Source organism: Enterobacter sp. DNB-S2 (assembly GCF_019443845.1).
Lineage (GTDB): Bacteria > Pseudomonadota > Gammaproteobacteria > Enterobacterales > Enterobacteriaceae > Enterobacter > Enterobacter asburiae_B.
The window spans coordinates 1,432,292-1,547,634 of sequence record NZ_CP050520.1 but is presented as its reverse complement, the minus strand read 5'-3'; the positions used below and the strand labels follow the sequence as shown (position 1 = coordinate 1,547,634).

The following is a 115,343-nucleotide window of genomic DNA, read 5'->3' as shown; positions in this document are numbered from 1 at the left end:
CAGACGGTTCAGACGCTCTTTACCCTGATCAACGAGGTCGCTTCCCAACCATGCGCCTTCCATCTGACGCATTTCGCGGCGCAGAACGGAATCTTTGGAGGTGTCGTTACCAACGAAGCGGATCTTACGCACGTAGAAACGGTTGCCCGCATCAACATTCACGTGCAGCTTAACGGTTTTATCCGCGTCATTGATTTCCGGCTGAGTCTGTACGCGCGGATAGGCATAACCGTAGCGGCCGAGCAGCTTCTTAATGCTGTCTTCCATTTTGGTTACCTTGGAACCGCTATACAGATCGCCCGGCTGAATTTTGGTCAGCGATTCGATTTCAGCAGAATGCCCCGCCAGGTTACCACTCACTTCAACACCAGAAAGCTTGTACTGCTCGCCTTCAGTGATGTTAACCGTAATGTAAATGCCTTTCTTGTCCGGAGTCAGACTGACCTGAGTCGAGTCGATGTTGAAACGCGCATAGCCACGATCGAGATAGTAGCTGCGCAGGGTTTCGAGGTCGCCCGCCAGTTTCTGTTTCTGGTATTTGCGATCGCCCACCACGTTCCACCATGGCACTTCATCGCGCAGCTGGAAGGTGGAGATCAGTTCGTCGGTGCTGAACGCGTGGTTGCCGACAATGTTGATCTGCTGGATCTTCGCAGAAACACCTTCCTGGAAGACCAGCTTCAGGTCAACACGGTTACGTGGCAGCGGAGTGACAACCGCTTTCACGCTGGCGCTGTATTTACCGACGCTGTAGTAGAAGTCTTCCAGACCTTTTTCAATGTCTGAAAGGGTTGTGCGGTCCAGGGACTCACCCACACGAACACCAGATGCTTCAAGGTTCTGCTTGAGCATGTCATCTTTCACCGACTTGTTACCGGAGAAAGTGATACTGGCGATCGTCGGACGTTCTTTTACCTGTACCAGCAGCGTATCACCATCGCGCAGGACGCGGACGTCCTCAAAGTTGCCGGTGGCAAACAGAGCACGGATGGTGTTACTGATATCATCATCATTAACCGTATCGCCGGGGCGTACAGGCATACTGAGGAGGGCCGCACCAACGGCGACACGCTGGAGGCCTTCGAAATGAATGTCTTTCACTACGAACCCGTCAGCACCGTATACGGTGGCGCTGCTAAACAGCAGCGACGCTATGAGCAACTTTTTCATCGCCATCGTTATTATGCGTTCTTCCTAACACTCTCTTACAACCGAGAGAAATCATTGAAAAGTGCAAGCCCCATTAACAGCACCAGCAAAATCGAGCCAATGCGATAACTAAAGTCTTGAACTCGCTCGGATACCGGTCCGCCTTTTAGCTTTTCAATCGCCAAAAACAGCAGATGACCCCCGTCTAAAACGGGAAGCGGGAACAGGTTGATTATCCCAAGGTTCACGCTAATGAGCGCGAGGAACATGAGATAGTAAATCACCCCGAATTCCGCTGACATCCCACCCCCCTGAGCAATCGAAATTGGCCCACTGAGGTTGTTCAGTTTCACATCACCGGTTATCAATTTCCCCAACATGTTGACCGTCAGCTTCATCAGTTGCCATGTTTTATCCGTGGCTTCAAGGATGGCGCTGAACGGCCCATACTGGCGTATTGTCTTGTACTCATCTGGCAGCGGGATCACTTTTGGCACAACGCCTGCAAACCCTTCTGCCTTTTTGCCGACCGACTTCGTATCCGGGATCAGCGTCAGCGAAAGCGGACTGCCCTGCCTTTCAACTTCCAGCGCGAGAGACGTTCCCGGATTATCGCGCACAAGAGTAACAAAGGTCATCCACTCTGTTAATGGTTGACCATCGACTTTAACGATCCTGTCGCCCGCTTGCAAACCCGCTTTGCTCGCCGCCGAATTTGCCTGTACTTCGGCTAATACCGGCTCAATCTGCGCGCCGCGTGGACGAATGCCCAGCGCAGCGACGGGATCCTCTTTGTCTGGCTCGAAACGCCAGTGACGTAAATCGAGTACTTTGTCCTGACGCGTATCTGAACCAAACGGCGATACGCTGATGGTGGTCTGCGCATCGCCAATTTTGGCTACCAGCTGCAGTCGCACGGCATCCCAATCAGGGGTTTCGATGCCATCAATCGCTTTAAGTTCCATCCCGGATGTAATTTGCGCACTCGCCGCGATGGAATTGGGGGCAATTTCACCCACCACCGGACGTACGCCAGGGACGCCGATGATAAACACCAGCCAGTAAGCGAAAATCGCAAAGATGAAGTTGGCTACCGGTCCGGCAGCAATGATGGCGGCGCGTTGTCCAACGGTTTTATTGTTGAATGCGCTGTGTCGCAGCTCAGGAGCGACAGGCTCGACGCGTTCGTCGAGCATTTTGACGTAGCCGCCCAGCGGGATAAGGGCGATGACAAATTCCGTGCCGTGGCGGTCGGTACGCGTCCAGAGTGATTTACCAAAACCGATGGAAAATCGCTCTACGCGCACGCCACAGCGGCGAGCAACCCAGAAATGGCCAAATTCATGCACGGTAATCAGTACACCCAGTGCAACAATGAACGCCGCCAGATTCCAGAGAATGCTCAGCATAAAACCTTCCGTTAAATCGTCCCGAATACCAGTAAAAGCAAACACGCAAACACTGGAACAGCCGCTGTCAGGCTATCAATGCGATCCAGTATACCGCCATGCCCTGGAATCAGGTGTCCGCTGTCCTTAATCCCTGCTTCACGCTTAAACATACTTTCGGTTAAATCACCGAGCACGGAGGCGAGCGCAGCAAAAATCGAGCACACCAGCAGTATTGACGGTGCCACTTCAAGATTCGCCCAGACGCCGTAGCCCCAGGAGATGATCGCTGCCGTAAACAGGCCGCCGATGAATCCTTGCCAGGTTTTGCCCGGAGAAACCTTCGGTGCCAGCTTATGTTTGCCAAACAGTTTACCAAACATATAGGCCCCGGAGTCAGCCCCCCAGACCAGAATCATCACATAAAGCAGCCAGATCGCACCGCTGTAGTGGTTTTCGTCGTAGTGCCAGGCTCGCAGCGCAACCATACCCCAGAAAAAAGGAATAATTGTGAGCAAGCCAAAAATCAGTCGCAGCACTTTTGAATTACGCCACAATGCCGCGGAACCCGGATAAAAAAGAACCAGCAACAGCGCGGCAACCCACCAGGCCAGCGATATCCACAAAGAACCGGCAACCAGGGGCTGATGAATATCATGGTGATATTCAGGCAACGTAAACAGCATTATGGCCAGGATAAAGCCACAAAGTACCGCAAGCCATACTCGCTGAGTGCGCGAGGTAAAGCCGCTAAACTGTCCCCATTCCCACGCGGCGAGCATGCACACCACCAGCGTGACAATAGCGAATCCCACCGGGGGCAGTAAAAACAGCGCCGCAATGACAATGGGTATTAATACAAAAGCGGAAATCAGGCGATACTTCAGCAAAAGCTACCCCCATCAGGCTTTGTCGCCACCAGGCTCGGTGCCGCCGAAACGACGCTCTCGATTGGCAAAGGCATGCAGCGCACCTTCAAAGTCTTGTTCATCAAAATCGGGCCAAAGAACATCCGTAAAGTAAAGTTCGGCATAGGCAATTTGCCATATCAAAAAGTTACTTATGCGATGTTCCCCCCCTGTCCTAATTACCAAATCCACAGGTGCCTGTTCATTCATGCAGATTTGCTTGCTCAGCGCCTCTTCATCAATTTGGTCGGGTCTCAACAGCCCTTCCTGAACCTGTTCGGCCAGATGCCGAACGCCCTGGATAATATCCCAGCGTCCGCCGTAATTCGCCGCAATATTCAGCGTCAAACCGGTATTATTTTCCGTCAGCGCTTCAGCTTTGCGAATCCGTTCCTGCAAACGTGAGTTAAAACGACTGGTATCGCCAATGATACGCAGGCGGACGTTGTGGCGGTGCAGGCTTTTTACTTCGCTGTCTAGCGCCCACACAAACAATTCCATCAACGCAGTCACTTCCTGCAGAGGTCGATTCCAGTTTTCACTGCTAAAAGCATAGAGCGTTAACGCATCAATGCCGTTGTTGGCGGCAAAAGAAACGGCGCGACGAACGGATTTCGCCCCCGCTTTATGCCCAAAGGCTCGTATCTTCCCTTGTCTTTTCGCCCAGCGGCCATTGCCATCCATAATGATTGCTACATGACGGCAGCCATGAGCTGGCAAATTTTCGCTTATTGGTTGATTCGCAGACAACATAACGCGTTTTTTGTCCCTGAAAAGGATTTAACGGTACTCAGGAATACTGAAGCCTATACATAAAAAAGCCGTGTCAAACCACGGCTCACCTGACCACATTAAGTCAAATACCTGCGATCAGGTGGCGCAGACTATATCACTGAAGCCCAACGCTAACAAATAGCACGACGACTAGTGCTTGCTTTATCACCAGCTTGCGAGACGTGTCACCTGTTGGCGCGCAATATTACGCGCAGCTGCATCCACCGCCAGCACCTCTTCCACGCTTTGTGGTTCGCGCAAATCCATCATCTCAAGTACCGATAAATTTAACGACGCGATATCGGTAAAACGAATTTGCTGATTCAGAAATGCCTCAACGGTAATTTCATTAGCTGCATTAAGTGCCGTCGTCGCCGCCTGCCCCTGGTCAAAGGCATTCATCGCAAGCTTCAGACAAGGATAGCGGTCGTAGTCTGGTTCACTGAACGTCAGGGAACTTAGCTTGCAGAAATCAAGCGGCTTCACGCCGGATTTCACTCGATTTGGCCACGCCATTGAATGGGCAATCGGCGTACGCATGTCCGGCTCGCCCAGCTGTGCCAGCACGCTGCCATCATGATAACGCACCATCGAGTGAATCACCGATTGCGGGTGAATCAGTACTTCCATCTGTTTCGCTGACGCATTAAACAGCCAGCGCGCTTCAATGTATTCCAGACCTTTGTTCATCATGGTGGCAGAATCAACGGAGATTTTACGCCCCATCGACCAGTTCGGATGACGGCACGCCTGATCCGGTGTCATCGCACGCAGTTCAGAAAGTGGCGTTTCACGGAATGGGCCACCAGACCCGGTAAGTAGAATAGACACTACGCCATTCTGCTCCAGGTCAGCGTACCCCAGGTTCTGTTGAAAAGGTTGCGGTAAACTCTGAAAAATCGCGTTGTGTTCGCTGTCGACCGGCAGAAGACGCGCGCCGCGCTGCTTCACCGCATCCATAAACAGGCGTCCGCAGGTGACCAGCGACTCTTTATTGGCCAGCAAAACATCCTTACCGGCATCAATCGCGGCAAGCGTCGGCAGCAGCCCTGCCGCGCCGACAATGGCCGCCATGACCTGATCCACCTCATCCAGCGCCGCCATCTCGCAGGCCGCCTGCTGGCCGCTCAGCACTTCGGTTCGGCTGCCCTTTTCACGCAGCTGTGCTTTTAGCAGACGCGCGCTCTCTTCGTCATCCATCACCGCATAGCGGGGCGCAAACTCCAGGCACTGTTCGACCATTCGCTGCACATTCTTACCGGCCACCAGCGCTGTCACGGTGTAAAGTTCAGGATTATGGCGAACGACGTCGAGAGTGCTGCAACCGATAGAGCCGGTTGAGCCGAGGAGTGTTAAATGCTTCATGAGATGCCCGAAAAAAGTTAGACCAGATAAAAGCAAAACGCCGCCAGCAAGACCCAAAGTCCTTCTGAACGGCGTTTATCAGTGTACGACAGAAATCAGAACTGCATCAGTTCCGCTTCTTTTTCTGCCAGCGCCGCATCAATTTTCTTGATGGCCGCGTCGGTCATTTTCTGAATGTCGTCCTGAGAACGACGATCGTCATCTTCGCTGATCTCTTTTTCTTTCAGCAGTGCTTTCACTTTATCGTTCGCGTCGCGACGGACGTTACGCACGGATACACGACCCTGCTCAGCTTCGCCACGAACCACTTTGATAAGATCTTTACGACGCTCTTCCGTCAGCGGAGGCAGTGGAACACGGATGTCTGCGCCCGCAGAGCTTGGGTTCAGTCCAAGGTCAGAGGCCATAATCGCTTTCTCAACGGCCGGGCTCATAGAGCGGTCGAAGACGTTGATTTTCAGCGTACGGGTATCTTCAACCGTCACGCTCGCCAGCTGGCGCAGAGGGGTTGGCGTACCGTAATATTCTACGATGATGCCATCCAGCAGGCTTGGGGAAGCACGGCCAGTACGGATTTTGCTGATTTGGTTTTTGAACGCTTCTACGCATTTGTCCATGCGTACTTCAGCATCTTTTCTGATGTCGTTAATCACGTTACGAATCCTTGAAAACTTGTCTCAGGCAGACTATCCGCCAGCACAGCGCTACAGGTGTGCTAAGTATAGCCGCGTTTAATTCATGACAACGCCAAAGGCGCGCCCGGGTAAGATACCACTACAAAATAAAGCGGAATCTTACCTGTATTTATCGTCAACGGAAATTATTCCGTGATCAAAGTGCCTTCTTTTTCGCCCATGACCACGCGACGCAGTGCGCCAGGCTTGTTCATGTTGAAGACACGGATCGGCAGTTTGTGGTCGCGAGCCAGCGTGAAGGCGGCAAGATCCATCACTTTCAGCTCTTTATCCAGCACTTCGCTGTAGCTCAGCTGATCGTACATGGTGGCAGAAGGATCTTTTGCCGGGTCGGCAGTAAACACGCCGTCTACTTTGGTCGCTTTCAGTACCACATCGGCTTCGATCTCGATACCGCGCAGGCAGGCAGCGGAATCGGTTGTAAAGAACGGGTTACCCGTACCGGCGGAGAGGATCACCACGCGGTTATTGCGCAGCAGGCTGATGGCTTCTGCCCAGCTGTAATTATCGCAAACGCCATTCAGGGGAATCGCGGACATCAGGCGGGCATTCACATAGGCGCGATGCAGTGCATCACGCATTGCCAGGCCATTCATGACGGTTGCCAGCATACCCATGTGGTCGCCCACAACGCGGTTCATCCCCGCTTTCGCCAGACCAGCACCACGGAAAAGGTTGCCACCGCCAATGACCACGCCAACCTGGATACCCAGTTCGACCAGTTCTTTGATTTCCTGTGCCATGCGATCAAGGATGCTTGCGTCAATACCGAAGCCTTCCGATCCCTGCAGCGCTTCGCCACTCAGCTTAAGCAGAATGCGTTTGTACACGGGTTTTGCATTGGTAGCCATGTTTCTTTCCTGAGACTGTCAACGATTAAGATGGGGGTTAATTCTGGCGACATGATATGCCGCAAATCAGCACAGCGATACTGGAGCCTGTCTGATTTCCTGTGACGGGTGACAAAAAGAAGCCGCCCTCAGGCGGCTCCTTTTCAATCATTAAGACTGCTTGGACATTGCAGCAACTTCTGCTGCGAAGTCAGTCTCAACTTTCTCGATGCCTTCGCCCACTTCGAAGCGGATGAAGCCAGTTACGTCAGCGTTGTGCTCTTTCAGCAGCTGAGCAACAGACTTGCTTGGGTCCATTACGAATGGCTGGCCAGTCAGAGAAACTTCGCCGGTGAATTTCTTCATGCGGCCTTCAACCATTTTCTCTGCGATTTCTTTTGGCTTACCAGACTGCATCGCGATGTCCAGCTGAACCTGGTACTCTTTCTCTACCACTTCAGCAGACACGTCTTCTGGCTTAACGAATTCTGGTTTGCTTGCAGCGATGTGCATAGCCAGCTGTTTAACCAGCTCTTCGTCAGCGCCTTTAGCCGCAACCAGAACACCGATACGTGCACCGTGCTGGTAAGAGCCCAGAACGTCGCCTTCCAGAGAAGATACGCGACGGATGTTGATGTTCTCACCGATTTTAGCAACCAGCGCAACACGTTCTTCTTCGAACTGTGCTTTCAGAACTTCAACGTCAGTGATTTTACCAGCAACAGCTGCGTCCAGAACTTTGTTAGCAAATGCCTGGAAACCGCCATCTTTAGCAACGAAGTCAGTCTGGCAGTTAACTTCCAGAATGATGCCGTAGTTGCCGTCGATCTTAGTGATGATCACGCCGTCAGCAGCAACGTTGCCTGCTTTTTTAGCTGCTTTGATCGCACCGGATTTACGCATGTTTTCGATTGCCAGCTCGATGTCGCCGTTCGCTTCAGTCAGCGCTTTTTTGCAATCCATCATGCCTGCGCCAGTACGCTCGCGCAGCTCTTTTACCAGGGATGCGGTAATTTCAGCCATTCTTAAATCCTCGGGAGATGTGAACTGCCCGGCCGGGGGCCAAACAGTGTAAATTGAAAAAAGGGGCCGGTAATGGGCCCCTATTCATACACGGTACTAATAAGGGGTAAAACCTTATTATTCAGCTTCTACGAAGCTTTCTTCCGCCTGAGAAGCCAGATCCTGGGAACGGCCTTCACGAACGGTAGCAGCTACAGCGCTCAGGTACAGGCTAACAGCACGGATTGCGTCGTCGTTACCCGGGATAACGAAGTCAACACCGTCCGGATCGGAGTTGGTATCAACGATAGCGAATACCGGGATACCCAGGTTGTTAGCTTCTTTGATTGCGATGTGCTCGTGGTCTGCATCGATTACGAACAGCGCGTCTGGCAGGCCGCCCATATCTTTGATACCGCCCAGGCTGTTTTCCAGCTTGTCCAGTTCACGAGTGCGCATCAGCGCTTCTTTCTTAGTCAGCTTGTCGAAAGTACCGTCCTGAGACTGGGTTTCCAGATCTTTCAGGCGTTTGATGGACTGACGAACAGTTTTCCAGTTGGTCAGCATGCCGCCCAACCAGCGATGGTTCACGAAGAACTGGTCGCAGCTGTTAGCAGCATCTTTCACAGCTTCGCTTGCAGCGCGCTTAGTACCAACGAACAGAATCTTACCTTTACGGGAAGAGATCTTGTTCAGCTCAGCCAGGGCTTCGTTGAACATTGGTACAGTTTTCTCAAGGTTGATGATGTGAACTTTGTTACGCGCGCCGAAGATGAAAGGCTTCATTTTCGGGTTCCAGTAACGGGTCTGGTGACCGAAGTGAACACCAGCCTTGAGCATGTCGCGCATGGAAACAGTTGCCATGTTTAAAACCTCTATATTGAAAGTTGGGGTTATGCCTCCACGTATCCCATATTACCGACCCCGAAGGGCACCCCGGAATATGTGCCGATACGTGTGTGTTGTTACACAAAGTGAGATTTGTCGCTTCCGTCCAGCCTGTGTATCTGAGATGGATCGGAAGTCCGGCGCGCTTTATACCACAAAACACGACCAGAAACCAACAGTTGTTGGCGGAGTGTGCTGTTAATGATTCTCAATTTGGCACGGAGCGTGCCTGACTGATACCATTGACGACACTTAGACTAGTATTGTCGAAAAAATCGACACCGATGGACAGATTACATGGCTATCTCTATTAAGACACCTGAAGAAATTGAAAAGATGCGCATCGCCGGTCGTCTGGCCGCGGAAGTGCTGGAAATGATCGAGCCGTTCGTGAAGCCGGGCGTCAGCACCGGTGAACTGGACCGTATCTGTAACGACTATATCGTGAACGAGCAGCACGCGGTTTCCGCCTGCCTCGGCTACCACGGTTTCCCGAAATCCGTCTGCATCTCTATTAATGAAGTGGTGTGTCACGGCATTCCGGATGACGAAAAACTGCTGAAAGATGGCGACATCGTCAACATCGACGTAACCGTCATTAAAGACGAGTACCACGGTGACACCTCAAAAATGTTCATCGTTGGCAAGCCGACGATTCTCGGCGAGCGTCTGTGCAAAGTGACGCAAGAGAGCCTCTACCTGGCGCTGAAAATGGTTAAACCGGGTATTCGCCTGCGTACCCTCGGTGCGGCAATCCAGAAGTTTGTGGAAGCCGAAGGTTTCTCCGTGGTGCGCGAGTACTGCGGTCACGGCATTGGTCGCGTCTTCCATGAAGAACCGCAGGTCCTGCACTATGATGCAGATGACGGCGGCGTGGTGCTGCAAAAAGGCATGACCTTTACCATTGAGCCGATGGTCAACGCGGGTGATTACCGCATCCGCACCATGAAAGACGGCTGGACGGTGAAAACCAAAGACAGAAGCTTGTCTGCGCAGTACGAGCATACTATTGTGGTAACAGACAACGGCTGCGAAATTATGACGTTGCGCAAGGATGACACCATCCCGGCGATACTGACGCACGATGAATGATAAAAAAGCCGGCAAATGCCGGCTTTTTTAATGGCTATAGCTTTTTCTTATGGGTGGCGCACGATGAGTAATCTTTTACCCGAACAGTATGCTAACACAGCACTTCCCACCCTCCCCGACCAGCCCGATAACCCGGGCGTCTGGCCGTCGCACGAGCTGACCTGCGCGCATATTAAAGCCCATATGGATGTTTTCCATCGCTGGCTGGGCAGCGCGTTTGACGCAGGCGTGTCGGCCGAGCAGCTCATTGAAGCGCGCACCGAATTTATCGACCAGCTGCTGCAGCGCCTGTGGATCGATTACGGGTTTGGGCAAATCAGTGATGTTGCGCTGGTTGCCGTCGGGGGCTATGGCCGCGGTGAGCTGCATCCGCTTTCCGATATCGATCTGCTGATCTTAAGCCGCAAAAAGCTGCCGGACGAACAGGCGCAAAAAATTGGCGAACTGCTGACGCTGCTCTGGGACGTAAAGCTGGAAGTCGGCCACAGCGTGCGTACCCTGGAAGAGTGTCTGCTGGAAGGGTTATCGGACCTGACCGTCGCCACCAACCTGATTGAAACCCGCCTGCTGATTGGTGACGTCGCCCTGTTCCTGGAGCTGCAAAAACACATCTTCAGCGACGGCTTCTGGCCGTCAGAAAAGTTCTTCGCCGCGAAGGTCGAGGAGCAAAACCAGCGCCACCAGCGCTACCACGGCACCAGCTATAATCTTGAACCCGATATTAAAAGCAGCCCCGGCGGCCTGCGCGACATCCACACCCTGCAGTGGGTCGCCCGCCGCCATTTTGGTGCCACCTCGATGGACGAGATGGTCGGCTTCGGCTTTTTAACCGAGGCCGAGCGTAACGAGCTGAACGAGTGCCTGCACCTGCTGTGGCGCATCCGGTTTGCCCTGCATCTGGAAGTCACCCGCTACGATAACCGCCTGCTGTTTGACCGCCAGCTCAGCGTGGCTCAGCGTCTGAATTATCAGGGCGAAGGCAACGAGCCGGTTGAGCACATGATGAAGGATTTCTTCCGCGTCACCCGCCGGGTGACCGAGCTGAACCAGATGCTGTTGCAGCTGTTCGACGAGGCCATTCTGGCTCTGACGGCGGACGAAAAACCGCGTCCGATTGATGACGAATTCCAGCTGCGCGGCACGCTTATCGACCTGCGCGACGAAACGCTGTTCATCCGCGAGCCGGAAGCGATTCTGCGAATGTTCTATACCATGGTGCGCAACAGCACCATCAGCGGGATCTACTCCACCACCCTTCGCCATCTGCGCCACGCGCGCCGTCATCTGACGCAGCCGCTGTGCTATATCCCGGAAGCGCGTTCGCTATTCCTGAGCATGCTCCGCCACCCAGGCGCCGTCAGCCGCGGCCTGCTGCCGATGCACCGCCACAGCGTGCTGTGGGCCTATATGCCGCAGTGGTCGCACATTGTCGGGCAAATGCAGTTCGATCTGTTCCACGCCTACACGGTGGATGAACACACGATCCGCGTGATGCTAAAGCTGGAAAGCTTTGCGAGAGAAGAGACGCGCTCCCGCCACCCGCTCTGCGTCGAACTGTGGCCGCGCCTGACCCATCCGGAACTGATCCTGATTGCCGCCCTGTTCCACGATATCGCCAAAGGTCGCGGCGGTGACCATTCGGTGCTGGGCGCGCAGGACGTGCTGAAATTTGCCGAACTGCACGGCCTGAACTCGCGTGAAACGCAGCTGGTGGCCTGGCTGGTGCGCCATCACCTGCTGATGTCGGTCACCGCGCAGCGTCGTGACATTCAGGATCCGGAAGTGATCAAGCAGTTCGCGGAAGAGGTTCAGACGGAAAACCGTCTGCGCTATCTGGTCTGCCTGACGGTGGCCGATATCTGCGCCACCAACGAGACCCTGTGGAACAGCTGGAAGCAGAGCCTGCTGCGCGAGCTGTACTTCGCCACCGAAAAACAGCTGCGTCGCGGGATGCAAAACACCCCGGACATGCGCGAACGCGTGCGCCATCACCAGCTGCAGGCGCTGGCACTGCTGCGGATGGATAATATTGATGAAGAGGCACTGCATCAGATTTGGGCCCGCTGCCGCGCCAACTATTTTGTCCGCCATAGCCCAAACCAGCTTGCGTGGCACGCGCGGCATCTGCTGAAGCACGATCTGTCCCAGCCGATGATCCTGCTGAGCCCGCAGGCTACCCGCGGCGGGACGGAGATTTTCATCTGGAGCCCGGACCGACCTTATCTGTTTGCTGCGGTCTGCGCCGAACTGGACAGGCGTAACCTGAGCGTTCACGACGCGCAGATTTTCACCACCCGCGACGGCATGGCGATGGACACCTTTATCGTGCTTGAGCCGGACGGCAGCCCGCTCTCGTCGGACAGGCATGAAGGGATACGTTTTGGTCTGGAACAGGCGATTACCCAGCGCAGCTGGCAGCCCCCCCAGCCGCGTCGCCAGCCGGCGAAATTGCGCCACTTTACCGTCGATACCGAGGTCAATTTCCTGCCGACCCACACCGACCGTAAATCGTTCCTGGAGCTGATCGCGCTCGACCAGCCAGGGCTGCTTGCCCGCGTCGGCCAGGTTTTTGCCGATCTGGGAATTTCGCTCCACGGCGCCCGAATTACAACGATTGGCGAGCGAGTAGAAGATTTATTTATAATCGCAACAGCGGACCGGCGTGCCCTTAATAATGACCTGCAGCTTGAAGTGCAACAACGGTTGACAGCAGCCCTCAATCCAAACGATAAAGGGTGATATGTTTTTTAGTGAAATGGAAAGAGTAAACAATGCAGCAGTTACAGAACGTTATTGAGTCCGCTTTTGAGCGTCGCGCCGAGATTACCCCGGCAAATGTGGATACCGTGACCCGTGAAGCGGTAAACCAGGTGATTTCCCTTCTGGATTCCGGCGCGCTGCGCGTGGCAGAAAAAATCGACGGTCAGTGGGTCACTCATCAATGGCTGAAGAAAGCCGTGCTGCTCTCTTTCCGTATCAACGATAACCAGGTTATCGACGGAGCAGAAAGCCGCTACTTCGATAAAGTGCCAATGAAATTCGCTGACTACGACGAAGCGCGTTTCCAGAAAGAAGGCTTCCGCGTGGTACCGCCTGCGGCGGTTCGTCAGGGCGCGTTTATCGCACGCAACACCGTGCTGATGCCATCCTACGTGAACATCGGTGCCTACGTTGACGAAGGCACCATGGTTGATACCTGGGCGACCGTCGGTTCCTGCGCGCAGATCGGTAAAAACGTTCACCTTTCCGGCGGCGTGGGCATCGGTGGTGTTCTGGAGCCACTGCAGGCTAACCCGACCATCATCGAAGACAACTGCTTCATCGGCGCGCGCTCTGAAGTGGTTGAAGGCGTGATCGTTGAAGAAGGCTCCGTGATCTCCATGGGCGTTTACATCGGTCAGAGCACTCGTATTTACGACCGTGAAACCGGTGAAGTTCACTACGGTCGCGTTCCGGCGGGCTCCGTGGTGGTTTCCGGCAACCTGCCGTCAAAAGATGGCAAATACAGCCTGTACTGTGCGGTTATCGTGAAGAAAGTGGATGCGAAAACGCGCGGTAAAGTGGGCATCAACGAATTGCTGCGCACCATCGATTAATCGGGTATAACAAAAAGCGGGGGCAACCCCGCTTTTTTTATATCTGAGGGTGGCGAAAATAGATTTTTTCGTTAATTATTCAAAGGTTATGTTGAGATCAAGGGTACCGCTATGTACGATAATCTGAAAAGTCTGGGCATTACCAATCCTGATGAAATTGATCGTTACAGCCTCCGTCAGGAAGCCAATAACGATATTCTGAAAATCTATTTTCACAAGGACAAAGGAGAGTTTTTCGCCAAAAGCGTGAAGTTTAAATATCCACGCCAGCGTAAGACCGTTGTGGCTGACGGTGTAGGACAGGGCTACAAAGAAGTACAGGAAATCAGCCCTAACCTGCGCTATGTGATCGATGAACTCGATCAGATCTGCCAGCGCGACCGCACCGAAGTCGATCTTAAGCGTAAGATCCTTGACGATCTGCGTCACCTTGAAAGCGTTGTAACAAATAAGATCAGCGAGATTGAAGCGGATCTTGAGAAATTAACTCGCAACAAATAAGTTGGGTGCGGCCTGATGCCCTCACCCCGGCCCTCTCCCACAGGGAGAGGGAGAAAATCATCATGTAGGCCGGGTAAGGCGAAGCCGCCACCCGGCAAACAACATCATCGCTGCTCGTCCAGCTGCAGCGCCACATACAGCAGCAGCCTGTCGTCAAAGTTTCCCAGATCCAGCCCCGTCAGCTCTGAAATCCGGTTTAACCGATACTCAAGCGTATTGCGGTGAATAAACAGCGCTTTTGAGGTCGCCAGCGGCTGCACGTTATGGCGGAACCACGCCTGCAGCGTCCGGCGCAGCAGGCCGTTGTTGTCCATGGCTTTCAGACGCGCCAATGGCCGCGCCAGCTCATTGGCCTGCCAGCCCCCGCGCAGGCTGTCGAGCAGCACCGGCAGCATCAGATCCTGATAGAAATAGCTGCGGCTCTCCGGCATCCGCTGCTTGCCGACCATCATGGTGGTGCGCGCGGTACGCCAGGAGCGGGCAATACTGCCCGGCCCGGTAAAGTAGTTGCCCAGCGCAACGCGAAAACGCAGCTGGCCGTTCTCCTCCATCCGGGAGATCAGCTGCTCCACGCGACGACGATGATCGTCGGCATCCCAGCGGCCGAACGCATTGAGCGCCGGTTTGAGGACCACCATTTCCGTCAGAGAAACGATCGCCACCAGGTTATCGCGCTCCGGCGTCGCCAGCGCATTTTGCAGCTGCTGCAGCTCGGCCATCGCGCTGTCCACGCCAAGCTGGCCGCTATCGACCTCAATGACCGCCACCACGCGCGGCTGGTTTAAATCGATCCCCAGACGCTGCGCCCATTCGCTGAGCGCAGGCGTATGCTCTTCCGCCTGAATAAGGTTCATTACCAGCTCTTCACGCAGGCGGCTGTCCTGAGCGAGCAGGTGCATCAGGCGCGACTGCTCCAGCATCATCTCTGCCGTCATACAGACCAGCTCACCGTATTTTCGCAGTGACTCGGGCTCGCCGGTGAGGCCAATTACCCCCACAATTTCGCCTTCAAGACGCAGCGGTAAATTGATGCCCTGACGTACGCCGTGCAGGTGTTTCGCTACCGCATCGTCGATATCCACGACCCGCCCCTGAGAAAGCACCAGCAGCGCACCTTCGTGCAATTCCCCAATACGCTCGCGATCGCCGCTGCCAATAATGCGCCCGCGGGCATCCATTACGTTGATATTGGTATCAATGATGCGCATGGTGCGCGCCACGATATCCTGCGCCATTTTGGTATCAAGATGCCAGCCAGCCATGTAACCCTCCCGTGAGCAGAGCTCAAGCATAGGGAAGTTCAGCGACGGCTGCATTGTGCGAATGCACAAAGAGAGAGGAAGAAGTATGGAGTTGTGGCAAGAATCACAAAAACGAGAAAGCCCCTGCGAACAGGGGCTTCAGAGGATTACTGCATCAGCAGATAAAGAGAGGTATCACCACGCTGGATATTCAGCGCCAGCACGGAAGGCTTGCTGTCGAGAATTTTGCGCAGTTCAGCGATGTTTTTCACAGGCTGCTGGTTAGCACCCATGATCACATCGCCTTTTTTCAGGCCGATACGGGCTGCCGGTGAATTCGCTTTCACGTTGTTCACCACCACGCCTTTGTCTGCGCCTTTATTGCTCATCTCGGCACCTTCAATACCGCTGAAGATGGTGCTGGAATCCACCTGATTCTGGCTGCTCTGCTGCAGCTCCAGGCTCACGTTAACCGGCTTACCGTCGCGCAGCAGGCCGAGGGTCACTTTACTGCCAATCGGCATCGAGCCCACTTCGGCACGCAGGGCGGCAAAGCTGCTGATCGGTTTACCGTTCAGGGAGGTGATCACATCCCCCGCTTTAATGCCCGCTTTCGCCGCAGAGGAATTTGGCATCACCTGGCTGACGAATGCCCCGCGCTGAGCGTCAACTTTCATCGCCTTAGCCAGTTCGGAGTTCAGCTCCGTACCGAGGATACCCAGCTCGCCGCGTTTCACCTGGCCATACTGCACCATCTGCGCGGTCAGGTTTTTCACCATGTTACTCGGGATAGCAAAACCGATGCCGATGTTGCCGCCGTCCGGTGCCAGGATAGCGGTGTTGATACCGATCAGCTCACCGTTCAGGTTCACCAGCGCACCGCCGGAGTTACCGCGGTTGATCGCCGCATCCGTCTGGATGAAGTTTTCGTAGTTTTCCGCGTTCAGACCGCTACGGCCCAGCGCAGAAACGATACCCGAGGTCACGGTTTCACCCAGACCGAACGGGTTACCGATCGCCACGGTATAGTCGCCCACGCGCAGCGCATCGGAGTCGGCAATTTTAATCGCCGTCAGGTTTTTCGGATCCTGAATCTGGATCAGCGCGATGTCGGAACGCGGGTCTTTACCCACCACTTTGGCATCGAACTTGCGGCCATCGCTCAGCTGAACCTTAATGCTGTTCGCGTTATCGACAACGTGGTTGTTAGTGACGACGTAGCCTTTCGCCGCATCAATAATTACCCCCGAGCCAAGCGCCATGAATTTCTGCTGCTGGCCGCCGCCCTGGCTGTCATCCCCGGCACCGCCGCCCTGACAGAACGGAGAGCTCTGGAATGGCGAACCGTCCTGGCAGAACGGCGAGTTGTCGCCGAAGAACTGCTGGAAGTTACGCGGCATACGCGGCGTATTGACGGTCGTGCTGCCCTCAACGTTAATACTCACCACCGATGGCATCACTTTTTCGAGCATCGGTGCCAGGCTTGGCATCTGCTGCGCGGTTGCTGCCGACGACGCGGTCTCGGCTGCAGTAGCAGTCAGAGGAGACAGCGCTAAACCTAAACTCAGAGCCAGTGCACTCATTGCTAATGTGGTTTTTTTCATGTTTCTCAATCTCGATTTACAGGTAACGCAAAATTGCTGTGTAACTCAGATTCATTTTATACCGCTTAGTTCCGGCGATAAGTTTATGGAAAAGGTAAAAATTTATTGGCCGTCTTTACAAAACTCCGGAATTATTCCACCGCCATGAGCTTGCGGTATTCATCCCAGGCATACAAATCCGTCATGCCGCTGATATAGTCCTGGATAAGACGGCAGCGATAATAATATTCCATCACCGGCCATTGGGGAGAGTTGCGTTCCAGCTTACCAATCGCTTCGACATACGCCAGACGATGCCGGGTAGAAAGTTTCTGATAAAGCCGCGATTCGATGGGTATTCTGCGCACGCGCTCGTGTTCCACCAGTTCGCTGAATTCATCGACCGACAGCTGAAGCAACGGGGAATAAATTTCCAGTAACCCACTGATTACCCGATAGCCCTGCAGCTCTAGCTGCTCGACATCCGGATGGCTGAATACATGCCGCATCGCCACATGTTTATAAAGCTCAAGGAGTTGACTGAAACTACTGTCATCTTCCAGCAGCGCGTGGTTGAATTCCCCGCTGAAAATGAGCGGCAAATTATCAATAAAACGCGACGCCGCATACGGCACCAGTTTATTTAATGTATTGACCCGCAAATACATAAAGAACTGGTCTTCCGTACTGCGGCTTAATGTATTTGAGCGCGATTTTTCCCAGGCATTTTCGACAACCTGCGCAAACAGCGAGCCTTTTTCATGGGTACCCCAGGCCGTATAAAGATGTTGATAAAGCTCCTCGACGCTGAAGATTCTTTTCTCCACGGCATCTTCCAGATCGGCCACGCAATAGGAAATATCATCGGCGGCTTCCATAATCCAGGTCAATGGAAAGCGGCCGTTTGGCGTCAATGAAAGTTCTTTACGTAACCGTTCAATATAGACCTCTTCGGAAAGGTAATAGCCCGGTTTTTTCATTAAATAGCTGTGGGACGCGGGCGTATCCCCCATCCACCACGCGGGGCGCGTATATTTCAGAATGCAGCCGACCTGTGCCCAGGTCAGGTTCATGCGCATCAGGGAATGGACCAGCCGGATCCCCTGCGCGTTGCCCTCGAAGTGACACAAATCCTGGCGCACTTTGCGACGCAGATCGTTCAGCCCCTCTTCACCTTCACGCAGGCGTAAATCGCGTACGATGCAGCGGTCATCGCTGAGGGGCTGGCTTACCGCATCCGAAGGATAAAGCCGCTGCTTAAACCAGTCATTGATAGCCGCCTCACCAAAGTGGCCGAAAGGCGGGTTGCCGATGTCATGCATCAGGCAGGCCATCTCAACGATGCTCTCGAAGGGCCCCGTCAGCTCGTCCAGACCATAGGTTTCCAGTAAACGCTGCTCTTTGAGACGGCTCAAAATCTCTTTGGCAATGTAGCGCCCGACCTGCTGCACTTCCATCGAGTGGGTTAAGCGCGTGCGCACCGCGGCGTTACGCTCCAGCGGGAACACCTGAGTTTTTTGCTGCAGACGGCGGATGGCAGGCGAGTTAACGATCCGCCCGCGATCGCTCTCGAATATACGCAGGATCTCATGTTCGCTCTTGTCGCCCTGCGGCGAACGGAAACGTCGGTGCCAGTTTATTTTGGTGCGAAAATCGATTGGTGACATGTGCTCCCCCGCGTGAGAATGCGTTTCCCCTTAACCGCATGATAGACTATGCATCTTAACAAGGCACATCGCGAGTAAATCTATGAAAATCGGCATTATTGGTGCAATGGAAGAAGAAGTTACGCTGCTGCGTGACAAAATTGAGAACCGTCAGACCCTCTCTCTGGGAGGTTGTGAGATCTATACCGGCCAGCTGAACGGTGTTGACGTGGCTCTGCTGAAATCAGGCATCGGTAAAGTGGCTGCTGCGCTGGGTGCAACCCTGCTGCTTGAGCGCTGCAAGCCGGACGTGATCGTGAATACCGGCTCTGCGGGTGGCCTGGCGCCGACGCTGAAAGTGGGCGATATCGTTGTTTCCGACGAAGCGCGTTACCACGATGCCGACGTCACCGCGTTCGGTTACGAGTACGGCCAGCTCCCGGGCTGCCCTGCTGGTTTTAAAGCTGACGACAAACTGATTGCGGCGGCAGAGACCTGCATCGCAGAACTCAACCTCAACGCGGTACGCGGTCTGATTGTCAGCGGTGATGCCTTTATCAACGGCTCCGTTGGGCTGGCGAAAATCCGTCATAACTTCCCTCAGGCGGTTGCCGTTGAGATGGAAGCGACCGCGATCGCTCACGTTTGCCATAACTTCAGCGTACCGTTCGTGGTGGTTCGCGCCATCTCTGACGTGGCAGACCAGCAGTCCCACATCAGCTTCGACGAGTTCCTGACCGTTGCGGCAAAACAGTCCACCGTGATGGTGGAGCGCCTGGTGCAGAATCTGGCACGTGGCTAAACATACCGTCAGGGCGCTGGCCGCCCTGCTTCTTCTCGCACCGCTGTGGCTCTATGCGTTACCGCGCGTGATTACTCTCTCTCCCGCAAATACGGAACTGGCGTTTGCCGCCGGGATCACGCCCGTTGGCGTGAGTAGCTTTTCGGATTACCCACCGCAAGCCGCGGGTATTGAACAGGTGGCAACCTGGCAGGGGATGAACCTTGAGCGCATCGTGGCGCTTAAACCGGATCTCGTGCTGGCCTGGCGCGGCGGCAACGCCGAGCGGCAGGTCAACCAGCTCACCTCGCTTGGCATAAAGGTCATGTGGATTGATGCCGTCAGCATTGAGCAGGTCGCTCAGGCGCTACGCGCCCTGGCACCCTACAGCCCTACGCCCAAAAAAGCCGAGGCTGCGGCGAAACAGATGCTGAGCGACTATGCCGCGCTGAAATCCCGATACGATACCCCTGTTAAAAAGCGCATCTTCCTGCAGTTTGGCAGCCAGCCGCTGTTCACCACCGGAAAAGGGTCGATTCAGAACCAGGTGCTGGAAGTCTGCGGCGGTGAAAACATCTTTGCTGCCAGCCGGGTGCCGTGGCCTCAGGTGAGCCGCGAACAGGTGCTGGCGCGCCAGCCGCAGGCCATCGTCGTGGTCGGAAATGCGAGCGAGATTCCTAAAATTGAACAATTCTGGCAAAAGCAGCTAAAAATTCCGGTGATCCCGCTCAACAGCGACTGGTTTGAACGCGCCAGCCCGCGTATTATCCTCGCCGCAAAACAGCTCTGTGCCGCGCTGGCAGAGAGTCACTAACATAAGACCCTTTTCGAGGATTTAACGATGCTCGTTTATTGGCTGGATATTCTTGGCACAGCCGTTTTTGCTATCTCCGGCGTTCTGCTCGCCGGAAAACTACGCATGGATCCGTTTGGCGTGCTGGTGCTGGGCGTCGTGACCGCCGTCGGCGGCGGGACTATCCGCGATATGGCGCTGGCAAATGGCCCGGTGTTTTGGGTGAAAGATCCTACCGATCTGGTGGTCGCGATGGTCACCTGCCTGTTGACCATTGTGCTGGTTCGCCAGCCCCGCCGCTTACCCAAGTGGATATTGCCGGTACTGGATGCCGTGGGTCTGGCCGTGTTTGTCGGTATTGGCGTTAATAAGGCGTTTAATGCCGGTACCGGTCCGATGGTGGCAATCTGCATGGGCGTATTAACCGGCGTGGGCGGTGGGATCATTCGCGACATTCTGGCGCGTGAAGTGCCGATGATCCTGCGTACTGAAATTTACGCGACGGCCTGCATTGTGGGCGGGATTGTTCACGCTACCGCGTACTACACCTTTGCCCTCCCGCTGGAAAATGCCGCGATGCTGGGGATGGTCGTGACGCTGGTGATACGTTTAGCGGCGATACGCTGGCACCTGAAGCTGCCGACGTTTGCGCTGGATGAGAATGGCAGGTAAATGCAAAACGGTAACCGCAAGGTTACCGTTTTTAGCGTTTTGCCGGGGTGAGGGCATCAGCCCGCACTCTCTTAGATGCTGAACGAAGATCCACATCCGCAGGTGCTTGTCGCATTCGGGTTCGTGACCACAAAGCGCGAACCTTCCAGACCCTCGGTGTAATCCACCGAACCACCCACCAGATATTGCAGGCTCATCGGGTCAACCACCAGCGCGACGCCCTGTTTCTCGATCGTCATATCGCCATCGTTAACCTGATCGTCAAAGGTAAAACCATACTGGAAGCCGCTGCAGCCGCCACCGGTAATATAAACACGCAGTTTCAGATCCGGATTGTCTTCGTCGGCAATCAGGACTTTCACTTTGTTGGCTGCTGCTTCGGTAAATTCGAGCGGTACAGCTACTACGTCATCACTCATCTTATGCTCCCATGAATACTGCTATTGGGTAAAATTCACCCAATTCTTTGTCTCATTATCTAATACCCTGGTAATTCATTCAAGTATTCTGCGTGGCGGCCCGTTCAGCCTCTTGTTTCGCCAGGGTACGCGCGAGGATGGTGGAGTATAACGGTTTTCCACCCAGGAACTGGGCTAATAGTGTCGCGCCGAGACAGGTAATGATCATTGGCAAAATGAGCTGGTAATTGTCCGTCATCTCCAGCACCAGCACGATCCCGGTCAAGGGCGCACGCAGGGACGCGGCCAGCAGCGCCCCCATTCCGGCCACCGCAAAGGTCCCGGCCTCAAGGTGATAGGCGGGAAAGCCCACTTCAGCCGCCATACCAAACGCGGTCCCGAGCAGCGTACCCAGCGCCAGCATCGGGGCAAAAATCCCGCCGGGCGCGCCGGAAGAGAAGCACAGTACCGTCGTGATAACCCGGGAGATAAACATAAACAGCAGCAGACCCACGCTGAAATTCCCCGCCGCCGCAATGGGAATCAGCCCGAACCCGCCGCCTGCGGCATTCGGCTCGATAAACCCGAGTACGCCGCACATTCCGCCCAGCAGACCGCCCATCAGCACCCATTTCGTGGTGTTCCCGCCGTGAATGCGCTGGAACATATCCTGAGCGCGCAGGATAAAGGTGTTAAACAGCGGCCCCACCACGCCAAAAATCATGCCGAGGATCAGGTAAAGCCACAGGGTATTGACCGGCGCGTTGGTCAGTTTACCCACCTCAATGACCGCTCCCTCGCCATTAAAGATGCGAAACACGATGCTCGACATAATGACGCCGGTGAATACCGCTTTAATTGAGATCAGGTTGTAGCGGAACTGCGCGCGCATCTCTTCGATAATGAACAAAATGCCCGCCAGCGGCGCGTTAAACGCGGCGGAAAGCCCCGCCGCCGCGCCGGTTGCCAGCAGCGTATGGCGCGCTTCGGCGCTTCGCATCCGAAACAGATCGCCCACCATGCGGCCGACGTTCCCCCCCCGCTGTACCGTGGGTCCTTCCCGTCCAAGCACCATTCCCGCGCCCAGAGTCCCCATGCCGCCGATGAACTTAACCGGAATCACCCGCCACCAGCGCACCGGACGCAGCTCCTCAAGCGCGCCTTCAATTTCCGGGATCCCCGATCCCCCCGCTTCCGGCGCGAATTTACGCACCAGAAAATACCCCACCATGGCAAACAGCGCGGACAGCCCGAATGCCCACACCCAGACCAGCCATTCGCTGTCGGCGAAACCGGCCACGGTGCCCACTCGCCAGTTGAGTACGGCATTAACCGCTTTTTCAAACGCTACGCCAACCAGGCCCGCGAGAGTGCCCACCACGGCAGCGGCCAGCAGGATCGCCAGCGGCGTTTTATCGCGATTGAGCAGCCGCCGAATGCTGATTCGGTGCTGGGCGCGCGTAAACTGTTGTTCTTCAAAAGACGGAGAATCTGATTTCATGTCCTGTTCTTATTTGTCACACAAAAAGCCGCGAGGATTTTACCAGAGACGGCCCTACCGTCTCCTGAAAATTACTTAACAAATCTTAAAGCATTGCCCGGCTAAAAATTTCATAACCTTCCCCGAATCACATAGAATAGTGGGCTTAACCATTTTATTCGAACCAGGAACGACGCCATGAGCAAGTCTGAAAACCTCTACAGTGCAGCCCGCGAGCTTATTCCGGGTGGCGTGAACTCACCTGTGCGCGCCTTCACCGGCGTGGGCGGTACGCCGCTGTTTATCGAACGTGCTGACGGCGCGTATCTGTATGATGTCGATGGCAAAGCCTATATCGATTATGTGGGTTCCTGGGGGCCGATGGTGCTGGGGCACAACCATCCGGCCATTCGTAACGCGGTAATTGAAGCCGCCCAGCGCGGCCTGAGCTTCGGTGCGCCAACCGAAATGGAAGTGAAAATGGCGGAGCTGGTGACCGAACTGGTGCCTACCATGGACATGGTGCGTATGGTGAACTCCGGTACCGAAGCGACCATGAGCGCCATCCGCCTGGCGCGCGGTTTTACCGGTCGCGATAAAATCATCAAGTTTGAAGGCTGTTACCACGGCCATGCGGACTGCCTGCTGGTGAAGGCCGGTTCCGGCGCGCTGACGCTCGGCCAGCCGAACTCCCCGGGCGTACCGGCAGATTTCGCGAAGCACACCCTGACCTGCACCTACAACGATCTTGCTACCGTTCGCGCGGCGTTCGAGCAGTATCCGCAGGAGATCGCCTGCATCATCGTTGAGCCGGTTGCCGGCAACATGAACTGTATCCCACCGCAGCCTGACTTCCTGCCGGGCCTGCGTGCCCTGTGCGACAAGTTCGGCGCGCTGCTGATCATCGATGAAGTCATGACCGGCTTCCGCGTGGCGCTGGCGGGTGCCCAGTCTTACTACGACGTCGTGCCGGACCTGACCTGCCTCGGCAAAATCATCGGCGGCGGCATGCCGGTCGGCGCATTCGGTGGACGCAAAGACGTGATGGAAGCCCTGGCGCCAACCGGCCCGGTTTACCAGGCGGGCACGCTTTCCGGTAACCCTATCGCCATGGCGGCGGGCTTTGCCTGCCTGACCGAAGTGGCTCAGCCGGGTATTCACGAAACCCTGACCGACCTGACCTCGCAGCTGGCAAACGGTCTGCTGGAAGCGGCAGAAGAAGCGGGTATTCCGCTGGTGGTAAACCACGTGGGCGGCATGTTCGGGATTTTCTTCACCGATGCGAAAACCGTGACCTGCTATCAGGACGTGGTGAAGTGCGACGTTGAACGCTTCAAGCGCTTCTTCCACCTGATGCTGGAAGAAGGCGTGTACCTGGCGCCGTCCGCGTTCGAAGCGGGCTTTATGTCCGTGGCGCACAGCGAAGAAGATATCAACAACACCATCGACGCGGCGCGCAAGGTGTTTGCGAAGCTCTAAGGGCATTGCCGGGTGGCGCTAACGCTTACCCGGCCTACGATGTTCTCCCTCTCCCCGTGGGAGAGGGTCGGGGTGAGGGCAACAGGCCGCACCTGACTACCGACTCTGCTTTCTCAACAGATAAATAAAGTACGGCGCACCGATAAAGGTCGACAGCAGACCCGCCGGGATCTGATACGGGAACAGCACCATTCTTCCGCACCAGTCCGCGAACACCAGCATCACCCCGCCCGTCAGGGCCGACATGACGATATGCGGCATCGTCCGGCGGAATCCCATCATTCTGGCAATGTGCGGCGCCATTAATCCGACAAAACTCAGCGGTCCAATCGTCAGGGTTGCCACAGCCGTCAGGCACGCCGCCAGCAGCAGCAGGGCCACGCGCGCTGGCGTCAGCGCCATTCCCACCGCGCGCGCGGTTTCGCCGCCAAGCGGCAGAATGGTCATCCAGCGGCGGCACAGCGGCACCATCGCCAGCAGCACGAGCATCACGATCCCGGACCAGACCACCTGGCTGCCGGTGGCGTTGTAGGTTGAGCCGGAAATCCATGTCAGGATCTTCGCCATACGCGGATCGCCGCTGGCCTGCAGCATCATCAGCAGCATGGTAAATGCGGTGCTGAGCGCCATCCCGGCCAGCAGCATGCGGTGCGGCGAAAATCCGCCGCGACCGGCGGCAATCAGGATAATCATCAGCGTGACTGCCGCGCCGATACTGCCGGCAGGCATCAGCCAGCCAAACGCATTCCCCGGCACAAAGAACAGCATCAGCACCACGCCAAAGGCGGCGCCAGAGCTGATCCCGAGCACTTCAGGGCTTGCCATCGGGTTGCCGGTCAGACGCTGAATAATGCACCCCGCCACCGCCAGCATCACCCCTGCGATCAGCGCGGAGAAGATACGCGGCCAGCGCCACTGCACCAGTTCATTGAGTAAATCACCCGTTGCCCAGTGCCAGCCCATGGCATCGCGTCCGAATGAGAGCGCCGCGAACGAGGCGATCATCAGCACCGCCAGACCGGCAAGGCTAAACCACAGCACCGACTGACGTTCCGCGTAGACTTTATCGCCGGCGTCCATCGCCGGTGCGCTCATGCTGCGCAGGCGCGGCAGCAGCCACAGCAGCAGCGGCGCCCCGATAAGCGCGGTCACAGAGCCGGTGGAGACTTCCCTCCAGACCTGCGCCAGCCAGAGAATAAGCTGATCGGAAAGCCAGAGGATCAGCGCCCCAATCAGCGGCGCCAGCATCAGACGCGCCAGCAGGCGACGCGCCCCGAGCATTTTCGCCAGCAGCGGCGCAAACAGGCCGATAAATCCGATGATGCCGACCGCGTTGACCAGCAGGGCACTCAATACAATCGCCAGCGTCAGCGCCGCCAGACGAGCCAGCGACAGCGCCAGCCCCAGGTTACGCGCCACGCCATCATCCAGCCCCATGAGCGTCAGAGGGCGCAGGAGCAGCAGCGTCAGCACGACGCCGCCAGCCAGCTGCGGCCAGAGGTGCTCTACAACGCTCCAGTCGGTCTGGGTGAGCGTGCCGGTACTCCACAGGAACATGCTTTGCAGCCGATCGTGATGGAACAGCACCAGCAGCTGGTTAATCGCCCCGCAGTACAGGCTCACCACCAGCCCGGCCAGAATAAGCGTCACAGGAGAAAGGCGCTTGCCCCAGGCCACGCCAAAGACCAGCGCGCCCACCACGCACGCCCCCGCGAGTGCCGCAAACTGCGAGGTTAACGCTCCCGGCAGCGCCCACAGCGTGGTGATGGTGATCCCAAGCTGCGCGCCGGTCGCGACGCCGAGCGTGGTTGGCTCTGCCAGCGGGTTACGTAAAACCTGCTGGAACAGCACGCCCACCAGCCCTAAGCCGGCCCCGACCAAAAGGGAGATCGCCAGACGCGGCAGCAGGCTGTAGTGGAACAGCATCTGCTGAATATTGTCGATATCCGGCGAGGCCAGAGCGGCCCCCCACTGCGCGCGCGGTAAGGCCGCGGAGAGATTGAAGCCGGTTAATACCAGCGCAACCAGAAAAAGCAGGGATAACAGCAGCGCCGGGAAGCGGGCGATACGCGTACTCATGCTTTACCTCCCAGGGCGTTATCCAGCACGCGGGCAAAATGCATGGCCGACAGCGTCGCGCCGTAGAACCAGACAGCCGGGGCGCGCTGGAAGCGCTTCTCGCGTACAAACGGCATCGCCTGCCAGAGCGGGGTCGCCATCAGGGTTTGCATGTCGCGTTCATTACCGTGGTCGAAACAGAGCACGTCCACATCGCGAAACGCCGCCAGGCGGTCGATACCCACGGCGGTACTGCCCCAGAAGGTCATCTCCCCTTCCCAGGCGTTGCGAATGCCGAAGCTGTCCAGCACCTCCTGGAAAAGACAGTTTTTACCGAAGACCAGCATATGGCGGGCATCCAGCAGCGTCACCATCAGCAGCGGACGATCGCCCCGGTGAGCAAAGCGCGGCTTCAGGGAGTCTATCAGGGCATCAAATTCGTCGAGATGCTTTTTGGCCTCCGCTTCGCGGTTGAGGAAATGCGCCATCTCGTTAATCGAGTTTTTCGCCACGGCCAGCGGTTTTTTACCGTCGCTGAAAGCAAATCCACGTCCAGGCGCAATGCGCGCCATGGTCTCCTCTGACGGGCCGTAGCCCGCTGACCAGAACAGGAACGAGGGTTTCATCTGGGTCAGCAGCTCAAGGTTTGGCTCCGTACGCAGGCCGACGTCGATTACCGAGTCCGGCAGCTTTGGCTCGTTCACCCAGAGGTTATAGTTAGGAATGTCCGCCACGCCATAGGGCGTGACGCCGAGCGCCATCATCAGTTCGACCGGCAGCCACTCCAGAGCCACAATACGATGCGGATCGACGGCGGCGGCACGCGCCGTATTCATTTTTAACAGCAGCGGCGAGAGCGCCATCGCCGTCAGCAGGCGACGGCGGCTAATGCGTGTGTTATTCAGCATCAGTAGACAAAGCTCACCGGTGCAGCCCCGGCCGGGTGAGGCAGAATACCCATCGGAATACCGTAAATATGTTCCAGCGTTTCGCTGCGCATCAGCTCTGCCGGTGTCCCCTGGGCAATCATCTCGCCCCCGCGCAGCGCGACGAGGTAGTCACAATAGCGCGCGGCCATGTTGATATCGTGCAGAACCGCGATGACCGTCAGGCCACGCTGCTGGCTCAGGCGATGCACCAGCGCCAGGACGTCGACCTGATGGGCGATATCCAGCGCAGAGGTCGGTTCATCCAGCAGCAGGCAGCGGCTGTCCTGCGCCACCAGCATCGCGATCCACGCGCGCTGACGTTCGCCGCCGGACAGGCTATCCACCAGACGGTGCGCCAGCGGTTTTAGCCCGACCAGCGCAATCGCCTCTTCCACCTTCTCTCTGTCGGCGACGCCGAAGCGCCCAAGCGCACCGTGCCACGGATAACGCCCAATCGCCACCAGCTCACGCACCGTCATCCCTTCCGCCTGTGGCAGCTGCTGCGGCAGATAGGCCACTTTGCGGGCAAAGGCTTTACTGCTCCAGCTCTCCAGCGGTTGGTCATCCAGCAGAATATCGCCTTCTGAAGGCGGCTGATGGCGCCCCAGCATCTTGAGCAGCGTGGATTTACCGGAACCGTTGTGACCAATCAGGCCCGTCACTTTACCGGCAGGGAACGTCAGAGAGAGCGGATGCAGCAGCGTGCGCCCGGGTACGCGAAAGGAGAGATGGTTGAGCGTAAAGGTGGTGTCGGGTTGCGTTTGAATATCCTGCATATCAGCCAACTTAAATAAAAAGGGCACGGCGAACCGTGCCCGAAGAGAGATTAGAAGCGGAAGGTCGCGGTGGCAACAACCTGACGTTCAGCACCCCAGAAGCAGCCGTAGGTATTGAAGCAGCTGGCAACGTACTCACGATCGAACAGGTTGTTCACGTGCAGCGCCACGTTTGAGCCCGCCATGCCAACGCGTGCCAGATCGTATCTGACCAGCGCATCGACAACGGTATAACTGCCCACCTTGAAGGAGTTCGCCGGATCGCCATAGCTTGAGCCCGTGTAACGCACGCCGGTACCCAGCGTCAGACCAGACAGCGCACCGTCAAACAGGGTGTAATCACCCCACAACGATGCCATGTGTTTTGGCACCTGAGCAGGCGTGTTGCCTTTGTAGGTGGTGTCCGTGGTGTATTCCGCATCGGTGTAGGTATAAGAACCCACCAGGTTGACGCTTGCAGACAGGGCCGCTTTCGCTTCCAGTTCTACGCCACGCGCGCGGATTTCACCGCCCTGAACCGAGAAGAAGGAGCCCGCCGGGTCCGCCATCAGGTTGTTGGTTTTGGTCAGCTGGTACAACGCACCGGTGACGACGATCGGACGATCGTTCGGCACGTATTTCACGCCCGCTTCGTACTGTTTGCCTTTAGACGGGGAGAACAGCTTGCCCTGGGCATCGGTCTGCGAAGCCGGTTCAAACGATTCGCTGTAGCTAAAGTACGGAGTTACGCCGTTATCAAACAGATAGTTAACGCCACCGCGCCAGGTGAACTGGGTATCATCACGTTTGGAGGTGGTGTTCGTCACGCGGTTGTAGGATTCCTGATCGGCCCAGTCATAACGGCCGCCCAGGGTTACCAGCACTTTATCCCACTGCGCCTGATCCTGAACGTACAGCCCCGTCTGTTTCTGACGGTTGAGGATCTGATATGGGCCGGAGGTCGCGGGATCTTTTGAGCCGAAATCAAAATCGCCGTTTACCGGATTGTAGAGATCCAGCAGCGGAACAGAGTCGTCGTAACCGAACCAGGAGTTGATGTCATTCCGCATGCGCATAAAGTCAACGCCGGTCAGCAGGACGTGGTCCACCTCGCCGGTTGAGAATTTGCTCTGCAGCTGGGTATCAACGGTAAAGTTCTGCAGCTTTTCGTTATCGACAACGTATTTACGCGCCAGATAATGGCCTTTGTCCGATGGCGCTAGCGCGGCACACTGTTTGTTGCCGCTGTTTGCCGGATCGGTACAGACGCCATAACCGTATACGCTGTTTTGCGAGGTTTTGTTCTCGGCAAAGCGCAGGTTCTGACGCACGGTAAAGGTATCGTTGAACTCGTGGTCGAAGCTGTATCCCACCATTTTCTGGTTACGGGAATAGGTATTGTTCTTCGCGCCTTCGTTGAAGTTCGTCGGCAGACGATCGCCGTTCGGCAGCGGCTCAACCGTTCCCTCTTTTGGCAGCCAGCCGTAGTAGCCCGTTTCAGGCTCGTTCTGGAAGTAGGAGAGGAACGTGAAGGTGGTTTTATCATCCGGACGCCAGGAGAACGATGGCGCGATGGCGTAACGCTGCTCTTCAGCACGCTCCTGCTGAGCGTTATTAGAACGCGCAACGCCCGTTAAGCGATAAGAGTAAACGCCGTCGTCGTCGATCGCATCGCTAAAATCGAACCCGGTCTGGAACAGGCTATCCGTGCCAACTTTGAACTGGATCTCTTTCAGCGGCTCGGTTGTTGGGCGCTTACTGACCATGTTCAGCAAACCGCCCGGGCTGCTTTTGCCGTACAGAACGGAAACCGGGCCGCGCATGATTTCGGCGCGCTCCAGCATGTAAGGATCAATCACCGCGTCGTTATAGAAGTTCCCCTGCATTTTCATGCCGTCGAGGTAGTTATTCTGCGTCTGACCATCGGCCGCGAAGCCGCGGATGATCAAATAGTCATAGGTGTTAGACGCGCCGCGCGTGCCTACCGCAACGCCCGGCGTATAGCTCAGGGCTTCTTTCACCGAGCGCGGCTGATGCAGCGCCATCTCTTCGGCAGTGACCACAGAAATAGACTGCGGAACCTTTTGAATAGGGGTATCCGTTTTGGTTCCGGTCGCGGATTGCCGTGCGGCGATGGTCGCAGCAGGCCCCCAGGCACTTTCCTGTGCCGCAGGTGCTGCGGTAACCGTAATGGTTTCTTCTTTTTTCGGGGTTTCGGCCGCGTGAGCATAAGCAGACATGCCGGCAACCGCTGTGGCGACGACGACCGCGAGCTTACGCAGCGACGTGTTCATTGGCTGAGCAGTATTGGAAAGCGCCATGTTGAATCTCTGATGTGAAAGTGAATGATAACGTAAACGAGAATTATTATTATGAGCGCCAGAATAATATGCGAAACGCTGGTTGCATAGCAAGCAGTAAGCGGCCCTATGAGAATTAAGGGTTTAAGAAATCATCAAGAGAAAACGAAGGGTTAATCAGAGTTAAAGCGAGAGTTAACGAAATGATGTCTACGGGTAAAAAAGCCCCCTTCCAGGGAAGAGGGCTTTAAAAGGTTAGTTACCGCCGAACATGTCTTTAATCCAGCCCGCGACACCGTCGCTGTCTTTCTTCTCATTCTGCTGCTGCGGCTGTTGCTGCTGCGGCTGCTGTGGCTGAGAAGACTGGTCGAACGGGTTACCCGTTGGCTGTTCTGGCTGGCTTTGCTGGCACAGCGAGTCCGGGTTTGCGGTCCAGACAGGCAGCGTACGCATCCCGCCGCCGCAGACGAAGTTACCGGAGCTGTCCACGCCCATATCGACGATATCTTCCGGCGCAACCAGATTCAGCGGCACAGGAGACTGATTTGCCAGATAGCGCTGGTAAATCGACATCGCCCCGCTCGCCCCGTACAGTTTGGTCGGCTGGTTGTTGTCGCGGCCTACCCAGGTGATCACCACTTCACGGCCATCAATACCGGCGAACCAGGTATCGACGTTGTTGTTGGTGGTCCCGGTTTTACCCGCCAGATGCAGACCCGGATACTTCGCGCCCAGCTGACGGCCGGTACCGCGCTGCACGACCTGCTGCATCGTCCACAGCGTCATATAGGCGGCCTGAGCAGGAACGGCACGCTCCGCCTGCGGGAAGCTCTGATAAAGCACGGAACCATCTTCGGCAATCACTGAGCGCAGGGCAGACAGCGGCGCGCGGTTGCCCCCGCTGGCAATGGTCTGGAACGCCTGCGCCACTTCGATCGGCGTCAGGTTAAGCGCACCGAGGATCATCGCCGGCACCGGATGCAGCTGATCTTTCGCCACGCCCAGCTTTTGCCAGGTATCGACAATCGCCGGCAGTCCCAGCGACATGCCCAGGTTCACCGTTGGCACGTTCATGGAACGGGTCAACGCATCCACCAGCATGACCTGGCCGCTGAACTGTTTATCATCGTTCTGCGGTGACCAGACCTGGCCGTTAGGCTGGCGCAGGGAGATCGGCGCATCCGCAATCCAGGTATTCAGGCGATACTGATTTGGCTGGCTCAGGGCTGTGAGGTAGGTTGCCGGTTTTGCCAGAGAGCCGATTGAGCGACGCGCCTGCATCGCACGGTTGTAGCCTGCAAACTGCGGCTCGGCCCCGCCCACCATCGCGCGCACTTCGCCGGTGTTACGGTCAACCACCACCATCGCGGTTTCAAGATCGGAGAGCTTACGCTGTTTCTTCAGCGCCGGAATGCCTTCCACCGCCGCTTTTTCGGCCGCATCCTGCGCCACGGAGTCAAAGGTGGTGAAGATCTTCACGCCGGAGAGATCTTTGACCTTATCGCCGAGCTTGCTTTGCAGCTCCTGACGCACCAGCTGCATAAACGCAGGCTGAGGCGAAATCACGCCGCCGCGCGGCTGAACGCCGAGTGGACGCGCGCTCAGCATGTCGTACAGCTCCTGGTCAATCACCTGCTGCTGTTGCAGCAGACGCAGAACGAGGTTACGACGCTCCAGCGCCAGTTTCGGGTTACGCCACGGGTTATAAATGGACGCCCCTTTCACCATGCCCACCAGCAGCGCCTGCTGGTCCAGGCTCAGCTCTTCTACCGGGCGACCAAAGTAGTACAGACTCGCCAGCGGGAAGCCGCGGATTTCGTTATCGCCGCTCTGACCGAGGTACACCTCGTTCATGTACAGCTCAAGGATACGATCCTTGCTGTAGCGCGCATCCATCAGCACGGCCATGTAGGCTTCGTTCGCTTTACGCCAGTAAGAGCGTTCGCTGGAGAGGAACAGGTTTTTCACCAGCTGCTGGGTCAGCGTACTCGCTCCCTGCACGGTGCGACCGGCAGTCAGGTTAGCCAGTACCGCACGGCCAATCGAGTAGAGGCTGATGCCATCGTGCTCGTAGAAGTGACGGTCTTCGGTTGCCAGCAGGGTATCTACCAGCAGATCCGGGAAGCCGTTACGCGCCACGAACAGGCGCTGCTCGCCGTTTGCTGACGAAAGCATGGTGATCAGACGCGGATCGAGACGGAAGAAACCGAACTGACGGTTGTTATCCATGTTCTCGATGGTGTCCAGACGATCGCCGTCAAAGGTCAGACGCGCGCGCACCTGCCCCTCTTTGCTGTCCGGGAAATCAAACGGACGACGGATCATCTCAATGCTGTTGGACTGCACGGTAAATTCGCCAGGCCGCGTCATTTTTGACACCTGACGATACTGGGTGGCTTCCAGCAGTTTAACCATCTCGTTTTTGGTGATGGACATATCTGGCTCAAGGTTCACCATACGGCCATACACTGCCGCAGGTAGCTGCCAGACTTTACCGTCGATACGGCTGCGGATCTTCTGATCCAGATACACGCCGTAAATCGCCATCAGGACGACAAAAACAATAAACAGCTTCAGCAGCAGCCAGAACCAGCCGCGTTTGCCCCGAGGCTTACGCCCTTTGCCTTTTCCATTACGCGGCATCGGTTCTTCATCCTCATAATCGTCTTCATAGTCATCGTCATAGTCCTCATCTCTGAGGCGACGACGGCTTACCTTTTCTTTCGCCGGACGCGTTGGTTTTCCCTTACGTCCTATTGGCTCGCGGTCATTCCCCGCCATGCTTTTTCTCCGCAACTTTCAGGCGCAAAGGCCAGATTTTCTTTTCTTTCACAGGCCTGTGAAAGAAGAAATCTCTCAAAATAAACAGCAAGACTTTCCTGTCAGGAAAGTCTTTAGTGTTTTCTCCCTCTCCCCGTGGGAGAGGGCCGGGGTGAGGGCATCAGGCCGCACTCCCTCTTTCACCTAACCTACGAATATTTCTTCGTTCGCCGCGTCGGCGCCGTATTCGCCGGATCGTCCGGCCAGACATGTTTGGGATATCGCCCCTTCATCTCTTTCTGCACTTCACGGTAGCTTCCCGCCCAGAACGCTCCCAAATCTCGGGTGATTTGTAATGGACGATGCGCAGGCGACAGCAGCTCAAGCACTAACGGCACACGCCCTTCCGCAATGGACGGCGTTGTGGCTTCACCAAACATCTCCTGCATCCGAACCGCCAGCGCCGGCGGATTATCCTCATGATAACGGATGGCAATCCGGCTTCCGGTCGGCACAGTGTAATGCCCTGGCAGTTCACTATCCAGACGTTGACGTAATGACCAGTCCAGTAAATTCTGTAACGCGGTCTTAACATCAAGCGCCTTAAGGGCTCGCAGAGAGTGTACGCCGCTCATTTGCGGCAGTAGCCAGCGCTCAAGCGTAGCGAGCAGCGTCTCGTCATCCACCGCAGGCCAACCGTATTCCGGTAGCCACTTCGCGGCGCAGTGCAGACGAATGCGGTACTGCTCCGCTTCCGGCGTCCAGTTCAGGGCGCTCAGCCCTTTTTCCCTCATACCGTTCAGCATCGCCTGATGAAGCTCGTCTTCCGACGGCTTCGCCAGCGGCTTCGTCCCAAGCGTCAACTTGCCAATCTGGCTGCGACGAAAGGCCTTCAGCGTGCCTTGGGCGTCATCCCATTCCACGGTATCAGATTGCTGAAGCAGCTGCGGACAGGCACGCGTCAGGGCGTCAATCTCTACGGCTATCGCCAGCAGGATACGCGCATCCGGAGAATGGCTGCCCTGCAGCAACAGCGGGGCGATCAGCCATTCGTGACGCGTCAGCGCGTCATCGCTGTCCAGCATCGCCCCCATACCGTTTGCCAGCTGGTAGCGACCATCCAGCCCGCGCCGACGCGCGATCCTGTCCGGGAAAGCCTGGGCCAGCAGGAAGGCAATCTTATCGCTGTCAGGCGCACCTCCCCGGCTATTCAGGCGTTTGCACAACTGCTGCGCCCGCTGCTGCCAGTTCCCCTGGCTGCGCGAAAACGCCTGCCCCAGATCGCTGCTGCCACCGCGAGGCGGCTCCTCAAGAATAGCCGCCAGTTTTGCCGCCGTGGCAATTTCATCATCCCCTTGCGCGGCCACCAGCATCGCGGCCAGACGCGGATCGTTGCCCAGCGCCGCCATTTTCTGGCCGCGCGCAGTCAGACGCTCGCCTTCCAGCGCGCCAAGCTGCGTCAGCAACGTGCGCGCAGCGGTGAGGTTTACGACAGGCGGAGGATTAAGCCAGGTGAGCTGCTCAGGGTTCGGACAGCCCCACTGGAGCAGATCCATCACCAGGCCAGACAAATCGCTTTGTAAAATTTCCGGCGTGCTTTGCTGTGCAGCGCGTTCAGCCTGCTCCGCGCTGGTCAAATGCAGGCAGATGCCCGGCTCAAGACGCCCCGCACGGCCCGCGCGCTGCACCATCGACGCCTGGCTGATGCGCTGCGTCAGGAGTTTAGTCAGCCCGGTACGAGGGTCAAAGCTTGCCACTCTCTCCTGCGCGCTATCCACCACCAGGCGAATCCCTTCAATGGTCAAACTGGTTTCAGCAATGTTGGTTGCCAGCACCACCTTGCGCTGCCCCGCCGGTGCGGGAAGAATCGCTTTACGCTGATCCTGCAGCGACAACGCGCCGTAGAGCGGGCAAAGCAGCACGTCGGCGCCTGCGCGGGTAGAAAGCTGCTCCTGCACGCGCTGAATTTCGCCCACGCCCGGCAAAAACAGCAGCAGGGAACCGGCTTCCTGGCGCAGCAGCTCAGCGGTGGCAATGGCGACGGCCTCGTCAAAACGCTGGTGGGAGGGAAGCGGCTGATAGCAGCGTTCAACCGGAAACGCCCGCCCTTCCGAGCTGATGACCGGCGCATCGGGTAATGCCTGTCGTAGCCGCTCGTTATCCAGCGTGGCCGACATAATAAGCAGCCGGAGATCGTCGCGTAGCCCCTGCTGCACGTCCAGCAACAGCGCGAGGGCCAGATCCGCCTGCAGGCTGCGCTCGTGGAATTCATCGAGGATCACCAGCCCGACGCCGTTCAGCTCCGGATCGTTTTGCAGCATGCGGGTGAGAATACCCTCGGTGACCACTTCAAGACGCGTGTTCGGACCAACGCAGGTCTCGGCACGCATCCTGTAACCTACCGTTTCGCCCGGTTTTTCATTCAGCAGTTCCGCCAGACGCTGCGCCACGTTGCGCGCGGCCAGCCTGCGCGGCTCCAGCAGGATAATTTTCCCGCGGATATTTCCGTCTTTCAGAATCTGCAGCGGCAGCCAGGTGGACTTGCCCGCGCCCGTAGGGGCATTCAGCAAAACCTGTGGGGAATGGTGTAAGGCAGTGAGAAGCTCAGGAAGAATGACGGCGACCGGCAATGAGGACACTAACAGCTCCAGAGGGTTAACATTAGTCGGCGTACATTGTAGCATCGGCGCATATCATTACCGAGTCCTCCGTATGCCTGAGTCGAAACGGCTGTTTTTTGCCATTGAATTGCCCACCACCATACAGCGTCAAATTGTTCGCTGGCGCGCCGATTGCTTTTCGCCGGAAGCGGGCCGCCCTGTCGCGGCGGCCAACCTGCACCTGACGCTGGCCTTTTTGGGCGACGTCAGTGCCGAAAAACAGCGGGCGTTAGCCGCAATGGCCGGGCGTATTGCCCAGCCGGAATTTACGCTGCACCTCGACGATGCGGGCCAGTGGCCGCGTTCGCGCGTGGTCTGGCTGGGAACGCGCCAGCCGCCGCGCGGCTTATTGCAGCTGGCGAATATGCTGCGCGCCCAGGCGGCGCGCAGCGGCTGTTATCAGAGCCCACAGCCGTTTCATCCACATATCACGCTGCTGCGCGATGCCGGTCAGGCCGTTGCTATCCCGCCGCCGGGTTTTCACTGGGCCTTTCCGGTCAACGCATTCGCGCTTTACGAATCCGTCTTTGCACAGGGACGCACCCGCTATACGCCGCTACAGCGCTGGACGCTGGGCAACACCGAAAGGAATTCTGATGAAGTTTAGTCCTCCCCTGCAACACGCTACGCTTATCCAACGCTACAAACGCTTCCTCGCCGACGTGATCACCCCCGAAGGGGTTCATCTCACCCTGCACTGCCCCAATACCGGCGCCATGACGGGGTGTGCGACGCCGGGTGACAGGGTCTGGTATTCCACATCAGAAAATAGTAAACGCAAATATGCCCATACCTGGGAAGTGACCGAAACACAAAACGGGGCATTTATTTGCGTTAATACCCAGCGCGCAAATCAGCTGGTTAAGGAAGCGCTGACCCTTGGCGCCATTCCCGAACTGGTGGGATATGGAACGCATAAAAGTGAAGTGAAATATGGCGATGAAGGCAGCAGAATTGACTTCATGTTACAGGCGGAAGACAGGCCCGAGTGCTATATTGAAGTAAAATCAGTGACGTTAGCGGAACAGGAAAATGGCTACTTCCCGGATGCGGTAACGCTGCGTGGCCAGAAGCATCTGCGAGAGCTAATGAGTGTTGCGGCGGCGGGCAAACGCGCCGTATTGCTGTTTGCGGTGTTGCATTCAGCCATTGAACGTTTCTCCCCTGCCCGCCATATTGATCCTAAATACGCGCAATTGTTGCATGAGGCACAAAAGCAGGGGGTAGAGGTTTTCGCTTATAAAGCGGAACTTTCTGCCGATAATATGACTCTGAGATCCTCTCTTCCCATTGTCTTGTAAGGGATTAGACGATTGTCGAATAAGTGTTCTGGCCGCGTGCGCAAATACGCTTTTCCTCACAGGCTTGTCAAGTGTTACGTTTAGATAATTGCCTTACGGAAAAGCATCTGCTATTTATAGCGACCTGATTTTCCCCCCAACACGGGGATCGATAGTGCGTGTTAAGGAGAAGCAACATGCAAGAAGGGCAAAACCGTAAAACATCGTCCCTGAGTATTCTCGCCATCGCTGGGGTGGAGCCGTATCAAGAGAAGCCGGGCGAAGAGTATATGAACGAAGCCCAGCTGTCGCACTTCAAGCGTATTCTTGAAGCATGGCGTAATCAACTCAGGGATGAAGTCGATCGCACCGTTACTCATATGCAGGATGAAGCTGCCAACTTCCCGGATCCGGTAGACCGTGCCGCTCAGGAAGAAGAGTTCAGCCTCGAACTGCGTAACCGTGACCGCGAACGCAAACTGATCAAAAAGATCGAGAAAACGCTGAAAAAAGTCGAAGACGAAGATTTTGGCTACTGCGAATCCTGCGGTGTTGAAATCGGTATTCGTCGCCTGGAAGCGCGTCCAACCGCCGATCTGTGCATCGACTGTAAAACGCTGGCCGAAATCCGCGAAAAACAGATGGCCGGTTAATACCAGCGCTGTTTACACACTCCAAAGGCGGGAGTCTCTCCCGCCTTGTTACTGTTGATATGTCTGAATCACACTATATTGGGCGCTTCGCGCCATCTCCTTCCGGTGAATTACACTTCGGCTCATTAATTGCCGCGCTCGGCAGCTACCTGCAGGCTCGCGCCCGCCTGGGAAAATGGCTCGTACGCATTGAAGATATTGACCCTCCGCGTGAAGTTCCCGGTGCTGCAGAGACGATTCTGCGTCAGCTGGAACATTACGGTCTTCACTGGGATGACGAGGTGCTCTGGCAGTCAAAACGTCACGATGCCTATCGGGAACGTCTGGCCTGGCTTCGCGATCGGGGGCTTTCCTATAACTGCACCTGCACCCGCGCGCGTATCCAGAGCGTGGGAGGGGTCTATGACGGCCACTGCCGCACGCTTAATCTTTCCCCGGAAAATGCCGCCGTACGTATAAAGCAGCGCTCCCCGGTGACGCGCTTTACCGATCTCCTCTCCGGTGAGATTCATGCCGATGAACGTCTGGCGCGTGAGGATTTTATTATTCACCGCCGTGACGGCCTTTTCGCCTATAACCTGGCGGTGGTCGTCGACGATCGTTTCCAGGGCGTGACGGAAATTGTGCGCGGGGCGGATCTGGTCGAACCGACCGTGCGACAAATATCGCTGTATCACCAGTTTGGCTGGACGGCCCCGGACTACATTCATCTGCCGCTGGCGGTCAATGCGCAGGGCTTTAAATTGTCAAAGCAGAACCACGCCCCGGCCCTGCCAGACGGCGATCCGCGTCCTGTTTTGATCGACGCGCTGCGATTTCTCAACCAGAATGTAACCAACGAATGGCAGGATCTGCGTATTGACGAACTGCTGAAAATGGCCGTTGCCAACTGGACGCTCGCGGCAGTGCCAAAAATCCAGCATTCTCAAATGCGTTGCGCTGAGCTATGATTAGCCGCTTTTTTCATAACAAAACACACTACGAGGTGTACCATTTTTACCCGAGTCGCTAATTTTTGCCGTAAAGTGCTAAGCCGCGAAGAGAGCATGGCGAACGATGCTATTGCACAGCCACACATGTCGGTTATTCCGCGTGAGCAGCACACTATTTCCCGCAAAGATATCAGTGAAAATGCCCTCAAGGTGCTCTATCGTCTGAATAAAGCGGGCTACGAGGCCTATCTCGTGGGCGGTGGAGTGCGTGATTTACTGCTGGGCAAAAAACCAAAAGATTTCGACGTGACGACCAGCGCCACGCCTGAGCAGGTGCGCAAATTATTCCGCAACTGCCGTCTCGTTGGCCGCCGTTTCCGTCTGGCTCACGTGATGTTTGGCCCGGAAATCATTGAAGTGGCGACCTTCCGCGGCCACCACGAAGCGGGCGCATCCGATCGCACCACGTCACAGCGCGGCCAGAACGGCATGCTGCTGCGCGACAATATCTTCGGCTCTATCGAAGAAGATGCCCAGCGTCGCGACTTCACCATTAACAGCCTTTATTACAGCGTGGCGGATTTCACCGTGCGCGATTACGTCGGCGGCATGCAGGACCTGAAAGAAGGTCTGATCCGTCTGATTGGCACGCCGGAAACGCGCTATCGCGAAGATCCCGTGCGTATGCTGCGCGCCGTGCGTTTCGCCGCCAAGCTCAATATGCGCATCAGCCCGGAAACGGCTGAGCCTATTCCGCGTCTGGCGACGTTGATTAACGACGTGCCGCCTGCCCGCCTGTTTGAAGAGGCGCTGAAGCTGCTGCAGGCTGGCCACGGCTTTGAAACCTACAACCTGCTGCGCGAATACAACCTGTTCCAGCCCCTCTTCCCGACCATTACCCGCTACTTCACCGAAAGCGGTGACAGCCCAATGGAGCGGATGATTGCGCAGGTGCTGAAAAATACCGATACCCGTATTCGCAACGACATGCGCGTCAATCCGGCGTTCCTGTTTGCGGCGATGTTCTGGTATCCGCTGCTGGAAACGGCCCAGCGAATTACCCAGGAGAGCGGGCTTGCCTATTATGACGCCTTCGCGCTGGCCGCAAACGACGTGCTGGACGAAGGGTGCCGTACGCTCGCTATTCCAAAACGCATTACCACGCTGGTGCGCGATATCTGGCAGCTTCAGCTGCGCATGTCCCGTCGTCAGGGCAAACGCGCCTGGAAGCTGATGGAGCATCCAAAATTCCGCGCCGCCTTCGATCTGCTGTCGCTGCGTGCTGAAATTGAACGCAATCAGGAACTGCAGCGCCTGGCGCAGTGGTGGGCCGAATTCCAGGTTTCCGCCCCGCCGGAGCAAAAAGATATGCTCACCGGGCTGGATGAAGAGCCGGAACCGCGTCGCCGCCATCGCCGTCCGCGCAAACGCGCGCCGCGTCGTGAAGGGACAGCATGACCCTCGCGTATATCGCCATCGGCAGCAATTTAGCCTCTCCGCTGGAGCAGGTGAACGCTGCCGTACAGGCGCTGGGGGAGATCCCGCAAAGCAAGATCGTGGCGGTCTCCTCTTTCTACCGCACGCCGCCGCTGGGTCCGCAGGATCAGCCTGATTATCTCAATGCCGCCGTGGTGCTGGAAACTGTCCTTGATGCCGAAACGCTGCTGGATAACACCCAGCGCATCGAACTGCAGCAGGGCCGCGTACGCAAAGCCGAGCGCTGGGGACCGCGCACGCTGGACCTCGACATTATGCTGTTTGGTCACGAAACCATTAACACTGAACGTCTCACCGTTCCGCATTACGACATGAAAAACCGCGGGTTTATGCTCTGGCCGCTGTTTGAAGTGGCCCCCGATCTCATCTTCCCGGATGGCATCCCACTCCGGACCATTCTGGACAACCTCAGCGCGGAAAGACCCGCCCGCTGGTGATCCGGTTCCCCTGCCGATTAACCTCAAAATAATTGTGGCTAATCGGTTACCTAAAATCATTGTTCCCCCGAATGTTACTGTTAGAATGCGCAAAGATTCGCTTTTGGGCTATCAGGAAACAGTATGAAACCAACCACCATCTCCTTACTGCAGAAATGCAAACAGGAAAAAAAACGCTTCGCCACCATCACCGCGTATGACTACAGCTTCGCCAAACTCTTTGCCGAAGAGGGTATCAACGTCATGCTGGTCGGAGATTCGTTAGGGATGACGGTACAAGGACATGATTCCACCCTGCCGGTCACGGTTGAGGATATCGCTTACCACACGCGTGCGGTGCGCCGCGGGGCTCCAGCCTGCCTGCTGCTTTCCGATCTGCCGTTTATGGCCTATGCCACGCCGGAGCAGGCATTCGAAAACGCGGCAGTAGTCATGCGTGCTGGCGCTAACATGGTCAAAATTGAAGGCGGCGCCTGGCTGGTGGATACGGTGAAGATGCTCACCGAGCGCGCCGTGCCGGTGTGCGGCCATTTGGGCCTGACGCCGCAGTCCGTCAACATCTTTGGTGGATATAAAGTGCAGGGCCGCGGTGACGCCGCCCAGACGCTGTTTGATGATGCCCTGGCGCTGGAAGCCGCAGGCGCCCAGCTGCTGGTGCTGGAGTGCGTGCCGGTTGAGCTGGCGAAGCGTATTACTGAAGCCCTGTCGATTCCGGTGATTGGTATTGGCGCAGGCAACGTGACCGACGGTCAGATCCTGGTGATGCACGACGCCTTTGGCATCACCGGCGGGCATATTCCGAAGTTTGCCAAAAATTTCCTCACCGAAGCGGGCGACATGCGCGCTGCGGTCAGGCAGTATATTGCCGACGTTGAATCCGGTGTTTACCCGGGTGAAGAACACAGTTTCCATTAAGGAGTCTCGTTGTGCTAATCATTGAAACCCTGCCGCTGCTGCGCCAGCATATCCGTCGTGCGCGTCAGGAAGGTAAACGTATCGCATTGGTCCCGACCATGGGCAACCTGCATGACGGCCATATGAAGCTGGTTGACGAAGCAAGAGCCCGTGCAGATATCGTGGTGGTCAGTATCTTCGTTAACCCAATGCAGTTTGACCGCGCCGACGATCTGGCACGCTATCCGCGCACCCTGCAGGAAGATTGCGAGAAGCTCAAAAAACGCCATGCGGATATTGTCTTCTCTCCGGCACCGGCGGATGTCTATCCTCAGGGTACCGATGAGGCCACTTACGTTGACGTACCGGGCATTTCCACCATGCTGGAAGGCGCAAGCCGCCCGGGTCATTTCCGCGGCGTATCGACCATCGTCAGCAAGCTGTTCAACCTGGTGCAGCCGGACGTTGCCTGCTTCGGTGAGAAAGATTTCCAGCAGCTGGCGCTGATCCGCAAGATGGTTGCGGATATGGGCTACGATATCGAGATTGTCGGCGTACCGATTGTACGCGCCAAAGACGGTCTGGCGCTCAGCTCGCGAAATGGCTACCTGACCGCGGACCAGCGTAAAATCGCGCCGGGCTTAAGCAAGGTCATGAACACCATGGCAGAACAGCTGCTGGCGAAAGAGTTAACGGCCGAAGAGATTATTGCTCTGGCTGAACAGGCGCTGAACGATAAAGGCTTCCGCGCTGATGATATTCAAATTCGCGATGCCGATACGCTTCTGGAGCTTACACAGACCAGCAAACGTGCGGTCATTCTGGTGGCGGCATGGCTTGGTCAGGCCCGCCTAATCGACAACAAAGTGGTTGAACTGGCGTAGGCTTCTCTACCCGGAAGATGAAAGGTAAACGTAATGATTCGCAAAATGCTGCAAGGTAAGCTTCACCGTGTGAAAGTCACCCAGGCCGACCTGCACTATGAAGGCTCCTGCGCCATCGACCAGGATTTCCTTGATGCTGCGGGCATCCTTGAAAACGAAGCGATTGATATCTGGAACGTTAACAACGGCAAACGTTTCTCAACCTACGCCATCGCCGCCGAGCGCGGGTCTAAAATCATCTCCGTTAACGGCGCGGCAGCGCACTGCGCGGACGTGGGCGATATTGTGATTATCGCCAGCTTCGTGATGATGTCTGATGAAGAAGCGCGCCGCTGGCAGCCGAAAGTTGCCTACTTTGAAGGCGACAACGACATGAAACGTACCGCGAAGGCGATTCCGGTTCAGGTTGCTTAAGCACTATCCCTGCGGCTGATTGCTGATCAGCCGCGACATTGTCTCCAGCGAATCCGTTCTTAAGATGTACAGGCGTTTCAGTAAGAACGGATTATCCCCCGGCTTCACCTTCCCTTTCACCGTCGTCACCGCCAGATGGAAACCGGCATCATTCGCCGCCTTTATCGCTTTATTGTCGTAGCCGCCAAACGGATAGGAAAGATAGAGCACGCGTGGATTAAACTGCGCCAGCGCGCGACGCGAGCGTTCAAAATCAAACAAAATCACGTGATAGCTGCGGCTCAGTAAAATCGGGTGCTTATACCCATCCACGCGGTGCAGGAAGTGGGTGTGGGACTGAATATCGAACACATCCTGAATCCCCTTAATCTCCTGCACGCTCATAAACTGCAGCGATTTTGGATCCCACTTCTGCGGATGGCCTTTTATGCGGGAAGAGATAATAAACGCGGTTGCCTTGAAGCCGTACTCTTTCAGCACAGGATAGGCATAGCGGCTGACGGATTTCAGGCCATCGTCAAAGGTAATCACCACCGATTTTGCAGGCAGGTTCATTTTGTTACGCACGTACCCTTCAAGCTGATACATCGTCAGGGTGGTATAGCCCTGATCGCGTAGCCAGGCCATCTGGTTGTTGAACGCACGTACGCTTGTCGTTGTGGACGTATGTCGAAAGCGCGTGTTTTCTTCATCACGCAAAATATGGTGGTAGGTCAGAACCGGAAGCCCGTTATCTTCCTGCGCATCCAGGCTGCTGATCCACGCCAGACGATTGCCGATGCGGATCTGGAACCAGGTCTGATTCAGACGGTCTTTCAGTTTATTCAGTATGGGGTAGCGCAGATTGGCGCTTAACGTGCCGAACGGCGCGCTGCCGCTCGACGGCGCGTTATACACCGGCGTGTCTTTCCAGGTAATGAGGTTCTGATTGCTCAGGGGCTTATTGAGATCCCCGAGGCTGTCCTCGACGCGCTGTTTCCCCTGAACCGGCTCCAGGTGCCCCTTGTCGATAAACCCCGTGCCAAAACCGAAGCGAAATTCGTAGTAGTCCGCCGCCGCGGGCACGACGGCCAGGATCTGCCCGGCGCGCACGTTACCGACGTTAATCACGCTGTTCCCCACCTGCGCCCAGATCGCCGCGTCTTCGGTGGTTTGCATGTACTGGGCAGGCAGCGTGTGCTGACTGAGTAAACTGGCTGAGCTGACGCCGGAAATGAGCATCAATAGCAAGAAAAGAATGCGCGGTAGCATGGTGTCTTAATCGGTGCGGAAAACTGCCGCTATTGTAACAAATGAGACATCAATACCCACGTTTAATTCTTATACAAATCGTGGAGCAGGACGAAGGGAGGATTTTTTTGCTGCTGATGCCACAAGCTGCTGACGCCCGGAACGCCCTGCGCCACGATGGCCTGGCGAAACTCTGCGCTGCTTAAGGATCCACGCTGCGGATACATTAACGCCAGCAGGGAGAAGTTAATACCCGAGATCACTTCACAGCACGCGTGCTTATGGCTCAGCAACGCGGCTGCGCGGTAAGGCGCCGCGCCCGATTTATCGGTAAGAAAAATCACGCCATCACCGGTGTCCGTTTCATGCAGGGCATCGCACATCATGCGGCTCAGCATATTGGTGCTCAACCCGCGCCAGTAGTTTACCGCCCGGCATTGCACCAGCGGGCCAAATCTGGCTTCAAGCTTATCCAGCATTTCCTGCGCCTGTTCATCGTGGCAGGTGATAACCCATCCCAGCATAACTCCCTCCTTAGCAGGCAAGTAGTTTAGCGGAGTGAAGGTTAGCTTACGGTGATAACTGTCAAAGAAAGTGCCCGGCAAACAGAGCGTCGCCGGGCAAAAGATTAGCTGCGCAGCCCGCGTCCGCGCTGAATCAGCGACCAGCAGAGCAGGTAGAAGGCGATGATGAACACCACCAGCACCGCCACCGTGGTAAACAGCGGCACATCGGTGATGCCGAGGAAGCCAAAGCGGAAGCCGCTGATCATGTAGACAATCGGGTTCAGGTGCGACAGCGCCTGCCAGAACGGTGGCAGCAGCGTCAGGGAGTAGAACACCCCGCCGAGATAGGTCAGCGGCGTCAGCACGAAGGTCGGGATCAGGCTGATGTCGTCAAACGTTTTGGCGAACACGGCGTTCAGCAGACCGGCCAGCGAGAAGAGGATCGCCGTCAGGAGCAGCGTCAGCGCGACAAACAGCCACGAGTGGACCTGGAACGGCACGAAGAACAGCGAAATCGCCGTGACCAGGATCCCCACGCACAGCCCGCGCGCCACGCCGCCGCCAACATAGCCCGCGATAATGACGTGCGTCGGCACAGGCGCGACCAGAAGCTCTTCAATATTGCGCTGGAACTTAGCGCTGAAGAATGACGACGCCACGTTGGCATAGGCGTTGGTGATCACCGCCATCATAATCAGGCCCGGCACGATAAACTGCATATAGGTAAAGCCGTGCATTTCACCAATCCGGGAACCAATCAGGTTACCGAAGATGATGAAATAGAGCGTCATCGTGATGACCGGCGGCACCAGGGTTTGCACCCAGATACGCATAAAGCGGTTGATCTCTTTCGCCCAGATACTTTTCAGCGCGACCCAGTAAAGATGCGTCATGCCTTGTCTCCTTGTTTGTCATGTACCAGAGAGACAAACAGCTCTTCCAGTCGGTTCGCTTTGTTACGCATACTTAAAACCTGAATCCCCTGCGCGCTCAGCTGTGAGAACACGCTGTTAATCCCCTGCTCGCGCAGCACTTCCACTTCCAGCGTTGAGGTATCTACCAGACGATAGTTGTAACCTTCAAGTTTTGGCAGCGCGCTTTTCGCCGCCAGATCGAGAATGAAGGTTTCGGATTTCAGCTTGGAGAGCAGATTCTTCATCGAGGTGTTTTCCACCAGCTCGCCGTTCTGAATGATGCCGATATTGCGGCACAGCATTTCAGCCTCTTCCAGATAGTGGGTGGTCAGAATAATGGTGGTGCCTTTGTCGTTGAGATCTTTCAGGAAGCCCCACATGGAGCGACGAAGTTCGATATCAACACCCGCTGTCGGTTCATCGAGGATCAGCAGCTTTGGCTCGTGCATCAGCGCACGGGCAATCATCAGGCGGCGCTTCATCCCGCCGGACAACATGCGCGCGCGTTCGTTACGCTTTTCCCACAGATCGAGCTGCTTTAGGTATTTTTCGCTACGCTCCAGGGCCTCTTTACGCTCAACGCCGTAATAGCCCGCCTGGTTAACCACAATCTGCTGCACCGTCTCGAACGGGTTGAAGTTGAACTCCTGCGGAACCAGGCCCAGCTGGCGCTTGGCGTTCACCACATCTTTTTGCAGGTCGTACCCAAAGACGCTCACCCGGCCGGACGTTTTATTGACCAGCGAGCTGATAATCCCAATGGTGGTCGATTTCCCGGCCCCGTTCGGCCCCAGAAGCGCGTAAAAATCGCCGGCCTCTACTTTCAGATCTATTCCGCGTAGCGCCTGAACGCCACCCGGATAGGTTTTTTTAAGCTGCTCAAGCTCCAGTGCAATTGCCATGAAATTAACTTACCTTCAGTTCTTACACACGTTGTGTGGTTTCATTAAAAGTCGGGTTACCCTATAGTAGCGCAACGCAATAACTCGGTTACAGGTCGCTAACCTCCATGAACAACATAGATACACTCATCAGCAACAATGCACTATGGTCAAAAATGCTGGTGGAGGAAGACCCCGGATTTTTTGGAAAACTCGCGCAGGCTCAGAACCCACGCTTTCTCTGGATTGGATGTTCCGACAGCCGCGTACCGGCGGAGCGCCTGACCGGCCTTGAACCCGGCGAACTGTTTGTTCACCGCAATGTCGCCAATCTCGTGATTCACACCGATCTCAACTGTCTTTCTGTTGTTCAGTATGCCGTGGACGTTCTGCAAGTCGAGCACATCATCATTTGCGGCCATTATGGCTGCGGCGGCGTGCAGGCGGCGGTTGAAAACACGGAACTGGGGCTCATTGATAACTGGCTACTGCACATCCGCGATATCTGGTTCAAACATAGCTCACTGCTGGGCGAAATGCCGCAGGAGCGTCGTATGGATACCCTTTGCGAACTCAACGTGATGGAGCAGGTGTATAACCTGGGCCACTCAACGATCATGCAATCAGCGTGGAAACGCGGGCAGAAGGTCTCTATCCACGGCTGGGCGTACGGGATTCACGATGGCCTGCTGCGCAATCTGGAAGTGACCGCCACCAACCGCGAAACGCTGGAGCAGCGTTACCGTTCGGGGATTGCCAACCTTCAGCTTAAGCATGTAAATCATAAATAAAGCCGGGGATTTTCTCCCTCTCCCTGTGGGAGAGGGCCGGGGTGAGGACATCAGCCCTCGATTACTCGTCCAGCAGTACCACTTTCCCCACATACGGCAGATGACGATAGCGCTGCGCGTAGTCAATGCCGTAACCGACGACGAATTCGTCAGGAATCGAGAAGCCCACGAACTCTACCGGCACCTGCACTTCACGACGGTCGGGTTTATCCAGCAGCGTACAAATCGCCAGAGATTTTGGCTCGCGCAGGCTCAGGATCTCGCGCACTTTTGACAGCGTGTTGCCGGAGTCGATGATGTCCTCAACGATCAACACATCTTTGCCACGAATATCTTCATCCAGATCTTTCAGGATTTTCACATCACGGGTAGTGGACATGCCGCTGCCGTAGCTGGAGGCGGTCATAAAATCGACCTCATGGGGCACATGCACCTCACGGCACAGGTCTGCCATGAACATGAAAGAGCCGCGCAACAGACCGACCAGCACCATTTCGCTGCCGCTGTCCTTGTAATGTTCGGTGATTTGACGACCCAGTTCGGCGATACGCGCTTTGATCTCGGCTTCCGGGATCATCACTTCAACAGTATGTTTCATATTACTAACCAAATGATTTTAGTGAAAATCTCTCAATACGGATGAGTTAATATCCAGCACTGATACGCAAGCCAGCCATTATATCAGCAAATGGATAAGCCTGGCGTATGAGTTATAAAAAGCAAATATTGTGATTCCGATCACACTTGTTAATACCTATAATTAGTTGCTAGCAAATTATTAACAAAAACTGACGAGTACACTTTCTATGGCTGAAACAAACTCTAAACAGCCGCGTCTACTGGTGACATTAACAGCCGCATTCGCAGCCTTCTGCGCGCTGTATCTGTTAATCGGTGGCGTCTGGCTGGTCGCTTTAGGCGGCTCCTGGTACTACCCGATTGCGGGTCTGGTTATGGTTGGCGTAACCGTCCTGCTGTTGCGTAGAAAACAATCTGCACTGTGGCTGTATGCCGCCCTCCTCCTTGCCACCATGATCTGGGGCGTCTGGGAAGTTGGTTTTGACTTCTGGGCACTGACGCCGCGCAGCGACATCCTGGTCTTCTTCGGTATCTGGCTGATCCTGCCGTTCGTCTGGCGTCGCCTGATTGTGCCTTCCAGCGGTGCTGTGGCGGGCCTGGTTGTTGCCCTGCTGATTACCGGCGGCATTCTGACCTGGGCCGGCTTTAATGACCCGCAGGAAATCAACGGTACGCTGAACGCGGAATCCACGCCTGCGGCAGCTATCTCCCAGGTCGCTGACGGCGACTGGCCAGCGTATGGTCGTAACCAGGAAGGTCAACGTTACTCCCCGCTGAAGCAGATCAACGCGGACAACGTTAAAAACCTGAAGGAAGCCTGGGTATTCCGTACCGGCGATCTGAAGATGCCGAACGATCCGGGTGAACTGACCAACGAAGTCACGCCGATTAAAGTCGGCAATATGCTCTACCTGTGTACGGCGCACCAGCGTCTGTTCGCGCTCGACGCGGCCACCGGTAAAGAGAAATGGCACTTCGATCCGCAGCTGAATTCCAACCCGTCCTTCCAGCACGTCACCTGCCGCGGCGTCTCTTACCACGAAGCGCGTGCCGATAATGCGAGCCCGGAAGTCATTGCCGACTGTCCTCGCCGCATCATGCTGCCGGTGAACGATGGCCGTCTGTTCGCCATCAATGCCGAAACGGGCAAGCTGTGTGAAACCTTTGCCAACAAAGGGATCCTGAACCTGCAGACCAACATGCCGGACACCACGCCGGGTCTGTATGAGCCAACCTCACCGCCAATCATCACCGATAAAACTATCGTGATTGCCGGTTCGGTAACGGATAACTTCTCCACGCGTGAAACATCCGGCGTAATCCGTGGTTTCGACGTGAACACCGGTAAACTGCTGTGGGCCTTCGACCCGGGCGCGAAAGATCCCAACGCGATCCCGTCGGACGAGCACACCTTTACCTTTAACTCGCCAAACTCCTGGGCACCCGCGGCGTATGACGCGAAGCTGGACCTTGTCTATCTGCCAATGGGTGTGACCACGCCAGATATCTGGGGCGGTAACCGCACGCCGGAGCAGGAGCGTTATGCGAGCGCTATCGTGGCGCTGAATGCGACCACCGGTAAGCTGGCATGGAGCTACCAGACCGTTCACCACGATCTGTGGGATATGGATATGCCGTCCCAGCCGACGCTGGCGGACATTACCGTTGATGGCAAAACCGTTCCGGTGATTTACGCGCCGGCCAAGACGGGCAACATCTTCGTGCTGGATCGCAGCAACGGTAAGCTGGTTGTGCCAGCACCGGAAAAACCGGTTCCGCAGGGCGCGGCGAAAGGCGATTACGTCAGCAAAACCCAGCCGTTCTCTGACCTGAGCTTCCGTCCGAAGAAAGACCTCAGCGGTGCGGACATGTGGGGTGCCACCATGTTTGACCAGCTGGTGTGCCGCGTGATGTTCCACCAGCTGCGCTATGAGGGCATCTTCACGCCGCCGTCTGAGCAGGGCACGCTGGTCTTCCCGGGTAACCTGGGGATGTTCGAGTGGGGCGGGATCTCCGTTGACCCTAACCGTCAGGTGGCAATTGCCAACCCGATGGCGCTGCCGTTCGTTTCCCGCCTGATCCCACGCGGTCCGGGCAACCCAATGGAGCAGCCGAAAGACGCGAAAGGCAGCGGTACCGAAGCCGGCATTCAGCCGCAGTACGGCGTGCCGTTTGGCGTGACGCTGAACCCGTTCCTGTCGCCGTTTGGTCTGCCGTGTAAACAGCCTGCCTGGGGTTATATCTCCGGTCTGGATCTGAAGACTAACCAGATCGTATGGAAAAAACGTATTGGTACGCCACAGGACAGCATGCCGTTCCCGATGCCGGTTCCGGTGCCGTTCAATATGGGTATGCCAATGCTGGGTGGCCCAATCTCCACCGCCGGTAACGTGCTGTTCATCGCGGCAACCGCAGATAACTACCTGCGCGCGTACAACATGACCAACGGTGAAAAACTGTGGCAGGGCCGTCTGCCGGCGGGTGGCCAGGCCACGCCGATGACCTATGAGGTGAATGGCAAGCAGTACGTTGTCATCTCAGCGGGTGGTCACGGTTCGTTTGGCACCAAGATGGGCGACTACATCGTCGCGTATGCGTTGCCTGACGAAGGCAAATAAAAGCAAAACGGCAACTTCGGTTGCCGTTTTTGTGTTTGTTCCCTCTCCCTGTGGGAGAGGGTCAGGGTGAGGGCATCAGGCCGCACCTGCGACCACCCGGCTTTTTTATACCGTGAACCCCAGCATCATCCCCGTATCCTCATGCTCCAGCAGGTGGCAGTGCGCCATATAGGCAAACTCCTTCGGCGCCTCGTGGTCAAACTTCACCAGCACCTCGCTGACGCCGCCTTCCACTCTCACCGTATCTTTCCAGCCCGCGCGATGCGCATCCGGCGCTTTGCCGTTCTCTGTGAGAATGCGGAACTGGGTGCCGTGGATATGGAACGGGTGCAGCATCATGTCCCCTTCGCCTGAAATCACCCAGCGCTCGAGCTGACCTTTTGTCGCTGCAAACATCGGCGTGTTCATGTCGAACGCTTTGCCGTTGATCATGTTGGCGTTGTGGAAATCAAAGCCATGGTCGCCGTGATTCATATTCCCCATGCCGCCCATTTTGCCGTGGTCCATATTCATGTGGCCCATCATCTGGCCGTGCTGCATCCCCGCCATCGCCTTATCGCCATATTTCGCCATCAGCGCCTGCATGCCCATCATATCGAGCATCGGGTTCATGGAGAGCTGCAGCTTGCGCTGCGTAAGCCCCTCCAGCGACGGGAGGGCTGGCAGGGTGGTTAACGTATCAGGCAGCGTGCCGGATGCGGCCACCAGCAGCGGCTGAATACGCAGCACCGGATGCGGCTTATCAAACGGTGCGACCGCCATCCCCATCTGGCTCACCGGCAGCGTCACGAGGTCAAACGGCTTACCGTCGCTGATATCCACCAGCACCTCAAAGCGTTCGCCCATGAGCATCGGCAGCTCGCTCACCTTCACCGGCTCCGGCAGCAGGCCGCCGTCGCTGGCTACCACATACAGCGGGCGTTTATCGCTGGCGGCGAAATTCAGCGAGCGCGCGTTACAGCCGTTGAGCAGGCGCAGGCGCAGCCAGCCTTTCGGCGCGGCATGCTGAGGGTAAATGGCGCCGTTGGTCAGCAGCGTGTCGCCAAACCAGCCTACCGCCGCGCTCATCACGTCCAGCTGATAGTCAATTTGCCCGTCAGCGTTGAATTTCTTGTCCTGCACAATCACCGGTACATCGTCGATGCCCCACTGTTTCGGCAGGCGCAGCAGGCGGCTTTCGTCGTCTTCAATCAGCACCAGCCCCGCCAGCCCCATCGCCACCTGATGGCCCGTTTTGCCATGCTGATGCGGATGGAACCAGCAGGTCGCCGCGCGCTGATCGGGCGTAAAGGTGACGCTGCGCGTACCGCCCGCTTTGATGATGCCCTGCGGCCCGCCGTCCACCTCGCCCGGCACTTCCAGCCCGTGCCAGTGCAGCGTCGTCTCTTCGACGAGCGTGTTGTGGATATCCACCGTCACCGCTTTCCCTTTACGTAGCTGAAGCGCCGGACCGAGCAAATTGCCGTTATAGCCCCACGTCGTGGCGTTGTGCTCGCCGAACGTCGTTTTACCGGCCTGAACCACAAGCTGGATACGGCTGCGGGCGTCAGCGGTCAGTAAGTCAGGAATGGGTAAGGCAGGCCTGTCGGCCGCTAAAACCGCGCGGCTCCAGAGAGGTAATGCGCTGGCAGCCCCCAGCACAGCGGAATATTTTAAAAAATCACGACGTTGCATGTTCATTTCCTTATTTCCAGCAGGCGATCTTTTGAGCATAAACCCTCCCCTTACCGGAAGGTCAAGTAAAGCGGCAATAATAAAGATCGTCGCACCGGCATCAAGTATGCTAACGTTAATTTTCCGTGAAGAAGTGGTAGAAGCAATGAAGACGTTTTTCAGGACAATTTTGTTCGGAAGCCTGATGGCAATGTGTGCGAACAGCTATGCGCTAAGTGAAAATGAAGCGGAAGATATGGCCGATTTAACGGCGGTTTTTGTATTCCTGAAAAATGATTGTGGCTACCAGAATTTACCCAACGGGCAGATTCGCCGCGCGCTGGTCTTTTTTGCCCAGCAAAACCAGTGGGATCTCAGCAACTACGACAGCTTCGACATGAAGGCGCTCGGCGAAGACAGCTACCGTGACTTGAGCGGTATTGGTATTCCCACTGCCAAAAAATGTAAAGCGCTGGCTCGCGACTCACTCAGCCTGCTCGCCTACGTCAAATAACCTTCCCGACGCCCCCCTGTTGAACCTATAGCCGTGCAACCACGGTTATAGTTAGCTATCATGTTTCGCTCATTTTTTGTGAGCGTAACGGATGTTAACAAAGGAGGAGTCCGCGTATGGCCGACCACACGTTGTGGCATGAAACACTGCATGACCAGTTTGGTCAGTACTTTGCCGTTGATAACGTGCTCTATCATGAGAAAACCGATCACCAGGATCTCATCATCTTCGAAAACGCCGCCTTTGGCCGCGTGATGGCGCTGGACGGCGTCGTGCAAACCACCGAGCGCGACGAGTTTATCTATCACGAAATGATGACCCACGTTCCGCTGCTGGCGCACGGTCACGCGAAGCATGTCCTGATTATCGGCGGCGGCGACGGCGCAATGCTGCGTGAAGTGTCCCGCCATCGTTCCATTGAAACCATCACCATGGTGGAAATCGATGCGGGCGTCGTCTCTTTCTGCCGCCAGTATCTGCCCAACCACAATGCCGGTAGCTATGACGATCCGCGCTTTAGCCTGGTGATTGACGACGGCGTTAACTTTGTTAACCAGACCTCGCAGACCTTTGACGTCATTATCTCCGACTGCACCGACCCAATCGGCCCCGGCGCGTCGCTGTTTACCTCTTCCTTCTACGAAGGCTGCAAGCGCTGCCTGAACCCGGGCGGGATTTTTGTCGCCCAAAATGGCGTCTGCTTCCTGCAGCAGGATGAAGCGCTGGATAGCCATCGTAAGCTAAGCACCTATTTCGATGACGTCAGCTTCTATCAGGCGGCCATTCCGACGTACTACGGCGGGATCATGACCTTTGCCTGGGCGACCGATAACGACGTATTACGCCATCTCTCCACCGAAATTATTCAGGCCCGCTTCCATCAGGCCGGTCTTCAGTGCCGATACTACAATCCGGCAATTCATACCGCAGCGTTTGCCCTGCCGCAGTACCTGCAGGACGCATTATCCACTAAGGGGGTGAGCTAATTGAAAAAGCTTAAACTGCATGGCTTTAACAACCTGACGAAAAGCCTGAGTTTTTGTATTTACGATATCTGCTATGCCAAAACAGCGGAAGAACGCGATGGTTACATCGCCTATATCGACGAACTCTACAACGCCAACCGTCTGACCGAGATCCTGTCAGAAACCTGTTCCATTATTGGCGCAAACATCCTGAACATCGCCCGACAGGATTATGAACCTCAGGGCGCCAGCGTGACTATTCTGGTCAGCGAAGAGCCGGTCGATCCGAAGCTTATCGACAAAACTGAACATCCGGGCCCGCTGCCGGAAGTGGTCGTGGCCCACCTGGATAAAAGCCATATCTGCGTGCACACCTACCCGGAGAGTCACCCGGAAGGCGGGCTGTGCACGTTCCGCGCCGATATTGAAGTGTCGACCTGCGGCGTGATTTCACCGCTGAACGCGCTGAACTATTTAATCCACCAGCTGGAATCGGACATCGTCACCATTGATTATCGCGTGCGTGGTTTTACCCGCGATATCAACGGCATGAAGCATTTCATCGACCACGAGATTAACTCCATCCAGAACTTTATGTCCGAGGACATGAAATCGCTGTACGACATGATGGACGTGAACGTGTATCAGGAAAATATCTTCCATACCAAGATGTTACTTAAGGAATTCGACCTTAAGCACTATATGTTCCACACGAAGCCGGAAGATTTGAGCGAAGAAGAGCGTAAGGCGATTACTGACCTGCTCTGGAAAGAGATGCGCGAGATTTACTACGGCCGCAATATTCCGGCCGTGTAAGAGCAAGCCGGAGCAGGGATGCTCCGGGCTGTTATTTCTGTTTCATAAAGTCGCGGTAGGCATTTACCACCTGAAGGAAATCCTCTACGCCGCACATCGACAGGCTTTCTTCGTCATAGTAGCTCATCCCCTCTTCCATCTCGTCACCTGAAAACTCGAGCTGGTTGGCACGCACCATGACCTCTTCACCGTCCATCCACAGCGTATATTCATGCCCGGCGCGCTGCCAGGATCGTTCACTGCCTTTCACCGTATTTGCCGCCTGTTCAACCTCATCAAGAAGTGCGAGATTTTCTTTCACCTCTTCGTTAAACCAGTGTCCAACGGCTTCGTGGCCCATCGACATACGCACTTTCACCACTCCGGTGATGTCGCGCAGAAATTCGTAATCCATAGTGTTTTCCTCTGCAAAGCCATTAAGGTAATTATCGCAGCAGCGAGGAAGAAAAAAAGCGGGAGAGGTGGGAGGAATGAAAATAAAAAGGTGAGAGCAAGACCCTGCGGCCTGATGCCCTCACCCCGTCCCTCTCCCACGGGAGAGGGTGCAAACACTAAAAACCGTCTCATGGAGACTGTTTTGCTGTTTATACCGCCGTCTGGAAGATAACCCCGTCGGCCTTCTCGGTGTACTGAGAAAGCTGATCGAAGTTCAGATAGCGATAGGTATCCACCGCGGTCTTATCCACCTGAGCCACAAAGGTCTGGTACTCTTCCGGCGTTGGCAGTTTGCCAATCAGCGCCGCAACCGCCGCCAGCTCCGCAGAGGCCAGGAAGACGTTCGCACCGGTACCTAAACGGTTCGGGAAGTTACGGGTAGAGGTGGAAACCACCGTCGCACCGTCGGCTACGCGCGCCTGGTTGCCCATACACAGGGAACAGCCAGGGATTTCGATACGCGCCCCGCTCTTACCAAACACGCTGTAGTAGCCCTCTTCGGTCAGCTGAGCCGCGTCCATACGGGTTGGCGGCGCTACCCACAGACGGGTTGGCAGCTGGCCTTTGTGGGTATCCAGCAGCTTACCGGCAGCACGGAAGTGACCGATGTTGGTCATACAGGATCCGATGAACACTTCGTCGATCTTCTCGCCCTGAACCTCAGACAGCGGACGCGCGTCGTCCGGATCGTTCGGCGCACACAGGATTGGCTCTTTGATATCCGCCAGATCGATGTCGATCACCGCCGCGTACTCTGCGTCAGCATCGGCTTCCAGCAGCTGCGGATCGGCCAGCCATTTTTCCATGCCCTGGATACGACGCTCCAGCGTACGACGGTCGCCGTAGCCTTCTGCAATCATCCACTTCAGCAGCACGATGTTGGAGGTCAGATACTCGATAATCGGCTCTTTGTTCAGCTTGATGGTACAGCCAGCCGCAGAGCGCTCGGCGGAAGCATCGGTCAGCTCGAACGCCTGCTCCACTTTCAGATCCGGCAGACCTTCAATTTCCAGAATGCGGCCAGAGAAGATGTTTTTCTTCCCTTTCTTCTCAACGGTCAGCAGACCCTGTTTAATCGCATACAGCGGAATCGCGTGAACCAGGTCGCGCAGGGTAATACCCGGCTGCATTTTACCTTTGAAGCGCACCAGCACCGATTCCGGCATATCCAGCGGCATCACGCCGGTCGCAGCAGCAAACGCCACCAGACCGGAGCCCGCAGGGAAGGAGATACCGATTGGGAAACGGGTATGGGAGTCACCGCCGGTACCGACGGTATCCGGCAGCAGCATGCGGTTCAGCCAGGAGTGGATTACGCCGTCACCCGGACGCAGAGAAACGCCGCCGCGGTTCATGATGAAGTCTGGCAGCGTGTGGTGCGTGGTCACGTCAACCGGCTTCGGATAGGCCGCCGTGTGGCAGAAGGACTGCATCACCAGATCAGAAGAGAAGCCCAGGCACGCCAGGTCTTTCAGTTCGTCACGGGTCATTGGGCCAGTGGTGTCCTGAGAGCCCACGGAGGTCATCTTAGGCTCGCAGTACGCGCCAGGACGAATACCGGCTACGCCGCACGCGCGCCCCACCATTTTCTGTGCCAGAGAATAACCGCGGTTGCTTTCAGCAACGTCTTTCGCCTGACGGAAAACGTCAGAGTGCGGCAGACCCAGCGCTTCACGCGCTTTGGTAGTCAGACCACGACCAATGATCAGCGGGATACGGCCACCGGCGCGCACTTCGTCGATCAGCACGTCGGTTTTCAGCTCGAAGCTTGCCAGCAGCTCGTTGGTCTCGTGGTTGCGCACTTCGCCTTTGTACGGGTAAACGTCAATCACGTCGCCCATGTTCAGGTTAGAAACGTCCACTTCGATTGGCAGGGCGCCCGCATCTTCCATGGTGTTGAAGAAGATTGGCGCAATTTTGCCGCCGAGGCACAGGCCGCCGCCGCGCTTGTTCGGCACGTGCGGAATGTCGTCGCCCATGAACCACAGCACGGAGTTGGTTGCGGACTTACGGGAAGAACCGGTACCCACAACGTCACCCACATAGGCCAGCGGGAACCCTTTTTTCTGCAGGGCTTCGATCTGTTTGATCGGGCCGACGCTGCCCGGCTGATCCGGCTCAATACCTTCACGGGCGTTTTTCAGCATCGCCAGGGCGTGCAGAGGGATATCCGGGCGAGACCACGCGTCCGGTGCCGGAGAGAGGTCATCGGTGTTGGTTTCACCGGTCACTTTAAAGACGGTAACGGTGATTTTTTCAGCCAGCGCTGGGCGGTTCAGGAACCATTCGGCATCAGCCCAGGACTGCATCACCTGCTTCGCATAGATGTTGCCCGCTTTGGCTTTTTCTTCCACATCGTAGAAGTTATCGAACATCAGCAGCGTGGAAGAGAGCGCTTTAGCGGCAATCGGTGCCAGCTTGTCGTTATCCAGCGCGTCAATCAGCGGATGAATGTTGTAACCACCCTGCATGGTGCCGAGCAGTTCAATGGCTTTTTCAGGAGTAACCAGTGGGGAGGTGGCTTCGCCTTTGGCGATAGCAGCAAGGAATCCGGCTTTTACGTAGGCAGCTTCATCTACGCCAGGCGGTACGCGGTTGATCAGCAGATCTAACAGGAATTCTTCTTCGCCCTTAGGCGGGTTCTTCAGCAGCTCGACGAGCGCGGCCATTTGGGTTGCATCTAAAGGTTTGGGTACAATTCCCTCGGCGGCACGTTCTGCTACGTGCTTACGGTATTCTTCTAGCACGACGGTTCTCCTCGCTCTCATTGTCATATGCGGCGGGCGTTCTCTTCACGCTCCTGTGAGACAGCAGTTTGTAGGGTAAATGCCCGATACCGCGTCGGGCAGCATAGCAGGATTTCTGCACAGTGTTAATCCGTTTACAAAAAAGCAACATTAAAAAATTTGCTGAATCGTTAAGCATGGTGTAGTGGGGATTCAGGGCATCTTTTTGCGGTATCTTCTGCACCGTGACGCTTCAGTTTTTTCTTCATCAGATATAATTGTGTAATAAATACTCACACTCTTTATCCGGACGTACCGGACGCTTCCCAATAAAAGTCAAAACAGTAAAAGACGGGTGAATAATACTCACGCCAACCGTAACGCCTCACGGCACAGCGCTTGTCTCGTTGGAGTCATTTTATGAAGTTGCCCTTTAAGCCACATCTGCTCGTCCTTCTGTGCAGTGCCGGGCTGTTTGCCGCCTCGGGCGTTATGTTTGTCAAAGGCCGCGCCACGGAGCCCGCCGCGCCGGCCCCCGTCGCACAACAACCGGCTGCACCTGCGCCTGCCGCAGCCCAGCCCGCACCTGTTGTCGCGCCAGCCTACACTGCCGCGCAAATCGATCAATGGGTTGCTCCCATCGCGCTCTACCCGGATGCCCTGCTGTCGCAAATTTTAATGGCGTCGACCTATCCGGCCAACGTGATCCAGGCGGCGCAGTGGTCCAAAGACAACCCTAAAATGGAAGGGGACGCCGCGATTCAGGCCGTTGCCAGCCAGCCCTGGGATCCCAGCGTAAAATCGCTGGTCGCGTTTCCTCAGCTTATGTCCCTGATGGGTGAGAACCCGCCGTGGGTACAAAATCTGGGTGATGCGTTTCTCGCGCAGCCGAAGGACGTGATGGATTCCGTTCAGCGCCTGCGCGCGCTGGCGCAGAAGACCGGCGCTTTACAATCCACGCCCCAGCAGACGGTCACCACCGTGACAAAACCGGCGCCAGCGAAAACCAGCACCGCCGACGCAACAACAACCACGACGGCCGCGCCCGCTCCAACGGTAATCAAAATTGAATCTGCCGATCCGCAGGTTGTTTACGTCCCGACCTATAACCCCAATACGGTTTACGGGACCTGGCCAAACGCCGCCTATCCGCCCACCTATCTTCCGCCTACACCCGGGGAGCAGTTTGGCAACAGCTTCGTAAATGGTTTAGGCTTCAGCCTGGGCGTCGCCACAACCTATGCCATCTTCAGCAACATCGACTGGGATGATGACGATGACTGGGATCATCACCATGGCGACTGGGATAATCACGGCGGCTATAACCGCAACGGCGATAACAATATCAATATCAACGTTGAGAACTTCAATAAAATCAGCGGACAGCGCCTGACGGACGCCAACCGCACCTGGCAGCACAACCCGGCCTATCGGGAAGGCGTGCCCTATCCGACTAACCAGCTCAACACTCGCTTCCACTCCACCAACGCGGCGACAGGGCTCAGCTCAACGCAGCAAAAACCGGTTAACCGCGATAGCCAGCGTCAGGCCGCGCTAAGCCAGATGGAGAAGTCCACGGGTAAAACCTTCCCCCAGACGGCGCGCTCCGGAACGAAAGACGTGCAGCGTCAGGCCTCAGGCGAACAGCTGAAGCAGATTTCACAGCGCAATAACTACCGCGGCTACGACACCAAACCGCAGATGGCGAAGCGGAGCACCGCGCAGCAGCGAGAAAACCGCCAGACCACCGCGCAGAGACAAGAGAAGCGGGTTTCGCAGCCCGCGCAGCAACGCTCTCTCCAGCAGCGAAGCAGCCAGCCCCGGGCCAATGCGCTGAGCGGTAACGACAGCCGCTCGGCGAACTGGCAGGCGCAGCAGCAGCGCGGTGCGCAAAGCAGACAGCTCGCTGCGCGCCAGCAGCAGCCACGTCAGGCGTCTGGTGGACGTGCTGAACGCCGTGAAATTCGACATCGCTAAGGGAACCGACATGAAACGTAAACTACTCAGCGGAATGGTGTTATTCATGCTTTCGGCCCCGGTGATGGCGCAGCAGTCCTTTAGCACGCCCGATCGGGCAACCGATGCGCTGACCAAAGCCATCAGTGAGCATAATGAGAGCGCGATGACCAACCTGCTTGGAGAGAACTGGCGCGATTTTCTGCCCCCCCAAGGCGTTGATCCGGATGCTGTCGATCGCTTCCTGCGCGACTGGAACGTCCGTCATACCACGGTTGTCGAAGGAGATACGGCACACCTGGTTGTCGGAGACAGCGGCTGGCAGCTTCCCATCCCGGTGATCAAAACCTCTGCAGGCTGGCAGTTCGACATCAAAGAAGGGGCAGAAGAGATCCTGACCCGTGAAATCGGGCGTAATGAGCTCGCCGCCATTGAAGCCTTACATGCCTATGTTGATGCGCAGCAAAGCTATTTTGCGATGAACCAGAAATACGCGCAGAAGATTGTCAGCTCGAAAGGCAAAAAAGACGGTTTGTACTGGCCTGCCTCGCCCGGCGAAGCGCCCAGCCCGCTCGGCCCGGCATTTAGCCCAAAAGAGCCAGGTACCGGCTATCACGGCTATCGCTTCCGCATCCTGCCGGACAATCACGGTTTCGCGATGGTGGCCTGGCCGGTCAGCTATGGTCAGACGGGCGTCATGAGCTTTGTGATAAACCAGGACGACAAGGTGTACCAGTCCGATCTCGGCAGCGATTCAGAGCAGAAAGCCCGGGCGCTAGCCGCCTATAGCCCTGATAAAACCTGGCAGCCTGTGGCCCCCTGAACGCAGCGCATAAAAAAAGCGGCCATTGGCCGCTTTTTTTCATCTGAAGAAACTTATTTCTTCTTCGCTTTCGCGTTTGGCAGGTCGGTGATGCTGCCTTCAAACACTTCTGCCGCCAGGCCCACGGACTCGTGCAGAGTCGGGTGAGCGTGGATGGTCAGCGCGATGTCTTCAGCGTCACAGCCCATTTCGATAGCCAGACCGATTTCACCCAGCAGCTCGCCGCCGTTGGTACCGACAATCGCACCACCGATGACGCGGTGAGTCTCTTTGTCGAAGATCAGTTTGGTCATACCGTCAGCGCAGTCGGAAGCGATAGCACGGCCAGAAGCAGCCCACGGGAAGGTGGCGGTTTCGTAGCTGATGCCTTTCTCTTTCGCTTCTTTCTCAGTCAGACCGACCCATGCCACTTCTGGCTCGGTGTACGCGATAGATGGAATGACTTTCGGATCGAAGTAGTGCTTCATGCCGGCGATAACTTCAGCGGCAACGTGACCTTCGTGAACACCTTTGTGCGCCAGCATTGGCTGACCGACGATATCGCCGATAGCAAAGATGTGCGGCACGTTAGTGCGCAGCTGTTTGTCAACGCGGATAAAGCCACGGTCATCCACTTCCACGCCAGCTTTGCCCGCGTCGAGGTTTTTACCGTTCGGCACACGGCCGATAGCCACCAGCACGGCGTCGTAACGCTGTGGTTCGGATGGGGCTTTTTTGCCTTCCATGGAAACGTAAATACCGTCTTCTTTCGCTTCAACGGCAGTCACTTTGGTTTCCAGCATCAGGTTGAATTTCTTGCTGATGCGTTTGGTGAAGACTTTAACGATGTCTTTGTCGGCAGCCGGGATAACCTGGTCGAACATTTCAACCACGTCGATCTCTGAACCCAGCGCATGGTACACGGTACCCATTTCCAGACCGATGATACCGCCGCCCATGACCAGCAGACGCTTAGGAACGGTTTTCAGCTCCAGCGCATCGGTGGAATCCCACACGCGTGGATCTTCATGCGGAATGAATGGCAGTTCGATTGGGCGAGAGCCTGCCGCGATGATCGCGTTGTCGAAGTTGATCACGGTTTTGCCGTTTTCGCCTTCCACTTCCAGGGTGTTCGCACCGGTGAATTTACCCAGACCGTTTACCACTTTCACTTTACGGCCTTTGGCCATACCCGCCAGACCGCCGGTCAGCTGAGTGATAACTTTCTCTTTCCAGGTACGAATTTTGTCGATATCGGTTTTCGGCTCGCCGAAGACGATACCGTGTTCAGCCAGCGCTTTGGCTTCTTCGATAACTTTCGCTACGTGCAGCAGCGCTTTAGAAGGGATACAGCCGACGTTCAGACAAACACCGCCGAGGGTGCTGTAACGTTCAACGATGACGGTTTCCAGACCTAAATCCGCTGCACGGAATGCTGCGGAGTAACCTGCCGGGCCTGCCCCAAGTACTACGACCTGAGTTTTGATTTCTGTGCTCATCATGACCTCTTAATTTATACCCGTCGTCCACCGGGTCGTTCTATCCGCCCGCAGTTTACAAAATTGTTAACAATTTTGAAACAACAAACGGCTCACGAATTGTCGCTTTCGCCAATAACCTCACAAACACCATGAGATTATCAGAAAAAAGCCGGCCGACTGGCCGGCTTTTCGATTACATCACCAGGCGGCGAATGTCGCTCAGCATGTTGTTGATGATGGTGATGAAGCGGGCACCATCAGCACCGTCGATCACGCGGTGGTCGAAGGACAGAGAGATTGGCATCATCAGACGCGGCACGAACTCTTTGCCGTTCCACACCGGCTCCATCGCGGACTTGGACACACCGAGGATAGCCACTTCCGGCGCGTTAACGATCGGCGCGAAGTGGGTGGTACCCAGGCCGCCGATGCTGGAGATAGTGAAGCAGCCGCCCTGCATTTCGCCGGCAGTCAGCTTACCATCACGCGCTTTCTTGGAGATCACGGTCAGTTCACGGGACAGCTCAGTGATGCTCTTCTTGTTCACGTCTTTGAAGACCGGAACAACCAGACCATTTGGCGTATCAACCGCAACACCGATGTTGATGTATTTCTTCAGCGTCAGCTTCTGGCCGTCTTCGGACAGGGAGCTGTTGAAGCGTGGCATCTGCTCAAGGGCAGCGGCAACGGCTTTCATGATGAAGACCACTGGGGTGAATTTCACGTCCAGTTTGCGCTTCTCAGCTTCAGCGTTCTGCTGTTTACGGAACGCTTCCAGATCGGTGATATCGGTTTTGTCGAAGTGCGTAACGTGCGGGATCATCACCCAGTTACGGCTCAGGTTAGCACCAGAGATTTTCTGGATGCGGCCCAGCTCCACTTCTTCGATTTCGCCGAACTTGCTGAAGTCCACTTTCGGCCATGGCAGCATGCCCGGGATACCGCCGCCAGCGGCTGCAGCTGGTGCAGCTTCGGCGCGTTTCACCGCGTCTTTCACGTAGGTCTGAACGTCTTCGCGCAGGATACGACCCTTACGGCCGGTCCCTTTCACTTTCGCCAGGTTCACACCGAACTCGCGCGCCAGACGACGAATCAGCGGGGTAGCGTGGACGTAAGCGTCGTTTTCAGCGAACTCAGATTTTTCTGCTTTAGCAGCAGGGGCAGCGGCGGGTTTAGCAGCCTGAGCCGGTGCAGCAGCCGGGGCAGGAGCAGCCGCGGCAGCCGGAGCTGCGGCAGGCGCAGCGCCTTCCACTTCGAAGACCATGATCAGAGAGCCGGTAGACACTTTGTCGCCGGTGCTGATCTTAATCTCTTTAACGGTACCCGCGAACGGCGCTGGCACTTCCATAGAAGCTTTGTCGCCTTCAACGGTGATCAGTGACTGTTCAGCGGCAACTTTGTCGCCCACTTTCACCATCACTTCGGTCACTTCAACTTCGTCACCGCCGATGTCCGGTACGTTAACATCTTTCGCGCCGCCAGCAGCTGCTGGTGCAGCAGCCGGAGCCGGAGCAGCGGCCTGCGCAGGCGCTGCAGCAGGTGCAGCACCCGCCACTTCGAAGACCATGATCAGGGAGCCGGTAGACACTTTGTCGCCGGTGTTGATCTTGATCTCTTTAACGGTACCCGCGAACGGAGCCGGCACTTCCATAGAGGCTTTGTCGCCTTCTACGGTGATCAGTGACTGCTCAGCCGCAACGGTGTCGCCCACTTTCACCAGGATTTCAGTGACTTCAACTTCGTCACCGCCGATGTCAGGCACGTTCACTTCTTTCGCGCTCGCGGCAGCTGCTGGAGCAGCGGCGGCCGGAGCGGCTTTCTTCTCTTCCTGCGCAGGTGCAGCAGCTGCTGCACCGTCGGCGGAATCGAAAATCATGATCAGTTTGCCGGTCTCGGTTTTATCGCCAACAGAGACTTTGATCTCTTTAACGATGCCAGCCTGAGGAGACGGGACTTCCATAGAGGCTTTGTCGCCTTCTACGGTGATCAGCGACTGTTCAGCTTCAACTTTGTCGCCTACTTTGACCAGGATCTCGGTGATTTCAACTTCATCAGCCCCGATGTCCGGTACATTGATTTCGATAGCCATTATTCTTTTACCTCTTACGCCAGACGCGGGTTAACTTTTTCTGCATCGATGTTGAATTTGGTGATTGCGTCCGCAACCACTTTCTTATCGATTTCGCCACGTTTAGCCAGTTCGCCCAGTGCTGCTACAACCACGTAAGAAGCATCAACTTCGAAGTGGTGACGCAGGTTTTCGCGGCTGTCAGAACGACCGAAGCCGTCAGTACCCAGAACGCGATAATCATCAGCTGGAACGTAAGTACGAACCTGCTCTGCGAACAGTTTCATATAGTCAGTGGACGCCACCGCTGGCGCGTCGTTCATCACCTGAGCGATGTACGGAACGCGTGGAGTTTCCAGTGGGTGCAGCATGTTCCAGCGCTCACAATCCTGGCCATCACGCGCCAGTTCGGTGAAGGAGGTCACAGAGTACACGTCGGAACCCACGCCGTAGTCTTTCGCCAGGATCTGCGCAGCTTCACGTACGTGACGCAGGATAGAGCCGGAGCCCAGCAGCTGAACTTTACCTTTGCTACCTTCGATGGTTTCGAGTTTGTAGATACCTTTACGGATACCTTCCTCGGCACCTGCTGGCATTGCCGGCATGTGGTAGTTTTCGTTCAGGGTGGTGATGTAGTAGTAAATGTTCTCTTGCGCTTCACCGTACATGCGCTGCAGACCGTCATGCATGATGACTGCCACTTCGTATGCGTAAGACGGATCGTAAGAGATACAGTTAGGGATAGTCAGAGACTGAATGTGGCTGTGGCCATCTTCGTGCTGCAGACCTTCACCGTTCAGAGTCGTACGACCGGAGGTACCGCCTACCAGGAAGCCGCGAGCCTGCTGGTCGCCTGCCTGCCAGCACAGGTCACCGATACGCTGGAACCCGAACATGGAGTAGTAGATGTAGAACGGGATCATCGGCAGGTTGTTGGTGCTGTAAGAGGTCGCAGCAGCCAGCCAGGATGCGCCTGCGCCCAGCTCGTTGATACCTTCCTGCAGGATCTGACCTTTCTCGTCTTCTTTGTAGTATGCAACCTGCTCACGGTCCTGCGGGGTGTACTGCTGGCCGTTCGGGCTGTAGATACCGATCTGACGGAACAGACCTTCCATACCGAAAGTACGCGCTTCGTCGGCGATGATTGGAACCAGACGATCTTTGATCGACTTGTTCTTCAGCATCACGTTCAGGGCACGAACGAAAGCGATAGTGGTAGAGATCTCTTTGTTCTGCTCTTCCAGCAGCTGAGAGAAGTCTTCCAGCGCTGGCAGTTCCAGCTTCTCGGTGAAGTTAGGCTGACGAGCTGGCAGGTAGCCTTTCAGCGCCTGACGACGTTCGTGCAGGTACTTGTGCTCTTCAGAACCTTCCGGGAAGGTGATGTAAGACAGGTTTTCTACCTGCTCATCGGTCACTGGAACGTTGAAACGGTCGCGGATATAACGCACGCCGTCCATGTTCATTTTCTTAACCTGGTGAGCGATGTTTTTACCTTCTGCGGTATCACCCATGCCGTAACCTTTGATGGTATGGGCCAGGATTACAGTCGCTTTACCTTTGGTTTCACGCGCTTTTTTCAGTGCAGCGTAGACTTTCTTCGGATCGTGACCACCGCGGTTCAGAGCCCAGATCTGCTCATCAGTCCAGTCTGCAACCAGTGCTGCGGTTTCAGGATATTTGCCGAAGAAGTGCTCACGAACGTAGGCACCGTCTTTGGATTTGAAGGTCTGGTAGTCACCGTCAACGGTTTCGTTCATCAGCTGGATCAGCTTACCGCTGGTGTCTTTACGCAGCAGCTCATCCCAACGACCGCCCCACATGACTTTGATCACGTTCCAGCCAGCACCTGCGAAGATGCCTTCCAGTTCGTTGATGATCTTGCCGTTACCGGTTACCGGACCATCCAGACGCTGCAGGTTACAGTTGATGATGAAGCACAGGTTGTCCAGCTTCTCACGGGTTGCGATGGTGATCGCACCTTTGGATTCTGGCTCATCCATTTCGCCGTCGCCCAGGAAGGCGTAAACGGTCTGCTCAGAGGTGTCTTTCAGACCACGGTGTTCCAGGTATTTCAGGAATTTAGCCTGATAGATCGCACCGATTGGGCCCAGACCCATAGATACGGTCGGGAACTGCCAGAATTCAGGCATCAGTTTAGGGTGCGGGTAAGAAGACAGACCTTTACCGTGAACTTCCTGACGGAAGTTGTTCATCTGCTCTTCAGTCAGACGACCTTCCAGGAATGCACGTGCATAGATGCCCGGAGAGATGTGGCCCTGGAAGTACACCAGATCGCCGCCGTCTTTCTCGTTCGCTGCACGGAAGAAGTGGTTGAAGCACACTTCGTAAACGGTCGCAGAAGACTGGAAGGACGCCATGTGGCCACCCAGTTCCAGGTCTTTCTTGGATGCGCGCAGAACGGTCATGATGGCGTTCCAGCGGATTGCAGAACGGATACGACGTTCCAGATCCAGATTGCCCGGGTATTCCGGTTCGTCTTCGACGGCAATCGTGTTTACGTAGTTGCTAGCCCCTGCACCTGAAGCAACCTTCACACCGCCTTTGCGGGCTTCAGAAAGCAGCTGATCAATCAGATACTGAGCGCGCTCAACACCTTCTTCACGGATGACCGATTCGATCGCCTGTAGCCAGTCGCGAGTTTCGATCGGATCCACGTCATTTTGGAGACGTTCTGACATGGGGGTATTCCTTATCTATCTAATACGTTGATTTGTCTGGAACCTGTCCCATTGTGCTCTTTGTTCTTAATATTTCGGGTTATCTCTTTGTTGGCTGCGCTTTCTCACCCCGGTCACATAGTTCGCTATGCTCCCGGGGATTCGCGCGCTTGCCGCCGCGATATAACCCGAACTATTTGAACAACCAAAAGCACAATAAGACAGGTTCTGCGTTTAGTTGCCGCGCTCTAAAAGTACCTGGCGCTTAATCCTTTCGTTGCTGTATGCGGCGTAATGAACGTTCGCGACGCGATTGTTCACGGCTGCGGTCCAGCAAGATTTCCTCAATGAAAGCCAGATGTCGGTGCGACGCTTCGCGCGCCTGCTCCGGTTCCCCGGCCATTATCGCCTCGAATACTCGGGTGCGATGGTTGCTTACCAGTGGGAGCATGTCCCGACGGGCATACAACAATTCAAAATTCTGACGAACGTTCTGGGCCAGCATGGGCTCCATGCAGCGTAGCAGATGGAGGAGCACCACGTTGTGGGCCGCTTCGGTGACGGCTATTTGATACTGGACGACGGCGCTGGACTCGGCGTCTAGATCGCCGGACTGCTGTGCCCGTTCAATGGCCTGATGCAGTTCGCGGATACGCACGCGATCTTCATCAGTGCTGCGAAGGGCGGCGTAATAGGCCGCAATACCTTCAAGCGCGTGACGGGTCTCAAGCAGGTCAAACTGGGATTCTGGGTGGTCAGAGAGAAGTTCTACCAGCGGATCGCTGAAGCTCTGCCACAGGCTGTTTTGCACAAAGGTTCCGCCGCCCTGGCGACGAAGCAGCAAGCCCTTTGCTTCGAGACGTTGAATCGCCTCACGCAGAGAGGGACGTGAAACGTCGAACTGTTTTGCCAGCTCGCGTTCTGGCGGAAGTTTCTCACCCGGGCGCAGAGTCCCTTCGAGGATTAAAAACTCCAGCTGCTGCTCAATCACATCAGATAGTTTTGGTTGGCGAATTTTGCTGTAGGCCATATTCCCTGTCTTACGCCTTTTTGCCCGGAGTCAATTGGTCTTACCAATTTCTATTTCGTATCGCTAAAGTAACAAAGTATTCACCTTCTGTCCATATTGGTTTTGATTGAAATCAGTAAACCCTGCACATTTTAACAACCTTACAGAAATAACGTTTCAGAAATGTAACTTTGCACAAATGAGTTGATTACTCCTTAAGAGGGAGTTTTAACCATAATGAAACGAGGGTTTTTGCAATCTGAAGCGATTCAACAAGGCAAATAATGAAAATTCGCCCACTTACGGAGCATTTCTATTCTATAGGTTGGGTTAGGAAGAATGAGCGGGCCGATTTACAAATGCTTTCTTTTTATTCAAGTCGTCATCACCCCTTCATAAAGCAGGTGCATTCGCAGGCGCTTACCACTATTCTTGCGCTTACGGAAGTCATGTCCGCTTTTTTCGGTCTCGTTAACCGTAAAGAAATAAATACAGAATATGGATTTTCATAATTACACACGCACAGCGTGAACATAACAACCACACACGAGGTTTCAAATGGAAGCTCAACAGCACGGCGATCAGCTAAAGCGCGGGCTTAAAAACCGCCATATACAGCTCATCGCACTGGGCGGTGCGATTGGTACCGGCCTGTTTCTGGGCAGCGCATCCGTTATCCAGTCAGCCGGTCCCGGCATTATTTTGGGTTACGCGATTGCCGGCTTTATTGCCTTTCTGATTATGCGCCAGCTGGGTGAAATGGTCGTTGAAGAGCCGGTCGCAGGCTCCTTCAGCCACTTTGCCTATAAATATTGGGGCAGCTTTGCCGGTTTCGCCTCGGGCTGGAACTACTGGGTGCTGTACGTTCTGGTTGCCATGGCCGAGCTTACCGCCGTCGGGAAATACATTCAGTTCTGGTATCCCGAGATCCCAACCTGGGCCTCCGCAGCGGCTTTCTTCGTCATTATTAACGCCATTAACCTGACCAACGTAAAAGTGTTCGGTGAGATGGAGTTCTGGTTCGCTATCATCAAGGTCATTGCCGTTGTGGCGATGATTATCTTTGGCGGCTGGCTGCTGTTCAGCGGCAACGGCGGCCCGCAGGCAACCGTGCGCAACCTCTGGGAACAGGGCGGCTTCCTGCCTCACGGCATGACCGGTCTGGTGATGATGATGGCTATCATTATGTTCTCCTTCGGCGGCCTGGAGCTGGTGGGCATCACCGCTGCTGAAGCCGACAACCCGGAGCAGAGCATTCCAAAAGCCACTAACCAGGTTATCTACCGCATTCTGATCTTCTATGTGGGCTCGCTGGCCGTGCTGCTCTCCCTGCTGCCGTGGACGCGCGTGACCGCCGACACCAGCCCGTTTGTGCTGATCTTCCACGAGCTGGGCGATACCTTTGTAGCAAACGCACTCAACGTGGTTGTTCTGACAGCAGCGCTCTCCGTTTACAACAGCTGCGTATACTGCAACAGCCGCATGCTGTTCGGCCTGGCCCAGCAGGGCAACGCGCCTAAAGCGCTGCTCAACGTCGATAAACGCGGCGTGCCGGTAAACACAATTCTGGTTTCGGCGGTTGTGACCGCGCTGTGCGTGCTCATTAACTATATGGCACCGGAATCGGCGTTTGGCCTGCTGATGGCACTGGTGGTCTCTGCCCTGGTCATCAACTGGGCGATGATCAGCCTGGCGCACATGAAGTTCCGCCGCGCCAAGCAGCAGCAGGGCGTCACCACCCGCTTCCCTGCCCTGCTCTATCCGCTGGGCAACTGGGTGTGCCTGGTGTTCATGGCGGCCGTACTGGTGATCATGCTGATCACCCCGGGTATGGCGATTTCCGTCTACCTGATCCCGGTCTGGATTGCGATCCTTGGCGTGGGCTATCTCTTCAGCCAGAAAAGCCGTAATGCCATGAAAGCACACTAAGCCTCTCTCCGCGGCGCCTGCTTTTGCGGGTGCCGCGCGTTGTTACCTCCCTCACACTTTCACGCCCACAGCGCATTTATCCATATCACCGCCCTGATACTGCAACGCATATATTCCTTTGCCAGCAAATAATTCTCTCCATACCGTAAACCGGAGAGCTGTCGATGGATAACAACACACTGTCAGTAAAAGAAAAGATCGGCTATGGGATGGGCGACGCGGGATGCAATATCATCTTCGGCGCCATCATGCTGTTTGTTAACTATTTTTATACGGATATTTTTGGCCTCGCCCCTGCGCTGGTCGGCGTGCTGCTGCTTTCCGTGCGCGTGATTGACGCCGTAACGGACCCGATCATGGGCGCGATTGCTGACCGTACCCGCAGCAAATATGGTCGGTTTCGTCCATGGCTGCTGTGGATCGCTTTCCCCTACGCGCTGTTCAGCATTCTGATGTTCACCACGCCGGAGTGGAGCTATAACAGCAAAGTTATCTATGCGTTTGTCACCTACTTCCTGCTCTCTTTAACCTATACGGCCATCAACATTCCCTACTGCTCGCTGGGCGGGGTGATCACCAACGATCCAAAGGAGCGCGTGGCCTGCCAGTCGTATCGCTTCGTGCTGGTCGGCATCGCCACGCTGCTGCTCTCATTAACGCTGCTGCCGATGGCCGACTGGTTTGGCGGGGATAACAAAGCCAAAGGCTATCAAATGGCGATGACCGTTCTGGCGCTGATTGGAACCTGCATGTTCCTGTTCTGCTTCGCCACCGTGCGCGAGCGCGTGCGCCCGGCGGTACAGACCAACGACGAGCTGAAAAACGATCTGAAAGACGTGTGGAAGAACGACCAGTGGGTACGCATTCTGCTCCTGACCCTGTGCAACGTCTGCCCGGGCTTTATCCGCATGGCGGCCACCATGTATTACGTCACCTGGGTGATGGGCCAGAGCACCCATTTCGCCACGCTGTTTATCAGCCTGGGCGTGGTCGGCATGATGCTCGGCAGCGTGCTGGCAAAAGTGCTGACCGACCGCTGGTGTAAGCTCAAGGTCTTCTTCTGGACCAATATCGTTCTGGCGATTTTCTCAACCGCCTTTTATTTCTTCGACCCGAAAGCCACCGCCACCATCGTGGTGCTCTACTTCCTGCTGAACATCCTGCACCAGATCCCGTCTCCGCTGCACTGGTCGCTGATGGCCGACGTGGACGACTACGGCGAGTGGAAGACCGGTAAGCGCATCACCGGGATCAGCTTCTCCGGCAACATCTTCTTCCTGAAGCTGGGGCTGGCGATTGCCGGGGCGATGGTCGGCTTCCTGCTCTCCTGGTACGGCTATGACGCGGGCGCAAAAGCGCAGAGCGCGGACGCCATTAATGGGATCGTGCTGCTCTTTACCGTCATTCCCGGCATTGGATACTTAGTTACCGCTGGCGTAGTGCGCCTGCTGAAAGTGGACCGCGAAACCATGAAGCAGATCCAGTCCGATCTGGAAAAGCGTCGCAATAACTACCGCGAGCTGAATGATTATCAGGAACTCAAAGCCGCAGAGACAAAATAAGGAAAGCCGAATGCAAACCTGGCCAAACCCATTTATTGAACAACGCGCCGATCCGTACATTTTACGCCACGAGGGGCAGTATTATTTTATCGCCTCCGTGCCGGAGTACGACAGGCTGGCGATCCGCCGCGCAGAGTCTCTGGAAGGCTTACGTAATGCCGAAGAAGTGGTGGTCTGGCACAAACCCAACACCGGCCCGATGAGCCAGCTGATCTGGGCGCCGGAACTGCACCACATCGACGGGAAGTGGTACATCTATTTTGCTGCGACGCACACCCAGGCGCTCGACGCGCTCGGAATGTTCCAGCACCGTATGTTCGCCATTGAATGTGCCGACGGCGATCCGCTCACCGGCACGTGGGTGGAGAAAGGGCAAATCAAAACGCCTTTCGATACCTTCGCTCTGGACGCCACCACCTTTGTACATCAGGGGAAACGCTGGTATCTGTGGGCGCAAAAAGCGCCGGACATCACCGGTAACTCCAATCTTTATCTGTGTGAAATGGAGAACCCGTGGACGCTGAAAGGCGAGCCGGTGATGCTCAGCAAGCCTGACCACGACTGGGAGCGTCGCGGGTTTTGGGTCAACGAAGGCCCGGCGGTACTGGTTCACGGCGATAAGCTGTTTATCAGCTATTCCGCCAGCGCTACCGACGAGAACTACTGCATGGGTCTACTGTGGATAGACCTGAATGCCGATCCGCAAAACCCGGCAAACTGGCACAAATCCCCCCATCCGGTGTTCGTTACCAGCTACGAAAATCGTCAGTACGGCCCGGGCCACAACAGTTTTACGCAAACGCCGGAAGGGGAAGATGTGCTGGTGTATCACGCGCGGAATTACACCGAAATTGAGGGCGACCCGCTGTACGATCCGAATCGCCATACCCGACTGAAGCTTGTCCGCTGGAATGAAAGCGGGATGCCTGATTTCGGCATCCCGCCCGCGGATACGCTTTAGCCTTTGCGGCGCGCTGGCCTACACCAGCGTGCCGTAGATAGTCAGCAGCGCCACGATAACCACCACCACAAACGACGTTTTCTTCGCCATGGAGACAGCGGCTTTCGGCGTTTCAATCTTGTCGGTATGCGGCTCACGCGCCAGCGAGAACTGCGCCAGACGCGTTAGCACCTGGTACTGCGACGTATGGCGATCGGCAAGAGAAGCGAACCATGCGGGCAGCGCTTTTTCACCGTGACCAATTAACGCGTACACCACGCCGACCAGACGCACCGGGAGCCAGTCGATCACGTGCAGGATGGCGTCAATACCGGACTGCAGACGTTCATGCGGTGTCAGATAACGGGCAAGCCAGGTCTGCCAGGCGCGCAGGAACGCATATCCCATCAGCAGTACCGGCCCCAGCGGGCCCCCCACTACAAACCAGAACAGCGGCGCAAGATAGTAACGGAAGTTAATCCACAGCAGCGCGTTTTGCAGCTCGCGCAGGAATTCGCGCTCGTCGCAGTCCGGCGGCACGCCGTGGATCATCGTCAGCTCGCTCGCCATGGCACCGCGCGCATGGGCATCGTCACGGGAGGCGGCTTTCAGGTATGCGTGATAGTGTAAACGCACCTTGCCTGCGCCAATGCACAGCACCCCAAGCAGGATCCACACCACCAGCAGCGGCACGTTGAAAAAGAGTCCGTACAGCGAACGCAGGAGCAGGAACGTAATGACCATCACCCCTGCCATCATCAGCAGCGTGCGCAGCATGGAAAAATGTTTGATACGGCGGAATAATACCTCCAGCCGGTGATCCAGATGCCAGTGCTCGCCGAGCTTGAACAGGCGTTCAGCGATCATAACCAGCAGCATGGTAAACAACGTCATGGTATCTCCTTATTCTGACGACGCGGTGAGCATGGCGCGAAACCGGGGCCAGTCAAAGGCCGGGCCGGGATCGGTTTTTCTCTCCGGGGCTATATCACTGTGTCCCGTGATATTGTCGGCGATAGCCGGGTAGAGTCCGATAAGCGTGCGGGTCACAGCCGCTAGCTGTTGATACTGTGAATCGGTGTAGGGCGTCGTATCTGTGCCTTCCAGTTCGATTCCGATAGAAAAATCGTTGCACCGTTCGCGCCCGTGATACATCGACACGCCGGCATGCCAGGCGCGCTTATCAAAGGGAACATACTGAACCACTTCACCATCGCGACGAATCAGGCAGTGAGCCGATACGCGCAGATGTGCAATTTCAGCAAAGAAGGGATGAGCATCGGGATCAATCGTTCCCGTGAATAACGCATCGATCCACGGGCCGCCAAATTCACCCGGCGGGAGACTAATATTATGAACCACCAGCAGTGTGGGCTTTTCATCCTCCGGGCGGCAATCGTGGTGCGGCGAGGGCACGTGCCGCGCATCCACCAGCCATCCGTTTTCTAACAACATGCTGGAACTCCTTCTGTATGGTGCAATGACTCGGTTCAGAGTAGCATGTTTCAATATTATGATTCGTTACCAATTTGGAGTTTTATCATGCCGCCTCGCCGCTACAACCCCGACCACCGACGTGAAGCGCTTCTGGAACGTATTAATATGGATATTCCGGCAAGCGTCTCCCATGCTTTGAAAGAAGATCTGGGCGGTGACGTTAACGCTGATAAGGATATTACCGCACAATTGTTGCCAAAAGAGACGCGCTCGCACGCGGTCATTATCACCCGTGAAGACGGCGTTTTTTGCGGCAAGCGTTGGGTTGAAGAGGTCTTTACCCAGCTGGCGGGTGATGATGTGCAGATTATCTGGCACGTTGAAGACGGCGATGCAATTACGGCAAACCAGCCGCTGTTTGAACTGGACGGTCCTTCCCGCGTCTTGCTGACCGGCGAACGTACTGCGCTCAATTTTGTACAAACGCTCTCTGGCGTGGCCAGCGAAGTGCGTCGCTACGTTGACCTGCTGGCCGGTACCCGCACCCAGCTGCTGGATACCCGCAAAACGCTGCCGGGCCTGCGCACCGCGCTGAAGTATGCGGTGCTGTGCGGCGGCGGCGCAAACCATCGCCTGGGCTTATCCGACGCCTTCCTGATTAAAGAGAACCACATTATTGCCTCTGGCTCCGTGCGTCAGGCGGTGGAGAAAGCCTTCTGGCTGCACCCGGATGTGCCTGTCGAGGTAGAGGTCGAAAGTCTGGAAGAGCTGGAGCAGGCGATTAAGGCCGGGGCCGATATCATCATGCTCGATAACTTCGAAACAGAGCAGATGCGCGAGGCGGTAAAACTGACTAACGGCCGGGCCCAGCTTGAAGTGTCCGGGAACGTCACTTTCGAAACGATCCGTGAATTCGCCGAAACCGGCGTGGATTACATCTCCGTCGGCGCGTTGACCAAACACGTTCGCGCCCTCGACCTCTCAATGCGCTTCAAATAACGCATTCTCCCCTCTCCACCCGGAGAGGGGAATTTCAGCCCCGCTCGCAGATCCGCTGTTCTTCCCTGCAACACTGAGTAAATTCTCTGAAGCCTCCTTCCCGTTCCCTTTTTTGCCTCTCGTTTCTGCTCTTTCCCGCTGACAAAGTAGCGCCACTTTGCATAAGGAGCAGATATGGACAGACAACAAGGCTTCACACTCATTGAGCTGATGGTGGTCATTGGCATCATTGCGATTCTGAGCGCCATCGGCGTTCCCGCCTATCAGAACTACCTGCGCAAGGCGGCGCTGACCGATATGCTGCAAACTTTCGTTCCCTACCGCACGGCCATTGAGCTTTGCGCGCTGGATCACGGTGGCGTGGAGAGCTGCGACGCTGGCAGTAACGGTATCCCTTCCCCCACCACGACACGCTACGTTTCAGGAATGAGCGTGGCGAAAGGGACCGTGACCTTAACAGGACAGGAGAGTCTTAACGGGCTGACGGTAACCATGACGCCACGGTGGAGCGACGGCAACGGTATGACGGGCTGGACGCGCGACTGCAACATCAGTGCTGACAGCGCCCTGAAACAGGCCTGCGAAGACGTTTTCCGCTTCGACAATAACTGAGGAGCGGATAATGAATACCGATCAACTCGTGGCGCTTTGTCAGCGCCATCACGCTCTGCTGCTCACCAGCGACAGTGAGATGGTCAGCATCGCCGTCGTGGGCAGCCCCGCGGCTGAACTCATGGAGGCGCTGCGCTTCGCGACCCAGAAACGGATTGATATTGAGTGCTGGAGCGCTGAGCGCATGGAAAAACACCGGCAGCTAACGTCACAATCGCATCTGCCCGTCGTTTCGCAAACACACTCGACGGTGGATATCCTCAACCACACGCTGCAGCAGGCAATCAACCAGCGCGCCTCCGACATTCATATCGAACCGATGGAGCATGCATGCCAGATTCGGTTACGCATCGACGGGGTTCTTTGCCCCCAGCCTCCGCTTTCCGCCTCGCTGGCAAGCCTGTTCAGCGCACGTTTAAAGGTGCTGGGTAATCTTGATATTGCAGAACGTCGTTTACCTCAGGACGGTCAGTTTACGATTGAGCTGGCAAACGAGCCGGTCTCGTTTCGGATCGCGACGCTTCCCTGTAGCGGTGGTGAGAAAATTGTTCTGCGTCTGCTGCATCAGGTTCAGCAGGCTCTTGAGCCGAAAGCGCTTGGCATGAGCGCAGAACAACTGGCCTGTTTCAATGAGGTTCTCCACCAGCCGCAGGGGCTCATTCTGGTCACCGGCCCCACCGGCAGCGGCAAAACCGTGACGCTGTACAGCGCGCTGCAGGCGCGTAATACCCCTGACGTCAACATCTGTAGCGTGGAGGATCCGATTGAGATCCCCCTTGCGGGATTAAACCAGACGCAGATTAATCCCCGGGCGGGTTTAACATTCCAGAGCGTGCTGAGGGCGCTGCTGCGTCAGGATCCAGACATCATTATGGTCGGCGAAATCCGTGACGGTGAAACGGCAGAAATTGCCATTAATGCCGCCCAGACCGGTCATCTGGTGCTGTCAACGCTGCACACCAACTCGACGACGGAAACCCTGATTCGCCTGGAGCAGATGGGCGTCGCGCGCTGGATGATATCTTCCGCGCTTTCGATGGTGATTGCCCAGAGGCTGGTCCGGCGTTTGTGCCCGCACTGTCGCCGGGAAGCCAGCGAGCATGCTGAATTACCACGCGCCGTATGGTCAAGACCGCTTCCACGCTGGCAGCCCACCGGCTGCGATCGCTGTTATCACGGTTTTTATGGCCGCGTGGCCATTTTTGAAGTACTGGCGATCGACAATACCCTGCGCCAGGCCATTGCCAGCGGGGCGGGAATCGAAGTGATAGAGGCGAGTGCCCGGCAGGCGGGAATGATTTCTCTTTTTGAGCACGGCTGCATGGCCGTCGAAAAAGGGCTGACCACGATCGAAGAGCTGGTGCGCGTGCTGGGAATGCCGGATGGCTGCTAATCAGCTCTGGCGCTGGCGAGCACTCACCAAAGAAGGTGAGCCCCGAAGCGGGACACTCTGGGCCACAGACCGCAATGCCGCCTTCACCAGGCTGATGCGTAGCGATCTCCATCCTCTGGCGCTGACCCGATGCGCTCAGCGGCACCGCTGGCGGCCGCATCACTGCTACGAGATGTTTCGCCAGCTCGCGACGCTTCTGCAGGCGGGGCTGACGTTGTCCCACAGCCTGCAGATGCTGGCAGAGCAACATCCGTTAAAACCGTGGCAGGCGCTGCTGCAAAGCATTGCCGATGAGCTCAGTGAGGGATCCCCCTTTTCTGAGTCGCTAAAAAAGTGGCCAGCGGTGTTTAGCCCACTGCATGTCTCGATGGTGAAAACCGGTGAGCTCACAGGGAAACTGGAGGAGTGCTGCCGCCAGCTCGCGCAGCAGCAAAAAGCGCAGCAGCAGCTCAGAGAGAAAGTGAAAAAGGCCCTGCGCTATCCGGCGATCGTCCTGACGCTGGCCTTACTCGTGGTGCTGGCGATGGTCATTCTGGTCTTGCCCGAGTTTGCCGCGATCTACAAAACGTTTAACACGCCGCTTCCGATGCTGACACAAATGGTCATGGGGATGGCCGCATTTATCCAGTCCTATGCCCTCGCGTTGTTCGCCGCGTTATTAGCGCCCTTAGCCGCCGCCTGGGCTCTGAGGCAGAACCCTCGCTGGCAGCGCATGCTGATCCATACGCCCGTGATGGGCGCGCTGGCAAAAGGCCAAAAACTGGGACACATCTTTACCGTACTGTCACTTACGCAGCAGGCAGGTATCCCCTTTTTACAGGGACTGGAGAGCGCAGAGGAGACCGTTGAAAGTTGTTACTGGCGGGGGATACTCCGCAGCGTTCGGGAGGACATTGAAAAAGGTCTCCCCGTCTGGTCATCCTTTCAGAAAGCGGCCATCTTTACCCCGCTGTGTATTCAGCTTTTACGAACCGGTGAAATGTCAGGTGCGCTGGACATCATGCTGGCAAATCTCGCCCGGCACCACACGGAACAGACCTTTCAACGGGCAGATAATCTGGCGGCACTTCTCGAGCCAGTGCTTCTGATTGTGACAGGGGTCATCATCGGCACGCTGGTGGTGGCAATGTACCTACCGATTTTCCATCTGGGAGATGCGATGAGCGCGGGTTAGGGCTACACAGTGCTGGCGCACGGGCATGCGCCAGCAGAAGCCATTACAGGCTATTGAACACGCGGTTTTCCTGTTCCTGAACGCGAATAAACGTCGTACGTTTCGTCAGCTCTTTCAGGCGGGATGCCCCAACGTAGGTGCAGGCCGAGCGCAGGCCACCGAGGATATCGCGCGCGGTGTATTCAACCGGGCCGCGCAGAGGCAGTTTCACGGTTTTACCTTCTGCCGCACGGTATTTTGCCACGCCACCGACGTGACGGGTCATCGCGGATTCAGAGCTCATGCCGTAGAACAGCATAAATTTCTCGCCGTTCTCTTCAACAACGGTACCACCGCTCTCTTCGTGGCCTGCCAGCATACCGCCGAGCATTACGAAGTCTGCGCCGCCGCCGAAGGCTTTCGCAACATCACCCGGCATGGTACAGCCGCCATCGCTGATGATCTGACCGCCCAGACCGTGCGCCGCATCGGCGCATTCAATGACGGCGGAAAGCTGCGGATAACCGACGCCGGTTTTGACGCGGGTCGTGCACACGGAACCCGGGCCAATCCCCACTTTCACGATATCTGCACCGGAAAGGATCAGCTCTTCACACATTTCACCGGTCACCACGTTGCCCGCGATGATGGTTTTCGTCGGCCAGGCTTCACGCGCCTTGCTGACGAACTGCACGAAGTGTTCGGAGTAACCGTTCGCCACGTCAATACAAACGAAGTTGAGCGCTGGGTTAGCGTTCAGGATCTGTTTGGTCTTCTCGAAATCGGCATCGGAAGTGCCGGTAGAAACCATCACATGCTTCACCACGTCAGCAGGCGCGGACGCAACAAACGCATTCCACTCTTCAGGGCTGTAATGTTTGTGCACGGCGGTGAGAATGTCGAACTGTGCCAGGGCGGTTGCCATCTCAAAGGTTCCCACAGTATCCATGTTGGCAGCGATGATCGGCACGCCAGACCAGGTCTGACCGGAATGCTTAAAGGTGAATTGACGTTCGAGTTCAACGTCTGAGCGACTTTTCAGTGTAGAGCGTTTAGGGCGGATAAGAACGTCTTTGAAACCTAACTTCAGATCTTCTTCGATACGCATGTGCGGATTCCTGGGGTTAGAGGCAAATATGTTAAAAGCACAACTCCAGTGACGTTATCATACGCACTAATACCTGCTCCGCAAGACTGCGAAATTCTCTTTTTTTACGCTACAATCCTATAAATTTACCTGGTAAAAAGCCGGTAAACAGGGCCAAACAGTTGCCAGCGCACCTAATAGTTTTAAACAACTGATTTTAATAATGAATAATTCCCAGGATTTGAATTAATGGGGTATATCGTCGCATTAACCGGCGGCATCGGTAGTGGCAAAAGTACCGTTGCGGACGCGTTCTCTCGTTTGGGTATCACGATTATTGATGCCGATATCATTGCCCGCCAGGTGGTAGAGCCCAATACACCCGCGCTAAAGGCCATCGCAGAACATTTTGGTCAGGCAGTCATCAGTGCCGATGGCACACTGAATCGCCGTCAGCTTCGCGAATGTATTTTTTCTGATTCTGCGGAAAAAGACTGGCTTAATGCCCTGCTCCACCCCATCATCCACCAGGAAACTCAACGTCAGATAGCCGCAGCCCGCTCGCCCTATGTCCTGTGGGTGGTTCCGCTACTGGTTGAAAATCAGCTGCAGAAGAAAGCCGATCGTGTGCTGGTGATTGATGTCGCACCCGAAACGCAAATCCAGAGAACCATGACGCGCGATCGCGTCTCTCGGGAGCATGCTGAACAAATTCTTGCCGCTCAGGCTACGCGCGCTCAGCGCCTTGCCGTGGCGGATGATGTTATTGATAATAACGGCGCACCAGATGCCATTGCATCGGATGTTGCCCGTCTGCACGCGCAGTATCTGACGTTCGCCGCGCAGGCCGTTGCACAGGAAAAACCATAATGTCGACACACATCCTTTTTGAGCATCCGCTCAACGAAAAAATGCGCACCTGGCTGCGCATCGAATTCCTTATTCAACAACTTTCACAACATCTGCCTGTTAACGATCATGCCACCGCGCTGCACTTCTTCCGCAACGTAGGCGATCTGCTGGATGTGATTGAACGCGGCGATGTCCGCACAGAATTACTCAAAGAGCTGGAGCGCCAGCAGCGTAAATTACAGGCATGGACGGAGGTCCCCGGCGTAGATCAGAGCCGTATCGACGCGCTCCGCCAGCAGTTGAAAAGCAGCAGTGCCGTCCTGATGGCCGCGCCGCGCGTCGGGCAGTTTTTGCGTGAAGACCGCCTGATTGGCCTGGTGCGCCAGCGTCTGAGCATCCCTGGCGGCTGCTGTAGCTTCGACCTGCCGACGCTGCATATGTGGCTACATATGCCACAGGCGCAGCGTGACGCACAAGTAAACAGCTGGCTGGCAAGCCTGGAGCCAATGCACCAGACGCTGTCGCTGATCCTCGATCTGATCCGTAACTCTGCGCCGTTCCGCAAGCAAACCAGCCTGAATGGTTTCTTCCAGGATAACGGTGATGATGCCGATCTTCTGCGTCTCAATCTGTCTCTCGGCGAACAGCTTTACCCACAGATTTCCGGGCATAAGAGCCGCTTTGCGATTCGCTTTATGCCGCTGGACAGTGAAAATGGCACCGTGCCGGAACGTCTCGATTTTGAACTGGCCTGTTGTTAAGGAGTGCCGATGTCTGATGTCACCACCGTAAGCTGCCCAACCTGTGGCAAAACCGTTGTCTGGGGCGAAGTCAGTCCGTTCCGCCCATTCTGCTGCAAGCGCTGTCAGCTCATTGACCTGGGCGAATGGGCGGCGGAAGAGAAACGCATACCTAGCGAAGGCGATCTCTCGGACAGCGATGACTGGAGTGAAACCCAGCAGTAATCTGTAAAGCCTGCTGGCGCTTCGCTCAGCAGGCCTACGGTTGTGCGACTAACCGCAGGATCACGGGTTCATTAGCTGGCGGGAATTTTTCAGCATCACTTGCCTGAAGTTCCACCCAGTTACCCGGCTGTCCCTCTTTTCCCCAGGGTTCTCCCTCCCAGTTTTCCACCAGCCAGAACCACAGCGTAATGTGCCTGTCCGGAAACTGGTACTCAAGCTTATCAAACAGCGTTGCGCTAAGCGGGGTGATCCCCACCTCTTCCTGAAGCTCCCGAACCAGCGCCTCTTCCGGCGTTTCACCTGACTCGATTTTACCGCCTGGAAACTCCCACTTGTTCGCCATATGGGCGTCGGCAGCGCGCTGAGTGATGAAGATTTGGTTTTGCGGGTTGCGAATAATCCCGACGGCAATTTGCAGTATTTTCATATTGTCACTTCCATAAAAAAGGCGCAGATATCTGCGCCTTTTTGTTTTTTTATGAACTTAGCTCAGACGGCCGTGGCACGCCTTGTACTTTTTACCGGAACCACACGGGCAAGGATCGTTACGACCCACTTTACGATCGCCGGTCTGCGCGGCGATCGCCGCTGCGGCTTCGCTGTCGTCGGTCTGATGACTCAGCTGTTGCATCTGTGCCAGACGCTCGGCTTCTTCACGACGCTGCTGCTCCATCGCTTCCACTTCTTCCGGCATACGCACCTGAACCTTGCTCAGGGTGCTGATCACTTCGTACTTCAGTGATTCCAGCATAGAAGCAAACATGGAGAAGGATTCACGCTTATATTCCTGCTTCGGATCTTTCTGCGCATAGCCGCGCAGGTGAATACCCTGACGCAGGTAGTCCATCGCCGCCAGGTGCTCTTTCCACAGGGAGTCGAGCGTCTGCAGCATCACGCCTTTTTCGAAATGACGCATCATTTCAGCGCCAACAACCTCTTCCTTACGCTTGTAGACGTCCAGCGCGGTTTCAAAGATACGTTCGCGCAGGGTCTCTTCGTGCAGCTCAGGCTCTTTATCCAGCCACTCTTTGATTGGCAGATCGAGGTCAAAGTCATTTTTCAGACGTTCCTGCAGGCCTTCGATATCCCACATCTCTTCCAGAGACTGCGGTGGAATATGCGCGTCGATGGTGGCTTTAAACACATCTTCACGAATGCTGTTGATGGTTTCGCTCACGTCGGACACGTCCAGCAGTTCGTTACGCTGAGTATAGATTGCACGACGCTGATCGTTAGCCACATCATCATATTCCAGCAGCTGCTTACGAATATCAAAGTTGCGGCTTTCCACTTTACGCTGTGCGTTAGCGATCGCTTTAGTCACCCAAGGGTGCTCGATGGCTTCGCCAGGTTTCATCCCCAGCTTACGCATCATGCCGGATACGCGGTCGGAGGCGAAAATACGCATCAGCGCATCTTCCATAGACAGGTAGAAGCGGGATGAACCGGCATCACCCTGACGACCCGCACGGCCACGCAGCTGGTTATCGATACGACGAGACTCGTGACGCTCTGTACCGATAATGTGCAGACCGCCGGAAGCCAGGACGGCGTCATGACGAACCTGCCAGTCGGCTTTGATCTGCGCAATCTGTTCTGGCGTTGGGTTTTCCAGCTCCGCCACTTCAGCCTGCCAGCTACCGCCCAGCATAATATCGGTACCACGACCCGCCATGTTGGTGGCAATGGTTACGGCAGCCGGATAACCCGCCTGCGCAACAATGTCCGCTTCTTTGGCGTGGAATTTGGCGTTCAGAACGTTATGTTTGATACCTGCTTTAGTCAGCTCGTGAGAAACCACTTCAGATTTCTCGATGGAGATGGTCCCCACCAGAACCGGCTGGCCGTTGGCAGTGCGGTCGCGAATATCTTCGATGATCGCCTGAATTTTTTCCGCTTCGGTCATGTACACCAGATCCGGCATATCCTTACGGATCATCGGACGGTTGGTTGGAACGACCACGGTATCCAGCTTGTAGATGGAGCTGAATTCAAACGCTTCGGTATCAGCAGTACCGGTCATCCCCGCCAGCTTCTCGTACAGACGGAAATAATTCTGGAAGGTAATAGACGCCAGCGTCTGGTTTTCATTCTGAATATCCACACCTTCTTTGGCTTCCACAGCCTGGTGCAGACCGTCAGACCAGCGACGTCCCTGCATGGTACGGCCGGTGTGTTCATCGACGATGATCACTTCGCCGTCTTTAACGATGTAATCGACGTCGCGGGTGAACAGCGCGTGGGCGCGCAGTGCAGCGGTCACGTGGTGCATCAGCATAATGTTGCTCGGAGAGTACAGGGACTCGCCCTCTTCCATGATGCCTTCAGCTACCAGCAGCTCTTCAATTTTCACCAGACCACGTTCGGTCAGGTTCACCTGGCGCGCTTTTTCATCTACGGAGAAGTGACCTTCACCCTGGAAGGTATCCGAGTCCTCTTTCTCCTGACGCAGCAGGTGTGGAATGATTTTGTCGACCTTACGGTACATCTCGGAGCTGTCTTCAGCCGGGCCGGAGATGATCAGCGGAGTACGCGCTTCATCGATCAGGATGGAGTCAACCTCATCCACCAGCGCATAGTGCAGCTTACGCTGTACGCGCTCTTCCGGGCTGAACGCCATGTTGTCACGCAGGTAGTCGAAGCCGTATTCGTTGTTGGTGCCGTAGGTGATGTCCGCGTTATACGCTTCGCGCTTGGCTGGCGCAGGCAGGCCGGACATGTTGATGCCGACGGTCATACCGAGGAATTCGAACAGTGGGCGGTTGTTTTCGGCGTCACGCTGCGCCAGATAGTCGTTGACGGTAACCACGTGAACGCCTTTACCAGTCAGCGCGTTCAGGTAAGCCGGCAGCGTTGCGGTCAGGGTTTTACCTTCACCGGTACGCATTTCCGCGATGCAGCGCTCGTTGAGCACCATACCACCCAGCAGCTGGACGTCGAAGTGACGCATGCCGAATACGCGCTTACTCGCTTCGCGCACGACAGCAAACGCTTCCGGGATCAGACTTTCTAAGGTTTCACCTTTTTCCAGACGCGCACGGAATTCCGCCGTTTTCGCTTTTAGCTCGTCATCAGAGAGCTTCTCCATCGCCGGTTCCATACCGTTGATGACGGCAACAGCTTTGCGCATACGGCGCAGGGTACGATCGTTACGACTACCAAAAACTTTAGTTAACAATTTGATTAGCATAATAAATTCTCAAACGCCCCATTGTGGGCAGATAAATTAAGGTATTGAAAAAGTTAATTTAGCTGAGGCGTTGCGGCCCGGCACGAATGCCGTGAGCCTGGCTAATCCAGGTTGAAACAGAGAATGAAGCTGGTGAAACAAACGCACGCTGCGTTGTCTGACGAACCATGACCGGCGGCTGGCTGTCCTGCGTGAGCAGCGCGTTGAGCGTGTCCAGCAGGGCAAGATGCTGAGCCTGCACCGGCAGCGCCTCTTCCGCAACAGGCATGGCCTGCGGTGCCATCGCAAAGGACAGATGGCGGATAACGGTGCGGATAGCGTGCTGGTGCCAGTAATCGACGGTGAAGTTTGGGCGGCGACTGGCTTCAAGCCACGCGAGGTTAGTAAAGTTAACCCGCGTGCTGAGATCGTGTTTAGTGGTGGAGGTTTTTGCGGGCGTCGCCGCTTCGGCACTGTTGCTGAGCGCAGGCAAGCCGAAACTCGCCGCGACCATCCCTAATAAGAGATGCGGCCAGAAGTAACGTCTGCCAAATTGTCGCCAGCGCGTCAGTATTCCGCTCACCTGCTCCACCCAATAAGCCAGCCTTGCAGAGGCTGAGTTCAGTTATTCATTTTAGCGCCCAGATAGTAACACTAAAGCCAATATACATCAGCAGGAATGAGGTGCCGCCGCGGAGAAAAACGGTCAAGAATGCAGCTAACGCACATAATTTTCTGAGTAAGACAAACGAGAGATACCGCAGGGGTAAACGAAGAAGGGTAAAAATAAAAACGACTGGTCTTCCTGGTCGGAGAGAGTACCAGGTTAACCAGTCGATTTTTTTACGAAACGGTTTGAACCGTTACGCCAGAACCATGCTTGGTGCTTTGAAAGCCAGCGGCAGTTCAGCTTCGTCTTCGAAGGTCACATATTCCCAGGCTTCCTGTTTTGCCAGGACGGCCTGCAACAGTTTGTTGTTCAGCGCATGACCGGATTTGAACGCGGTAAATGCACCAATGATGTTGTGACCACACATGAACAGGTCGCCGATAGCATCCAGCATTTTGTGACGAACGAATTCATCTTCGAAACGCAGGCCGTCTTCGTTCAGTACGCGATAATCGTCAACAACGATGGCACAATCGAAGCTGCCGCCCAGGCACAGGCCGCGGGACTGCAGATATTCGATATCACGCATGAAGCCAAATGTACGGGCTCGGCTGATCTGGCGCATAAACGCATCGGCAGAGAAGTTCATCGCATAGCGCTGGGTGCTGGAGTCAATCGCCGGATGGTTAAAGTCGATGGTAAAGTCCAACGAGAAACCATTGTACGGTTTGAATTCAGCCCACTTGTCGCCATCTTCGACGCGAACGGTCTCTTTGATGCGTACAAATTTCTTCGCGCAGTTCAGTTCTTCGATGCCGGCATCCAGCAACAGATAGACGAACGGTGCAGCACTGCCATCCATAATCGGGATTTCTGGCGCATCGACTTCAACAATAATGTTGTCGATACCCAAACCCGCCAGGGCGGCGTTAAGGTGCTCTACGGTAGAAATCCGCACGTCATGCTCGTTCACCAGACAAGTACAGAGCATAGTATCACGCACAGATTTGGCATCGGCCGGAAAATCTACCGGTGGATTCAAGTCGGTGCGACGATAGATGACCCCGGTATTGGCCGGCGCAGGGCGTAACGTCAGCGTGACTTTCTTGCCGGTATGTAAACCGACACCAGTCGCCTGAACGATACGTTTAAGTGTCCTTTGTTTGATCATCGTATAATCTCGCCAAATTAACTATCCAACCGAGAGTGTATATCACTAACGGTGGGCCAGTTTAGCACAAAGAGCGCAAATCCCCTAATTCCAGCCAATTCTTAGTCAGCTTGCTTACGCAGGAACGCCGGGATATCCAGATAATCTGGCTCTTTCGCCGTTTGCGGCGTTGGGTCGTTCACCACTTTCGCGGCCGGTTTCTGCTCCTGAGTCAGAGGAGACATACCGTGCTGCTGGTAACGATCCATTACCGGTTGCTGAGTCTGCTTGTTGGTCACCAGGGTGATCTCAGGACGTTTGTCCATACCGATACCGGTCGCAACAACGGTAACACGCAGCTCGTCGTTCATTTCAGGGTCAAGGGAAGTACCGATTACCACGGTAGCGTTGTCAGAGGCGAACGCACGGATAGTGTTACCCACGGTTTCGAACTCATCCAGACGCAGGTCAAAGCCAGCGGTAATGTTGACCAGCACGCCGCGCGCACCAGACAGATCGATATCTTCCAGCAGGGGAGAAGAGATAGCCATTTCAGCCGCTTCTTCAGCACGGTCTTCACCGCTCGCCACGCCAGAGCCCATCATCGCGTAGCCCATTTCGGACATCACGGTGCGAACGTCTGCAAAGTCAACGTTCATCAGGCCAGGACGGGTAATCAGTTCAGCGATACCCTGAACCGCGCCTTTCAGCACGTCGTTTGCTGCACCGAATGCGTCCAGCAGGGAAATACCGCGACCCAGAACTTTCAACAGCTTGTCGTTAGGGATGGTGATCAGCGAGTCCACATGCTTGGACAGCTCGGTGATACCCTGCTCCGCGAAGGCCATACGCTTCTTGCCTTCAAAATTGAAAGGCTTGGTCACGACAGCAACGGTCAGGATACCTAAATCTTTTGCCACTTCAGCCACAACAGGTGCTGCGCCGGTACCGGTACCGCCACCCATGCCTGCTGCGATGAAGACCATGTCCGCACCTTCCAGTGCAGCGCGCAGCGCTTCACGATCTTCTTCAGCCGCATTACGGCCGACTTCCGGGTTAGCCCCTGCTCCCAGCCCTTTGGTGATACCACCGCCGATCTGGATAGTCTGGCCAACAGCTGTCTTACGCAGTGCCTGCGCATCGGTGTTAACTGCGAAGAATTCAACACCTTCAATGCGTTCACGCACCATATGCTCTACGGCGTTACCGCCGCCGCCACCGACGCCGATGACTTTAATCACCGCGTCGTTGGTCAGTTCCATAGGTTCAAACATAATTTCTCTCTCCGTTGTGCCTGTCGCCCGAGACCGCTAATTCTCTCCGGTCTCTTAAAAAAATTAAAACTCTTTTCGCAACCAGTTGTTCAGTCGTTTGACCCACGACCCCACTGAGACGCGTTTTTCCACTTCTGCTTCACCACTGAGATGAGATTCCTTCCCGTAGTGGAGCAGGCCCACAGCCGTTGAATAATACGGCTCCTGAGCATAATCCGTTAAACCGGTGATATTCAGCGGCGCACCAATACGCACCTGCGTATGGAACACGCGCTGAGCACAGGCCGCAAGACCTTCAATTTGCGCTGCACCGCCGGTTAATACAATCCCCGCCGCAAGATGATGTTTAACGCCCTGCTGACGAAGCTGTTCCTGTAACTGTAAAATCTCTTCGTTGACCAGGTTGAGCAGCTCGGTATAGCGCGGCTCTATCACCTCTGCCAACGTCTGGCGCTGCAGGCTACGCGGTGGACGACCACCGACGCTCGGCACTTCAACGCTCTCATCTTTGCCAACGATAGACCCCCGCGCGCAGCCGTGGCGCACTTTAATCGCTTCTGCATCGCTCGGCGGCGTACCAAAAGCGTAAGCAATATCGCTGGTCACAACGTTCCCGGCATAAGGGATCACTTTCGTGTGGCGCAACGCACCGCCGGTATACACGGCGATATCCATTGTACCACCACCAATATCGACCACACAGACACCCAGTTCACGTTCATCTTCGGTCAGCACGGAATAACTTGCCGCCAGACCGGCGAAAATAAGTTGGTCAACTTTCAGGCCACAACGTTCAACGGCTTTTACAATGTTCTTCGCCATATCGTTGTGACATGTGATCAGGTGCACTTTTGCCTGCATACGTACGCCAGAAAGACCGACCGGGTTCTTGATCCCTTCCTGGTAGTCAATCGCATATTCCTGCGGAATGACATGCAGCACGCGATGCTCGTCGCGGACACGCACGGATTTCGCCGTGTGCACGACGTTTTCAACGTCTTCCTGCGTCACTTCTTCTTCGGAAATCGGCACCATACCGATTTCGTTCTGGCAGCTAATGTGCTTACCAGAAAGGGCCAGATAGACAGAAGAAATCTGGCAATCTGCCATCAGTTCAGCCTGATCGATGGCGCGCTGAACGCATTTCACCACCGATTCAAGATCGTTTACCCCACCTTTATCCATACCACGGGACGGGCAACTGCCTACGCCAATGATATTGACCATACCGTCGGGCAGAACTTCCCCTACTAAAGCGGCAACCTTCGCGGTGCCAATCTCCAGTCCAACTACCAGTTTTCTGTCCGTCGCCTTGATCATTGTTGTTCTGCCTGTACCTGTGCCTGATTCTGTTGCTGATTAGGTTCCTCGACCGGAGCCGGTACCCAACCGACTGCTGCGCCTGAGTCATAGCGCAAATCAACGTAGCTTATCCGTTTGCCGTCAGTCTGTGCCTGCTGCTGTAAAACCGGGTAAAGTTCGACAAAACGCGCCAGACGCTTCATTGTGTCGCCGCGTCCCAGGTTGAGCTTAATGCCGTTTGTTAACGTCAACTGCCAGGAACGGCGCGCCGTCATGGCAGCATCTTTTAACGTAAACCTGTCCTTCGCCAGCACCTGACCCATTTCGCGAAAACCTTGTAACACCTCGTTTTCGCTACCTTCCGGGCCATACAACATCGGTAAATTTTGCTTGTTGACACGATCGGCCGGGACGCTGAAGGAGTTTCCGTCTGCGTCAACCATGTGCTGATCATTCCAACGCGCAATGGGCACATATTCAACCAGATGAATCTTCAATTCATCAGGCCATTGCTTTCTTACGCTCGCCTGTTTTATCCATGGCAGACGTTCTATCTGGCTCTGGATAATGTTGACGTCCTGCGTCATAAAAGTGCCAGGCGAGCCCAGCGCCAGAATTGACTGGCGAATATCGTCGTTACGCGTGTAGTGACGCTCACCGGTGACCACCAGCTTAGAAAGCGGCAACCGCTGCGCATCTTCCATCCAGCCCAGGACCATCCAGCCGCTAATAAACACGGTGCACAGCACCCCGAGCAGGAAAATGATGCCTGCAAGACGCGTTCCATTACTGCGGCGTGAGGAGGCGTATTCGTCCTCGTCATCGCGGTTGCGCGTGTTCAATGCAGCCTGAGACATATCAGCCCGCCTGGTCCAGAATGCGTACGACTAACTGCGAGAAGCTCATCCCAGCCTGACGCGCGGCCATCGGCACAAGGCTGTGGCTGGTCATTCCCGGAGAGGTATTCGCTTCCAGCAGATAAAATTGTCCGTCACTGTCCTGCATCACGTCGATGCGTCCCCAGCCCTGACAACCCAGAATATGCCAGGCTTTAAGCACCAGGGACTGTAAATCTGCTTCACGCTCAGCTTCAAGACCACAAGGGCAGAAATATTGCGTCTCATCAGAGAGATACTTCGCCTCATAATCATAGAAGGTTCCGGCCGGTTGGATACGAATTGACGGTAAAATTTCTTCGCCAAGCATCGCGACGGTAAATTCCGGCCCGCTGAGCCATTTTTCAACCAGAACTTCTTCATCATGTTGAAATGCCAGTGCTAAAGCGGACGAAAGATCTTCAGCTTTCTCGACTTTGGACATTCCCACGCTCGAACCTTCCCGGCTGGGCTTTACAATAACCGGTAAGCCCAGCTCAGCAATGCGTGTATTAACGCTATCCGGCAGGCCCAATTCAAATTCGCGACGCGTCAGTGCTACCCATGGCGCAACGGGTAACCCCGCGCCCTGCCACAGAAGCTTGCTGCGCAGTTTGTCCATAGAGATAGCGGAGGCCATCACGCCGCTGCCGGTGTACGGCATGCCGATCAAATCCAGAAGCCCCTGCAGGGTGCCGTCTTCGCCGCCGCGACCATGCAAAGCGATAAAGACTTTATCGAAACCCATGGCTTTTAATTGCGTCACGTCGACCTCTTTTGGGTCGACCAGGTGCGCATTGACGCCACCTTCGCGCAGGCCCGCCAGCACAGCCGCGCCGGAATTCAGGGAAACCTCGCGCTCGGCGGAGGTGCCGCCAGACAGGACAGCAATCTTATCAGCCATGATGCTCATCCTCCTGGGTTTGCGGCTTCAGTTTGATTTCAGCTAAGGTACGGGCGATTTTGCCGATATTTCCCGCGCCCTGAATCAGAATCAAATCATTACCTGTCAGGACCGGTGCCAGAATTTCCGCCACCTGTGCTGGGTCAGAAACCAGAATAGGGTCAACTTTACCGCGTCCACGGATGGTACGACACAGGGAACGGCTGTCGGCCCCCGGAATCGGCGTCTCGCCTGCGGCGTACACGTCCAGCATTAACAGGGTGTCTACCTGTGACAGGACGCTGGCGAAATCGTCGTACAGATCGCGCGTACGCGTGAAGCGGTGCGGCTGGAAGACCATCACCAGATTTTTGTCCGGCCAGCCTGCACGTGCGGCTTTAATGGTGGCGTCGACTTCGGTCGGATGGTGGCCATAGTCGTCCACCAGCATCGCAGTGCCGGCTTTACCGTTCACGGCGTCCAGCGGGAATTCACCGATGAAGTCGAAGCGACGGCCGGTGCCCTGGAAGCTTTCCAGCGCGCGCAGAATGGCATCATCATCAATGCCTTCTTCCGTCGCGACGGCCACAGCCGCTGCGGCATTGAGGGCGTTATGGCGACCTGGCGCATTCAGCGTGACGTGCAGCAGTTCTTTGTCCTGACGCGCCAGCGTGAAATGCCCCTGCGCACCAATCTGTTTGTACTCTTCCACGCGGACGTCAGCGTCTTCGCTGAAGCCGTAAGTGGTGATTTGACGACCCACGCGCGGCAGCAGCTCGCGGATCACCGGATCGTCTACGCACATCACCGCGCGTCCATAGAATGGCAGGTTGTGCAGGAAGTTGATGAAGGTCTGCTTTAAGTTCTCGAAGTCGCCCTGGTAGGTATCCATATGGTCAGCTTCGATGTTAGTGACAATCGCCACCATCGGCTGCAGGTGCAGGAACGACGCGTCGCTCTCATCCGCTTCGGCAATCAGATAACGACTGTGGCCCAGACGCGCGTGTACGCCTGCGGCTTTGACCAGACCGCCGTTGACGAACGTCGGGTCGAGACCCGCTTCCGCATAAATACTGGAGACCATCGCCGTGGTCGTGGTTTTACCGTGGGTCCCGGCAATGGCGATGCCGTGACGGAAACGCATCAGTTCCGCCAGCATTTCTGCACGGCGGATCACCGGAATGCGCGCTTCGTGCGCGGCAACGATTTCCGGGTTGTCAGAGGAGATGGCGCTGGAGACCACCACCACGCTCGCATCGCGCACATTTTCTGGACGATGGTTGAAATAGATAGTCGCCCCAAGCGACGCCAGCTGCTGCGTAACAGGGTTTGGCGCCAGGTCAGACCCGCTGATCTGATAACCTTCGTTAGCTAACACTTCGGCAATACCGCCCATGCCAGCACCACCGATGCCAACAAAGTGAATGTGCCGGACGCGACGCATCTCGGGCACGATTGAACGCAGTTTTGCCAGTTGTTGTGTATTCATTCTCTAAACGCCATCGACTACTTAAAATTCGTGCAGCGCAAAACGCGCTGCGAGGGTTAAGCCTGGGCTGCCAGGCTCACTTCTTTTGCCACCCGTTCCGTCGCATCAGGGATAGCGGCCGCGCGTGCGCGTTGCGCCATCTCCAGCAGTGCGTCTCTGTTCCAGCCCGCCAGGGTGGTGGCGACCGCGTCGGCGGTAAATTGTGGCTGTTCAAAAATCTTCGCGGCACCGGCTTTCTCAAGCGGCAGCGCATTCCAGTACTGCTGTCTGTCTTTGTGCTGGAACGGCACAAAAAGGGCCGGCAGACCGGCGGCGGCGATCTCGCTCACCGTCAGCGCGCCTGAACGACAGACCACGACATCGGCCCAGGCATACGCTGCCGCCATGTCGTCGATAAATTCTGTGACTTTATGCTGCGGCTGGCCTTCGTCTGCGTAAGCTTGCTCAACGGTCTGCTGAGCGCCTTTTCCGCTCTGGTGCCAGATGGTCACGGTATCCCCCAGCTTTGCGGCAACCTGCGGCATCGTCTGGTTTAGAACACGCGCCCCCTGAGAGCCGCCGACGACCAGTACACGAACCGGCCCTTCACGGCCCGTCAGGCGAGCGTCCGGCAGCGGGAGCGCCAGCACGTCCACACGCACCGGGTTACCCACCACGTCCGCTTTCGGGAACGCACCGGGAAACGCCTGCATAACTTTGGTAGCGATTTTCGCCAGCCACTTGTTGGTCAGACCAGCAATACCGTTCTGTTCATGTAGCACAACGGGAATGCCTAACGACCACGCCGCCAGCCCGCCAGGACCAGAGACATAGCCGCCCATGCCCAGCACCACATCTGGCTTAAAGCGCTTCATGATGGTGCGCGCCTGACGCCAGGCGTTAAAAATACGCACCGGAGCCAGCAGCATTGCCTTGAGGCCTTTGCCCCGAAGGCCGGAAATACGAATAAAGTCGATCTCGATACCGTGCTTCGGTACCAGATCGGCTTCCATGCGGTCTGCGGTTCCCAGCCAGCGTACCTGCCAGCCCTGATCCATTAAATGGTGCGCAACCGCCAGCCCCGGGAACACGTGTCCACCGGTACCGCCTGCCATCACCATTAACCGCTTCGGTTGATTCATCGTGAACCTCGTGTAAACGCCTGGGCTTTTTCCAGACGCGTCTCATAATCTATACGCAACAAAAACATGATGGCCGTCGACATAATCAACAGACTCGAACCACCATAACTGATCAACGGCAGCGTCAGACCTTTGGTCGGCAGCATACCCGCTGCGGCCCCGACGTTAACCAATGCCTGGAAGCTAAACCAGATACCAATTGAACAGGCTAAGAATCCTGAGAAGCGGTGATCGATCTCCAGCGCTTTCCGGCCGATGGACATGGCGCGGAAAGCGACGAAGAATACCATTAAAAGCGCTAGTACCACACCGATATAACCCAGTTCTTCCGCAATAATGGAGAAGATGAAGTCAGTATGCGCTTCCGGTAAATACTCCAGTTTCTGTACCGAGTTACCCAGCCCTTGCCCCCAGACTTCACCGCGACCAAAGGCCATCAGCGACTGCGTCAGCTGATAGCCGCTGCCGAACGGATCTTCCCACGGGTTCCAGAACGAGGTCACACGGCGAATACGGTAAGGCTCGGCGAGGATCAGCAGCACAACCGCCGAAATCCCCATCCCGATGATAGCGATGAACTGCCACAGCTTCGCGCCCGCCAGGAACAACATGGCCAGAGTGGTAACGAACAGCACGACAACGGTACCGAGGTCAGGCTGCGCCAGCAGTAATACCGCCAGCACCAGAATCACGCCCATCGGTTTTAAGAAGCCGCGCAGATTGTTACGCACTTCATCAACCTTACGCACCAGGTAGTTAGCCAGGTAGCAGAACAGGGAGAGCTTGGTAAATTCCGCAGGCTGAATGCGCAGCGGGCCAAAGGCGATCCAGCGTGAAGCCCCGTTAACAGAGCTCCCCACCACCAGTACGATCAGCAGCATAATAATCGAGGCGATCAGCATCGCCGTACTGTGGCGCTGCCAGAACTCCATCGGCAGACGCAGGGTCACCAGCGCCAGGCAGAACGCCAGGATGATGTAAAGACCATCACGCTTGGCAAACAGGAAAGGATCGTTCGCCAGACGCTGCCCGACGGGCATTGAGGCTGACGTCACCATAATGAAGCCGACCGCCGCCAGCCCCATAGTGAGCCAGAACAGCGTGCGATCGTACATGACCAGGCTGTCGTTATCTTTTTGACGAGAGCCCATCACCCAGCCTTTGAGCGCCGCAAATACCCATGCCAGGATCCCAAATCCTGGCAGGCGCGGCATTTTCAGGCGAGGGAGAGATAAACGCATTAGCCTAACTCCTTCGCCAGGCGGGTAAAGACATCACCACGCTGTTCGAAATTCTTGAATTGATCGAGGCTGGCACAGGCCGGAGAGAGCAGCACCATATCGCCTGGCTTCACGCGAGGGGCAATCAGCCGCATCGCCTGTTCCATGGTTTCGGTTTGCTCGGCAACCTCAGGGCGCAGTTCAGCCAGCTCCCTGCCGTCACGGCCGAAGCAGTACAGGCGGACGTTATCTCCGGCGAGATACGGCTTCAGGGAGGAAAAATCAGCTGATTTACCGTCGCCGCCCAGCAGTAAATGCAGGGTGCCGTCAACGTGCAGACCGTTCAGCGCGGCCTCCGTGCTTCCGACGTTGGTAGCTTTGGAGTCGTTAATCCAGCGCACGCCGTTGTGCTCCAGCGCCAGCTGGAAACGGTGCGCCAGACCAGAAAACGTGGTTAACGCTTTCAGGCTGGAGGAGCGCGGCAGCCCTACTGCATCCGCCAGCGCCAGCGCCGCCAGGGCATTGGTATAGTTGTGCTGACCAGTGAGCTTCATCTCTTTCACGTTCAGCACTTTCTCACCCTTCACGCGCAGCCAGGTTTCGCCCAGCTGACGGTTCAGGTGGTAATCCCCCATCGTGATACCGAAGCTGATACAGCGATCGTCTGCACCGCGTACGGGCATGGTCAGCGCGTCATCGGCGTTTACAACGCAGACTTTGGCATTTTCATAAACGCGCAGCTTGGCGGCACGGTACTGCTGCAGACCAAATGGATACCTGTCCATATGATCTTCAGTCACGTTGAGGATCGTCGCAGCCGCAGCGTGCAGGCTGGAGGTCGTTTCCAGCTGGAAGCTGGAAAGCTCGAGAACATACAGCTCGCAGCCTTTATCCAGCAGCATCAGAGCGGGTAAACCAATGTTACCGCCAACGCCGACGTTCATGCCCGCCGCTTTCGCCATTTCACCCACCAGGGTGGTGACGGTGCTTTTACCGTTAGAACCGGTAATGGCGATAATAGGTGCCTGCGCTTCGCGGCAGAACAGCTCGATATCGCCGACAATCTCAACGCCCGCATCCGCAGCAGCGCTCAGCGAAGGATGCGCCAGCGCCATACCTGGGCTTGCGACAATCAGATTGGCTGCCAGCAGCCAGTCTTCATTCAGACCACCAAGGTGGCGTTCAACCTGTTCCGGCAGTTTGTCCAGACCCGGCGGAGAGACACGCGTATCCATCACGCGTGGCGTCACGCCGCGTGCGAGGAAAAAGTCCACGCAGGAGAGCCCCGTGAGGCCCAACCCGATGATAACGACTTTTTTGCCCTGGTAATCTGCCATGATTAACGTACCTTCAGCGTTGCCAGGCCAATCAGCACCAGCATCAGCGAAATAATCCAGAAGCGCACAATCACGCGCGGCTCCGGCCAGCCTTTCAGTTCATAGTGGTGGTGAATCGGCGCCATACGGAAGATGCGCTGACCGCGCAGCTTGAAGGAACCGACCTGCAAAATCACCGACAGGGTTTCAACCACAAACACGCCGCCCATGATCACCAGCAGGAACTCCTGACGCAGCAGTACGGCGATAATGCCGAGCGCACCGCCCAAAGCCAGAGAACCGACGTCACCCATAAAGACCTGCGCCGGATAGGTGTTGAACCACAGGAAGCCCAGCCCCGCGCCGACAATCGCCGTACAGACGATCACCAGCTCACCCGCATGGCGCAGATAAGGGATGTGCAGGTAGTTCGCAAAGTTCATGTTACCGGTCGCCCACGCCACCAGCGCAAAACCGGCGGCCACAAAGACGGTTGGCATAATGGCCAGGCCATCCAGACCGTCGGTCAGGTTAACGGCGTTACCGGTACCGACAATCACAAAGTAGGCCAGCAGGATGTAGAACAGCCCCAGCTGCGGCATCACGTCTTTAAAGAACGGCACGACCAGCTCGGTGGCAGGCGTGTCTTTGCCTGCCAGATACAGCGCGAAGGCCACGCCCAGCGCGATCACCGACATCCAGAAATACTTCCAGCGCGCGATCAGGCCTTTGGTATCTTTGCGGACGACTTTGCGGTAATCGTCCACAAAACCGATGATCCCATAACCCACCAGTACTGTCAGAACGCACCAGACGTACGGGTTGGAGGGATAGGCCCACAGCAACACGGAAACGACGATGGCGGTCAGGATCATGATCCCGCCCATGGTCGGCGTGCCGCGCTTGCTGAAGTGCGATTCCGGACCGTCGTTACGCACAACCTGGCCGAAAGAGAGTTTTTGCAGACGGGCAATCATGCGCGGGCCCATCCACAATGAGATGAACAGCGCAGTCAGCAGGCTGACGATGGCGCGAAACGTCAGATACGAAAAGACGTTAAAGCCTGAATAATATTTGACCAAATGTTCGGCCAGCCAAACTAACATGTCCCGTTCTCCTGTAATGCGTGCACAACCTCTTCCATGGCGGCACTACGTGAACCTTTCACTAACACAGTCACAATTTGTTTTTCGGTAATCAACGCCTTAAGGCGCGCTATCAACGCGGATTTGTCAGCAAAATGCTCGCCAACGCCGCTGGCTTGGCTAATCGCCTGGCTCAGTTTTCCTGCGCTCAGCACGCAGTCCAGCCCTGCCGCTTTCGCCGCTTCACCGACCTGGGAATGGCAGGCTTCGCTTTCGTCGCCCAGCTCTGCCATATCGCCCACCACCATGATGCGGTAGCCCAGCATTTCAGATAACACCTGCACCGCCGCCGTCATCGAGCCCACGTTCGCGTTGTAGGAGTCATCCAGCAGCAGCTTGTTTTCCGAAAGCTGAATCGGGAACAGACGCCCCGGCACGGCTTTCAGGTTCGCCAGCCCGGTCTTAATCGCTTCATGCGACGCGCCCACCGCCGTCGACAACGCCGCCGCCGCAAGCGCATTGGCGATGTTATGGCGACCCGGCAGCGGCAGCAGCACATCGACGCCACCCGTTGGGGTGGTGAGGGTGAACTCCGTGCCGTGCGACGTCACGTGGATATTGGTCGCGGTAAAATCACTGTTTGCCGCATTCGGCGAGAAGCGCCAGGTTTTACGCGAACCAATGATGCTTTGCCAGTTCAGCCAGTCGTTGTTGTCGGCGTTCAGGATGGCGATACCGTCATCCGGCAGACCGGTGTAAATCTCACCTTTGGCTTTCGCTACGCCTTCCAGCGAGCCAAAGCCTTCCAGATGCGCCGCCGCGAGGTTATTCACCAGCGCGGCTTCCGGGCGAGTCAGGCTCACGGTCCAGGCGATTTCGCCCTGGTGGTTTGCCCCTAACTCGATTACCGCAAATTCATGTTCTTTGGTCAGGCGGAGTAATGTCATCGGCACGCCGATGTCATTATTGAGGTTGCCCGCGGTATAAAGCGTATTCCCGCACTGGCTGAGGATCGCCGCCGTCATCTCTTTCACCGACGTCTTGCCTGATGAACCGGTCAAGGCGACAACGCGCGTAGGGACCTGCTGGCGAACCCAGGCGGCCAGCTCACCGAACGCGAGACGCGTATCTTTCACCACAATTTGTGGCAGATCGATATCGAGCTTGCGGCTGACGAGCAGCGCACCGGCGCCGTTCTCTTTGGCCTGTTCCGCAAAATCATGCGCGTCAAAACGCTCGCCTTTCAGCGCCACAAACAGACAGCCTGCGGTGATTTTGCGGGTGTCCGTCGTTACGGCATCAATGGTCAGGTCCAGCCCGTGCAGGTCGCCCTGCAGGATGGCAGCGGCCTGGCTTAACGTGATGCTAATCATGCCACGACTCCCAGCAGACGAGCTGCCGTTACGCGGTCCGAGTAGTCCAGACGGCGATTGCCAACGATCTGATAATCTTCATGGCCTTTGCCCGCCAGCAGGACAACATCATTCTCCTGCGCCTGCATGATGGTGTTGGTCACGGCTTCCGCACGGCCTTCCACCACGCGAGCGCGGCCCGCGTCCAGCATGCCCGCCAGAATGTCATTAATGATGGCGCGCGGCTCTTCAGTACGCGGGTTGTCATCGGTCACAACCGGAATATCTGCGAACTGCTCGGCAATAGCCCCCATCAGCGGGCGTTTGCCTTTATCGCGATCGCCGCCGCAGCCAAACACGCACCAGAGCTTACCGGCGCAATGCAGGCGCGCCGCTTCCAGCGCTTTTTCCAGCGCATCCGGCGTGTGGGCATAATCAACCACAACGGTCGGTTTCCCCGGCGCGCTGAACACTTCCATACGGCCGCAAACCGGCTGCAGACGCGCTGAGGTTTTCAGCAGTTCAGCCATCGGATAACCCAGCGCCAGCAGCGTTGCCAGCGCCAGCAGCAGGTTGCTGACGTTAAACGCGCCCATCAGGCGGCTTTCAATTTCGCCTTCACCCCAGGAAGAGGCAAAGCGGATTGTCGCCCCGCTGTCGTGATAATTCACCTCAACCGCCTTCAGCCAGCGGCCGTGGCAGTTCGGATTGATATGGTCTTCCATCGACACCGCAACCGCATCCGGCAGCTTCGCCAGCCAGCGGCGGCCCACTTCGTCGTCGGCGTTGATGATGGCTTGTCCGTAATGGTGAGTAGAGAACAGCAGCCATTTCGCGGCTTCGTAATGCTCCATATCTCCATGATAATCAAGATGATCGCGGCTCAGGTTGGTAAACACGGAAGCGGCAAATTTCAGCGCCGCGACGCGGTGCTGAACCAGACCGTGCGAAGAGACTTCCATCGCAGCAAAGGTTGCCCCCTGCCCTGCCAGACCGGCAAGCACATGCTGTACGTCTACGGCCGAGCCGGTGGTGTTTTCCGTCGGGCTCACTTTACCCAGCAGGCCGTTACCCACGGTACCCATCACCGCACCGGTTTCCCCCAGCAGTTGGGCCCACTGCGCCATGAGCTGCGTGGTGGTGGTTTTACCGTTCGTACCCGTGACGCCGACCAGGCGCAGCTGGTCGGAAGGTTCGTGATAAAAACGTCCTGCCAGCGCGGAAAGACGCTCGTTTAACTGGCTGAGATAGATGACCGGCACCCCGTGCATTTCACGGATCTCACCGTCGGTTGCCTCATCTTTGGCCTCAGCAATAATGGCAGCCACACCTTGCGCAATCGCCTGCGGGATATAACGACGCCCGTCCGCCTGATGACCGACCACCGCCACAAAAAGATCGCCAGAAGCAGCCACGCGGCTGTCCAGTACCATCTCTCGCAGTGCTCGCTCCGGTGCATTTGGCACCCACGGAGCGAGAAGGTCGCGCAAATTACGATCTGCCACCTGTACCCTCGCCTTGATTAATTACAAATTCACTTTTTTCGCCCGTCGCCAGCGCATCCGGTTCGATGTTCATGGTGCGTAACACGCCGCCCATGATAGCCCCGAACACAGGCGCGGAGACGGCGCCGCCGTAGTATTTCCCCGCCTGTGGATCGTTTATCACGACCACCAGCGCAAAACGCGGATTGCTTGCAGGCGCAACGCCTGCGGTATAGGCAATGTATTTGTTGATATAGCGGCCGTCCGGCCCTACTTTTTTCGCCGTACCGGTCTTGATGGCGATGCGATAACCTTTAATTGCCGCCTTCACGCCGCCGCCGCCGGGCAGCGCCACGCTTTCCATCATATGAACAACCGTACGGACAGTTGATTCCGGGAAGATACGCTCGCCGGGAACCGGTGGATCAACTTTGGTAATCGACAGCGGACGATAAACGCCATAGCTGCCGATCGTTGCGTAGACTCGCGCTAACTGTAACGGTGTTACCATTAGCCCGTAGCCGAAAGAGAAGGTGGCCCTCTCTATGTCAGACCACCGTTGTTTTTGAGGATATAAGCCACTGCGTTCTCCGACCAACCCCAAATTGGTCGCCTTTCCAAGTCCAAAACGTGAGTAAGTCTCTACTAACGCTGAGGACGGCATCGCTAACGCCAGCTTTGAAACACCGACGTTACTCGACTTCTGTAACACCCCGGTCAGGGTCAATTCGCTGTAGCGCGCCACGTCTTTGATCTCGTGGCCGTTAATTCGGTATGGAATGGTATTCAGGACGGTGTTTTCGTTGACGATACCGCGCTGAAGGGCAGTCATGACCACCATCGGCTTAACGGTCGAACCCGGTTCGAACACGTCGGTGATGGTACGGTTACGCATAATATCCTTCTGCGTACCGGTAAGATTGTTAGGGTTGTAGGACGGGCTATTGGCCATCGCCAGCACTTCACCCGTGTTGACATCGACTAACACGGCACTGCCCGATTCCGCTTTGTTGAAGGCCACGGCATTGTTCAGCTCGCGGTAAACCAGCGCCTGTAACCGCTCATCAATACTCAGGGCCAGATTGTGTGCGGCCTGGCTGTCCGTAGAGGAAATATCCTCGATCACGCGACCATAGCGGTCCTTACGCACAATACGCTCGCCGGGCTGGCCGGTGAGCCATTTATCAAAGCTTTTTTCAACGCCTTCAATCCCCTGGCTATCAACGTTAGTAAAGCCAATGAGGTGAGCAGTCACTTCGCCGGATGGATAGTAACGACGGGATTCTTCACGCAGATGGATCCCCGGCAGCTTCAATTTTTTGATGTAGTCCGCCATGTCAGGGTTAACCTGACGCGCCAGATAGATAAAGCGCCCTCGCGGGTTCGTATTTACGCGTGAAGCTAACTGGTCCAGCGGCATCTTCAGCGCATCCGCAAGGGCCTTCCAGCGGTTATCAAGCGTGATACCGCCAGCGTCGTGCAGCTCTTTCGGATCGGCCCAGATCGCCTTCACCGGCACGCTCACCGCCAGCGGACGCCCCGAACGGTCGGTGATCATCCCGCGGGATGTCGACACTTCCTGGACGCGCAGGGAGCGCATGTCGCCCTGACGCACCAGCATGTCAGGGGCGATGATTTGCAGCCAGGCCACGCGTCCCAGCAGAAAACCCAGAGCGAGTAAAATGCAGCCGCAAAGCAACGCAAAACGCCAACTGACAAAGTTGGCCTGTTCTTCCTGACGTTTTGGTTTTAGCGTTTTTGCCGCTGCTTTCATGCGTCGCGTTTTCCCTTATTTTTGTACTACGATATTTTCCTGCGAAGGATCAACATGCTGCAGTTGCAGCTTTTCCGTTGCGATCCGTTCAACCCGACTGTGATCGCCGAGCGCGTTTTCTTCAAGGATCAGATTTCGCCATTCAATATCCAGCGCATCGCGTTCCAGTACCATCTGCTCGCGTTGCGCAGTCAATAAACGTGTATGGTGGGCGGTGGTCACCACCGTAACTGCCGTGACAATGATGCAAATGAACAGACAGAGTGGCAGTTTCCCAAACCGCAAAAGATCGTCGCCGATCACGCCAGGCAAGGCATGGCGCTCGTTGCTTCCTAACGAATCCTTAACTTTGCTTAGGGTCTCTGTCACTCTGCCGATCATGCGTTCGTCCTCTCTGCAACACGCAGCACTGAACTACGGGCGCGTGGATTCTCTGCCACTTCTTCTTCGCCCGGCATCAACTTGCCTAATGCTCGCAACTGACGGCCACCCAGCTTCCTGAGTTGTTCTTCCGTCATCGGCAGCCCCGCTGGCACCTGTGGACCGCGGCTTTGCTCGCGCATAAAGCGTTTCACAATACGGTCTTCCAGCGAATGGAAGCTGATGATGGATAACCGCCCACCCGGGGCCAGCACGTCGAGCGAGCTTTTTAGCGCCAGCTCTATTTCCTCCAGTTCACTGTTTACCCAGATGCGAACCGCCTGGAAGGTACGGGTCGCGGGATGTTTGTGCTTATCCTTCACCGGTGTCGCCGCCGCGATCACTTCGGCCAACTCTTTGGTACGGGTCATGGGCTCAATGCGATTGCGCTCAACGATGGCGCGCGCAATACGTTTGCCAAAGCGCTCTTCGCCAAACGTTTTGATGACCCATGCAATATCTGCTTCGTCAGCGGTCTGTAACCACTCAGCGGCAGACTGACCGCGCGTCGGGTCCATACGCATGTCCAGCGGACCATCACGCATAAAGGAGAAACCACGTTCAGCGTCATCAAGCTGGGGTGAAGAGACGCCAAGATCGAGAAGAATCCCGTCGATCTTGCCCGTCAGGCCACGCTCGGCAACATAATCCGCGAGCGCAGAGAAAGGTCCATGCACGATGGAAAAGCGTGGGTCATTGATGGTTTGTGCAACGGCAATTGCCTGCGGATCGCGATCGATTGCCAGCAGACGTCCTTCCTCTCCAAGCTGGGAGAGAATCAAACGCGAGTGACCACCGCGACCAAACGTGCCATCAATGTAGATGCCATCCGGACGAATATTCAGACCGTTTACGGCCTCGTCCAGTAACACCGTTTTGTGTTTATAATTTTCCATCATATTTATAGAGACAAGTCCTGCAGCCGTTCCGATAATGTCGCGGAATCAGACTGCTCAGCGTCGATATCTTCCTTGACCTGTTGATACCAGGTCGTTTCATCCCACAGTTCAAACTTGTTGAACTGCCCGACCAGCATCACTTCTTTGGTCAGACCGGCATGTTGCCGCAACACAGGGGCAATCAGTAACCGCCCTGCGTTATCCATCTGACATTCACTGGCATGTCCCAATAACAGCCGCTGCACGCGGCGTTCCTGCGGGTTCATGCTCGACAGTCGCGACAGCTTTTGCTCAATAATTTCCCATTCAGGCAAGGGGTAAAGCAGCAGGCAGGGGGAGTTAATGTCAATGGTGCAAACCATTTGACCCGCAGCGTTCTCAATCAGCTGGTCGCGGTATCGGGTTGGTACCGATAAACGCCCTTTGCTGTCGAGATTGACTAACGTAGCTCCACGGAACATGCCAGTCTCACCCCTCCTCACCACTTTAACCCACAAATTCCCACCTAAAGGAGTTTACGGAGCGAGGGAAAAGCTTGTCAAGCCAGGACTCTCCCTATAAGGACCCGAAAGCCCTCTATTTACAGAGATAAACAGTCCTGGTTAATAACTGCACAACTGGCGAGGCAAAATTAACGTTATGAATATTTGTAAGAAAAAAACCGAATATGCACACTAGCGTTAAAGCTCACTCAATATCATCGCAGATAAATATAAAGTGTCAGTTTGCGACGCGGGCAGCATTTTATGACAGATTCTCAGGGGATAACAGCGCCAGATTCATCCAGGTGCCCGGTAAGCGCGGCGGTTGCCACGTAAGCTGAAGCAGTAAGAGGAAAAACGTCTGAATATTCATCGACCGAAGAGGGTTTGTAACAAAATAATACAAAGATAGCTGTTTAAAATCGCCCGCATGTTCTTTAAAAGGACAATTTAAAAGCCAGAATGAATTAAAAAAATAGGCGATTACGATCCCGCAAGAATTATCCTAATTTCTCTCCGGGAATTATCTGCACGAATAATCACAGCAAAATGGGGCAGATTTCTCCGCCCCGGTCATTTCATTTTTGGCGGCTTAAAATTCCGCGATGGTAGAGATTACGTTTGATACGCGTCAGACCCGGCTTCGGTTTGCGCGGCTCATCCAGGCTTGCCAGCACAATCTCAAGCACGCGTTCAGCCACATCGCGGTGACGCTGTGCTACCGCCAGCACCGGGCACTGCAGGAAGTCGAGCAGCTCATTATCCCCGAACGTGGCAATCGCCAGGTCGGAGGGCAGTTTACCTTCACGACGTAAGGTCACATCCATGACACCCTGCAACAGCGCAAATGACGTGGTGAACAACGCCTGAGGCATCGGATGCGTTTCCAGCCATTTCTCAAACAACTGCGCTGCGGCTTCACGTTCGTAGCTGTTGGCATAGAGGTAGTGAACCTCGCGCGGATCGTCTTTCCAGGCGGTTCTGAATCCCTGCTCACGCAGGAAGCTCACGGAAAGCTCGGGCAACGCGCCAAGATACAGCACTGTTTCAGCGGGGAACGTTCTCAGCTCTGCGGCCAGCATTTCGGCATCATCCTGATCCGCACCCACGACGCTGGTGAAATGCTCGCGATCGAGCGCGCGGTCCAGCGCAACGATTGGGAACGGGTCGTTCGCCCAGCGCTGGTAGAACGGATGCTCTGGCGGCAAGGAGGTCGACACGATGATGGCATCCACCTGGCGCTGGAGCAGATGCTCAATGCAACGCATTTCGTTGTCGGGCTGGTCTTCCGAGCAGGCAATCAGCAATTGATAGCCGCGCTGGCGCGCCTGACGTTCAAGATAGTTGGCGATACGGGTATAGCTGGTGTTTTCCAGGTCTGGGATCACCAGACCAATAGAGCGGGTACGCCCGGCACGCAGACCGGCTGCGACAGCATTCGGATGGTAGTTATGCTCACGAACCACCGCCATAACTTTTTCAACGGTCTTGTCGCTGACACGGTACTGCTTTGCTTTACCGTTAATCACATAGCTGGCCGTTGTTCGTGACACGCCGGCTAGCCGGGCGATTTCATCCAGTTTCACAATTGCCCCTTAAAAAAAGAAAAGAGTCCATGGCCCTGTCAAGGTTATGGTTAAATCTTTTAACATCTAAACGCAGAAAAGACTTCGCGGCAACCGCTTTTATCTGCGTTGTCGGCTGATTACGCAAAAAAAAGCCCGGCTTTGGTGACCGGGCAGAAAGAGGCGAACCTTTTTGGCAACTAACGCATGATTTTCTCGCCGCGTGACAGACCTACGACACCCGATCTCGCCACCTCGACAATTTTTGCGACGTCCCGCACGGACGCGAGGAAAGCATCCAGCTTGTCGCTTGTCCCGACCAGCTGCACAGTATAAAGAGAAGGCGTGACGTCGATAATTTGTCCGCGGAAAATATCCGCATTGCGTTTGACTTCATCACGCCCGTAGCCGCTGGCCTGGATTTTCACCAGCATGACCTCACGCTCAACGTAGGCCCCCTGCCCCAGCTCGCTCACGCGCAGTACGTCGACCAGCTTATGCAGCTGTTTTTCAATTTGCTCAAGCACTTTGGCATCGCCGACGGTTTGGATCGTCATGCGCGACAGCGTCGGGTCTTCCGTTGGGGCAACGGTCAGGCTTTCAATGTTATAACCGCGCTGGGCAAAAAGGCCAATGACGCGCGACAGTGCGCCAGACTCGTTTTCCAGTAAAACCGATAATATCCGGCGCATATCAGGTTCTCTCCGTTTTGCTTAACCACATTTCATCCATACCACCACCACGAATATGCATCGGATAAACGTGCTCGGTCCCATCAACAATCACATCCATAAAGACGAGGCGGTTGTTTTTTACGTGCTCAAGCGCTTGCGCGAGCTTCGTTTCCAGCTCAGCCGGATCGGTCACCCGCATGCCAACATGACCATAAGCTTCAGCAAGACGAACAAAATCCGGCAGCGATTTCATGTAGGACTGAGAGTGGCGGCCAGAGTAGATCATATCCTGCCACTGCTTCACCATACCGAGATACCCGTTATTCAGGTTCAGCACCAGTACCGGCAGTTCATATTGCAGCGCGGTAGACAGCTCCTGAATGTTCATCTGGATACTGCCGTCCCCCGTCACGCAGACGACGGTTTCATTCGGCAGCGCCAGCTTCACGCCCAGCGCGGCAGGCAGACCAAAGCCCATGGTTCCTAAACCACCGGAGTTGATCCAGTGTCGCGGTTTATCAAACGGGTAATACAGGGCGGCAAACATCTGATGCTGCCCCACGTCTGAGGTCACGTACGCCTCACCTTTCGTCAGTCGCCACACCGCTTCAATGACCGCCTGCGGCTTAATATTTTCACTTTGCGTGTCATATTTCAGGCACTGACGCGCGCGCCACTGTTCAATCTGCTGCCACCAGTCGCGGATCTCATCCAGCGGCTGGGTTGCACTCTCCTGGGTCAGCAGATCCAGCATTTGCTCCAGAACCTGCCGGGCATCACCGACGATCGGCACATCAGCCGACACCGTTTTTGAAATTGACGTTGGATCGATATCAATGTGCAGCACGGTAGCGTTCGGGCAATACTTCGCCAGGTTGTTGGTGGTGCGGTCGTCAAAGCGCACGCCCACGGCAAAGATCACATCGGAATGATGCATCGTCATGTTGGCTTCATAGGTACCGTGCATACCCAGCATTCCCAGCGCCTGACGATGGGTGGCAGGGAACGCCCCCAGCCCCATCAGCGACGACGCAACGGGAAGGTTAAGCTTTTCAATCAGTTCACGAAGCTGGGCTTCACAGGCAGAGTTGATCGCCCCGCCACCGACATAGACCACCGGTTTTTTGGCTGCCAGAAGCGTTTGCAACGCTCGCTTGATCTGACCTTTATGCCCCTGCGTTGTGGGATTATAAGAGCGCATGCTGACCGATTCCGGCCAGACATAAGGCAGCTTGTTTGCCGGGTTGAGAATATCTTTAGGCAGATCGACCACCACCGGTCCCGGACGTCCGCTCGCCGCCAGCCAGAAGGCTTTTTTCAGTACGCCGGGAATGTCTTCTGTTTGCTTGACCAGAAAGCTGTGCTTCACAACGGGACGCGAAATCCCAACCATGTCGCACTCCTGAAACGCATCGTAGCCAATCAGTGAGGTTGCCACCTGCCCGGAGAGGATCACCAGCGGGATAGAGTCCATATAGGCCGTCGCAATCCCGGTAATGGCGTTTGTCGCGCCGGGGCCAGACGTGACTAACACCACGCCCACTTCACCCGTCGCACGTGCCAGGCCGTCAGCCATGTGTACCGCCGCCTGCTCGTGACGTACCAGAACATGGTCAATGCCCCCAACCGTATGCAGCGCATCATAAATATCGAGAACCGCACCGCCAGGGTAGCCGAACACTTGCTTTACGCCCTGATCGATCAGCGACCGAACGACCATTTCCGCGCCAGACAACATCTCCATGCTTTGCCTCCAGGCATTTTGTTATAGACGGACTGCCGAATTCATTTCCGCACCGTCTTACGATTGGGATGAACCAATCTTATATTTTGCAGAGTGTTCTTTACCTTAACCGCTCGTTATGAGGCAGGCAATTAGCAAACCCGGGGAGATAAACGGTGCGTAAAGCAGAAAAAGCAGCCGTTCACAGAAGATATGGTTAATTCCTCTGGGAATAGAGAGTGAGGTGATAAATCATCGCTGAAAAGCGCGACAATGCAGGAAATCATCTATTTTTGCGTGCCGTAGAGCAGCCAAAAAAAATCATCACAGAACAAAATAGCAGTTATCTAAAAAAACTCAGGATAAATCACATAAACCGATGCGATTTATCCTGATGCGTTTACCGGCGACAGATGCCAACCAGCAACTCTTCCATCCACTGATGTCCTTTATCCCGGCCCGCTGCTTCATGCCAGGAAAGATAACAGGTACGGCTATTTAGCTTGAGCGGCAGAGGCAAAATTTGCAGATTTAAAGGGTCAGAAAACTCTTCTGCCAGCCAGCGCGGCGCAATTGCCACCAGCTGTGTCTGGGAAACCACGTTTAATACGCTGACCATGGCCATGCCCTGATAAGCCACGCTCGCCTGTTTATCCGCAGTGTCATACCACGGCAGGCTAAAGGAAGCATATCTGTCGAGCGCAACAACGGCGTGCTGCTCGTTATAAACATCGTTTTCTCGCAGCGGAGAATTCAGGCGCGGGTGTTTTTTACTGGCGACCAAAACCATTTCATCTTTAAACAGCGGCACGCAGGAAAATTCCGGACGACGGAACTCTTCATACCCCAGAACGAATTCGATCTCCTGATAGCGTAACTGATGTTCTGTGTTTTGATTCAGGGATGATTTAAAAACAAGATTGATATTTGGTGCGATCTCTTCAACTTTATTATAGATAATCGACGTTAAATAATTATCTAAAGGGCTACAGACACAAAGATGGAATACGCGCTCGCTGCTTAATGGTTCAAAGCCCGATCCCGGCAGCTCATTTTGGACCAGTTGCAACGCCTGACGAATGGAGCCAAACAGCTGGAATGCGCGCGCCGTAGGCTGGATCCCCCTCCCGTAGCGAACAAATAATTCGTCGTTAAACATAAGCTTAAGCCTGGCAACGGCATTACTCACGGCAGGTTGTGACATCCCCAAGGTTTGGGCAGCGCGGGTGATATTCTGTTCCTGCATGACAGCATCAAACACCGTCAGAAGATTCAGATCCACCGTGCGTAACTGTGGTTTAATCCCATCAGTAGCTTGAGGTTGTTTAATATTATTTTCTGGCACTTCTGACTCCACTGTCACGCTACACCCCTTTGCCAACGTACGGTAATAATCCTGAAAAATATCATTTATCATGCAAATACGATCAGCGAAAGAGAATTATTTAAAATTCGGAATAAATAAAGACTGTATATTAACGAAAATTAATGAACAAAACTGATATGTTTGACTTTAGGATTTAAATGAAACCATAAATCAAACCAATATACAATTGCCGTCAGGTTAATGATGGCTTAAGTATTATTAAACTGTTATTACTATCGCCCTACAGTTAGTTAACAACCTGTTATCTCTATTCGATTTCCAGCATTCCGGAAAAGATTCACTGCATTTATAAGTTTATGATATCAAAACTATTTAAACACAAAGCATCCTCATAAAACATTTCACTCATTTTTAAACATTTATATTTATTGGTTTCTGCAACTCTTTTCTCAAGTCCAAAATTAGACAATTAATCGGGTCAAAAAAGCTAAAACCAGCACAATTAGCTAAAGTGAATACCCGGTTGATTCCATCTGTCGGGCCCGTTTTCATCCTCAGGGGTTGACATGAACAACCGTATCCAGTACCACTAAAAGCATATTGAATTTAACGGAGCACGATTCATGACACGCACCATTCGTTTCACCGGTCTACTACTACTAAACGCATCCACTGTGCGCGGTAGACTGGCGGGCGAAATTCAGCGTTGAATCGTCACCAGTAAGACTAGAAACCCGCGCCACTGCGCGGGTTTTTTTATGCTCGTAGCAAGGCGCCCTAAGACTGACAAGGACCTAACCCATGAGCCAGCAAGTCATTATTTTCGATACAACTTTACGTGACGGTGAACAGGCATTACAGGCAAGCCTGAGTGTAAAAGAGAAACTGCAGATCGCGCTGGCTCTCGAACGTATGGGTGTTGACGTGATGGAGGTCGGTTTCCCTGTCTCTTCCCCGGGTGATTTCGAATCCGTACAGACCATTGCGCGCACCATTAAAAACAGCCGCGTCTGTGCCCTGGCGCGCTGCGTAGAGAAAGACATCGACGTCGCCGCCGAGTCGCTGAAGGTCGCCGAAGCGTTCCGTATCCACACCTTTATTGCTACCTCGCCTATGCACATCGCAACCAAGCTGCGCAGCACGCTGGATGAGGTGATTGAGCGCGCGGTCTACATGGTTAAACGCGCACGCAACTATACCGATGACGTTGAGTTCTCCTGTGAAGATGCGGGCCGTACGCCAATCGAAGACCTGGCGCGCGTTGTGGAAGCCGCCATCAACGCGGGCGCGAAAACCATCAACATCCCGGACACCGTCGGCTACACCATGCCGTTTGAGTTCTCCAACATCATCACCGGCCTGTATGACCGTGTGCCGAATATTGATAAAGCAATTATCTCCGTCCACACCCATGATGATTTGGGTCTGGCCGTAGGCAATGCCATCGCCGCCGTCCACGCTGGCGCGCGTCAGGTAGAAGGCGCGATGAACGGTATCGGCGAACGCGCGGGCAACTGTTCGCTGGAAGAAGTGATCATGGCGATCAAAGTGCGCAAAGACATCATGGACGTGCACACCCGCATCAATCACAACGAAATCTGGCGCACCAGCCAGACCGTCAGCCAGATTTGCAACATGCCCATTCCGGCTAACAAAGCGATTGTCGGTACCGGCGCCTTCGCGCACTCCTCCGGTATTCACCAGGATGGCGTCCTGAAGAATCGTGAAAACTACGAAATCATGACCCCGGAATCCATCGGCCTGAATCAGGTGCAGTTGAACCTGACCTCCCGTTCCGGTCGCGCGGCGGTTAAACACCGTATGGAAGAGATGGGTTATAAGGACAGCGATTACAACATGGACCAGCTGTACGACGCGTTCCTGAAACTGGCCGACAAAAAAGGCCAGGTGTTCGACTATGACCTGGAAGCGCTGGCCTTTATTAACAAGCAGCAGGAAGAGCCGGAGCACTTCCGTCTGGATTACTTCAACGTGCAGTCCGGCTCCAGCGACATCGCCACCGCCTCGGTCAAACTGGCCTGCGGCGATGAAATTAAAGCAGAGGCCGCTAACGGTAACGGCCCTGTCGATGCCATCTATCAGGCGATTAATCGCGTCACCGAGTACGACGTTGAGCTGGTGAAATATGACCTGACGGCCAAGGGCCACGGCAAAGATGCACTGGGTCAGGTCGACATTGTTGTTACCCACAATGGCCGCCGCTTCCACGGCGTGGGGCTGGCGACCGATATCGTTGAATCCTCCGCGAAAGCGATGGTGCATGTTCTGAACAACATCTGGCGCGCCGCCGAAGTCGAAAAAGAGTTGCAACGCAAAGCTCAGAATAAAGAGAACAACAAGGAAACCGTGTAATGTCGAAGAATTACCATATTGCTGTGTTGCCGGGCGACGGTATTGGTCCGGAAGTGATGGCACAGGCGCTGAAAGTACTGGAAGCCGTTCGCGCGCGTTTTGCGATGAAAATCACCACCAGCCACTACGACGTGGGCGGTATTGCGATTGATAACCACGGTACGCCGCTGCCGAAAGCGACCGTGGAAGGCTGCGAAAATGCCGATGCCGTGCTGTTTGGTTCCGTCGGTGGCCCGAAATGGGAACACCTGCCGCCGGCAGAGCAGCCTGAACGCGGCGCGCTGCTGCCGCTGCGTAAACATTTCAAGCTGTTCAGCAACCTGCGTCCGGCGAAGCTGTATCAGGGTCTGGAAGAGTTCTGCCCGCTGCGCGCGGATATCGCCGCCAACGGTTTCGACATTCTGTGCGTGCGTGAACTGACCGGCGGGATCTATTTCGGTCAGCCAAAAGGACGCGAAGGCAGCGGACAACACGAGAAAGCGTTCGACACCGAGGTGTATCACCGTTTCGAAATCGAACGTATCGCCCACATCGCGTTCGAGTCGGCGCGCAAACGCCGCCATAAAGTGACCTCCATTGATAAAGCGAACGTGCTGCAGTCTTCCATTTTGTGGCGCGAGATCGTCAGCGAAGTCGCTAAGCAGTACCCGGACGTCGCGCTGTCGCACATGTACATCGACAACGCGACCATGCAGCTGATTAAAGATCCGTCCCAGTTTGACGTGCTGCTGTGCTCCAACCTGTTCGGCGATATCCTCTCTGACGAGTGCGCAATGATCACCGGCTCGATGGGCATGCTGCCCTCCGCAAGCCTGAATGAAGAAGGCTTTGGCCTGTACGAGCCTGCGGGCGGCTCCGCGCCGGATATTGCCGGCAAAAATATTGCCAACCCGATTGCGCAGATCCTCTCCCTGGCCCTGCTGCTGCGCTACAGCCTGGATGCAGGCGAGGCGGCAACCGCAATTGAAAACGCCATTAACCGGGCGTTAGAAGAAGGCGTCCGTACCGGCGATTTAGCACGCGGCACGGCGGCAGTCAGTACCGATGAAATGGGCGACATCATTGCCCGCTATGTCGCTGAAGGGGTGTAATCATGGCTAAGACGTTATATGAAAAGTTGTTTGATGCGCACGTTGTTTACGAGGCACCGAACGAAACCCCGCTGCTGTACATTGACCGTCATCTGGTGCACGAAGTGACCTCTCCTCAGGCATTTGACGGCCTGCGCGCGCACAAGCGTCCGGTACGTCAGCCGGGTAAAACCTTCGCGACGATGGATCACAACGTTTCCACCCAGACCAAAGACATCAATGCCTCGGGTGAGATGGCGCGTATCCAGATGCAGGAGCTGATTAAGAACTGCAATGAATTTGGCGTTGAGCTGTACGACCTGAACCATCCGTATCAGGGTATCGTCCACGTGATGGGGCCAGAGCAAGGGATCACCCTGCCGGGCATGACCATCGTCTGCGGTGACTCCCATACCGCGACCCACGGCGCGTTTGGCGCTCTGGCGTTCGGGATTGGCACTTCCGAGGTGGAACATGTGCTGGCAACGCAGACCCTGAAACAGGGCCGCGCCAAAACCATGAAGATTGAAGTGAAGGGTAAAGCCGCACCGGGTATTACCGCAAAAGACATCGTGCTGGCCATCATCGGTAAAACAGGCAGCGCAGGCGGCACCGGTCACGTTGTTGAGTTCTGCGGGGAAGCCATCCAGGCGCTGAGCATGGAGGGGCGCATGACCCTGTGCAATATGGCGATTGAGATGGGCGCAAAAGCCGGTCTGGTCGCGCCGGACGAAACCACCTTCAACTACGTGAAGGGTCGTCTGCACGCGCCGAAAGGTCAGAATTTTGACGACGCGGTAGCGTACTGGAAAACCCTGAAAACCGACGATGGCGCAGCCTTTGACACCGTCGTCACTCTTCAGGCAGAAGAGATTGCGCCTCAGGTGACCTGGGGCACCAATCCGGGCCAGGTGATTTCCGTTAACGACAATATCCCTGACCCGGCATCCTTTACCGATCCGGTCGAGCGCGCCAGTGCGGAAAAAGCGCTGGCCTACATGGGGCTGAAGCCCGGCGTGCCGTTGACCGATGTCGCCATTGATAAAGTCTTTATCGGTTCCTGCACCAACTCCCGTATCGAAGATTTGCGTGCCGCAGCCGAGATTGCCAAAGGCCGCAAAGTGGCGCCAGGCGTTCAGGCGCTGGTGGTACCTGGCTCCGGCCCGGTGAAAGCCCAGGCGGAAGCCGAAGGTCTGGATAAGATCTTTATCGAAGCGGGCTTCGAGTGGCGTCTGCCCGGCTGCTCCATGTGTCTGGCCATGAACAACGATCGCCTGAATCCGGGCGAGCGCTGCGCCTCCACCAGCAACCGCAACTTTGAAGGCCGTCAGGGCCGCGGTGGGCGTACCCATCTGGTCAGCCCGGCAATGGCCGCCGCTGCGGCAGTCACCGGCCATTTCGCCGATATTCGCAGCCTGAAATAAGGAGACAATCATGGCAGAGAAATTTACCCAACATACGGGCCGGGTTGTCCCGCTGGACGCTGCTAACGTCGATACTGACGCTATTATTCCAAAACAGTTTCTGCAGAAAGTGACGCGTACCGGTTTCGGCGCACATCTGTTTAACGACTGGCGTTTCCTGGACGATAAGGGAGAAGTGCCTAATCCGGAATTCGTTCTGAACTTCCCGGAATATAAAGGCGCCTCCATTTTGCTGGCACGCGAAAACTTTGGCTGCGGCTCATCCCGTGAACACGCGCCATGGGCGCTCACCGACTACGGTTTTAAAGTGGTCATTGCCCCAAGCTTCGCGGATATTTTTTACGGTAACAGCTTCAACAACCAGCTGCTGCCCGTCACGCTGAGCGATGAACAGGTCGATGAGTTGTTCGCGCTGGTTAAGGCGAATCCGGGCATTTCATTTGAAGTGGATCTGGAAGCAGAAGTGGTGAAAGCCGGGGATAAGACCTACAGCTTCAGCATTGATGCGTTCCGCCGTCACTGCATGCTTAACGGTCTGGACAGCATTGGTTTAACTCTCCAGCACGACGCGGCGATTGCCGCTTACGAAAACAAACAACCTGCATTTATGAAATAACCCTCCGGCCTGCAGTCCATTCTGCAGGCCGCGTTTTATCCCGATACCCGCCTCCTTCTGTAAATACTTCCCAAACCCAGCCAATAATGACGTTATATTTAATGTTAATTTAATGTTTCCTGCGCAGAATAACCGCTCAATCAGCTGGCAGCGGAAATAATCATGGAAAAGAAAAATGGCAATGAGTCTCATATCCGTTCTCGGGAAATACATAAATGCACATTAGTGAGCGTAATAATAAATAGTTTACTCACCGCCTTTCAGATACTTGCAGGGATATTCTCCGGCTCACAAGGTTTAATTGCTGATGGGATTCATTCTCTTTCCGATTTATCCTCCGACTTTGTCGTTCTGGTTGCGAATAAAAAGAGTCAGAAAGCCTCTGATATCGATCATCATTACGGTCATCTGCGTTTCGAAAACGGCGCAAAGCTCATTATTGGCGCTATTCTGCTGCTTGTGGGGGTCGGGATGCTCTGGTCCGCAGGCAATAAACTGCTTCACCCCGAGACGCATCAGCTGGTGAAAGGGGCCGCGTTGTGGGTGGCGATTCTGGCGCTGGTGGTAAAGGAAAGCCTGTTCAGATACATGTTTGCCACGGGAAAACGTATTCAGTCCTCGCTGCTGATAGCCAATGCCTGGCATGCCCGTTCTGACGCAGCGTCGTCAGTGGTTGTCGCCATCGGCATTGCCGGGAATTTAGTGGGCTTTCACGCGATGGACCTCATTGCGGCCCTGATTGTCGGAGTATTCATCGCCCACATGGGTTACAAATTTTCTGCCGATGCCCTGCACGATTTGATGGACCGTTCGCTTGAGCCCGAGCTGGAGCACGACATCAAAACGTGTCTTCTCGCAACCGAGGGCGTCACCGGACTCCATGATTTAAAAACCCGCAAGATGGGCGATTTAGCCCTTGTCGATGTCCATCTGGAAGTGAACGGCGAATTAAGCGTAAAAGAAGGACATCAGATTGCCGTGAATGCCAGAAATAACGTGATGCAAAAATTCAATGTGCTGAACGTGATGACGCATATTGATCCTGCCCACTAACCGGAACGCATAAATACAGTGTGACGCAAGCGACCGTTAAGGTTTCGTTAATTAATCTGCGTCACACTGCATCGCATCAGCTCTCTCATTATTGAGGTAAAAAGCGATGAAACCAACATTACGCGATACGCTTCCCCATAAAGAAACGCCTTTTCTTCGCATACTGCACATTCTTGTGGCCGTACTGGTCCTCGCCCAGATTATCAATTCTAATTTCACCGAAAGTGAAGCCCTCCACGAATCCGGGCTGAACGGAATTGTCACCTGGATCCATGTTATCTCCGGGTTTGGTTTAATTTTTTGTGGCATTGCCATGATGGCATGGATGTTAACCCAGCGCGGATTTAAGTATTACTTCGCCTGGCTGGCGCTGGATTTTCGCGGAATTGTTGACGATATTCGCACCCTCGCGCAGCGTCAGCTTCCTGACGCGCATGCAGGCGGTATGGCGGCAACGGTGCAAGGTCTGGGCGTGCTGGCGCTGCTGGGCGTTGCACTCTGCGGCGCGGCCTGGTTCGTGCTGAACGCCACGCTCGGGCCGGTATCGTCCGTCACGGAATCCGTCTTGGATTTGCATAAATTCCTGACGGTCTTTATTGAGACATATTTCTGGGCACACGGCTTCATGGGCCTCGTTCATATGTACCTGACGCTACGCGCGCAGCGTAAATACCAGTATTCAGAATAAAACGGTTCACAGAGCCCGGCGTTCCCGGGCTCCGTTTCGTTCATCCGATCACACGTCTTTTACGCGGCAGGTCAGCAGAAGCGTCACGATGGATAGCGCCGCAATCATCCAGTAGACAGACGCATGCCCGTAGCTTTGCGCCAGCGCCCCCTGAATCACGCCCGCCAGAATCACCCCGGTTGAAATGCTGTTGGTAAAAAGCGTGGTCGCCGAGCCGGCACGACCGGGCATGAGATCCTGAAACCAGAGCATGCCGATCCCGGCAACAATCCCAATAAACACGGCGTTAAACAGCTGCAGCGCCAGCAACGCTTCCCGCGAATGGAAAAGGATCAGCCCCGCGTAGAACAGCACCCCGGCCGCCACGGCGACAATCATCATCCTGCGCTTTCCAAAGCGCTTAACGTAGTAACCCGCCAGAATCATTGCCGGAATTTCCAGCCCGGCGGCAGTTCCCATCAAGATCCCCGCAAGCTTGTCCGGCAGGCCCAGATCGCTGCTGATCCACAGCGGCATATCGATGATGTACATGGTGTTGCAGGTCCACATCAGCGTGGAGGCAATAAACAGCATGCGGACGTTTTTGTCCTGCCAGCCGCTCACCTCGGTGACAGGTTTATCCGTCGTCTGTTCGACGCGCGCCACGGACGGCAGCGCGAA

The 115,343-nt window shown here is 55.7% G+C and carries 101 protein-coding genes (2 of these 101 running past the window's edge); 42 read left to right on the top strand and 59 right to left on the bottom strand.

Annotated elements, in window-relative coordinates; translation table 11 throughout:
* The 9 genes from bamA to rpsB form a co-directional block, all read right to left on the bottom strand.
* Nucleotides 1-1,176 carry the start of an outer membrane protein assembly factor BamA gene (bamA, locus tag HB664_RS07245; RefSeq protein WP_033144673.1) on the bottom strand. Its footprint begins 1,242 nt before the window's first position, so 1,176 of the gene's 2,418 nt are visible here — the first part of the coding sequence; the start codon lies at nt 1,174-1,176; the stop codon falls past the left edge of the window.
* 29 nt (nt 1,177-1,205) lie between these two features.
* Nucleotides 1,206-2,558, bottom strand: a complete 1,353-nt coding sequence (gene rseP / locus HB664_RS07240) for a sigma E protease regulator RseP (protein ID WP_219940541.1) — start codon at nt 2,556-2,558, stop codon at nt 1,206-1,208.
* Between the two features lie 11 nt (nt 2,559-2,569).
* Complete coding sequence (gene cdsA, locus HB664_RS07235) at nt 2,570-3,427, bottom strand: phosphatidate cytidylyltransferase (RefSeq protein WP_023310457.1); 858 nt, start codon at nt 3,425-3,427, stop codon at nt 2,570-2,572.
* Between the two features lie 12 nt (nt 3,428-3,439).
* Entirely contained in the window at nt 3,440-4,198 is a 759-nt protein-coding gene (gene ispU, locus HB664_RS07230) for a (2E,6E)-farnesyl-diphosphate-specific ditrans,polycis-undecaprenyl-diphosphate synthase (protein WP_024907522.1), read from the bottom strand.
* 186 nt (nt 4,199-4,384) lie between these two features.
* Nucleotides 4,385-5,584, bottom strand: a complete 1,200-nt coding sequence (ispC, locus tag HB664_RS07225; protein ID WP_219940540.1) for a 1-deoxy-D-xylulose-5-phosphate reductoisomerase — start codon at nt 5,582-5,584, stop codon at nt 4,385-4,387.
* A gap of 95 nt (nt 5,585-5,679) precedes the next feature.
* A complete protein-coding gene (gene frr / locus HB664_RS07220; RefSeq protein ID WP_003856180.1) occupies nt 5,680-6,237 on the bottom strand; it encodes a ribosome recycling factor in 558 nt (185 codons plus the stop codon).
* A gap of 167 nt (nt 6,238-6,404) precedes the next feature.
* The gene (gene pyrH / locus HB664_RS07215; protein ID WP_008501910.1) at nt 6,405-7,130 is read right to left on the bottom strand and encodes a UMP kinase; all 726 of its coding nucleotides are present in this window, start codon (nt 7,128-7,130) and stop codon (nt 6,405-6,407) included.
* A gap of 150 nt (nt 7,131-7,280) precedes the next feature.
* On the bottom strand, nt 7,281-8,132 hold the full coding sequence (gene tsf, locus HB664_RS07210) for a translation elongation factor Ts (protein WP_014882627.1): 852 nt from the start codon (nt 8,130-8,132) through the stop codon (nt 7,281-7,283).
* A 117-nt stretch (nt 8,133-8,249) separates the two neighbouring features.
* On the bottom strand, nt 8,250-8,975 hold the full coding sequence (gene rpsB / locus HB664_RS07205; RefSeq protein ID WP_003856207.1) for a 30S ribosomal protein S2: 726 nt from the start codon (nt 8,973-8,975) through the stop codon (nt 8,250-8,252).
* A gap of 321 nt (nt 8,976-9,296) precedes the next feature.
* Here rpsB and map point away from each other — a divergent pair, with 321 nt between their 5' ends.
* The 4 genes from map (at nt 9,297) to HB664_RS07185 (ending at nt 14,188) form a co-directional block, all read left to right on the top strand.
* Nucleotides 9,297-10,091: a type I methionyl aminopeptidase gene (map, locus tag HB664_RS07200; RefSeq protein ID WP_033144670.1), complete on the top strand. Its 795-nt coding sequence runs from the start codon at nt 9,297-9,299 to the stop codon at nt 10,089-10,091.
* Between the two features lie 63 nt (nt 10,092-10,154).
* Complete coding sequence (glnD, locus tag HB664_RS07195; protein ID WP_219940539.1) at nt 10,155-12,830, top strand: bifunctional uridylyltransferase/uridylyl-removing protein GlnD; 2,676 nt, start codon at nt 10,155-10,157, stop codon at nt 12,828-12,830.
* 32 nt (nt 12,831-12,862) lie between these two features.
* On the top strand, nt 12,863-13,687 hold the full coding sequence (gene dapD, locus HB664_RS07190; RefSeq protein WP_008501915.1) for a 2,3,4,5-tetrahydropyridine-2,6-dicarboxylate N-succinyltransferase: 825 nt from the start codon (nt 12,863-12,865) through the stop codon (nt 13,685-13,687).
* A gap of 111 nt (nt 13,688-13,798) precedes the next feature.
* Nucleotides 13,799-14,188: a DUF3461 family protein gene (locus HB664_RS07185; RefSeq protein ID WP_008501916.1), complete on the top strand. Its 390-nt coding sequence runs from the start codon at nt 13,799-13,801 to the stop codon at nt 14,186-14,188.
* A 104-nt stretch (nt 14,189-14,292) separates the two neighbouring features.
* Here HB664_RS07185 and cdaR read toward each other — a convergent pair whose 3' ends face one another.
* The 3 genes from cdaR to dgt form a co-directional block, all read right to left on the bottom strand.
* Entirely contained in the window at nt 14,293-15,450 is a 1,158-nt protein-coding gene (gene cdaR / locus HB664_RS07180; RefSeq protein ID WP_023310452.1) for a DNA-binding transcriptional regulator CdaR, read from the bottom strand.
* Between the two features lie 146 nt (nt 15,451-15,596).
* Nucleotides 15,597-17,033 (bottom strand): serine endoprotease DegP, encoded by a 1,437-nt coding sequence (degP, locus tag HB664_RS07175; RefSeq protein ID WP_024907518.1) that lies wholly within the window; start codon nt 17,031-17,033, stop codon nt 15,597-15,599.
* A gap of 131 nt (nt 17,034-17,164) precedes the next feature.
* On the bottom strand, nt 17,165-18,679 hold the full coding sequence (dgt, locus tag HB664_RS07170) for a dGTPase (protein WP_219940538.1): 1,515 nt from the start codon (nt 18,677-18,679) through the stop codon (nt 17,165-17,167).
* 82 nt (nt 18,680-18,761) lie between these two features.
* Here dgt and mtnN point away from each other — a divergent pair, with 82 nt between their 5' ends.
* Genes mtnN through HB664_RS07155 form a run of 3 tightly spaced genes read left to right on the top strand, consistent with a single transcriptional unit; the run spans nt 18,762 to nt 20,904 of the window.
* Nucleotides 18,762-19,460, top strand: a complete 699-nt coding sequence (gene mtnN / locus HB664_RS07165) for a 5'-methylthioadenosine/S-adenosylhomocysteine nucleosidase (RefSeq protein ID WP_014882620.1) — start codon at nt 18,762-18,764, stop codon at nt 19,458-19,460.
* Nucleotides 19,453-20,253, top strand: coding sequence for a vitamin B12 ABC transporter substrate-binding protein BtuF (gene btuF / locus HB664_RS07160; protein ID WP_047060090.1), 801 nt, complete (start codon nt 19,453-19,455; stop codon nt 20,251-20,253). The genes mtnN and btuF overlap by 8 nt, the downstream gene beginning before the upstream one ends.
* Before the next feature lie 27 nt (nt 20,254-20,280).
* Nucleotides 20,281-20,904: a TRIC cation channel family protein gene (locus HB664_RS07155; RefSeq protein WP_023334566.1), complete on the top strand. Its 624-nt coding sequence runs from the start codon at nt 20,281-20,283 to the stop codon at nt 20,902-20,904.
* Nucleotides 20,905-20,975: 71 nt separating this feature from the next.
* Here the strand turns inward: HB664_RS07155 and erpA are convergent, their stop codons facing one another.
* Entirely contained in the window at nt 20,976-21,323 is a 348-nt protein-coding gene (gene erpA / locus HB664_RS07150) for an iron-sulfur cluster insertion protein ErpA (protein ID WP_023310446.1), read from the bottom strand.
* A gap of 79 nt (nt 21,324-21,402) precedes the next feature.
* Nucleotides 21,403-22,803 (bottom strand): H(+)/Cl(-) exchange transporter ClcA, encoded by a 1,401-nt coding sequence (clcA, locus tag HB664_RS07145; RefSeq protein ID WP_219940537.1) that lies wholly within the window; start codon nt 22,801-22,803, stop codon nt 21,403-21,405.
* A gap of 177 nt (nt 22,804-22,980) precedes the next feature.
* Here clcA and hemL point away from each other — a divergent pair, with 177 nt between their 5' ends.
* On the top strand, nt 22,981-24,261 hold the full coding sequence (gene hemL, locus HB664_RS07140) for a glutamate-1-semialdehyde 2,1-aminomutase (RefSeq protein WP_219940536.1): 1,281 nt from the start codon (nt 22,981-22,983) through the stop codon (nt 24,259-24,261).
* Nucleotides 24,262-24,357: 96 nt separating this feature from the next.
* On the opposite strand, the gene fhuB is transcribed toward hemL, so the two are convergent.
* From fhuB to hrpB, 6 genes are all read right to left on the bottom strand, one after another.
* Nucleotides 24,358-26,340 (bottom strand): Fe(3+)-hydroxamate ABC transporter permease FhuB, encoded by a 1,983-nt coding sequence (gene fhuB / locus HB664_RS07135; RefSeq protein WP_213787677.1) that lies wholly within the window; start codon nt 26,338-26,340, stop codon nt 24,358-24,360.
* Entirely contained in the window at nt 26,337-27,227 is an 891-nt protein-coding gene (fhuD, locus tag HB664_RS07130) for a Fe(3+)-hydroxamate ABC transporter substrate-binding protein FhuD (protein ID WP_033144664.1), read from the bottom strand. The genes fhuB and fhuD overlap by 4 nt, the downstream gene beginning before the upstream one ends.
* Nucleotides 27,227-28,024 (bottom strand): Fe3+-hydroxamate ABC transporter ATP-binding protein FhuC, encoded by a 798-nt coding sequence (gene fhuC / locus HB664_RS07125; protein ID WP_033144663.1) that lies wholly within the window; start codon nt 28,022-28,024, stop codon nt 27,227-27,229. The genes fhuD and fhuC overlap by 1 nt, the downstream gene beginning before the upstream one ends.
* Before the next feature lie 50 nt (nt 28,025-28,074).
* Nucleotides 28,075-30,324, bottom strand: coding sequence for a ferrichrome porin FhuA (fhuA, locus tag HB664_RS07120; protein ID WP_087823359.1), 2,250 nt, complete (start codon nt 30,322-30,324; stop codon nt 28,075-28,077).
* A gap of 234 nt (nt 30,325-30,558) precedes the next feature.
* On the bottom strand, nt 30,559-33,084 hold the full coding sequence (gene mrcB, locus HB664_RS07115) for a bifunctional glycosyl transferase/transpeptidase (protein ID WP_033144661.1): 2,526 nt from the start codon (nt 33,082-33,084) through the stop codon (nt 30,559-30,561).
* A gap of 188 nt (nt 33,085-33,272) precedes the next feature.
* Nucleotides 33,273-35,702, bottom strand: a complete 2,430-nt coding sequence (gene hrpB, locus HB664_RS07110; protein ID WP_219940535.1) for an ATP-dependent helicase HrpB — start codon at nt 35,700-35,702, stop codon at nt 33,273-33,275.
* 73 nt (nt 35,703-35,775) lie between these two features.
* On the opposite strand from hrpB, the gene thpR reads away from it, so the two are divergent.
* The 9 genes from thpR (at nt 35,776) to panD (ending at nt 42,714) form a co-directional block, all read left to right on the top strand.
* Nucleotides 35,776-36,330 carry an RNA 2',3'-cyclic phosphodiesterase gene (gene thpR, locus HB664_RS07105; protein WP_033144659.1) on the top strand — a complete coding sequence of 185 codons (555 nt, stop codon included), beginning with the start codon at nt 35,776-35,778 and terminating at the stop codon, nt 36,328-36,330.
* Complete coding sequence (gene sfsA, locus HB664_RS07100; RefSeq protein WP_219940534.1) at nt 36,320-37,024, top strand: DNA/RNA nuclease SfsA; 705 nt, start codon at nt 36,320-36,322, stop codon at nt 37,022-37,024. The genes thpR and sfsA overlap by 11 nt, the downstream gene beginning before the upstream one ends.
* A gap of 176 nt (nt 37,025-37,200) precedes the next feature.
* On the top strand, nt 37,201-37,656 hold the full coding sequence (dksA, locus tag HB664_RS07095; RefSeq protein ID WP_001155232.1) for an RNA polymerase-binding protein DksA: 456 nt from the start codon (nt 37,201-37,203) through the stop codon (nt 37,654-37,656).
* A gap of 59 nt (nt 37,657-37,715) precedes the next feature.
* Nucleotides 37,716-38,606, top strand: a complete 891-nt coding sequence (gluQRS, locus tag HB664_RS07090; RefSeq protein ID WP_219940533.1) for a tRNA glutamyl-Q(34) synthetase GluQRS — start codon at nt 37,716-37,718, stop codon at nt 38,604-38,606.
* 42 nt (nt 38,607-38,648) lie between these two features.
* Complete coding sequence (gene pcnB / locus HB664_RS07085) at nt 38,649-40,046, top strand: polynucleotide adenylyltransferase PcnB (protein ID WP_072162357.1); 1,398 nt, start codon at nt 38,649-38,651, stop codon at nt 40,044-40,046.
* Nucleotides 40,043-40,522 carry a 2-amino-4-hydroxy-6-hydroxymethyldihydropteridine diphosphokinase gene (gene folK, locus HB664_RS07080; protein WP_143347519.1) on the top strand — a complete coding sequence of 160 codons (480 nt, stop codon included), beginning with the start codon at nt 40,043-40,045 and terminating at the stop codon, nt 40,520-40,522. The genes pcnB and folK overlap by 4 nt, the downstream gene beginning before the upstream one ends.
* Before the next feature lie 123 nt (nt 40,523-40,645).
* Nucleotides 40,646-41,437 (top strand): 3-methyl-2-oxobutanoate hydroxymethyltransferase, encoded by a 792-nt coding sequence (panB, locus tag HB664_RS07075; RefSeq protein WP_047060107.1) that lies wholly within the window; start codon nt 40,646-40,648, stop codon nt 41,435-41,437.
* An 11-nt stretch (nt 41,438-41,448) separates the two neighbouring features.
* Entirely contained in the window at nt 41,449-42,300 is an 852-nt protein-coding gene (panC, locus tag HB664_RS07070) for a pantoate--beta-alanine ligase (protein ID WP_023310431.1), read from the top strand.
* Between the two features lie 33 nt (nt 42,301-42,333).
* On the top strand, nt 42,334-42,714 hold the full coding sequence (gene panD / locus HB664_RS07065; protein WP_006810068.1) for an aspartate 1-decarboxylase: 381 nt from the start codon (nt 42,334-42,336) through the stop codon (nt 42,712-42,714).
* A gap of 3 nt (nt 42,715-42,717) precedes the next feature.
* Here panD and HB664_RS07060 read toward each other — a convergent pair whose 3' ends face one another.
* From HB664_RS07060 to HB664_RS07045, 4 genes are all read right to left on the bottom strand, one after another.
* Nucleotides 42,718-43,965, bottom strand: coding sequence for a polysaccharide deacetylase family protein (locus HB664_RS07060; protein WP_045355167.1), 1,248 nt, complete (start codon nt 43,963-43,965; stop codon nt 42,718-42,720).
* A gap of 62 nt (nt 43,966-44,027) precedes the next feature.
* Complete coding sequence (locus HB664_RS07055) at nt 44,028-44,468, bottom strand: PTS sugar transporter subunit IIA (protein ID WP_033144654.1); 441 nt, start codon at nt 44,466-44,468, stop codon at nt 44,028-44,030.
* A 104-nt stretch (nt 44,469-44,572) separates the two neighbouring features.
* Nucleotides 44,573-45,343 (bottom strand): ABC transporter permease, encoded by a 771-nt coding sequence (locus HB664_RS07050; protein WP_023310428.1) that lies wholly within the window; start codon nt 45,341-45,343, stop codon nt 44,573-44,575.
* On the bottom strand, nt 45,340-46,266 hold the full coding sequence (locus HB664_RS07045; protein WP_032660633.1) for an ABC transporter ATP-binding protein: 927 nt from the start codon (nt 46,264-46,266) through the stop codon (nt 45,340-45,342). The genes HB664_RS07050 and HB664_RS07045 overlap by 4 nt, the downstream gene beginning before the upstream one ends.
* A gap of 107 nt (nt 46,267-46,373) precedes the next feature.
* On the opposite strand from HB664_RS07045, the gene can reads away from it, so the two are divergent.
* A complete protein-coding gene (gene can / locus HB664_RS07040) occupies nt 46,374-47,036 on the top strand; it encodes a carbonate dehydratase (RefSeq protein WP_008501947.1) in 663 nt (220 codons plus the stop codon).
* A 61-nt stretch (nt 47,037-47,097) separates the two neighbouring features.
* Here can and hpt read toward each other — a convergent pair whose 3' ends face one another.
* On the bottom strand, nt 47,098-47,634 hold the full coding sequence (gene hpt, locus HB664_RS07035; protein ID WP_008501948.1) for a hypoxanthine phosphoribosyltransferase: 537 nt from the start codon (nt 47,632-47,634) through the stop codon (nt 47,098-47,100).
* A 208-nt stretch (nt 47,635-47,842) separates the two neighbouring features.
* Here hpt and HB664_RS07030 point away from each other — a divergent pair, with 208 nt between their 5' ends.
* On the top strand, nt 47,843-50,233 hold the full coding sequence (locus HB664_RS07030) for a glucose/quinate/shikimate family membrane-bound PQQ-dependent dehydrogenase (RefSeq protein ID WP_033144652.1): 2,391 nt from the start codon (nt 47,843-47,845) through the stop codon (nt 50,231-50,233).
* Between the two features lie 105 nt (nt 50,234-50,338).
* On the opposite strand, the gene cueO is transcribed toward HB664_RS07030, so the two are convergent.
* Entirely contained in the window at nt 50,339-51,907 is a 1,569-nt protein-coding gene (gene cueO / locus HB664_RS07025) for a multicopper oxidase CueO (protein WP_219940532.1), read from the bottom strand.
* A gap of 145 nt (nt 51,908-52,052) precedes the next feature.
* On the opposite strand from cueO, the gene HB664_RS07020 reads away from it, so the two are divergent.
* The 3 genes from HB664_RS07020 to speD all read left to right on the top strand — a co-directional run bounded on the left by HB664_RS07020 (nt 52,053) and on the right by speD (nt 54,181).
* Nucleotides 52,053-52,400: a YacC family pilotin-like protein gene (locus tag HB664_RS07020; RefSeq protein ID WP_014882582.1), complete on the top strand. Its 348-nt coding sequence runs from the start codon at nt 52,053-52,055 to the stop codon at nt 52,398-52,400.
* A 116-nt stretch (nt 52,401-52,516) separates the two neighbouring features.
* The gene (gene speE / locus HB664_RS07015; RefSeq protein WP_023310424.1) at nt 52,517-53,386 is read left to right on the top strand and encodes a polyamine aminopropyltransferase; all 870 of its coding nucleotides are present in this window, start codon (nt 52,517-52,519) and stop codon (nt 53,384-53,386) included.
* Nucleotides 53,387-54,181, top strand: a complete 795-nt coding sequence (gene speD, locus HB664_RS07010; protein WP_032649781.1) for an adenosylmethionine decarboxylase — start codon at nt 53,387-53,389, stop codon at nt 54,179-54,181.
* 31 nt (nt 54,182-54,212) lie between these two features.
* Here the strand turns inward: speD and yacL are convergent, their stop codons facing one another.
* Nucleotides 54,213-54,575, bottom strand: a complete 363-nt coding sequence (gene yacL / locus HB664_RS07005; protein ID WP_023310423.1) for a protein YacL — start codon at nt 54,573-54,575, stop codon at nt 54,213-54,215.
* A 190-nt stretch (nt 54,576-54,765) separates the two neighbouring features.
* Nucleotides 54,766-57,363, bottom strand: coding sequence for a bifunctional aconitate hydratase 2/2-methylisocitrate dehydratase (gene acnB / locus HB664_RS07000; protein ID WP_064673246.1), 2,598 nt, complete (start codon nt 57,361-57,363; stop codon nt 54,766-54,768).
* A gap of 399 nt (nt 57,364-57,762) precedes the next feature.
* Here acnB and HB664_RS06995 point away from each other — a divergent pair, with 399 nt between their 5' ends.
* Both HB664_RS06995 and HB664_RS06990 read left to right on the top strand, forming a co-directional pair.
* Nucleotides 57,763-59,319 carry a DUF3300 domain-containing protein gene (locus tag HB664_RS06995; RefSeq protein ID WP_219940531.1) on the top strand — a complete coding sequence of 519 codons (1,557 nt, stop codon included), beginning with the start codon at nt 57,763-57,765 and terminating at the stop codon, nt 59,317-59,319.
* 10 nt (nt 59,320-59,329) lie between these two features.
* Nucleotides 59,330-60,121: a DUF2950 family protein gene (locus tag HB664_RS06990; protein ID WP_219940812.1), complete on the top strand. Its 792-nt coding sequence runs from the start codon at nt 59,330-59,332 to the stop codon at nt 60,119-60,121.
* Nucleotides 60,122-60,174: 53 nt separating this feature from the next.
* Here the strand turns inward: HB664_RS06990 and lpdA are convergent, their stop codons facing one another.
* The 4 genes from lpdA to pdhR all read right to left on the bottom strand — a co-directional run bounded on the left by lpdA (nt 60,175) and on the right by pdhR (nt 67,357).
* Entirely contained in the window at nt 60,175-61,599 is a 1,425-nt protein-coding gene (gene lpdA / locus HB664_RS06985; protein WP_003856313.1) for a dihydrolipoyl dehydrogenase, read from the bottom strand.
* Between the two features lie 175 nt (nt 61,600-61,774).
* On the bottom strand, nt 61,775-63,670 hold the full coding sequence (aceF, locus tag HB664_RS06980; protein WP_039260787.1) for a pyruvate dehydrogenase complex dihydrolipoyllysine-residue acetyltransferase: 1,896 nt from the start codon (nt 63,668-63,670) through the stop codon (nt 61,775-61,777).
* Between the two features lie 14 nt (nt 63,671-63,684).
* Complete coding sequence (gene aceE, locus HB664_RS06975) at nt 63,685-66,348, bottom strand: pyruvate dehydrogenase (acetyl-transferring), homodimeric type (protein WP_023310418.1); 2,664 nt, start codon at nt 66,346-66,348, stop codon at nt 63,685-63,687.
* Between the two features lie 244 nt (nt 66,349-66,592).
* On the bottom strand, nt 66,593-67,357 hold the full coding sequence (pdhR, locus tag HB664_RS06970) for a pyruvate dehydrogenase complex transcriptional repressor PdhR (protein WP_008501960.1): 765 nt from the start codon (nt 67,355-67,357) through the stop codon (nt 66,593-66,595).
* A 263-nt stretch (nt 67,358-67,620) separates the two neighbouring features.
* Between pdhR and HB664_RS06965 the strand changes: the two genes are divergently transcribed.
* From HB664_RS06965 to HB664_RS06950, 4 genes are all read left to right on the top strand, one after another.
* On the top strand, nt 67,621-67,848 hold the full coding sequence (locus tag HB664_RS06965; RefSeq protein ID WP_080934400.1) for a hypothetical protein: 228 nt from the start codon (nt 67,621-67,623) through the stop codon (nt 67,846-67,848).
* Nucleotides 67,849-67,894: 46 nt separating this feature from the next.
* Nucleotides 67,895-69,265: an aromatic amino acid transporter AroP gene (gene aroP, locus HB664_RS06960; protein ID WP_029739677.1), complete on the top strand. Its 1,371-nt coding sequence runs from the start codon at nt 67,895-67,897 to the stop codon at nt 69,263-69,265.
* Nucleotides 69,266-69,429: 164 nt separating this feature from the next.
* The gene (locus HB664_RS06955; RefSeq protein WP_033144647.1) at nt 69,430-70,827 is read left to right on the top strand and encodes a glycoside-pentoside-hexuronide (GPH):cation symporter; all 1,398 of its coding nucleotides are present in this window, start codon (nt 69,430-69,432) and stop codon (nt 70,825-70,827) included.
* Between the two features lie 10 nt (nt 70,828-70,837).
* Entirely contained in the window at nt 70,838-71,788 is a 951-nt protein-coding gene (locus HB664_RS06950; RefSeq protein ID WP_048975009.1) for a family 43 glycosylhydrolase, read from the top strand.
* Nucleotides 71,789-71,806: 18 nt separating this feature from the next.
* On the opposite strand, the gene ampE is transcribed toward HB664_RS06950, so the two are convergent.
* The gene (ampE, locus tag HB664_RS06945; RefSeq protein WP_167819009.1) at nt 71,807-72,661 is read right to left on the bottom strand and encodes a beta-lactamase regulator AmpE; all 855 of its coding nucleotides are present in this window, start codon (nt 72,659-72,661) and stop codon (nt 71,807-71,809) included.
* Between the two features lie 9 nt (nt 72,662-72,670).
* The gene (ampD, locus tag HB664_RS06940; protein ID WP_024907473.1) at nt 72,671-73,222 is read right to left on the bottom strand and encodes a 1,6-anhydro-N-acetylmuramyl-L-alanine amidase AmpD; all 552 of its coding nucleotides are present in this window, start codon (nt 73,220-73,222) and stop codon (nt 72,671-72,673) included.
* An 87-nt stretch (nt 73,223-73,309) separates the two neighbouring features.
* Here ampD and nadC point away from each other — a divergent pair, with 87 nt between their 5' ends.
* The 4 genes from nadC to hofC all read left to right on the top strand — a co-directional run bounded on the left by nadC (nt 73,310) and on the right by hofC (nt 77,382).
* Nucleotides 73,310-74,203, top strand: coding sequence for a carboxylating nicotinate-nucleotide diphosphorylase (nadC, locus tag HB664_RS06935; RefSeq protein WP_033144643.1), 894 nt, complete (start codon nt 73,310-73,312; stop codon nt 74,201-74,203).
* A gap of 174 nt (nt 74,204-74,377) precedes the next feature.
* Complete coding sequence (gene ppdD, locus HB664_RS06930) at nt 74,378-74,815, top strand: prepilin peptidase-dependent pilin (RefSeq protein ID WP_058840541.1); 438 nt, start codon at nt 74,378-74,380, stop codon at nt 74,813-74,815.
* A 10-nt stretch (nt 74,816-74,825) separates the two neighbouring features.
* Nucleotides 74,826-76,208 (top strand): type II secretion system protein GspE, encoded by a 1,383-nt coding sequence (gene gspE / locus HB664_RS06925; protein ID WP_219940530.1) that lies wholly within the window; start codon nt 74,826-74,828, stop codon nt 76,206-76,208.
* Entirely contained in the window at nt 76,198-77,382 is a 1,185-nt protein-coding gene (gene hofC / locus HB664_RS06920) for a protein transport protein HofC (protein WP_219940529.1), read from the top strand. Before gspE ends, hofC begins: the two co-directional genes overlap by 11 nt.
* Nucleotides 77,383-77,425: 43 nt before the next feature.
* Here the strand turns inward: hofC and HB664_RS06915 are convergent, their stop codons facing one another.
* Nucleotides 77,426-78,469, bottom strand: a complete 1,044-nt coding sequence (locus tag HB664_RS06915; protein ID WP_033144634.1) for a GMP reductase — start codon at nt 78,467-78,469, stop codon at nt 77,426-77,428.
* 228 nt (nt 78,470-78,697) lie between these two features.
* Between HB664_RS06915 and coaE the strand changes: the two genes are divergently transcribed.
* From coaE to yacG, 3 genes are read left to right on the top strand one after another with little or no spacing between them, the layout of a single operon-like run.
* Nucleotides 78,698-79,318, top strand: coding sequence for a dephospho-CoA kinase (gene coaE / locus HB664_RS06910; protein WP_039260810.1), 621 nt, complete (start codon nt 78,698-78,700; stop codon nt 79,316-79,318).
* Nucleotides 79,318-80,061, top strand: a complete 744-nt coding sequence (gene zapD / locus HB664_RS06905) for a cell division protein ZapD (RefSeq protein WP_023310405.1) — start codon at nt 79,318-79,320, stop codon at nt 80,059-80,061. The genes coaE and zapD overlap by 1 nt, the downstream gene beginning before the upstream one ends.
* 9 nt (nt 80,062-80,070) lie before the next feature.
* A complete protein-coding gene (gene yacG / locus HB664_RS06900; RefSeq protein ID WP_023310404.1) occupies nt 80,071-80,265 on the top strand; it encodes a DNA gyrase inhibitor YacG in 195 nt (64 codons plus the stop codon).
* 34 nt (nt 80,266-80,299) lie between these two features.
* Here yacG and mutT read toward each other — a convergent pair whose 3' ends face one another.
* The 23 genes from mutT to leuO form a co-directional block, all read right to left on the bottom strand.
* The gene (gene mutT, locus HB664_RS06895; protein ID WP_045888157.1) at nt 80,300-80,692 is read right to left on the bottom strand and encodes an 8-oxo-dGTP diphosphatase MutT; all 393 of its coding nucleotides are present in this window, start codon (nt 80,690-80,692) and stop codon (nt 80,300-80,302) included.
* A gap of 57 nt (nt 80,693-80,749) precedes the next feature.
* Nucleotides 80,750-83,455, bottom strand: a complete 2,706-nt coding sequence (secA, locus tag HB664_RS06890; RefSeq protein ID WP_023310402.1) for a preprotein translocase subunit SecA — start codon at nt 83,453-83,455, stop codon at nt 80,750-80,752.
* Between the two features lie 58 nt (nt 83,456-83,513).
* The gene (gene secM, locus HB664_RS06885; RefSeq protein WP_033146485.1) at nt 83,514-84,017 is read right to left on the bottom strand and encodes a secA translation cis-regulator SecM; all 504 of its coding nucleotides are present in this window, start codon (nt 84,015-84,017) and stop codon (nt 83,514-83,516) included.
* Nucleotides 84,018-84,297: 280 nt separating this feature from the next.
* Nucleotides 84,298-85,215, bottom strand: a complete 918-nt coding sequence (gene lpxC, locus HB664_RS06880) for a UDP-3-O-acyl-N-acetylglucosamine deacetylase (protein ID WP_008501977.1) — start codon at nt 85,213-85,215, stop codon at nt 84,298-84,300.
* 101 nt (nt 85,216-85,316) lie between these two features.
* A complete protein-coding gene (ftsZ, locus tag HB664_RS06875) occupies nt 85,317-86,468 on the bottom strand; it encodes a cell division protein FtsZ (protein WP_008501978.1) in 1,152 nt (383 codons plus the stop codon).
* A gap of 63 nt (nt 86,469-86,531) precedes the next feature.
* On the bottom strand, nt 86,532-87,788 hold the full coding sequence (gene ftsA, locus HB664_RS06870; RefSeq protein WP_219940528.1) for a cell division protein FtsA: 1,257 nt from the start codon (nt 87,786-87,788) through the stop codon (nt 86,532-86,534).
* The gene (gene ftsQ / locus HB664_RS06865) at nt 87,785-88,627 is read right to left on the bottom strand and encodes a cell division protein FtsQ (RefSeq protein WP_023310399.1); all 843 of its coding nucleotides are present in this window, start codon (nt 88,625-88,627) and stop codon (nt 87,785-87,787) included. Before ftsQ ends, ftsA begins: the two co-directional genes overlap by 4 nt.
* Before the next feature lies 1 nt (nt 88,628).
* The gene (locus tag HB664_RS06860) at nt 88,629-89,549 is read right to left on the bottom strand and encodes a D-alanine--D-alanine ligase (RefSeq protein ID WP_039260812.1); all 921 of its coding nucleotides are present in this window, start codon (nt 89,547-89,549) and stop codon (nt 88,629-88,631) included.
* A complete protein-coding gene (gene murC / locus HB664_RS06855; RefSeq protein ID WP_219940527.1) occupies nt 89,542-91,017 on the bottom strand; it encodes a UDP-N-acetylmuramate--L-alanine ligase in 1,476 nt (491 codons plus the stop codon). The genes HB664_RS06860 and murC overlap by 8 nt, the downstream gene beginning before the upstream one ends.
* 56 nt (nt 91,018-91,073) lie before the next feature.
* Nucleotides 91,074-92,138: an undecaprenyldiphospho-muramoylpentapeptide beta-N-acetylglucosaminyltransferase gene (murG, locus tag HB664_RS06850; protein ID WP_029741228.1), complete on the bottom strand. Its 1,065-nt coding sequence runs from the start codon at nt 92,136-92,138 to the stop codon at nt 91,074-91,076.
* Nucleotides 92,135-93,379, bottom strand: coding sequence for a cell division protein FtsW (gene ftsW, locus HB664_RS06845; RefSeq protein ID WP_023310395.1), 1,245 nt, complete (start codon nt 93,377-93,379; stop codon nt 92,135-92,137). Before ftsW ends, murG begins: the two co-directional genes overlap by 4 nt.
* Complete coding sequence (murD, locus tag HB664_RS06840; RefSeq protein WP_219940526.1) at nt 93,379-94,695, bottom strand: UDP-N-acetylmuramoyl-L-alanine--D-glutamate ligase; 1,317 nt, start codon at nt 94,693-94,695, stop codon at nt 93,379-93,381. Before murD ends, ftsW begins: the two co-directional genes overlap by 1 nt.
* Before the next feature lie 2 nt (nt 94,696-94,697).
* Nucleotides 94,698-95,780, bottom strand: a complete 1,083-nt coding sequence (gene mraY / locus HB664_RS06835; RefSeq protein WP_008501985.1) for a phospho-N-acetylmuramoyl-pentapeptide-transferase — start codon at nt 95,778-95,780, stop codon at nt 94,698-94,700.
* On the bottom strand, nt 95,774-97,132 hold the full coding sequence (murF, locus tag HB664_RS06830) for a UDP-N-acetylmuramoyl-tripeptide--D-alanyl-D-alanine ligase (protein ID WP_219940525.1): 1,359 nt from the start codon (nt 97,130-97,132) through the stop codon (nt 95,774-95,776). Before murF ends, mraY begins: the two co-directional genes overlap by 7 nt.
* Nucleotides 97,129-98,616 (bottom strand): UDP-N-acetylmuramoyl-L-alanyl-D-glutamate--2,6-diaminopimelate ligase, encoded by a 1,488-nt coding sequence (gene murE / locus HB664_RS06825; RefSeq protein WP_048979011.1) that lies wholly within the window; start codon nt 98,614-98,616, stop codon nt 97,129-97,131. The genes murF and murE overlap by 4 nt, the downstream gene beginning before the upstream one ends.
* Nucleotides 98,603-100,369 (bottom strand): peptidoglycan glycosyltransferase FtsI, encoded by a 1,767-nt coding sequence (locus HB664_RS06820; protein WP_033144627.1) that lies wholly within the window; start codon nt 100,367-100,369, stop codon nt 98,603-98,605. Before HB664_RS06820 ends, murE begins: the two co-directional genes overlap by 14 nt.
* Before the next feature lie 15 nt (nt 100,370-100,384).
* Complete coding sequence (gene ftsL, locus HB664_RS06815) at nt 100,385-100,750, bottom strand: cell division protein FtsL (RefSeq protein WP_008501989.1); 366 nt, start codon at nt 100,748-100,750, stop codon at nt 100,385-100,387.
* A complete protein-coding gene (gene rsmH, locus HB664_RS06810; RefSeq protein WP_021240527.1) occupies nt 100,747-101,688 on the bottom strand; it encodes a 16S rRNA (cytosine(1402)-N(4))-methyltransferase RsmH in 942 nt (313 codons plus the stop codon). The genes ftsL and rsmH overlap by 4 nt, the downstream gene beginning before the upstream one ends.
* A gap of 2 nt (nt 101,689-101,690) precedes the next feature.
* Nucleotides 101,691-102,149, bottom strand: coding sequence for a division/cell wall cluster transcriptional repressor MraZ (gene mraZ / locus HB664_RS06805; protein ID WP_021240528.1), 459 nt, complete (start codon nt 102,147-102,149; stop codon nt 101,691-101,693).
* A gap of 599 nt (nt 102,150-102,748) precedes the next feature.
* Nucleotides 102,749-103,756, bottom strand: a complete 1,008-nt coding sequence (gene cra / locus HB664_RS06800) for a catabolite repressor/activator (RefSeq protein ID WP_008501993.1) — start codon at nt 103,754-103,756, stop codon at nt 102,749-102,751.
* A 179-nt stretch (nt 103,757-103,935) separates the two neighbouring features.
* Complete coding sequence (gene ilvN, locus HB664_RS06795; protein ID WP_023310389.1) at nt 103,936-104,427, bottom strand: acetolactate synthase small subunit; 492 nt, start codon at nt 104,425-104,427, stop codon at nt 103,936-103,938.
* 1 nt (nt 104,428) lies between these two features.
* Nucleotides 104,429-106,153 carry an acetolactate synthase 3 large subunit gene (gene ilvI, locus HB664_RS06790; protein ID WP_033144626.1) on the bottom strand — a complete coding sequence of 575 codons (1,725 nt, stop codon included), beginning with the start codon at nt 106,151-106,153 and terminating at the stop codon, nt 104,429-104,431.
* Nucleotides 106,154-106,532: 379 nt separating this feature from the next.
* Complete coding sequence (leuO, locus tag HB664_RS06785) at nt 106,533-107,477, bottom strand: transcriptional regulator LeuO (RefSeq protein ID WP_047060143.1); 945 nt, start codon at nt 107,475-107,477, stop codon at nt 106,533-106,535.
* 605 nt (nt 107,478-108,082) lie between these two features.
* Between leuO and leuL the strand changes: the two genes are divergently transcribed.
* The 7 genes from leuL to HB664_RS06750 all read left to right on the top strand — a co-directional run bounded on the left by leuL (nt 108,083) and on the right by HB664_RS06750 (nt 114,683).
* Nucleotides 108,083-108,169, top strand: coding sequence for a leu operon leader peptide (gene leuL / locus HB664_RS22990; RefSeq protein ID WP_071786497.1), 87 nt, complete (start codon nt 108,083-108,085; stop codon nt 108,167-108,169).
* A gap of 91 nt (nt 108,170-108,260) precedes the next feature.
* The gene (leuA, locus tag HB664_RS06775; RefSeq protein WP_029741222.1) at nt 108,261-109,832 is read left to right on the top strand and encodes a 2-isopropylmalate synthase; all 1,572 of its coding nucleotides are present in this window, start codon (nt 108,261-108,263) and stop codon (nt 109,830-109,832) included.
* Nucleotides 109,832-110,923, top strand: a complete 1,092-nt coding sequence (gene leuB, locus HB664_RS06770) for a 3-isopropylmalate dehydrogenase (protein WP_047060144.1) — start codon at nt 109,832-109,834, stop codon at nt 110,921-110,923. Before leuA ends, leuB begins: the two co-directional genes overlap by 1 nt.
* A gap of 2 nt (nt 110,924-110,925) precedes the next feature.
* Nucleotides 110,926-112,326, top strand: a complete 1,401-nt coding sequence (gene leuC / locus HB664_RS06765; protein WP_033144624.1) for a 3-isopropylmalate dehydratase large subunit — start codon at nt 110,926-110,928, stop codon at nt 112,324-112,326.
* Between the two features lie 10 nt (nt 112,327-112,336).
* Nucleotides 112,337-112,942, top strand: coding sequence for a 3-isopropylmalate dehydratase small subunit (gene leuD, locus HB664_RS06760; RefSeq protein ID WP_039260825.1), 606 nt, complete (start codon nt 112,337-112,339; stop codon nt 112,940-112,942).
* 162 nt (nt 112,943-113,104) lie between these two features.
* Nucleotides 113,105-113,995: a cation diffusion facilitator family transporter gene (locus tag HB664_RS06755; RefSeq protein ID WP_196354875.1), complete on the top strand. Its 891-nt coding sequence runs from the start codon at nt 113,105-113,107 to the stop codon at nt 113,993-113,995.
* Nucleotides 113,996-114,101: 106 nt separating this feature from the next.
* Entirely contained in the window at nt 114,102-114,683 is a 582-nt protein-coding gene (locus HB664_RS06750) for a cytochrome b/b6 domain-containing protein (RefSeq protein ID WP_045400998.1), read from the top strand.
* Nucleotides 114,684-114,731: 48 nt separating this feature from the next.
* Here HB664_RS06750 and HB664_RS06745 read toward each other — a convergent pair whose 3' ends face one another.
* On the bottom strand, nt 114,732-115,343 hold the 3' portion of the coding sequence (locus tag HB664_RS06745; protein WP_219940524.1) for a sugar efflux transporter. 567 nt of this gene lie beyond the right edge of the window; only the last 612 of its 1,179 coding nucleotides appear in the window; the start codon falls outside the window, past its right edge; the stop codon is at nt 114,732-114,734.

Bases quoted from the DNA above. Each gene is read 5' to 3' on its own strand.
- rseP (WP_219940541.1), bottom strand. From the start codon at position 2,558: ATGCTGAGCATTCTCTGGAATCTGGCGGCGTTCATTGTTGCACTGGGT.
- ispU (WP_024907522.1), bottom strand. From the start codon at position 4,198: ATGTTGTCTGCGAATCAACCAATAAGCGAAAATTTGCCAGCTCATGGC.
- ispC (WP_219940540.1), bottom strand. From the start codon at position 5,584: ATGAAGCATTTAACACTCCTCGGCTCAACCGGCTCTATCGGTTGCAGC.
- pyrH (WP_008501910.1), bottom strand. From the start codon at position 7,130: ATGGCTACCAATGCAAAACCCGTGTACAAACGCATTCTGCTTAAGCTG.
- tsf (WP_014882627.1), bottom strand. From the start codon at position 8,132: ATGGCTGAAATTACCGCATCCCTGGTAAAAGAGCTGCGCGAGCGTACT.
- rpsB (WP_003856207.1), bottom strand. From the start codon at position 8,975: ATGGCAACTGTTTCCATGCGCGACATGCTCAAGGCTGGTGTTCACTTC.
- map (WP_033144670.1), top strand. From the start codon at position 9,297: ATGGCTATCTCTATTAAGACACCTGAAGAAATTGAAAAGATGCGCATC.
- glnD (WP_219940539.1), top strand. From the start codon at position 10,155: ATGAGTAATCTTTTACCCGAACAGTATGCTAACACAGCACTTCCCACC.
- dapD (WP_008501915.1), top strand. From the start codon at position 12,863: ATGCAGCAGTTACAGAACGTTATTGAGTCCGCTTTTGAGCGTCGCGCC.
- HB664_RS07185 (WP_008501916.1), top strand. From the start codon at position 13,799: ATGTACGATAATCTGAAAAGTCTGGGCATTACCAATCCTGATGAAATT.
- cdaR (WP_023310452.1), bottom strand. From the start codon at position 15,450: ATGGCTGGCTGGCATCTTGATACCAAAATGGCGCAGGATATCGTGGCG.
- degP (WP_024907518.1), bottom strand. From the start codon at position 17,033: ATGAAAAAAACCACATTAGCAATGAGTGCACTGGCTCTGAGTTTAGGT.
- dgt (WP_219940538.1), bottom strand. From the start codon at position 18,679: ATGTCACCAATCGATTTTCGCACCAAAATAAACTGGCACCGACGTTTC.
- mtnN (WP_014882620.1), top strand. From the start codon at position 18,762: ATGAAAATCGGCATTATTGGTGCAATGGAAGAAGAAGTTACGCTGCTG.
- HB664_RS07155 (WP_023334566.1), top strand. From the start codon at position 20,281: ATGCTCGTTTATTGGCTGGATATTCTTGGCACAGCCGTTTTTGCTATC.
- erpA (WP_023310446.1), bottom strand. From the start codon at position 21,323: ATGAGTGATGACGTAGTAGCTGTACCGCTCGAATTTACCGAAGCAGCA.
- clcA (WP_219940537.1), bottom strand. From the start codon at position 22,803: ATGAAATCAGATTCTCCGTCTTTTGAAGAACAACAGTTTACGCGCGCC.
- hemL (WP_219940536.1), top strand. From the start codon at position 22,981: ATGAGCAAGTCTGAAAACCTCTACAGTGCAGCCCGCGAGCTTATTCCG.
- fhuB (WP_213787677.1), bottom strand. From the start codon at position 26,340: ATGAGTACGCGTATCGCCCGCTTCCCGGCGCTGCTGTTATCCCTGCTT.
- fhuD (WP_033144664.1), bottom strand. From the start codon at position 27,227: ATGCTGAATAACACACGCATTAGCCGCCGTCGCCTGCTGACGGCGATG.
- fhuC (WP_033144663.1), bottom strand. From the start codon at position 28,024: ATGCAGGATATTCAAACGCAACCCGACACCACCTTTACGCTCAACCAT.
- fhuA (WP_087823359.1), bottom strand. From the start codon at position 30,324: ATGGCGCTTTCCAATACTGCTCAGCCAATGAACACGTCGCTGCGTAAG.
- mrcB (WP_033144661.1), bottom strand. From the start codon at position 33,084: ATGGCGGGGAATGACCGCGAGCCAATAGGACGTAAGGGAAAACCAACG.
- thpR (WP_033144659.1), top strand. From the start codon at position 35,776: ATGCCTGAGTCGAAACGGCTGTTTTTTGCCATTGAATTGCCCACCACC.
- sfsA (WP_219940534.1), top strand. From the start codon at position 36,320: ATGAAGTTTAGTCCTCCCCTGCAACACGCTACGCTTATCCAACGCTAC.
- dksA (WP_001155232.1), top strand. From the start codon at position 37,201: ATGCAAGAAGGGCAAAACCGTAAAACATCGTCCCTGAGTATTCTCGCC.
- gluQRS (WP_219940533.1), top strand. From the start codon at position 37,716: ATGTCTGAATCACACTATATTGGGCGCTTCGCGCCATCTCCTTCCGGT.
- folK (WP_143347519.1), top strand. From the start codon at position 40,043: ATGACCCTCGCGTATATCGCCATCGGCAGCAATTTAGCCTCTCCGCTG.
- panB (WP_047060107.1), top strand. From the start codon at position 40,646: ATGAAACCAACCACCATCTCCTTACTGCAGAAATGCAAACAGGAAAAA.
- panD (WP_006810068.1), top strand. From the start codon at position 42,334: ATGATTCGCAAAATGCTGCAAGGTAAGCTTCACCGTGTGAAAGTCACC.
- HB664_RS07060 (WP_045355167.1), bottom strand. From the start codon at position 43,965: ATGCTACCGCGCATTCTTTTCTTGCTATTGATGCTCATTTCCGGCGTC.
- HB664_RS07055 (WP_033144654.1), bottom strand. From the start codon at position 44,468: ATGCTGGGATGGGTTATCACCTGCCACGATGAACAGGCGCAGGAAATG.
- HB664_RS07050 (WP_023310428.1), bottom strand. From the start codon at position 45,343: ATGACGCATCTTTACTGGGTCGCGCTGAAAAGTATCTGGGCGAAAGAG.
- HB664_RS07045 (WP_032660633.1), bottom strand. From the start codon at position 46,266: ATGGCAATTGCACTGGAGCTTGAGCAGCTTAAAAAAACCTATCCGGGT.
- can (WP_008501947.1), top strand. From the start codon at position 46,374: ATGAACAACATAGATACACTCATCAGCAACAATGCACTATGGTCAAAA.
- hpt (WP_008501948.1), bottom strand. From the start codon at position 47,634: ATGAAACATACTGTTGAAGTGATGATCCCGGAAGCCGAGATCAAAGCG.
- HB664_RS07030 (WP_033144652.1), top strand. From the start codon at position 47,843: ATGGCTGAAACAAACTCTAAACAGCCGCGTCTACTGGTGACATTAACA.
- cueO (WP_219940532.1), bottom strand. From the start codon at position 51,907: ATGCAACGTCGTGATTTTTTAAAATATTCCGCTGTGCTGGGGGCTGCC.
- HB664_RS07020 (WP_014882582.1), top strand. From the start codon at position 52,053: ATGAAGACGTTTTTCAGGACAATTTTGTTCGGAAGCCTGATGGCAATG.
- speE (WP_023310424.1), top strand. From the start codon at position 52,517: ATGGCCGACCACACGTTGTGGCATGAAACACTGCATGACCAGTTTGGT.
- yacL (WP_023310423.1), bottom strand. From the start codon at position 54,575: ATGGATTACGAATTTCTGCGCGACATCACCGGAGTGGTGAAAGTGCGT.
- HB664_RS06995 (WP_219940531.1), top strand. From the start codon at position 57,763: ATGAAGTTGCCCTTTAAGCCACATCTGCTCGTCCTTCTGTGCAGTGCC.
- HB664_RS06990 (WP_219940812.1), top strand. From the start codon at position 59,330: ATGAAACGTAAACTACTCAGCGGAATGGTGTTATTCATGCTTTCGGCC.
- lpdA (WP_003856313.1), bottom strand. From the start codon at position 61,599: ATGAGCACAGAAATCAAAACTCAGGTCGTAGTACTTGGGGCAGGCCCG.
- aceF (WP_039260787.1), bottom strand. From the start codon at position 63,670: ATGGCTATCGAAATCAATGTACCGGACATCGGGGCTGATGAAGTTGAA.
- aceE (WP_023310418.1), bottom strand. From the start codon at position 66,348: ATGTCAGAACGTCTCCAAAATGACGTGGATCCGATCGAAACTCGCGAC.
- pdhR (WP_008501960.1), bottom strand. From the start codon at position 67,357: ATGGCCTACAGCAAAATTCGCCAACCAAAACTATCTGATGTGATTGAG.
- HB664_RS06965 (WP_080934400.1), top strand. From the start codon at position 67,621: ATGAAAATTCGCCCACTTACGGAGCATTTCTATTCTATAGGTTGGGTT.
- aroP (WP_029739677.1), top strand. From the start codon at position 67,895: ATGGAAGCTCAACAGCACGGCGATCAGCTAAAGCGCGGGCTTAAAAAC.
- HB664_RS06955 (WP_033144647.1), top strand. From the start codon at position 69,430: ATGGATAACAACACACTGTCAGTAAAAGAAAAGATCGGCTATGGGATG.
- HB664_RS06950 (WP_048975009.1), top strand. From the start codon at position 70,838: ATGCAAACCTGGCCAAACCCATTTATTGAACAACGCGCCGATCCGTAC.
- ampE (WP_167819009.1), bottom strand. From the start codon at position 72,661: ATGACGTTGTTTACCATGCTGCTGGTTATGATCGCTGAACGCCTGTTC.
- ampD (WP_024907473.1), bottom strand. From the start codon at position 73,222: ATGTTGTTAGAAAACGGATGGCTGGTGGATGCGCGGCACGTGCCCTCG.
- nadC (WP_033144643.1), top strand. From the start codon at position 73,310: ATGCCGCCTCGCCGCTACAACCCCGACCACCGACGTGAAGCGCTTCTG.
- ppdD (WP_058840541.1), top strand. From the start codon at position 74,378: ATGGACAGACAACAAGGCTTCACACTCATTGAGCTGATGGTGGTCATT.
- gspE (WP_219940530.1), top strand. From the start codon at position 74,826: ATGAATACCGATCAACTCGTGGCGCTTTGTCAGCGCCATCACGCTCTG.
- hofC (WP_219940529.1), top strand. From the start codon at position 76,198: ATGGCTGCTAATCAGCTCTGGCGCTGGCGAGCACTCACCAAAGAAGGT.
- HB664_RS06915 (WP_033144634.1), bottom strand. From the start codon at position 78,469: ATGCGTATCGAAGAAGATCTGAAGTTAGGTTTCAAAGACGTTCTTATC.
- coaE (WP_039260810.1), top strand. From the start codon at position 78,698: ATGGGGTATATCGTCGCATTAACCGGCGGCATCGGTAGTGGCAAAAGT.
- zapD (WP_023310405.1), top strand. From the start codon at position 79,318: ATGTCGACACACATCCTTTTTGAGCATCCGCTCAACGAAAAAATGCGC.
- yacG (WP_023310404.1), top strand. From the start codon at position 80,071: ATGTCTGATGTCACCACCGTAAGCTGCCCAACCTGTGGCAAAACCGTT.
- mutT (WP_045888157.1), bottom strand. From the start codon at position 80,692: ATGAAAATACTGCAAATTGCCGTCGGGATTATTCGCAACCCGCAAAAC.
- secA (WP_023310402.1), bottom strand. From the start codon at position 83,455: ATGCTAATCAAATTGTTAACTAAAGTTTTTGGTAGTCGTAACGATCGT.
- lpxC (WP_008501977.1), bottom strand. From the start codon at position 85,215: ATGATCAAACAAAGGACACTTAAACGTATCGTTCAGGCGACTGGTGTC.
- ftsZ (WP_008501978.1), bottom strand. From the start codon at position 86,468: ATGTTTGAACCTATGGAACTGACCAACGACGCGGTGATTAAAGTCATC.
- ftsA (WP_219940528.1), bottom strand. From the start codon at position 87,788: ATGATCAAGGCGACGGACAGAAAACTGGTAGTTGGACTGGAGATTGGC.
- ftsQ (WP_023310399.1), bottom strand. From the start codon at position 88,627: ATGTCTCAGGCTGCATTGAACACGCGCAACCGCGATGACGAGGACGAA.
- HB664_RS06860 (WP_039260812.1), bottom strand. From the start codon at position 89,549: ATGGCTGATAAGATTGCTGTCCTGTCTGGCGGCACCTCCGCCGAGCGC.
- murC (WP_219940527.1), bottom strand. From the start codon at position 91,017: ATGAATACACAACAACTGGCAAAACTGCGTTCAATCGTGCCCGAGATG.
- murG (WP_029741228.1), bottom strand. From the start codon at position 92,138: ATGAATCAACCGAAGCGGTTAATGGTGATGGCAGGCGGTACCGGTGGA.
- ftsW (WP_023310395.1), bottom strand. From the start codon at position 93,379: ATGCGTTTATCTCTCCCTCGCCTGAAAATGCCGCGCCTGCCAGGATTT.
- murD (WP_219940526.1), bottom strand. From the start codon at position 94,695: ATGGCAGATTACCAGGGCAAAAAAGTCGTTATCATCGGGTTGGGCCTC.
- mraY (WP_008501985.1), bottom strand. From the start codon at position 95,780: ATGTTAGTTTGGCTGGCCGAACATTTGGTCAAATATTATTCAGGCTTT.
- murF (WP_219940525.1), bottom strand. From the start codon at position 97,132: ATGATTAGCATCACGTTAAGCCAGGCCGCTGCCATCCTGCAGGGCGAC.
- HB664_RS06820 (WP_033144627.1), bottom strand. From the start codon at position 100,369: ATGAAAGCAGCGGCAAAAACGCTAAAACCAAAACGTCAGGAAGAACAG.
- ftsL (WP_008501989.1), bottom strand. From the start codon at position 100,750: ATGATCGGCAGAGTGACAGAGACCCTAAGCAAAGTTAAGGATTCGTTA.
- rsmH (WP_021240527.1), bottom strand. From the start codon at position 101,688: ATGATGGAAAATTATAAACACAAAACGGTGTTACTGGACGAGGCCGTA.
- mraZ (WP_021240528.1), bottom strand. From the start codon at position 102,149: ATGTTCCGTGGAGCTACGTTAGTCAATCTCGACAGCAAAGGGCGTTTA.
- ilvN (WP_023310389.1), bottom strand. From the start codon at position 104,427: ATGCGCCGGATATTATCGGTTTTACTGGAAAACGAGTCTGGCGCACTG.
- ilvI (WP_033144626.1), bottom strand. From the start codon at position 106,153: ATGGAGATGTTGTCTGGCGCGGAAATGGTCGTTCGGTCGCTGATCGAT.
- leuL (WP_071786497.1), top strand. From the start codon at position 108,083: ATGACACGCACCATTCGTTTCACCGGTCTACTACTACTAAACGCATCC.
- leuA (WP_029741222.1), top strand. From the start codon at position 108,261: ATGAGCCAGCAAGTCATTATTTTCGATACAACTTTACGTGACGGTGAA.
- leuB (WP_047060144.1), top strand. From the start codon at position 109,832: ATGTCGAAGAATTACCATATTGCTGTGTTGCCGGGCGACGGTATTGGT.
- leuC (WP_033144624.1), top strand. From the start codon at position 110,926: ATGGCTAAGACGTTATATGAAAAGTTGTTTGATGCGCACGTTGTTTAC.
- leuD (WP_039260825.1), top strand. From the start codon at position 112,337: ATGGCAGAGAAATTTACCCAACATACGGGCCGGGTTGTCCCGCTGGAC.
- HB664_RS06755 (WP_196354875.1), top strand. From the start codon at position 113,105: ATGGAAAAGAAAAATGGCAATGAGTCTCATATCCGTTCTCGGGAAATA.
- HB664_RS06750 (WP_045400998.1), top strand. From the start codon at position 114,102: ATGAAACCAACATTACGCGATACGCTTCCCCATAAAGAAACGCCTTTT.